The organism is Streptomyces sp. NPDC033136, assembly GCF_055578235.1.
The window spans coordinates 1-109,259 of the sequence record NZ_JBVIPD010000015.1; the positions used below are offsets into that span (position 1 = coordinate 1).

Annotated in this window: 102 protein-coding genes, 1 tRNA gene, 11 pseudogenes and 1 riboswitch (1 of these 115 running past the window's edge); of the genes and pseudogenes, 60 read left to right on the forward strand and 54 right to left on the reverse strand. The window is 70.9% G+C overall.

The window, feature by feature from the left end; genetic code table 11:
• Window positions 1-640 precede the first annotated feature (640 nt).
• The 3 genes and pseudogenes from ACZ5TL_RS25320 to ACZ5TL_RS25330 form a co-directional block, all read right to left on the reverse strand.
• A complete protein-coding gene (locus tag ACZ5TL_RS25320; RefSeq protein ID WP_468592573.1) occupies window positions 641-1,645 on the reverse strand; it encodes an NADP-dependent oxidoreductase in 1,005 nt (334 codons plus the stop codon).
• A 176-nt stretch (window positions 1,646-1,821) separates the two neighbouring features.
• Window positions 1,822-2,876, reverse strand: a pseudogene (locus ACZ5TL_RS25325) (aldo/keto reductase).
• Window positions 2,877-2,936: 60 nt separating this feature from the next.
• Window positions 2,937-3,629 (reverse strand): SDR family oxidoreductase, encoded by a 693-nt coding sequence (locus tag ACZ5TL_RS25330; RefSeq protein ID WP_468592574.1) that lies wholly within the window; start codon window positions 3,627-3,629, stop codon window positions 2,937-2,939.
• Window positions 3,630-3,744: 115 nt separating this feature from the next.
• Here ACZ5TL_RS25330 and ACZ5TL_RS25335 point away from each other — a divergent pair, with 115 nt between their 5' ends.
• Window positions 3,745-4,320 carry a TetR/AcrR family transcriptional regulator gene (locus tag ACZ5TL_RS25335; protein WP_468592575.1) on the forward strand — a complete coding sequence of 192 codons (576 nt, stop codon included), beginning with the start codon at window positions 3,745-3,747 and terminating at the stop codon, window positions 4,318-4,320.
• Window positions 4,321-4,702: 382 nt separating this feature from the next.
• Here the strand turns inward: ACZ5TL_RS25335 and ACZ5TL_RS25340 are convergent, their stop codons facing one another.
• Window positions 4,703-5,902 carry an acyltransferase family protein gene (locus tag ACZ5TL_RS25340; RefSeq protein WP_468592576.1) on the reverse strand — a complete coding sequence of 400 codons (1,200 nt, stop codon included), beginning with the start codon at window positions 5,900-5,902 and terminating at the stop codon, window positions 4,703-4,705.
• A 357-nt stretch (window positions 5,903-6,259) separates the two neighbouring features.
• Between ACZ5TL_RS25340 and ACZ5TL_RS25345 the strand changes: the two genes are divergently transcribed.
• The 4 genes from ACZ5TL_RS25345 to ACZ5TL_RS25360 all read left to right on the forward strand — a co-directional run bounded on the left by ACZ5TL_RS25345 (window position 6,260) and on the right by ACZ5TL_RS25360 (window position 12,076).
• Window positions 6,260-9,988, forward strand: coding sequence for an nSTAND1 domain-containing NTPase (locus ACZ5TL_RS25345; RefSeq protein ID WP_468592578.1), 3,729 nt, complete (start codon window positions 6,260-6,262; stop codon window positions 9,986-9,988).
• Window positions 9,989-10,260: 272 nt separating this feature from the next.
• Window positions 10,261-10,860 (forward strand): helix-turn-helix domain-containing protein, encoded by a 600-nt coding sequence (locus tag ACZ5TL_RS25350; protein WP_468592579.1) that lies wholly within the window; start codon window positions 10,261-10,263, stop codon window positions 10,858-10,860.
• Window positions 10,861-10,949: 89 nt separating this feature from the next.
• Complete coding sequence (locus ACZ5TL_RS25355) at window positions 10,950-11,636, forward strand: hypothetical protein (RefSeq protein WP_468592580.1); 687 nt, start codon at window positions 10,950-10,952, stop codon at window positions 11,634-11,636.
• A gap of 107 nt (window positions 11,637-11,743) precedes the next feature.
• A complete protein-coding gene (locus ACZ5TL_RS25360; protein WP_468592582.1) occupies window positions 11,744-12,076 on the forward strand; it encodes a DUF2516 family protein in 333 nt (110 codons plus the stop codon).
• A gap of 36 nt (window positions 12,077-12,112) precedes the next feature.
• Here ACZ5TL_RS25360 and ACZ5TL_RS25365 read toward each other — a convergent pair whose 3' ends face one another.
• The 3 genes from ACZ5TL_RS25365 to ACZ5TL_RS25375 all read right to left on the reverse strand — a co-directional run bounded on the left by ACZ5TL_RS25365 (window position 12,113) and on the right by ACZ5TL_RS25375 (window position 16,269).
• A complete protein-coding gene (locus ACZ5TL_RS25365) occupies window positions 12,113-13,459 on the reverse strand; it encodes a PP2C family protein-serine/threonine phosphatase (protein ID WP_468592583.1) in 1,347 nt (448 codons plus the stop codon).
• Between the two features lie 397 nt (window positions 13,460-13,856).
• Window positions 13,857-14,945 carry a C40 family peptidase gene (locus tag ACZ5TL_RS25370; RefSeq protein WP_468592585.1) on the reverse strand — a complete coding sequence of 363 codons (1,089 nt, stop codon included), beginning with the start codon at window positions 14,943-14,945 and terminating at the stop codon, window positions 13,857-13,859.
• A gap of 532 nt (window positions 14,946-15,477) precedes the next feature.
• Complete coding sequence (locus ACZ5TL_RS25375) at window positions 15,478-16,269, reverse strand: class I SAM-dependent methyltransferase (RefSeq protein ID WP_468592781.1); 792 nt, start codon at window positions 16,267-16,269, stop codon at window positions 15,478-15,480.
• A gap of 331 nt (window positions 16,270-16,600) precedes the next feature.
• Here ACZ5TL_RS25375 and mshA point away from each other — a divergent pair, with 331 nt between their 5' ends.
• The 3 genes from mshA to ACZ5TL_RS25390 all read left to right on the forward strand — a co-directional run bounded on the left by mshA (window position 16,601) and on the right by ACZ5TL_RS25390 (window position 20,003).
• Window positions 16,601-17,938, forward strand: coding sequence for a D-inositol-3-phosphate glycosyltransferase (mshA, locus tag ACZ5TL_RS25380; RefSeq protein ID WP_468592587.1), 1,338 nt, complete (start codon window positions 16,601-16,603; stop codon window positions 17,936-17,938).
• Window positions 17,931-18,440 carry a type III secretion system chaperone family protein gene (locus ACZ5TL_RS25385; RefSeq protein WP_468592589.1) on the forward strand — a complete coding sequence of 170 codons (510 nt, stop codon included), beginning with the start codon at window positions 17,931-17,933 and terminating at the stop codon, window positions 18,438-18,440. The genes mshA and ACZ5TL_RS25385 overlap by 8 nt, the downstream gene beginning before the upstream one ends.
• Window positions 18,441-19,070: 630 nt before the next feature.
• Window positions 19,071-20,003, forward strand: coding sequence for an SCO1860 family LAETG-anchored protein (locus tag ACZ5TL_RS25390; protein WP_468592591.1), 933 nt, complete (start codon window positions 19,071-19,073; stop codon window positions 20,001-20,003).
• A gap of 343 nt (window positions 20,004-20,346) precedes the next feature.
• On the opposite strand, the gene ACZ5TL_RS25395 is transcribed toward ACZ5TL_RS25390, so the two are convergent.
• On the reverse strand, window positions 20,347-21,165 hold the full coding sequence (locus tag ACZ5TL_RS25395; protein ID WP_468592592.1) for an AraC family transcriptional regulator: 819 nt from the start codon (window positions 21,163-21,165) through the stop codon (window positions 20,347-20,349).
• On the opposite strand from ACZ5TL_RS25395, the gene ACZ5TL_RS25400 reads away from it, so the two are divergent.
• Window positions 21,164-21,730: a DUF2000 family protein gene (locus ACZ5TL_RS25400; protein ID WP_468592593.1), complete on the forward strand. Its 567-nt coding sequence runs from the start codon at window positions 21,164-21,166 to the stop codon at window positions 21,728-21,730. The genes ACZ5TL_RS25395 and ACZ5TL_RS25400 overlap by 2 nt on opposite strands.
• 163 nt (window positions 21,731-21,893) lie before the next feature.
• On the forward strand, window positions 21,894-22,628 hold the full coding sequence (locus ACZ5TL_RS25405; RefSeq protein WP_468592594.1) for a YqeB family protein: 735 nt from the start codon (window positions 21,894-21,896) through the stop codon (window positions 22,626-22,628).
• 171 nt (window positions 22,629-22,799) lie between these two features.
• Here ACZ5TL_RS25405 and ACZ5TL_RS25410 read toward each other — a convergent pair whose 3' ends face one another.
• Entirely contained in the window at window positions 22,800-24,092 is a 1,293-nt protein-coding gene (locus ACZ5TL_RS25410; protein WP_468592595.1) for an MDR family MFS transporter, read from the reverse strand.
• A 172-nt stretch (window positions 24,093-24,264) separates the two neighbouring features.
• Here ACZ5TL_RS25410 and ACZ5TL_RS25415 point away from each other — a divergent pair, with 172 nt between their 5' ends.
• Complete coding sequence (locus tag ACZ5TL_RS25415; RefSeq protein ID WP_468592596.1) at window positions 24,265-25,026, forward strand: phosphoglyceromutase; 762 nt, start codon at window positions 24,265-24,267, stop codon at window positions 25,024-25,026.
• Between the two features lie 362 nt (window positions 25,027-25,388).
• On the opposite strand, the gene ACZ5TL_RS25420 is transcribed toward ACZ5TL_RS25415, so the two are convergent.
• Entirely contained in the window at window positions 25,389-25,991 is a 603-nt protein-coding gene (locus ACZ5TL_RS25420) for a hypothetical protein (RefSeq protein WP_468592598.1), read from the reverse strand.
• 664 nt (window positions 25,992-26,655) lie between these two features.
• Here ACZ5TL_RS25420 and ACZ5TL_RS25425 point away from each other — a divergent pair.
• Both ACZ5TL_RS25425 and ACZ5TL_RS25430 read left to right on the forward strand, forming a co-directional pair.
• Window positions 26,656-27,450, forward strand: a complete 795-nt coding sequence (locus tag ACZ5TL_RS25425; protein WP_468592599.1) for a serine/threonine protein kinase — start codon at window positions 26,656-26,658, stop codon at window positions 27,448-27,450.
• Entirely contained in the window at window positions 27,447-28,889 is a 1,443-nt protein-coding gene (locus ACZ5TL_RS25430; protein ID WP_468592600.1) for a serine/threonine-protein kinase, read from the forward strand. The genes ACZ5TL_RS25425 and ACZ5TL_RS25430 overlap by 4 nt, the downstream gene beginning before the upstream one ends.
• A 123-nt stretch (window positions 28,890-29,012) precedes the next feature.
• Here the strand turns inward: ACZ5TL_RS25430 and ACZ5TL_RS25435 are convergent, their stop codons facing one another.
• From ACZ5TL_RS25435 to ACZ5TL_RS25445, 3 genes and pseudogenes are all read right to left on the reverse strand, one after another.
• On the reverse strand, window positions 29,013-29,483 hold the full coding sequence (locus ACZ5TL_RS25435; protein WP_468592602.1) for a hypothetical protein: 471 nt from the start codon (window positions 29,481-29,483) through the stop codon (window positions 29,013-29,015).
• A gap of 113 nt (window positions 29,484-29,596) precedes the next feature.
• On the reverse strand, window positions 29,597-30,538 hold the full coding sequence (locus ACZ5TL_RS25440) for a hypothetical protein (RefSeq protein WP_468592603.1): 942 nt from the start codon (window positions 30,536-30,538) through the stop codon (window positions 29,597-29,599).
• Window positions 30,539-30,930: 392 nt separating this feature from the next.
• Window positions 30,931-31,307 (reverse strand): annotated as a pseudogene (locus ACZ5TL_RS25445) (MarR family winged helix-turn-helix transcriptional regulator); the annotation flags it as partial.
• Window positions 31,308-31,316: 9 nt separating this feature from the next.
• Here ACZ5TL_RS25445 and ACZ5TL_RS25450 point away from each other — a divergent pair.
• The gene (locus tag ACZ5TL_RS25450) at window positions 31,317-31,904 is read left to right on the forward strand and encodes a DinB family protein (protein WP_468592604.1); all 588 of its coding nucleotides are present in this window, start codon (window positions 31,317-31,319) and stop codon (window positions 31,902-31,904) included.
• 224 nt (window positions 31,905-32,128) lie between these two features.
• Here ACZ5TL_RS25450 and ACZ5TL_RS25455 read toward each other — a convergent pair whose 3' ends face one another.
• The 3 genes from ACZ5TL_RS25455 to phoU form a co-directional block, all read right to left on the reverse strand.
• The gene (locus ACZ5TL_RS25455; protein ID WP_468592605.1) at window positions 32,129-32,380 is read right to left on the reverse strand and encodes an SCO4226 family nickel-binding protein; all 252 of its coding nucleotides are present in this window, start codon (window positions 32,378-32,380) and stop codon (window positions 32,129-32,131) included.
• A gap of 217 nt (window positions 32,381-32,597) precedes the next feature.
• The gene (locus tag ACZ5TL_RS25460) at window positions 32,598-32,753 is read right to left on the reverse strand and encodes a hypothetical protein (RefSeq protein WP_468592607.1); all 156 of its coding nucleotides are present in this window, start codon (window positions 32,751-32,753) and stop codon (window positions 32,598-32,600) included.
• A 137-nt stretch (window positions 32,754-32,890) separates the two neighbouring features.
• Entirely contained in the window at window positions 32,891-33,592 is a 702-nt protein-coding gene (gene phoU, locus ACZ5TL_RS25465) for a phosphate signaling complex protein PhoU (RefSeq protein WP_468592609.1), read from the reverse strand.
• 245 nt (window positions 33,593-33,837) lie between these two features.
• On the opposite strand from phoU, the gene phoR reads away from it, so the two are divergent.
• Window positions 33,838-35,127 carry a two-component system sensor histidine kinase PhoR gene (gene phoR, locus ACZ5TL_RS25470; RefSeq protein ID WP_468592610.1) on the forward strand — a complete coding sequence of 430 codons (1,290 nt, stop codon included), beginning with the start codon at window positions 33,838-33,840 and terminating at the stop codon, window positions 35,125-35,127.
• Window positions 35,124-35,804: a two-component system response regulator PhoP gene (gene phoP / locus ACZ5TL_RS25475; protein ID WP_468592612.1), complete on the forward strand. Its 681-nt coding sequence runs from the start codon at window positions 35,124-35,126 to the stop codon at window positions 35,802-35,804. Before phoR ends, phoP begins: the two co-directional genes overlap by 4 nt.
• 107 nt (window positions 35,805-35,911) lie before the next feature.
• Here the strand turns inward: phoP and ACZ5TL_RS25480 are convergent, their stop codons facing one another.
• Entirely contained in the window at window positions 35,912-36,598 is a 687-nt protein-coding gene (locus ACZ5TL_RS25480) for a copper chaperone PCu(A)C domain-containing protein (RefSeq protein ID WP_468592613.1), read from the reverse strand.
• Window positions 36,599-37,222: 624 nt separating this feature from the next.
• Here ACZ5TL_RS25480 and ACZ5TL_RS25485 point away from each other — a divergent pair.
• The 6 genes from ACZ5TL_RS25485 to ACZ5TL_RS25510 all read left to right on the forward strand — a co-directional run bounded on the left by ACZ5TL_RS25485 (window position 37,223) and on the right by ACZ5TL_RS25510 (window position 43,635).
• Complete coding sequence (locus tag ACZ5TL_RS25485) at window positions 37,223-37,705, forward strand: CarD family transcriptional regulator (RefSeq protein WP_003953493.1); 483 nt, start codon at window positions 37,223-37,225, stop codon at window positions 37,703-37,705.
• Window positions 37,706-37,990: 285 nt separating this feature from the next.
• Window positions 37,991-38,755, forward strand: a complete 765-nt coding sequence (gene ispD / locus ACZ5TL_RS25490) for a 2-C-methyl-D-erythritol 4-phosphate cytidylyltransferase (protein ID WP_468592614.1) — start codon at window positions 37,991-37,993, stop codon at window positions 38,753-38,755.
• Entirely contained in the window at window positions 38,745-39,266 is a 522-nt protein-coding gene (gene ispF, locus ACZ5TL_RS25495; RefSeq protein WP_468592615.1) for a 2-C-methyl-D-erythritol 2,4-cyclodiphosphate synthase, read from the forward strand. The genes ispD and ispF overlap by 11 nt, the downstream gene beginning before the upstream one ends.
• Window positions 39,267-39,352: 86 nt before the next feature.
• On the forward strand, window positions 39,353-40,750 hold the full coding sequence (gene cysS, locus ACZ5TL_RS25500) for a cysteine--tRNA ligase (RefSeq protein WP_468592617.1): 1,398 nt from the start codon (window positions 39,353-39,355) through the stop codon (window positions 40,748-40,750).
• Between the two features lie 108 nt (window positions 40,751-40,858).
• Window positions 40,859-41,800 carry a 23S rRNA (guanosine(2251)-2'-O)-methyltransferase RlmB gene (gene rlmB, locus ACZ5TL_RS25505; RefSeq protein ID WP_468592618.1) on the forward strand — a complete coding sequence of 314 codons (942 nt, stop codon included), beginning with the start codon at window positions 40,859-40,861 and terminating at the stop codon, window positions 41,798-41,800.
• A 128-nt stretch (window positions 41,801-41,928) separates the two neighbouring features.
• Window positions 41,929-43,635, forward strand: coding sequence for a DoxX family protein (locus tag ACZ5TL_RS25510; RefSeq protein WP_468592619.1), 1,707 nt, complete (start codon window positions 41,929-41,931; stop codon window positions 43,633-43,635).
• 240 nt (window positions 43,636-43,875) lie between these two features.
• Here the strand turns inward: ACZ5TL_RS25510 and ACZ5TL_RS25515 are convergent, their stop codons facing one another.
• The 3 genes from ACZ5TL_RS25515 to ACZ5TL_RS25525 all read right to left on the reverse strand — a co-directional run bounded on the left by ACZ5TL_RS25515 (window position 43,876) and on the right by ACZ5TL_RS25525 (window position 46,462).
• Window positions 43,876-44,607 (reverse strand): nucleotidyltransferase family protein, encoded by a 732-nt coding sequence (locus ACZ5TL_RS25515; protein WP_468592620.1) that lies wholly within the window; start codon window positions 44,605-44,607, stop codon window positions 43,876-43,878.
• A gap of 99 nt (window positions 44,608-44,706) precedes the next feature.
• Window positions 44,707-45,156, reverse strand: a complete 450-nt coding sequence (locus ACZ5TL_RS25520; protein ID WP_468592621.1) for a hypothetical protein — start codon at window positions 45,154-45,156, stop codon at window positions 44,707-44,709.
• Between the two features lie 217 nt (window positions 45,157-45,373).
• Window positions 45,374-46,462, reverse strand: coding sequence for an ABC transporter ATP-binding protein (locus tag ACZ5TL_RS25525; RefSeq protein ID WP_468592622.1), 1,089 nt, complete (start codon window positions 46,460-46,462; stop codon window positions 45,374-45,376).
• Between the two features lie 237 nt (window positions 46,463-46,699).
• Here ACZ5TL_RS25525 and ACZ5TL_RS25530 point away from each other — a divergent pair.
• Window positions 46,700-46,773: transfer RNA gene (locus ACZ5TL_RS25530), tRNA-Thr, on the forward strand.
• A 62-nt stretch (window positions 46,774-46,835) separates the two neighbouring features.
• On the opposite strand, the pseudogene ACZ5TL_RS25535 reads toward ACZ5TL_RS25530, so the two are convergent.
• Window positions 46,836-47,501: pseudogene (locus tag ACZ5TL_RS25535) on the reverse strand (tyrosine-type recombinase/integrase); the annotation flags it as partial.
• 45 nt (window positions 47,502-47,546) lie between these two features.
• Here ACZ5TL_RS25535 and ACZ5TL_RS25540 point away from each other — a divergent pair.
• A pseudogene (locus tag ACZ5TL_RS25540) lies at window positions 47,547-47,983 on the forward strand (mobilization protein); the annotation flags it as partial.
• Between the two features lie 377 nt (window positions 47,984-48,360).
• Here ACZ5TL_RS25540 and ACZ5TL_RS25545 read toward each other — a convergent pair.
• Entirely contained in the window at window positions 48,361-49,065 is a 705-nt protein-coding gene (locus ACZ5TL_RS25545; protein WP_468592624.1) for a response regulator, read from the reverse strand.
• A gap of 289 nt (window positions 49,066-49,354) precedes the next feature.
• On the opposite strand from ACZ5TL_RS25545, the gene ACZ5TL_RS25550 reads away from it, so the two are divergent.
• The 9 genes from ACZ5TL_RS25550 to ACZ5TL_RS25590 all read left to right on the forward strand — a co-directional run bounded on the left by ACZ5TL_RS25550 (window position 49,355) and on the right by ACZ5TL_RS25590 (window position 56,097).
• The gene (locus ACZ5TL_RS25550; protein WP_356660482.1) at window positions 49,355-49,633 is read left to right on the forward strand and encodes a hypothetical protein; all 279 of its coding nucleotides are present in this window, start codon (window positions 49,355-49,357) and stop codon (window positions 49,631-49,633) included.
• 109 nt (window positions 49,634-49,742) lie between these two features.
• Entirely contained in the window at window positions 49,743-50,303 is a 561-nt protein-coding gene (locus ACZ5TL_RS25555) for a stage II sporulation protein M (RefSeq protein ID WP_468592625.1), read from the forward strand.
• Complete coding sequence (locus ACZ5TL_RS25560; protein ID WP_468592626.1) at window positions 50,300-50,836, forward strand: hypothetical protein; 537 nt, start codon at window positions 50,300-50,302, stop codon at window positions 50,834-50,836. The genes ACZ5TL_RS25555 and ACZ5TL_RS25560 overlap by 4 nt, the downstream gene beginning before the upstream one ends.
• Before the next feature lie 143 nt (window positions 50,837-50,979).
• The gene (locus ACZ5TL_RS25565) at window positions 50,980-51,453 is read left to right on the forward strand and encodes a hypothetical protein (protein ID WP_468592628.1); all 474 of its coding nucleotides are present in this window, start codon (window positions 50,980-50,982) and stop codon (window positions 51,451-51,453) included.
• Between the two features lie 8 nt (window positions 51,454-51,461).
• The gene (locus tag ACZ5TL_RS25570) at window positions 51,462-53,066 is read left to right on the forward strand and encodes a hypothetical protein (protein WP_468592630.1); all 1,605 of its coding nucleotides are present in this window, start codon (window positions 51,462-51,464) and stop codon (window positions 53,064-53,066) included.
• Complete coding sequence (locus ACZ5TL_RS25575; protein ID WP_468592631.1) at window positions 53,063-53,680, forward strand: ABC transporter ATP-binding protein; 618 nt, start codon at window positions 53,063-53,065, stop codon at window positions 53,678-53,680. The genes ACZ5TL_RS25570 and ACZ5TL_RS25575 overlap by 4 nt, the downstream gene beginning before the upstream one ends.
• Window positions 53,677-54,621, forward strand: a complete 945-nt coding sequence (locus ACZ5TL_RS25580; RefSeq protein WP_468592633.1) for an ABC transporter ATP-binding protein — start codon at window positions 53,677-53,679, stop codon at window positions 54,619-54,621. The genes ACZ5TL_RS25575 and ACZ5TL_RS25580 overlap by 4 nt, the downstream gene beginning before the upstream one ends.
• 2 nt (window positions 54,622-54,623) lie before the next feature.
• The gene (locus tag ACZ5TL_RS25585) at window positions 54,624-55,421 is read left to right on the forward strand and encodes an ABC-2 transporter permease (protein ID WP_468592634.1); all 798 of its coding nucleotides are present in this window, start codon (window positions 54,624-54,626) and stop codon (window positions 55,419-55,421) included.
• 127 nt (window positions 55,422-55,548) lie between these two features.
• A complete protein-coding gene (locus ACZ5TL_RS25590; RefSeq protein WP_468592635.1) occupies window positions 55,549-56,097 on the forward strand; it encodes a hypothetical protein in 549 nt (182 codons plus the stop codon).
• Between the two features lie 323 nt (window positions 56,098-56,420).
• Here ACZ5TL_RS25590 and ACZ5TL_RS25595 read toward each other — a convergent pair.
• The 3 pseudogenes from ACZ5TL_RS25595 to ACZ5TL_RS25605 all read right to left on the reverse strand — a co-directional run.
• Window positions 56,421-56,721: pseudogene (locus ACZ5TL_RS25595) on the reverse strand (tyrosine-type recombinase/integrase); the annotation flags it as partial.
• Window positions 56,722-56,862: 141 nt separating this feature from the next.
• Window positions 56,863-57,000: pseudogene (locus ACZ5TL_RS25600) on the reverse strand (DUF3631 domain-containing protein); the annotation flags it as partial.
• Between the two features lie 323 nt (window positions 57,001-57,323).
• Window positions 57,324-57,530, reverse strand: a pseudogene (locus tag ACZ5TL_RS25605) (RRQRL motif-containing zinc-binding protein); the annotation flags it as partial.
• Between the two features lie 228 nt (window positions 57,531-57,758).
• Between ACZ5TL_RS25605 and ACZ5TL_RS25610 the strand changes: the two are divergent.
• A complete protein-coding gene (locus tag ACZ5TL_RS25610) occupies window positions 57,759-58,223 on the forward strand; it encodes a pyridoxamine 5'-phosphate oxidase family protein (protein WP_468592637.1) in 465 nt (154 codons plus the stop codon).
• 399 nt (window positions 58,224-58,622) lie between these two features.
• Window positions 58,623-59,420, forward strand: coding sequence for an SDR family oxidoreductase (locus ACZ5TL_RS25615; RefSeq protein WP_468592638.1), 798 nt, complete (start codon window positions 58,623-58,625; stop codon window positions 59,418-59,420).
• A gap of 114 nt (window positions 59,421-59,534) precedes the next feature.
• Here ACZ5TL_RS25615 and ACZ5TL_RS25620 read toward each other — a convergent pair.
• The 4 genes and pseudogenes from ACZ5TL_RS25620 to ACZ5TL_RS25635 all read right to left on the reverse strand — a co-directional run.
• Window positions 59,535-59,711 (reverse strand): annotated as a pseudogene (locus ACZ5TL_RS25620) (DUF4037 domain-containing protein); the annotation flags it as partial.
• Window positions 59,712-59,726: 15 nt separating this feature from the next.
• Window positions 59,727-60,623, reverse strand: a complete 897-nt coding sequence (locus ACZ5TL_RS25625) for an aminoglycoside phosphotransferase family protein (protein WP_468592639.1) — start codon at window positions 60,621-60,623, stop codon at window positions 59,727-59,729.
• A 203-nt stretch (window positions 60,624-60,826) separates the two neighbouring features.
• A complete protein-coding gene (locus ACZ5TL_RS25630) occupies window positions 60,827-61,810 on the reverse strand; it encodes a zinc-binding dehydrogenase (protein WP_468592640.1) in 984 nt (327 codons plus the stop codon).
• 45 nt (window positions 61,811-61,855) lie between these two features.
• Window positions 61,856-62,040 (reverse strand): annotated as a pseudogene (locus ACZ5TL_RS25635) (FAD-dependent oxidoreductase); the annotation flags it as partial.
• A 36-nt stretch (window positions 62,041-62,076) separates the two neighbouring features.
• On the opposite strand from ACZ5TL_RS25635, the gene ACZ5TL_RS25640 reads away from it, so the two are divergent.
• Window positions 62,077-62,754 carry a pentapeptide repeat-containing protein gene (locus ACZ5TL_RS25640; protein WP_468592641.1) on the forward strand — a complete coding sequence of 226 codons (678 nt, stop codon included), beginning with the start codon at window positions 62,077-62,079 and terminating at the stop codon, window positions 62,752-62,754.
• Window positions 62,755-62,893: 139 nt separating this feature from the next.
• Here ACZ5TL_RS25640 and ACZ5TL_RS25645 read toward each other — a convergent pair whose 3' ends face one another.
• A complete protein-coding gene (locus ACZ5TL_RS25645) occupies window positions 62,894-63,394 on the reverse strand; it encodes a hypothetical protein (protein ID WP_468592642.1) in 501 nt (166 codons plus the stop codon).
• Here ACZ5TL_RS25645 and ACZ5TL_RS25650 point away from each other — a divergent pair.
• Window positions 63,384-64,835: a M1 family metallopeptidase gene (locus ACZ5TL_RS25650; protein ID WP_468592644.1), complete on the forward strand. Its 1,452-nt coding sequence runs from the start codon at window positions 63,384-63,386 to the stop codon at window positions 64,833-64,835. The genes ACZ5TL_RS25645 and ACZ5TL_RS25650 overlap by 11 nt on opposite strands.
• 123 nt (window positions 64,836-64,958) lie before the next feature.
• Here ACZ5TL_RS25650 and ACZ5TL_RS25655 read toward each other — a convergent pair whose 3' ends face one another.
• A complete protein-coding gene (locus ACZ5TL_RS25655) occupies window positions 64,959-65,534 on the reverse strand; it encodes a TerD family protein (protein WP_468592645.1) in 576 nt (191 codons plus the stop codon).
• Window positions 65,535-65,678: 144 nt separating this feature from the next.
• Here ACZ5TL_RS25655 and arfB point away from each other — a divergent pair, with 144 nt between their 5' ends.
• A complete protein-coding gene (gene arfB, locus ACZ5TL_RS25660) occupies window positions 65,679-66,116 on the forward strand; it encodes an alternative ribosome rescue aminoacyl-tRNA hydrolase ArfB (RefSeq protein ID WP_468592646.1) in 438 nt (145 codons plus the stop codon).
• A 51-nt stretch (window positions 66,117-66,167) separates the two neighbouring features.
• Here arfB and ACZ5TL_RS25665 read toward each other — a convergent pair whose 3' ends face one another.
• Both ACZ5TL_RS25665 and ACZ5TL_RS25670 read right to left on the reverse strand, forming a co-directional pair.
• A complete protein-coding gene (locus ACZ5TL_RS25665; RefSeq protein ID WP_468592647.1) occupies window positions 66,168-66,635 on the reverse strand; it encodes a GNAT family N-acetyltransferase in 468 nt (155 codons plus the stop codon).
• A 45-nt stretch (window positions 66,636-66,680) separates the two neighbouring features.
• On the reverse strand, window positions 66,681-67,265 hold the full coding sequence (locus ACZ5TL_RS25670) for a flavin reductase family protein (protein ID WP_468592648.1): 585 nt from the start codon (window positions 67,263-67,265) through the stop codon (window positions 66,681-66,683).
• 317 nt (window positions 67,266-67,582) lie between these two features.
• Between ACZ5TL_RS25670 and cdgB the strand changes: the two genes are divergently transcribed.
• Entirely contained in the window at window positions 67,583-69,244 is a 1,662-nt protein-coding gene (cdgB, locus tag ACZ5TL_RS25675; RefSeq protein WP_468592649.1) for a diguanylate cyclase CdgB, read from the forward strand.
• A gap of 114 nt (window positions 69,245-69,358) precedes the next feature.
• Window positions 69,359-70,321, forward strand: coding sequence for a carbohydrate-binding protein (locus ACZ5TL_RS25680; RefSeq protein WP_468592650.1), 963 nt, complete (start codon window positions 69,359-69,361; stop codon window positions 70,319-70,321).
• A gap of 12 nt (window positions 70,322-70,333) precedes the next feature.
• On the opposite strand, the gene ACZ5TL_RS25685 is transcribed toward ACZ5TL_RS25680, so the two are convergent.
• The 3 genes from ACZ5TL_RS25685 to ACZ5TL_RS25695 form a co-directional block, all read right to left on the reverse strand.
• Entirely contained in the window at window positions 70,334-71,263 is a 930-nt protein-coding gene (locus tag ACZ5TL_RS25685) for a 1-phosphofructokinase family hexose kinase (protein ID WP_468592651.1), read from the reverse strand.
• Between the two features lie 123 nt (window positions 71,264-71,386).
• Window positions 71,387-72,598: an N-acetylglucosamine-6-phosphate deacetylase gene (nagA, locus tag ACZ5TL_RS25690; RefSeq protein ID WP_468592653.1), complete on the reverse strand. Its 1,212-nt coding sequence runs from the start codon at window positions 72,596-72,598 to the stop codon at window positions 71,387-71,389.
• Window positions 72,598-73,539 carry an ROK family protein gene (locus tag ACZ5TL_RS25695; RefSeq protein ID WP_468592654.1) on the reverse strand — a complete coding sequence of 314 codons (942 nt, stop codon included), beginning with the start codon at window positions 73,537-73,539 and terminating at the stop codon, window positions 72,598-72,600. Before ACZ5TL_RS25695 ends, nagA begins: the two co-directional genes overlap by 1 nt.
• A gap of 134 nt (window positions 73,540-73,673) precedes the next feature.
• Between ACZ5TL_RS25695 and ACZ5TL_RS25700 the strand changes: the two genes are divergently transcribed.
• A complete protein-coding gene (locus tag ACZ5TL_RS25700) occupies window positions 73,674-74,930 on the forward strand; it encodes an extracellular solute-binding protein (RefSeq protein WP_468592655.1) in 1,257 nt (418 codons plus the stop codon).
• A 35-nt stretch (window positions 74,931-74,965) separates the two neighbouring features.
• On the forward strand, window positions 74,966-75,211 hold the full coding sequence (locus ACZ5TL_RS25705) for a DUF3263 domain-containing protein (RefSeq protein WP_468592656.1): 246 nt from the start codon (window positions 74,966-74,968) through the stop codon (window positions 75,209-75,211).
• Window positions 75,212-75,294: 83 nt separating this feature from the next.
• Here ACZ5TL_RS25705 and otsB read toward each other — a convergent pair whose 3' ends face one another.
• The 3 genes from otsB to ACZ5TL_RS25720 all read right to left on the reverse strand — a co-directional run bounded on the left by otsB (window position 75,295) and on the right by ACZ5TL_RS25720 (window position 78,578).
• A complete protein-coding gene (gene otsB, locus ACZ5TL_RS25710; RefSeq protein ID WP_468592658.1) occupies window positions 75,295-76,137 on the reverse strand; it encodes a trehalose-phosphatase in 843 nt (280 codons plus the stop codon).
• A 7-nt stretch (window positions 76,138-76,144) separates the two neighbouring features.
• The gene (locus ACZ5TL_RS25715; RefSeq protein ID WP_468592659.1) at window positions 76,145-77,533 is read right to left on the reverse strand and encodes an alpha,alpha-trehalose-phosphate synthase (UDP-forming); all 1,389 of its coding nucleotides are present in this window, start codon (window positions 77,531-77,533) and stop codon (window positions 76,145-76,147) included.
• Window positions 77,534-77,606: 73 nt separating this feature from the next.
• A complete protein-coding gene (locus ACZ5TL_RS25720) occupies window positions 77,607-78,578 on the reverse strand; it encodes a glucosyl-3-phosphoglycerate synthase (RefSeq protein WP_468592661.1) in 972 nt (323 codons plus the stop codon).
• A gap of 155 nt (window positions 78,579-78,733) precedes the next feature.
• A riboswitch (SAM riboswitch) is annotated at window positions 78,734-78,889 on the forward strand.
• Between the two features lie 18 nt (window positions 78,890-78,907).
• Here ACZ5TL_RS25720 and thrC point away from each other — a divergent pair.
• The 6 genes from thrC (at window position 78,908) to ACZ5TL_RS25750 (ending at window position 86,110) form a co-directional block, all read left to right on the forward strand.
• The gene (gene thrC, locus ACZ5TL_RS25725) at window positions 78,908-80,194 is read left to right on the forward strand and encodes a threonine synthase (RefSeq protein ID WP_468592663.1); all 1,287 of its coding nucleotides are present in this window, start codon (window positions 78,908-78,910) and stop codon (window positions 80,192-80,194) included.
• Window positions 80,191-80,466: a ubiquitin-like small modifier protein 1 gene (locus ACZ5TL_RS25730; protein WP_037670105.1), complete on the forward strand. Its 276-nt coding sequence runs from the start codon at window positions 80,191-80,193 to the stop codon at window positions 80,464-80,466. Before thrC ends, ACZ5TL_RS25730 begins: the two co-directional genes overlap by 4 nt.
• 446 nt (window positions 80,467-80,912) lie before the next feature.
• Complete coding sequence (locus tag ACZ5TL_RS25735; RefSeq protein WP_010035953.1) at window positions 80,913-81,116, forward strand: cold-shock protein; 204 nt, start codon at window positions 80,913-80,915, stop codon at window positions 81,114-81,116.
• Window positions 81,117-81,541: 425 nt separating this feature from the next.
• The gene (groL, locus tag ACZ5TL_RS25740; protein ID WP_468592664.1) at window positions 81,542-83,164 is read left to right on the forward strand and encodes a chaperonin GroEL; all 1,623 of its coding nucleotides are present in this window, start codon (window positions 81,542-81,544) and stop codon (window positions 83,162-83,164) included.
• Between the two features lie 128 nt (window positions 83,165-83,292).
• Window positions 83,293-84,468: an NADH:flavin oxidoreductase gene (locus ACZ5TL_RS25745; protein WP_468592666.1), complete on the forward strand. Its 1,176-nt coding sequence runs from the start codon at window positions 83,293-83,295 to the stop codon at window positions 84,466-84,468.
• Between the two features lie 88 nt (window positions 84,469-84,556).
• On the forward strand, window positions 84,557-86,110 hold the full coding sequence (locus ACZ5TL_RS25750; RefSeq protein WP_468592782.1) for a carboxylesterase/lipase family protein: 1,554 nt from the start codon (window positions 84,557-84,559) through the stop codon (window positions 86,108-86,110).
• A 37-nt stretch (window positions 86,111-86,147) separates the two neighbouring features.
• Here ACZ5TL_RS25750 and ACZ5TL_RS25755 read toward each other — a convergent pair whose 3' ends face one another.
• The 5 genes and pseudogenes from ACZ5TL_RS25755 to ACZ5TL_RS25775 all read right to left on the reverse strand — a co-directional run bounded on the left by ACZ5TL_RS25755 (window position 86,148) and on the right by ACZ5TL_RS25775 (window position 89,527).
• Window positions 86,148-86,720, reverse strand: a complete 573-nt coding sequence (locus ACZ5TL_RS25755; RefSeq protein WP_468592667.1) for a hypothetical protein — start codon at window positions 86,718-86,720, stop codon at window positions 86,148-86,150.
• Window positions 86,721-86,733: 13 nt separating this feature from the next.
• The gene (locus tag ACZ5TL_RS25760; protein ID WP_468592668.1) at window positions 86,734-87,414 is read right to left on the reverse strand and encodes a Uma2 family endonuclease; all 681 of its coding nucleotides are present in this window, start codon (window positions 87,412-87,414) and stop codon (window positions 86,734-86,736) included.
• A gap of 59 nt (window positions 87,415-87,473) precedes the next feature.
• A complete protein-coding gene (locus ACZ5TL_RS25765; protein ID WP_468592670.1) occupies window positions 87,474-88,280 on the reverse strand; it encodes a hypothetical protein in 807 nt (268 codons plus the stop codon).
• A 252-nt stretch (window positions 88,281-88,532) separates the two neighbouring features.
• On the reverse strand, window positions 88,533-88,724 hold the full coding sequence (locus ACZ5TL_RS25770; protein ID WP_468592671.1) for a DUF397 domain-containing protein: 192 nt from the start codon (window positions 88,722-88,724) through the stop codon (window positions 88,533-88,535).
• A pseudogene (locus ACZ5TL_RS25775) lies at window positions 88,708-89,527 on the reverse strand (helix-turn-helix domain-containing protein). Before ACZ5TL_RS25775 ends, ACZ5TL_RS25770 begins: the two are co-directional and overlap by 17 nt.
• Before the next feature lie 114 nt (window positions 89,528-89,641).
• On the opposite strand from ACZ5TL_RS25775, the pseudogene ACZ5TL_RS25780 reads away from it, so the two are divergent.
• A pseudogene (locus tag ACZ5TL_RS25780) lies at window positions 89,642-89,830 on the forward strand (hypothetical protein); the annotation flags it as partial.
• Between the two features lie 70 nt (window positions 89,831-89,900).
• Here ACZ5TL_RS25780 and murQ read toward each other — a convergent pair.
• A complete protein-coding gene (murQ, locus tag ACZ5TL_RS25785) occupies window positions 89,901-90,833 on the reverse strand; it encodes an N-acetylmuramic acid 6-phosphate etherase (RefSeq protein ID WP_468592672.1) in 933 nt (310 codons plus the stop codon).
• Between the two features lie 56 nt (window positions 90,834-90,889).
• Complete coding sequence (locus ACZ5TL_RS25790; protein WP_468592673.1) at window positions 90,890-91,828, reverse strand: MurR/RpiR family transcriptional regulator; 939 nt, start codon at window positions 91,826-91,828, stop codon at window positions 90,890-90,892.
• Window positions 91,829-91,883: 55 nt separating this feature from the next.
• Here ACZ5TL_RS25790 and ACZ5TL_RS25795 point away from each other — a divergent pair, with 55 nt between their 5' ends.
• Window positions 91,884-92,267 carry a hypothetical protein gene (locus ACZ5TL_RS25795; RefSeq protein WP_468592675.1) on the forward strand — a complete coding sequence of 128 codons (384 nt, stop codon included), beginning with the start codon at window positions 91,884-91,886 and terminating at the stop codon, window positions 92,265-92,267.
• A gap of 7 nt (window positions 92,268-92,274) precedes the next feature.
• Window positions 92,275-92,562: a DUF4031 domain-containing protein gene (locus tag ACZ5TL_RS25800; protein ID WP_468592677.1), complete on the forward strand. Its 288-nt coding sequence runs from the start codon at window positions 92,275-92,277 to the stop codon at window positions 92,560-92,562.
• On the opposite strand, the gene ACZ5TL_RS25805 is transcribed toward ACZ5TL_RS25800, so the two are convergent.
• Both ACZ5TL_RS25805 and ACZ5TL_RS25810 read right to left on the reverse strand, forming a co-directional pair.
• Complete coding sequence (locus ACZ5TL_RS25805) at window positions 92,532-93,587, reverse strand: GNAT family N-acetyltransferase (RefSeq protein WP_468592784.1); 1,056 nt, start codon at window positions 93,585-93,587, stop codon at window positions 92,532-92,534. The genes ACZ5TL_RS25800 and ACZ5TL_RS25805 overlap by 31 nt on opposite strands.
• Window positions 93,588-93,620: 33 nt before the next feature.
• On the reverse strand, window positions 93,621-94,286 hold the full coding sequence (locus tag ACZ5TL_RS25810) for an HD domain-containing protein (protein ID WP_468592678.1): 666 nt from the start codon (window positions 94,284-94,286) through the stop codon (window positions 93,621-93,623).
• Between the two features lie 46 nt (window positions 94,287-94,332).
• Between ACZ5TL_RS25810 and ACZ5TL_RS25815 the strand changes: the two genes are divergently transcribed.
• On the forward strand, window positions 94,333-95,019 hold the full coding sequence (locus tag ACZ5TL_RS25815; protein ID WP_468592679.1) for a maleylpyruvate isomerase family mycothiol-dependent enzyme: 687 nt from the start codon (window positions 94,333-94,335) through the stop codon (window positions 95,017-95,019).
• A gap of 123 nt (window positions 95,020-95,142) precedes the next feature.
• The gene (locus ACZ5TL_RS25820) at window positions 95,143-95,835 is read left to right on the forward strand and encodes a copper homeostasis protein CutC (RefSeq protein WP_468592680.1); all 693 of its coding nucleotides are present in this window, start codon (window positions 95,143-95,145) and stop codon (window positions 95,833-95,835) included.
• 123 nt (window positions 95,836-95,958) lie between these two features.
• Here ACZ5TL_RS25820 and ACZ5TL_RS25825 read toward each other — a convergent pair whose 3' ends face one another.
• Complete coding sequence (locus ACZ5TL_RS25825) at window positions 95,959-98,001, reverse strand: HelD family protein (protein ID WP_468592681.1); 2,043 nt, start codon at window positions 97,999-98,001, stop codon at window positions 95,959-95,961.
• Between the two features lie 317 nt (window positions 98,002-98,318).
• Between ACZ5TL_RS25825 and ACZ5TL_RS25830 the strand changes: the two genes are divergently transcribed.
• Window positions 98,319-98,507, forward strand: coding sequence for a hypothetical protein (locus ACZ5TL_RS25830; RefSeq protein WP_468592682.1), 189 nt, complete (start codon window positions 98,319-98,321; stop codon window positions 98,505-98,507).
• Window positions 98,508-98,608: 101 nt separating this feature from the next.
• Here ACZ5TL_RS25830 and ACZ5TL_RS25835 read toward each other — a convergent pair whose 3' ends face one another.
• The gene (locus ACZ5TL_RS25835; RefSeq protein ID WP_468592683.1) at window positions 98,609-100,249 is read right to left on the reverse strand and encodes a DNA repair helicase XPB; all 1,641 of its coding nucleotides are present in this window, start codon (window positions 100,247-100,249) and stop codon (window positions 98,609-98,611) included.
• 230 nt (window positions 100,250-100,479) lie between these two features.
• Here ACZ5TL_RS25835 and ACZ5TL_RS25840 point away from each other — a divergent pair, with 230 nt between their 5' ends.
• Window positions 100,480-100,851 carry a recombinase family protein gene (locus tag ACZ5TL_RS25840; RefSeq protein WP_468592684.1) on the forward strand — a complete coding sequence of 124 codons (372 nt, stop codon included), beginning with the start codon at window positions 100,480-100,482 and terminating at the stop codon, window positions 100,849-100,851.
• A gap of 179 nt (window positions 100,852-101,030) precedes the next feature.
• On the opposite strand, the gene ACZ5TL_RS25845 is transcribed toward ACZ5TL_RS25840, so the two are convergent.
• Window positions 101,031-101,609, reverse strand: coding sequence for a hypothetical protein (locus ACZ5TL_RS25845; RefSeq protein WP_468592685.1), 579 nt, complete (start codon window positions 101,607-101,609; stop codon window positions 101,031-101,033).
• 239 nt (window positions 101,610-101,848) lie between these two features.
• Between ACZ5TL_RS25845 and ACZ5TL_RS25850 the strand changes: the two genes are divergently transcribed.
• Complete coding sequence (locus ACZ5TL_RS25850; protein WP_468592686.1) at window positions 101,849-102,190, forward strand: PadR family transcriptional regulator; 342 nt, start codon at window positions 101,849-101,851, stop codon at window positions 102,188-102,190.
• Window positions 102,187-103,233, forward strand: a complete 1,047-nt coding sequence (locus tag ACZ5TL_RS25855; RefSeq protein WP_468592687.1) for a hypothetical protein — start codon at window positions 102,187-102,189, stop codon at window positions 103,231-103,233. The genes ACZ5TL_RS25850 and ACZ5TL_RS25855 overlap by 4 nt, the downstream gene beginning before the upstream one ends.
• Before the next feature lie 191 nt (window positions 103,234-103,424).
• On the opposite strand, the gene ACZ5TL_RS25860 is transcribed toward ACZ5TL_RS25855, so the two are convergent.
• Window positions 103,425-105,998 (reverse strand): helicase-associated domain-containing protein, encoded by a 2,574-nt coding sequence (locus tag ACZ5TL_RS25860; RefSeq protein WP_468592688.1) that lies wholly within the window; start codon window positions 105,996-105,998, stop codon window positions 103,425-103,427.
• 153 nt (window positions 105,999-106,151) lie between these two features.
• Here ACZ5TL_RS25860 and ACZ5TL_RS25865 point away from each other — a divergent pair, with 153 nt between their 5' ends.
• Both ACZ5TL_RS25865 and ACZ5TL_RS25870 read left to right on the forward strand, forming a co-directional pair.
• Window positions 106,152-107,174, forward strand: a complete 1,023-nt coding sequence (locus ACZ5TL_RS25865) for a hypothetical protein (RefSeq protein WP_468592689.1) — start codon at window positions 106,152-106,154, stop codon at window positions 107,172-107,174.
• Between the two features lie 147 nt (window positions 107,175-107,321).
• Window positions 107,322-107,945 (forward strand): HAD family hydrolase, encoded by a 624-nt coding sequence (locus ACZ5TL_RS25870; protein ID WP_468592691.1) that lies wholly within the window; start codon window positions 107,322-107,324, stop codon window positions 107,943-107,945.
• Here the strand turns inward: ACZ5TL_RS25870 and ACZ5TL_RS25875 are convergent.
• Window positions 107,924-108,172: a hypothetical protein gene (locus tag ACZ5TL_RS25875; RefSeq protein ID WP_039932946.1), complete on the reverse strand. Its 249-nt coding sequence runs from the start codon at window positions 108,170-108,172 to the stop codon at window positions 107,924-107,926. The genes ACZ5TL_RS25870 and ACZ5TL_RS25875 overlap by 22 nt on opposite strands.
• Before the next feature lie 163 nt (window positions 108,173-108,335).
• Here ACZ5TL_RS25875 and ACZ5TL_RS25880 point away from each other — a divergent pair, with 163 nt between their 5' ends.
• Window positions 108,336-108,719: a cold-shock protein gene (locus ACZ5TL_RS25880; protein ID WP_282574310.1), complete on the forward strand. Its 384-nt coding sequence runs from the start codon at window positions 108,336-108,338 to the stop codon at window positions 108,717-108,719.
• Between the two features lie 2 nt (window positions 108,720-108,721).
• Here ACZ5TL_RS25880 and ACZ5TL_RS25885 read toward each other — a convergent pair whose 3' ends face one another.
• A protein-coding gene (locus ACZ5TL_RS25885) for a 1,4-dihydroxy-6-naphthoate synthase (protein ID WP_468592692.1) crosses the window boundary here: on the reverse strand, window positions 108,722-109,259 show its 3' portion. Its footprint extends 311 nt past the window's final position; 538 of the gene's 849 nt are visible here — the last part of the coding sequence; its start codon lies beyond the right edge, outside the window; its stop codon occupies window positions 108,722-108,724.

Consider the following 109,259-nt stretch of genomic DNA (forward strand, 5'->3'; position numbering starts at 1 on the left):
GACGAACTGATCGCCCGAACGCTCCCACGACGACGCCGGAACCATGCCTGAACAGCGGAAACTCAGTGATCACATCCGGTAAGACAACGGCTTCTTAGTCCGGTGCGATGCCCTGGCCTGGGGCGACTGGGTTGGATGTCAAACGATCAGTCCTGGTCTGCCGCCTCCGCGAGGTGGTACCAGTCCTGGGTGATCGCCCAGGACTGGTAGTTCCGGAAGATCCGGGCGAGACCGTCCGGCTGCTCTCGCTTGTCCGCAGCCTTTGTGAAGCTGCGCCTGGGCTTCTTGGAGGCGCCGGTTCTTGTTGCACCAGGTCAAGCAAGGCCCCTTCCAGAATGCCTTGTTCACGTCCTGCCAGGGCGGCGAGCCGGTCGGGGCGTGGGCGCAGGACCCCGGCCAGGTGAATCAGGAGGATCAGCGGTACGCCGTCGTCCGGACCGTGCTGCCGGTAGGCGAAGTCCACGCCGTGCACGGACACGGCGCGGGTCGGCGCGTTCTTGTACGACGACGGGGTGGGCGTGGGGGAGTTGGACGGTGCGTTCGTGATCGAGTCCTGGTGTGGGAGAGAGGAGCGTGGGGCGGGATCTTCTCGTTGTGGCGGGCGGCGTTCTCGGCGTCCGGCAGGGCCGGTGCCCTGTGCTCACGTCATGGAGACGACGACCTTGCCGGCTTTCGGGCGGCCCTTCTCGGCGTACTCCATGGCCTGGAGGGTCTCGTCGAAGGGGAAGACCCGGTCGACGATGGGGCGGATCTTCCCGGCGTCGATGAGGGGGGTGAGTTCGCGGAGTTGGGCGCCGCTGGCCTTCATGAACAGGAAGGCGTAGGTGACGCCGAGGCGCTTGGCCTGGCGCCGGGTCTTGGCGCTGAGGGCGGTGATGGCCAGGCGCAGGACCGGGTTCGCGCCGAGCTCGCGGGCGGTGGCCGGGTCGGGCGGGCCCACGACGGAGATGGCCTGGCCGCCGGGCCTGAGGACGCGCAGGGACTTGGCGAGGTCCTCGCCGCCGAGGGAGTCCAGGACGATGTCGTAGCCGTGGAGGATTTCGGTGAAGTCCTGTGTGCGGTAGTCGATGACTTCGTCTGCGCCGAGTTCCTTGACCAGGTCGACCTTGGCGGTGCTCGCGGTGGTGGCCACGTACGCGCCCAGTTCCTTGGCCAGCTGGACGGCGATGGAGCCGAGGCCGCCGGCGCCCGCGTGGATGAAGACCTTCTGGCCCGGCTGTACGTGGGCCCGCTCGACCAGGGCCTGCCAGGCGGTCAGCGCGACCAGGGGGAGGGAGGCGGCCTCGGTCATGGTGAGCGTGGCGGGCTTGGGGGCGAGGTCGTCCTGGTGGACGGCGAGGAGTTCGGCGAAGGTGCCGATGCGGTCCTTGTCAGGCCGCGCGTAGACCTCGTCGCCCACGGCGAAGCGGTCGACGGACGATCCGACCCGGACGACGGTCCCGGCGAGGTCGTTGCCCAGGACGAGCGGGAGACGGTAGGGAAGGATCGCCTTGAGGTCACCGTTGCGGATCTTCATGTCCAGCGGGTTGACGCCCGCCGCGTGGATCTTGACCAGGACGTCGTCGGCGCCCACCTGAGGGTCAGGTATATCGGCGGCGCGCATCCCGGCCGCATCACCGTACTTCTCGACCATGAAGGCCTTCATCGTCATCTCCGTTCGTGTGGTCTCCCGTCCAAGCGGGAGGGGTGTTCTGTCCGTGAGGGGCTTGTCTCGGGACGAGACAGCTTGTGGTGTTCTTCTAGTCCGCGCGCTCCGCTTCGGCAGGCACGGCAGTGGCCAGTGCCTGCGCGGAGAGCTCTGCGTCGGCCGTGTTTCCGGGCTCAGGCCACCGGCACGACCGGGGTGATGACGCTGCTCGCGTCGCCGCCCTGGAGGTGCCCCAGCGAGCCCCCGATGCCCTCGTGCGGTACACCGAGCGGCACGGCGCTGACCTTGTCGAGGCGCGCGTACTGTTCGTCGGTCAGCTGGACGTCGAGGGCTGCGAAGTAGCTGTCGAGCTGGGAGAGGTTGCGCGGGCCGATGATCGGGACCAGCGTGGCCGTGGAGCGGGCGGCGCGCTCGCGGACCCAGGCCGCCGCCACCTGGGCGGACGTCGCACCGGTCTCCTGGGCGATGGCCAGGACGGTGTCGACGACGGCGGCCTTCTGGTCGGTGCTCTCGGTGTGGATGACCATGCCCAGATCGCTGAGGCGCCCTTCTGCGGACGTGCGGTACTTGCCGGTGAGCAGTCCGCCGCCGAGCGGGGACCACAGCGCGGCGCCGAGTCCGAGACTCTCGGCCATCGGCAGCAGCTCCCGGTCGGTGGTGCGCTCGACGAGGCTGTACTCGTGCTGTCTGCCGACGATGGGGGACTGGTTGCGCAGGTCGGCGAGGGTTACCGCGCGCGAGACGCGCCAGGCGGGAAGTTGGACAGGGCGGCGTGGTGGATCTTGCCCGCGCTGACCAGGTCGTCGAGACCGCGCAGGAGCTCCTCCATCGGAGTGAGCTGGTCGGGGAAGTGCACCCACAGCAGGTTGATGTAGTCGGTGCCCAGGCGCTTCAGGCTGGCCTCGACGGAGTCGACCAGGTTCTTGCGGCTGTTGCCGGTCTTGGAGATGTCCGGCTGCGGGGCGGCGCCGAGGGCGAACTTGGTGGCCAGGACGAAGTGCTCGCGGTCGGCGGAGACGAGCTTGCCGGTCAGTTCCTCCGACTCGCCGAACTGGTAGCCGTCGGCGCTGTCGAGGAAGGTGCTGCCGGCCTCGGCGAACCGGTCGAAGATGCGGCGGGCCTCGTCGGGCTCGGCGCCTGCGCCCCAGCCGGTGCCGAAGTTCGCGGTGCCGAGCGCGTACTCGGACACGCGCAGTCCGGTCCTGTGTCCGAAGGTCGTATAACGCACGAGAAGTCCTTACGCAAGGGGGCCTGGAAGGCCGTCGTGCCGTGGTGGAGGGGGTGAGCGTCAGCCCGCGTTCGGCTGGGGCGCCGCGGACAGGCTCTGCTTGACGTACCGGCTGGCCTCGTCGGCGAGGATCTCGGGCAGGCCGGTCTCGATGCCGCGCAGGGCCTGGGCCGCGACGTCGGCGGCTGCGACCTTCTGATCGGCGGGCACGCCGGCGGCCATGTCGGTGTCCATGTAGCCGACGTGCAGCGCCGAGACGGTGATCCCGCGGGGCGCCAGTTCCTCGCGACTCGCGTCGCTCAGCGCCCAGGCGGCGGCCTTGGAGGCCGCGTAGGAACCGAGTCCTGCCGGGTGGAACCAGGACAGGGCGGACAGGACGTTGAGTACGGCGCCGCCGCCGTTGCCCTCGATGACGGGGGCGAAGGCCCGTGTGGCGACGAGCGGGCCGAAGAAGTTGGTCTCCATCTCCCGGCGCACCGCATCCAGGTTGCCGCCGACCAGCGTCGCGCCGGTGGAGATGCCCGCGTTGTTGATCAGTAGCGTCGCGTCCGACGCGATGCGGGCGGCCTCCCGTATCGACTCCTGGTCCGTCACGTCGAGGCGCAGTGGGCGGACGCCCGGCAGGTCGACCGTCTCGGGACGGCGGGCCGCCGCGTAGACCTTGGCGCCATGCTCCACGAGCTGGGCGGCCAGGTGCCGCCCGAGGCCCCGGTTGGCGCCGGTGACCACCGCGACCGCGTTCTTGAGTTCCATGCTCGCTCCAGATCATTTCGGGCGCCGTCGGGACACCCGCGCCAATTAGATTTCGATAACAATCTAAACGCCAGACTACGATAGATACCAGTCGACATCCAAATGGGAGGTGGTCATGGGTCGCGTATCGCAGGCGCAGGCGCAGGAAAATCGCAGGCGGGTGGTGGACACCGCGTCGCGGCTGTTCCGGGAGCAGGGCACCCACGTCAGCGTCGCCGATCTCATGAAGGCGGCCGGCCTCACCCACGGTGCCTTCTACAAGCAGTTCGCCTCCAAGGAAGCGCTCGTCGATGAGGTCACCGCCCACGCCTTCGATGAGACCGCACGGCGCAATGCGGCCGGGCTCGAGCGGCACGACGGGCGGCGGGATGCCGCTCAGCGGGCCCTGATCGACGCCTACCTCTCCGTCGAACACCGTGACAACGCGGCGGACGGCTGCCCGGTCGCGGCTCTCGCCATCGACGTCGCGCGCGGAGCCGAAGACTGCGAGGCGCGCCGTACCTACGCGGAGGGCGTGGCCGACTCCGCCGCCTTCCTCGCCCCCGACGAGGCCGTCGGGGGCGGCGAGAGCGGCCTCGCCCGGCTGTGCACCCTGGTCGGTGCTCTGGTCCTGTCCCGGGCCACGCAAGGCTCCCCGCTCTCCGAGGAGATCCTCGCCGCCGCGCACGCGGCCCTGACGGAAGCCGGCTGACCGGGGGCCCGGCATCGGGTGCCGCGCGGCGTGTGTGCACCGGTCGCACCCGCGAGGTGGCGCGGGGCCCGAGGCTTCCGTGCTCGCGGCCTGATCGATCTGGCGTAGTTCCGTGCTCCCTACGATAGTTGTCGTGCAAATGCGACACCTATCGTGCTCAGGCTTGTCCTGTCCCAGTTAAGTGTGGGTAGTGCAAGGTCCTGACCTGGGGTGCTTCGTCTTGTCTGGGTGAACCGCCCCGGTTCGAATGGAGAAGGTTCTGTAGGGAGAGGAGGTTGCCGCCCCATGGTCAGGTTCTGGCTCCCCAGAGGACGGTCCGCGCCGGGTCGGGTACCCACACGTCAGCAGTGTCGCTGCAAGGGCGGTGCGGCACGGCCGCTCGTCACGGTGGCTGCACGCGATGGGCCAACCTGCGGCCCCAGGTCTGGCTCGGTGCTTCGATGAAACGATGGGTCAGCACGCACAAGGGCAGCAGCACAATGAAGAACGCTACTTCGAGCGGGAGATTGTCCTGCCGCCGGCGGCCGATCGTGCTGTCGATCACCGCCAGCAGCACCGGATGCACCAGATAGACCGAGTAGCTGATCGTTCCCAGTCCGGTCAGCAGACGCGGTATGCGTCGGCGACGCGAGGCCAGCCCGGCGCCGAAGGTGAGCACAGCCAGTAGGAATGCGACGGTCCAGCCGCGCCGTGTGAAGTGGTCACCGTCGCCGTACCGGTACGCACTCCCCATGGCACAGGCGACCACCACGACGGCAGTGCCCGCCGCGTACCTCCAGGTGCTCTGACCGTTCTCGGCACGGTAGACGGCGGTGCCGAGGAACATCACCGCGAGGATCACCAGACCCTCCCACAGCGGTACCGTGCCGTTGAATGCGGCCAGGACGAGCGCCAGCACCCCACCCAACGCGCCCCCGAGCACCCGGAGTACGGGTGACCTGGCGCTCGCACAGCAGATGGCGACCACCATGGCGATCGAGGCGAACGCGATCAGGGGGCCGGTGCCGACCATGCCGGACAGGGCAGAGGCCGGCAGCACGGCCCCTGCCGTCACGCTCACAGCGGCGAGCACGGCCAAGATGACGGCGACCGTCGCGGACTGCTGGTGAAGGCGGACTGTGAAGAGGGCGACGACCAGCAAGTAGAAGGCCATCTCGTACGAGAGCGTCCACAGGACCAGCAGGAGATTGGGTGTCCCCAGCAACTCCTGGAGCATGGTCACGTGGGCGACAGCCACCGTGGCAGCGCTCTGCTGGGCGAAGTCACGCATCTCCGCAATGCCCAAGAGGTTGACGGCAAGGAGCACAGTGACGACAGCCGCCCACAGCGGGTACACACGGAAGATCCGCCCGATCCAGAACGTCCGGACGCAGCCTCGGCGCTCCAGCGACGCGGGGATGATGTAGCCGCTCACCAGGAAGAACACCATGATGCCGTAGCGGCTGGTGTTGAACTGCGGCATCAACTCCCGCCGGAAGTCCGCCATGAAGGTGTACGACGAATGGTCGAACACCACGACGAGCGCGGCGAGGCCGCGCAACGCATCCAGCCAGCCCAACCGCGACGGACCGGCCTTCGACATGATTCTAAGTAATCGTAAAGTGACAGAGGGTGAGTCGTCTGGTGAAGTGGGGGCGACGGGTGGGGCTTCCATGCGTGGACAAAATCCTCTTTGGTGAGGTGTTGGTTGGGCTCGTCGTGGGGGGCGTGCCGACGTGGTCCGCAATGGGCGGGTGAGAACGCCGAGGGGCGATGTAGATCTCCCGCGCTTGCAGGCCGCCCTGACGCTCGCATCACCGAGTTCAGCGGCTGGAGCATTGTTCGGCAGTACCGTTCTGGCGGCCGAACAATGACGGGATGCGCGGGCCGTTCGGGTGTCATAGGGGTGCGTGGGGCGGCTGCTCGCTCTGATGCAGGGACAGCTGGAGGGGGAGAGGGCGTGGCGGGTCGTCGTGAGGTGCCGGTGGATCCGGCGGCGGGTCCGGTGCAGCGGTTCGCGTTCGAGTTACGCAAGCTGCGGGCGGAGGCGGGCGGGGTCACCTACCGGGCGCTGGCCCAGCGGGCGGGCTACTCGGTGACCACGCTGTCGCAGGCGGCAGGGGGTGAGCAGCTGCCGACGCTGCCGGTGGCCCTGGCCTATGTGCGCGGCTGCGGCGGCAATGCGGCGCAGTGGGAGGCCCGGTGGAAGGAGGCGGTGGAGGAGTCCGCCGGTGACGGCTCTCGGGGCGACGACGGAACACTCCCGCCGTACCGGGGCCTGGCGCGGTTCGAGCCCGGTGACAGCGCCTTGTTCTTCGGTCGGGAACAGCTCACCGCCGACCTGGTAGACCTGCTGAGCCGTCGGCGGTTCGCGGCGGTCTTCGGCCCTTCCGGCAGCGGCAAGTCCTCCCTGCTGCGGGCCGGCCTGGTACCCGTCCTCCGGCAGGCTCAGGAGCCGGACCTGCGTCCGGCCGCGATCCGCATCCTGACCCCGGGCGAGCGCCCCGCCCGCACCCACGCTCCTCTCCTCACACCCGCAGTTCCCGGCGACGGCAGTGCCGGGGCGGACACGTTCGTGATCGTCGACCAGTTCGAGGAGGTTTTCACCCTCTGCCGCGATGCCACCGAGCGTGCCCGCTTCATCGACCTGCTGCTGGCCGCCCGGCAGCCCGAAAGCCGCTTACGGGTGCTGTTGGCCGTGCGCGGCGACTTCTACGGCCGCTGTGCCGAGCACCGCGACCTGGCCGACGCACTGCGCGATGCCAACCTGCTGGCCGGTGCGATGAGCCCGGCGGAACTGCGCGACGCTGTCGTCAAGCCGGCCACGGCCGCTGGACTGACCGTGGAACGCGCCCTTACGACCCGGCTGGTCAAGGAGGTCGCCGACGAGCCGGGCGGGTTGCCGTTGCTGTCCCACGCGTTGCTGGAGACCTGGCGCCGCCGCCGTGGCAAGACGCTGACCGTGGCGGGCTACGAGGCGGCGGGATGCCTGGACGGCGCGATCGCCAAGACCGCCGAGCAGACCTACGGCCGGTTCACCGAAGACCGGGCGGCTGCTGCCCGCCGGGTGTTGCTGAGGCTGATCGCCCCCGGTGACGGCACTCCCGACACCCGCCGTTCCGTCGAGCGCTCCGAACTGTCCGGCACCGACCGGGATGACACCGCCCAGGTGTTGGAGGCACTCGCCGAGGCACGGCTGCTCACCCTGGACGGCGACACGGTCGAGTTGGCCCACGAGGCCCTGATCACGGCTTGGCCCCGGCTGCGTGGGTGGATCGAGGAGGACCGCGAACGCCTGCGGGTGCACCGGAACCTGACCGACGCGGCCCACGCCTGGCAGGAACTGGGCCGCGAGGACGGAGCCTTGGTCCGGGGAAGTCGGCTCGCCGCCGCCCAGGAACACTTCGGCGGTGCACCGCGCGAGGACCTGACCGACTTGGAGCACGCCTTCCTCGAAGCCAGCCGTGACCACGAGCAGAAGGGGCGTCGCCGGTACCGGCTGGTGCTGGCCGCGGTCACTACCGCCCTGTGTCTCGCCCTCGTCGCGGCTGGCGTCGCTGTGGGGCAGTGGCAGAGCGCGGTCACCGCCCAGCACCTGGCCCAGTCTCGGCAACTGGCCGCTCAGTCCGGTGCGTTGCTTGACTCCGAACCGGACCTCGCCTCACTGCTCGCTGTCCACGCGTACCGCACCAGCCCGACCCGCGAAGCCACCGCCGCCCTGTATGCCGCTGCGGCGCTACCGCTGCGCAAGCGCCTGACCGGCGGCACCGAACCCGTGGACGTCATCACGCTCAGCCCGGACGGACGGACCCTCGCCGCGCACAGCGGAGACGGCACGGTGCGGATTTGGGACCTGCCCGGAGGCCGGGTCCGACGAGCCTTGTTCACTGGCCACAACACCAGCAGCGAAGCCGCGGCGTTCAGCCCCGACGGACGCACCCTCGCCGTCGCTACTTCCGGGGGCACCGGCGCGGTGGTAGGCCTGTGGGATCCGGTCACCGGCAGGAAACTCAGAACCCTCACCGCCCCCGATGGTTCGGTACGTGGGATGGACTTCAGCCCTGACGGTCGTGCCGTGGCCGTGTCCTCGCCGGCGGCTGTACGGGTATGGGACGTGGCCACCGGGCGCAAGCGGCACAGCTTCACCAGCCGTACCGACGTCCCGGAGGCGGTGGCCTTCGGCCCTGACGGTCGTGCCGTTGCCGCGATAAGCGGCAACGGAGTGGTGCGGGTGTGGGATATGGCCACCGGTCGCACTCGCACTGTCCACGACAGGCAGATCGAGCGTGGGCTGGGTTTCAGCCCCGATGGCCGGACATACGCGGTTGGCCGCACCGACGGTTCGGTGCAGCTGCGGGAAGTGGCGACCGGCCTCGTCCGGCGCACCATCAAGGATGGCCGCATGAAGGTGAACCAGGTGGCCTTCGCCCCGGACGGGCGGACCCTCGCCATCCCGGGTCCTGGGGATACGGTCCGACTGTGGGACACCGCCTCCGGCACGGCGCGGGCCACCGTGACCGCCGGTCACCAGGGACGCGGGCTCATGGCAATGGCCCTCGGCGCGGACGGCCGCACTCTGGTCACCAGCAGCTACTCGGAACCCACCATCCGCGTCCACCGCCTCTCCGCTGATCAGCCGCTGATAACTCTGCGGGGCCTTGCCGGCACGTCCGTTGATGACATGACCTTCAGTGCGGACGGACGCACGGTGGCCACGGTTCACCAAGGCCCGCCCGGCCGTGGGTCGGTACAGGTCTGGGATGTCAGGACCGGCGAACGCAAAGCCACACTGGCGCTCGACACCGACCTGGCCGTCCGGGGAAAACAACTGCGTTTCCCAGTCAGGCGCCTCGGGGTTGCGGGGTTCAGCCCGACCGGGCGTGCGCTGGCCGCAAGGGCCAGGAAGGCCGGGGCGGTGATCGAGGTGCGGGATGTCGCCACGGGCCGCCTTCACCAAAGCCGTGCCCTGGGCGCCACCAGGGCGGTCTTCAGTCCCGACGGGACGCGGCTCGCCGTCGCCGGCGGGAAGGGATGGGTGCGGATCTGGCGCCCTTCTACGGGCGCGCTGCACACCGTCCGCACCGGCCACGGCAGATCGGTCAGAACGTTGGCGTTCACCCCGGACGGACGCACCCTTGCCGTCGTGAACATCGAGGACAGCGGCGGCGACCAGGTCACGCTGCTCGACGCCGCGACCGGCCGCACACAGCGCACCATCAAGCCGAGCAGCCGGAGCCCGCAGAGCCTCGCGTTCAGCCCGGACGGACACACCCTGGCCACCGCAAGCGCCGGCAACGGACTCGTGGAGACGTGGGATGCGCGCACCGGTCGGCTCCAGGACAGCTTCAGTGCCAGCGGTGAGGTGGAGTCGCTGGCTTTCAGCTCCGATGGCCGCACCCTGGCCACAAGCAGCGCCAGAGGCGTCCAGTTGTGGGACCTCGCCACCAGTCAGCCCAGACGCACCCTGCCGCCCCCCTTGCCTGGAGTGGTGGCGTTCAGCCCGGACGGACGCACCCTGGCCATCAGTACTGGCAGCTCCGTCGAACTGTGGAACGTCGACCTGCCCGACCCGGCCCGCGCGATCCGCACCATCTGCGAGGCCATCGACACCACTCTCACTCCTCAGGAACAGTCCCTCTACCTGCACGATCAGTCCGCTAAGACCGGCTGCCCGCCGACTGGGCGATAGGACCTCACCGCATCACCACGCGATTCGAGCACCGGACCCAGGAGCCGACCTTGGTGAAGGCGCGGGCCAGCACCGGCCGGGTCGGGAGCGGAATGACGGTGGCTGCGGCGCCCAAAGCCAGGGTGATGTGCTCAGGTGCTGACTTGTTCCCGACAGATGTCCTGCACTTACGACACCTATCGTGCTCAGTCTCACGCAGACAGCCGCGTGGCGTGGCGCACTTTTGCAAGCGGGTGCTTGCAATAGTTAGCGAGGTGCTGCACTGTGGGGGCATGGCAACGCTCAACGTCGGCAATCTCGGTGACTACCTGCGCGAGCAGCGGCGCAACGCGCAGCTGTCGCTGCGGCAGCTCGCCGATGCCGCCGGGGTGTCCAATCCGTACCTGAGCCAGATCGAGCGCGGGCTGCGCAAGCCGAGCGCGGAGGTGCTGCAGCAGGTCGCCAAGGCCCTGCGGATCTCCGCCGAGACGCTGTACGTCCGGGCCGGCATCCTCGACGCCGAGCGGGACCGGGACGAGGTGGGGACGCGTGCGGTCATCCTCGCCGACCTGACGCTGAACGAGCGGCAGAAGCAGGTGCTGCTGCAGATCTACGAGTCCTTCCGCAAGGAGAACGGGTTCGGCAGCGGCGACGACGGGGCCGGGGCCGCCGACGGCGCCGCCGTTGACGCCATGTCCGGCGGCGACGCGGAGTACGTGGACGCCCCGGACGCGGGCACCGAGATACCCCGGGACCGCACGGCCGGCGGCGTCGCGGGCAGCAAGAACGCCGACGCCACGGCCATCAGGAACAACGGCGGTACGCCCGCCGCCCGCCGCCCCCGCAGGAACAGCGGCGGCAGCGCCACCGACCCGCAGCAGACGGCCGGCTGAGCCGGACCAGGGCACCGGCCGTACCGCTGCGGATCACACGACCCTCAGCCGAACCCTCAAGCGAGAAAGAATCCGGGAGGACCATCACCATGGCCATCACCGACGACCTGCGCAAGACCTTCAGCGACCCGACCCCGCTCTACTTCGCCGCAGGCACCGCCGACCTCGCCCTGCAGCAGGCCAAGAAGGTGCCGGCCCTGGTGGAGCAGCTGCGCTCGGAGGCCCCCGCGCGGATCGACGCCGTACGCAACACCGACACCAAGGCCGTTCAGGAGAAGGCCTCCGCCCGGGCCAAGGAGGCCTCCGCGCGCGTCAAGGAGACGCAGCAGACCCTCCAGGGCAAGGTCACGGAGTTCATCGGCTCCATCGACGTCGACATCAAGAAGCTCGGCAGCACGATCGACGCGGACCTGAAGAAGGTCGGCGAGAGCGCCCAGGACTTCGCGCTGCGCGGTGTCGGCGTGGCCGCCGAGTACGCCGTCAAGGCCCGGGAGACCTACGAGAAGGTCGCCGAGCATGGCGAGCAGGCCGTCCGGACCTGGCGCGGCGAGGCCGCCGACAGCATCGAGGACGTCGCCGAGGGCGTGGAGGAGTTCGCCATCGCCGTCGAGCCGAAGCCGGAGCCGGTCGAGGTCAAGGAGGAGCCGGCGAAGCCCGCCGGTGCCGCCCAGGCCAAGCCCGCCGGTGCCGCCCAGGCGAAGAAGGCGCCCGCCGCCAGGAAGGCCCCGGCGCGCAAGACCACCACCGCCAAGAAGACGACGCCGCCGGCGCAGTGACCGGCGCAGGCGTACGGCGGGCCGGGCACCCTGGGGGTGTCCGGCCCGCTGTGCGGGTACGGTGACCGCGTAGGGACGAGCCGAGTCGGGTGGTGGACGTTGTGCTGATGCAGGGCTTCGCAGGGTTGATGTGGCTTCTGAGCATGGCTCTGATCGTTTTCAGCGGTTTCGCGTTGATCGACGCGGCCGTCCGTCGCGAGGACGCCTACCGCGCGGCCGACAAGAAGACCAAGCCGTTCTGGATGATCGTCCTCGGGATCGCCTTCGTCGTGAACCTGCTCTTCCCGATCCTGTCGTTCCTGCCGATCATCGGCCTCATCGCGACGATCGTGTACATGGTCGACGTGCGGCCGGCGATCCGGGCGCTCCCGGGCGGTGGCCGCAGCCAGCGCGGCTCCAGCAGCGACGGCCCGTACGGCCCCTGGAACGGCGGCCGCTGAAGGCCCTCCGCGGCCGCGACCGCGGAGCCCGGGGAGCTACGGCACCCGGTCCAGCAGCAGTACCGCCACGTCGTCCGTCAGCTCGCCACCGTTGAGGTCGCGCACCTCGTTCACCGCCGCCCGCAGCAACTGCTCGCCCCGCAGGCCCTCGGCGAACTGGCGGCGGACCATCTCCGTCATGCCCTCCTGGCCGAGCCGCTCCCGGCCCTCGCCGATGCGGCCCTCGATCAGACCGTCGGTGTAGAGCATCAGGCTCCACTCGGTACCCAGTTCCACCTGCATCCGCGGCCAGCGGGCGCCGGGCAGCAGCCCGAGGGCCGGGCCGTTGTTGTCGTACGGCAGCAGCCGGGCCGGAGTGCCCGGCCGGGCCAGCAGCGGGGAGGGGTGGCCGGCCAGGCACAGGCCGGCGCGGCGGCCGTCCGGTGCGATGTCGACGGTGCACAGGGTCGCGAAGATCTCGTCGTCGGCCCGCTCGTGCTCCAGCACCTGCTGCAGCGTGCCCAGCAGCTGGTCGCCGCACAGGCCCGCCAGCGTCAGCGCGCGCCACGCGATCCGCAGCTCCACACCGAGCGCGGCCTCGTCCGGGCCGTGCCCGCAGACGTCGCCGATCATGGCGTGCACGGTGCCGTCGGGCGTCCGGACGACGTCGTAGAAGTCGCCGCCGAGCAGGGCGCGCGAGCGGCCCGGGCGGTAGCGGGCGGCGAACCGCAGGGGGGAGCCCTCCAGCAGCGGGGTCGGCAGCAGACCGCGCTCCAGGCGGCGGTTCTCCTGGGCCCGCAGCCGGCCCTCGGCGAGCCGGCGCTCGGCCGACTCGGAGCGCTTGCGTTCCACCGCGTAGCGGATCGCCCGGCTCAGCAGCCGGCCGTCCAGCTCGTCGCGGAAGAGGTAGTCCTGGGCACCCACGCGCACCGCCTCGGCGCCGCGCTCGGCGTCGCCCGACGCGGTCAGTGCCAGGACGGCATGCCGGGGCGCGAGCTCCAGCACGTGCTTGAGCACGGCGAGCTCGTCGTCGGAGTCGCTGCGGCCGGGCGCGGGCAGCGCGAGGTCCAGCAGGATGCAGTGGACGTCGTCAGTCAGCAGCCGGCCGGCCTCCGTCAGGTTGCGGGCCGTGCGGACGCGGATCGGCTTGCCCGCCTGGTCGAGCAGGTCCGGCACGATCGGCGAACCGGCCGGGTCGTCCTCGATCAGCAGCAGCGTCAGGTTGGTGTGGGCGGTGTGGTTGTCCACCTTGTCCGTGGTGTTCCCGGCGGTGTCCGGCGTGCGGGTCGCGGTCGAGGCGTCCGTGACGGACTCCTCGGCGGATCCGCCGCACGGGGACGCGGCCTGCGCCTGACCACTCTCCGCGGCCGGGATCGCTCTCTGCCGCGGTATGGGTACGGGCATCGTGTTGGTTCCTTCCCTCCCCCCGAGGGCATGGTGAGGGCGAGGGACCTCGACCCACCGACGGGGACCATAGCGGGTGTCGGCGCCGCATAGGAATGGTGTGAGCCACGCCGTTGGGCCACCGGCCAGTGTCATATGCCGCGATATGTGCCGCAGTTGGACAGCCCCAGGATGCTGCGGGGATGACGAACGTCACGCCGGCGCGGTTTTTGGTGGGGGGTTCGGGGTGGAGTGGGTCACGTGGGCCCCGTCACCGTGGGCGTCCCCTGTCCGATATCCGGTGTGTGTGTCGGTGATTCGGCTCGCATCATCGGGTGTGTGACGGGTGATCCAGCCGGAGTCCATCCGGTCCGCGTCGGGTGATTCGGCCTACTTCATCCGGTGTGCGCCCGGTGGCTCAGCCGGCGTCCGCATCCGGCCGTACGACCCCGAGGATGGGCATGGACCCCGCCCCCGCGAGGGTCACATCCCGCCCGGGCCGGGGCGCGTGCACGATCGTCCCGTCGCCGACGTACATCGCGACATGGCTGGCGTCGCCGAAGTAGATGATGAGGTCGCCGGGCCGCATGTCCTCGACGTCGATGTGCCGCAGCCGCTTCCACTGCTCCTGCGAGGTGCGCGGGATGCCCTGGCCGGCGGATGCCCAGGCCTGTGAGGTCAGCCCGGAGCAGTCGTAGCTCCTGGGGCCCTCGGCGCCCCACTGGTACGGCTTGCCGATCTGGGCCGTGGCGTAGGCGACCGCCTTCTTGCCCTGCTCGGAGGCCTTTCCGCTGATCTCGTCCAGGATGCCGGAGTCGAGCCAGGCGGTCTGCGCCCTGTGCGCGGCCTCCTTCTCCAGCTCGGCGAGGCGCTCCTGCTCCTCCTTCGCCAGCTCGGACTCGACCTTCTCCGCCTGCGCGATCTGCTTCTCGATCTTCTTCTGGGCGGCGGCCTTGGCCTTACGGCCCGCCTCCAGCTTCTTCCACTGGGCGGAGGCGTCCTTGGCGTACTGCTCCAAGTCCTCCTGTGCGCGGGTCAGTTCGCCGAGCAGGCCCTTGGTCGCGTGCTGGCCCTGGCGGACCCGGCCCGCGCCGTCGAGGAAGTCCTGCGGATCGTCGCTGAGCATGAGGTGGGCCTCGGGCGGCAGTCCGCCGCCGCGGTACTGGGCGGCGGCCGCGGCGCCCGCCCGGTCCTTGAGCTGCTTCAGCCTCTCCTTGCCCTTGACGATCTTCTTGGCCAGCTTGACGAGCTCGGCGGACTGCTGGTCCGCCTTCTCCTCGGCGGCGTTGTACTCGTCGGTGGCGCGGGCCGCGGCGCGGTAGAGCTTGTCGAGCTTCTCGCGTACGGCTTCGAGGTCCTTGGCGGGTGCGAGCGTGGGGCCCGCGCTGGGGGCAGGGGTGGGGGAGGGGTTGGGGTTCGCGAACGCCGTGCCCGGTGCCGCCAGCACGGTGACCGCGCAGACCACGGCCACGGCCGTCGCGATCAGGCCACGCTTGCCCCTGCCCATACCTCAGCCCCCAAACTGATTAACCGTCAGTAACGTCCGGTTCGCCTGGGGATGCTGCCATGTCCGGCCGCGAAACGACAGAGGCAATACTTTCCGCCACTCCCTCGTCGGTATGCCTCCGGCGGCGCGATCTCCCCGCCCGTGTGACGAACGACTCAAAGAGATCGTTCCCGGCAGGCCTGTCCGGGCCGGAGGAGCCAGGTGTCCGGGGCCCTGCCCGGGCGGCAGGGGGGCGGGTACCGGGGTCCCGTCCGGGCAGCGGGGAGGCAGGTACCGGGCGGGGGCCCTGTCGGGCCCCCGGGAGTCAGAGATGCTGTTGGCGAATTCGGCGGACGGCCGGCAAGTGGTGCGAGAGTCTCAGCGACTTGCCGTGCACGCGGCGTGTCGCTGAGACCGTGCGGACACTAGGCTCCCGCCGCGCAGCATTCGCCAACAGCATCGTCAGATGCGGGGGGCCAGGAGTCAGGTGACGGGTCCCGGGTCCCGGGCCCCGGGTGCCGGGAGTCAGGTGCCGGGTCCTGGTTCCCGGGAGTCAGGCCCCGGGCGCCAACGCCTCCCACCGCACCGTCACTTCCCCCTGCCGCCACCGCACCGGCCCGTCCGCCACCGGCCAGTCGGCCGACAGGTCGCGCACCGTCCGGATCCAGCGCTGGCGGGCCCCGTACGAGGCGTAGGGCGCGGCGGCCGCCCAGGCGCGGTCGAAGTCGCGCAGGAAGGCGTGCACCGGCTCGCCCGGGACGTTGCGGTGGATGAGAGCCTTCGGCAGGCGTTCGGCGAGGTCGGAGGGGCGCTCCAGGGAGCCCAGCCGGGTCGCGAAGGTGACCGTGCGCGGTCCCTCGGGGCCCAGGGCGACCCACACGTGCCGGCGCCCGATCTCGTCGCAGGTGCCCTCGACCAGCAGCCCGCCGCGCGAGCCGGTCGCCGGATCGGCCGGGGCGAGCCGCCCGCACAGCCGCTCCCACACGGCCGCGACCTCGCCCTCCTCGTACTGCCGCAGCACGTTCGCCGCGCGGACGAGCAGGGGCCGCTGCGGGATCGGGATCTCGAACCCGCCGTGCCGGAAGACGAGCCCCGCCTCCTCGTAGGGCAGCGCCGCCGCGACCCGGGCCGGCTCGATCTCGACGCCCACGACCCGCACGCGCGGCGCGACCGCGCGCAGGCGGTGCAGCAGTTCGACGGCCGTCCAGGGGGCGGCGCCGTATCCGAGGTCGACCGCCACCGGATCGGTGGCCCGCCGCAGCTCCGCGCCGTGCGCGGCCGCGATCCAGCGGTCCATGCGGCGCAGCCGGTTGGGGTTGGTCGTCCCGCGCGTCACCGTCCCCACGGCAGGGGCCCCCGCGCTCGAGCGACCCCGGGAGCGGGGGAGGGCGGCGGCGCGGGCTGTCATGCCTACGAGGGTATGCGGCCTGCGGCTGCCTCCCGGTCCGGGGAAGCGGGGAAGCCCTCCCGGTCCGGGGAAGCGGGGAAGCCCTCCCGGTCCGGGGAAGCCCTCGCGGGTGACGCGATCCTCGCTCGAACGGTTGAGCGACGTCCGGTAATGGGTCGGCAAAAACCACCCCGGCAGGAATGGGAATCCGTCCCTCCGGCGTTGCATCCGCTTGGAGGGCACAGCGCACCCTCCGTCCGGTATGCCCGCAGCCAAGGAGGAACGCCACGTGAGCCAGTACATCGGCAGGCTCGGGCGGCGCTCCGCGTCCTCGCCCGCGCGCCTGCGGCTGCACCGCAGGCCCCGCCGGGTCGCCATGCTCTCCGTGCACACCTCCCCGCTCCACCAGCCCGGCACCGGCGACGCCGGCGGCATGAACGTCTACATCGTGGAGCTCGCGCAGCGCCTCGCGGCGATCAACGTCGAGGTCGAGATCTTCACGCGCGCGACCGCAGCCGCCCTCCCGCCTACCGTGGAGCTGGCCCCCGGCGTCCTCGTCCGGCATGTCGACGCCGGCCCCTACGAGGGCCTCAACAAGGAGGACCTCCCGGCCCAGCTGTGCGCCTTCACCCACGGCGCGATGCAGGCCTGGGCCGGCCACCGCCCCGGCCACTACGACCTGGTCCACTCCCACTACTGGCTCTCCGGCCACGTCGGCTGGCTCGCCGCCCAGCGCTGGGGCGTGCCCCTGGTGCACGCCATGCACACCATGGCCAAGGTCAAGAACGCCAACCTCGCCGCCGGCGACACCCCCGAGCCGGCCGCCCGCGTCATCGGCGAGACCCAGATCGTCACCGCCGCCGACCGCCTCATCGCCAACACCACCGAAGAGGCCGACGACCTCGTAGGGCACTACGCGGCCGACCCCGACAAGGTCGCCGTGGTCCACCCCGGCGTGAACCTCCGCCGCTTCTCGCCCGCAGACGGCCGCGCCGCCGCCCGGGCCCGCCTGGGCCTGCCGCAGGACGCGCTGATCCCGCTCTTCGCGGGCCGTATCCAGCCCCTGAAGGCCCCGGACGTGCTGCTGCGCGCCGTGTCCGTCCTCCTCGACGAGCGCCCCGAGCTGCGTTCGCGCATCCTCGTGCCCGTCGTCGGAGGCCCCAGCGGCAGCGGCCTCGCCAAACCCGAGGGCCTGCAGAAACTCGCCGCGCGCCTCGGCATCGCGGACGTCGTACGGTTCCGCCCGCCGGTCGGCCAGGAGCAGCTGGCGGACTGGTTCCGCGCCGCGTCCGTCCTGGTCATGCCCTCCTACAGCGAGTCCTTCGGCCTGGTCGCCATAGAGGCCCAGGCGGCGGGCACCCCGGTGCTCGCGGCATCGGTCGGCGGCCTGCCGGTCGCCGTACGCGACGGGCACACCGGCTTCCTCGTGCGCGGCCACGATCCGGCCGACTACGCCCGCGTGCTGGGCGCTTTCGCCGACGACCCGCAGCTGGCGCCCCGGCTGGGCAGCCAGGCCGCCCGCCACGCCCAGTCCTTCGGCTGGGACACCGCGGCCGCCGCCACGGCGGACGTCTACACGGCCGCGATGCAGGCGCACCGCCGTCGCGTACGCTCGCCGCATGGGTGACACCGATCTGGAACAGCGCGCGGCACAGGTCGTCGAGGACGTGCTGAAGGACGCCGAGCTGGAGTGGGAGAGCCCCCAGCCCGGCACCTACGTCACCCAGCTCCCCGGCACCCGGAAGCTGAAGACGACGGTCTCCCTGATCGTCGGCCGCCACTCCCTGTCGCTGAACGCCTTCGTCATCCGCCACCCCGACGAGAACGAGCAGGGCGTCCACCGCTGGCTCCTGGAACGCAACCTCAAGCTCTACGGCGTGAGTTACGCCGTCGACCAGCACGGCGACGTCTACGTCACCGGCCGCCTCTCCCTGTCCGCCGTCACCCCCGACGAGATCGACCGCCTGCTCGGCCAGGTCCTGGAGGCCTCCGACGGCAGCTTCAACACCCTGCTGGAGCTGGGCTTCGCCTCGGCGATCCGCAGGGAGTACGCGTGGCGGGTGTCCCGGGGCGAGTCGACGCGCAACCTGGAGGCGTTCGCGCACCTCACCCAACGCCGCGACCGCTAGGGGTGTTTCGAAAGTCCCGCACAGCACCCACGGCGCCCGGCACGCTCCCCCAAGCTCTTCGAGCAGGGGGTACCCCCAGAGCACGCACCGGACACTGCGGGCACCGCACAGGACTTTCGAAACACCCCTTGGGGCCTGGTGCGAAAGTGCCGCCTGCCGCGTCTCGGGCGACGGCGCCACCTTCGCAACAGGGGCCGGGCGGGGTGGGTGTTGGGTTCGCGCCGTTGGGTTCGCGCCGTGGTGGAGCAACGCGGCAGGCGAGGGCGCGCAGGCTCACGACGTGCCGCCGCCGTGGATGCGTTGACCAGAGGATGTGCGGCGACTCCGCGCCCGGGTCCACGGAGACGGCCCTGCCGCCGGTGCCGATCCCGATCCCGATGACCGGTGAGGGCCCCGTCGCCGTGGTGGCCCGGAACACCATGGTTAGAACTCTTGCCCGCAAACGTCTTCCTTGTAGTGAAGCATCCGTGTTGCACCCGACTGGCAGCTTTCGCCCGAGCAAGATGGAGCCTTGCTGCCAGGCCAGCCGGCCACCGGCTGGTTCCGGGCGGCTCCCACCTCTCCATATGCAAGGACACCGCGTTGACCAGAATCTCGCCTCGGGCTGCATACGCTCGTCGTCTCGCTGCCGTGTCAGCCACGGGCCTTCTCCTGGCCGGCTCAGCACTCGCCGCCGAAGCCACTGCGGTTCCTGCGGCCGACACTTCCCAGGGCAGCGCCACGGCAGTGGCCTTCCGCGCGGCGCTGGACGTCTCCCGGGCCGGGTCGGCCGGAACGATGCCTCTGCGTGCCACGCTCAATGAGGTTCAAGCTCCGGCGACCGCGGAGAAGAAGACCCTCGACGTCACCCTCGACCACGTCAACCGCGACCGCCCGGTCCGTCTGCTCGAGGCCGACGTGGCCAGGGCGAAAGCCGATGTCGCCGACGGCCGTGCCGAAGGGACGTCCCGTCTCGTACGGGCGCGAGTCCACGTGCCCGGGCTGCCTGTGCTGTCCCTGGTGGAGGTCGAGCAGGTCACCGCCACGGCAACGTGTGTCGCCGGACAGAAGCCGGTCGCCGAGTCCCAGGTGCTGGGTCCCGTCACCGCTCTCGGCAAGCGGGTGCCGCTGGAAGCCGGCGGCACCGCTACCGTCGAGGTCCCAGACGTCGGCACTGTCCGGCTCTCCCTGTCCCAGAGGGAGACCACCAGTGCCACGGCCGCTGCCACGGCACTCCACTTGCAGGTGTCCGTGGATCCCATGCGGCTGGGCGTTGCGAAGGTGGAAGGCACCGTGATCCTGGCGCAGGCCACCTGCCGGTCTCCGCAGTCGGCCTCCGAGAGCCCGGCACCGTCCGCCACGCCGTCGGTCACCCCGGCAACGTCCGGCCGGTCGGCGCCCCTCGCACAGTCGGCCGCACCCGCCCAGGAGACCGGTCTGCCGGAGACCGGCGTGGCGGAGACGGGCCTGGCGGAGACCGGTGGCAGCCCCATGACGCCGTACCTCCTGGCAGCCGGAGCGGTGCTGGTCGCCGGCGGAGCAGCCGCCGCACTCGTCGGCAGGCGAGGCCGCAGGAACCACTGATCCAGCGCGCTCGACACCGGCAGGGCGTGGCGGGCGACGGACATCCCGGAGAACCCGGGAAGATCACCGCGCCCCTGGCCGAATGCGTCAAGCGCCCACTGGTCGCGGCCAGACTGTTCCTCGGTCCCGAGGAACCGGAGCGCCAGTCTCAGCGGCTGGCGGCAGGTATCCCGCGAGGAGAGGGGCGACGCCCGGTGCTCACCAGCACATGCGGGCGTCGGCCGGGCCGCGACCCCGATCGCCCCTGGCGCAAGGACCGAGGAGGGGCAGGCTGACCGTGCCGAGCCGGTGTCTGCTGACGAGGAGCTGACGTACTGACAGCAGAGGACACCACAGCCAACGATCACCTACGGGCGGGGGCACCAGGCCGTCTCCTTCGGTAACGCCCCGGTGGCACCCCCACCAGCCTGCGGAAGTGCCGGGTGAGGTGGGACTGGTCGTAGAAACCGGTCGCCGCGGCCACGTCACCCGGCGAGCGCCCTTCGAGGAGCAGCCGCCGGGCACGCCCCACGCGCAGGGACGTCAGGTACTGGTGCGGGGCGATGCCGTAGGCGGCACTGAACGCCCGTACGAGATGGGCGGGATGGGCCCCCAGGAGCCCGGCGGCCGCACGCAGCCCGATGCCCTCGACGACCCGCTCGTCCAGCAGCTCACGCAGCCGCCGCGCGAGGACGGGATCCGCCGGACGGGGGTTCTCGCTCTCGCCCCGCAGGTGGCCGCGCAACCGCTCCCCGACGAACAGCAGCCTGCTCTCGGCCTCCAGTTCCTCACCGGGCCGCAGCAGCGCGCCGTGCACCTGCCCCACGCGCCGCCGCAGCAGTGGATCGCGCAGATCGGGCCGGTCGACGGCGGCCCCGATGAACTCGTCCCCGAGATGCGTCCCGTCGAGATACAGCACCCGCTTGCGGAAGCCGTCCGGGGTGACGGGGGAGCCGTTGTGCGGAACGTGCGGCGGCAGCAGCGACACGGTGTCGTGGGGGGTGCCATGCTCGTGCCGGTCGAGGTCGTACCGCACGGCGCCGGTGTCGACGATCAGCAGCGTCCAGGCGTCGTGGACGTGCATCGGGTACGCGTACTCGGTGAAGCGGGCGTGGAAGACCTCGACGACACCGGCGACTGCGGGCCGCCAGGCGGAGACGATCCGGGCGGGCTGGGAAGCCATGCAAAGAACGTACAAGACCCCGGCGGGGACCGCCGGGCACGCTCGCATCATGAACACGCACACCGAACCGGCTCCCGAAACGGCCCCCGGGCCGGCTCCCGAACCGGCTCCCGAACTGTCTCCCGAAACGGCTCCCGGACCGGCGCCCGAACCGATCCGCTTCGACACGAAGATCGCCGTACTGCTGCGCGCCGACCTGGAGTCCTGGCAGCGCCTCAACGTGACGTCGTTCCTGGTCAGTGGCCTGGGAACGCAGCTCCCCGAGGTGATCGGCGAACCGTACGAGGACGCGGACGGCGTGCCCTACCTGCCGATGTTCCGCCAGCCGGTCCTGGTCTTCGAGGCCACGAAGGAAACCCTGGCCACGGCCCACACCCGAGCCCTCTCCCGCGCCCTGCCGTGCGCGGTCTTCACCTCCGACCTCTTCACCACGGGCAACGACCGCGACAACCGGGCGGCCGTCCACGCGGTCCCCACGGCGGATCTGGACCTCGTGGGCCTCGCGGTCCACGGCCCGAAGAACGCCGTCGACAAGGTGGTGAAGGGGGCGCGGATGCACCCGTGATCCGTGCCGTGATCCCATCCCGCCCGTGCCCGTGGATCCGCGCAGGCCAGTGCGTCCGCGCGTGCCCGTGATCCCGGCCGTGCCCGCGGTGCCGACCAAAGTCGCGGGCCCGTAGACCAAGGGCTGACGACAGCCCGGCCCGCACCGGCGGAGACTTCTTCCCATGGAGGAAGCCAGAAAGGTCCACAGCGGAAAGCGAACCGGGTCACAGGCCGCGTCGGCCATGTCGGCCACGCCGGCCACGGAACTCGCGGAGTCGGCCTGGGCGATCGTGCTCTTCTGCGTGGCCTGCGGCGCCGGCGCCGGCGCGCTGATCCCGCCGCTCGCCCGCCTGCTGCTGTCCCTGCCGTGGGCACCGCTCGAAGGCCCGGCCGAACTCCTGACGTCGATACCGGAACCGGCCCTCAGCCTGGGCACGGTCACGCTGGGCGTACTCGGCGGCCTGCTCCTCGGTCTCGCGGCCGCGCACGACTCGCTGTCGGTCACCGTCACCGACAGCCACGTGACACTGAAGATCAGGGACACCTCGCACGCGTTCCCCCGCGAGGACATCTCCGTACTCTTCCGGGACGGCAAACAACTGGTCCTGCTGGCCCCGAGCAGCCTGGAGCTGGCGCGCGAGCGCAGCGGACTGCCCTGGCAGCGCCTCACGGACACGCTCATCGAGCACGGCTACGCCTGGGCGGAGGAGGACCCGTACCGCGCCGAGTTCCGCCGGTGGGTTCCGGGCATGCCCGGGCTGCCGGAGGGGGCCGACGCGCTGCTGCGGGCCCGGGCCCACGCGGTGAAGGACGACGGTGCGGGGGAGGCGCGGGAGCTGCGGGGGGAGTTGCTGAGACTGGGCGTGGTCGTACGGGACGAGGAGGAGCGGCAGTACTGGCGGGTGGCGGGCGGCTGACTCGCATCGTGGAGACCATGGCTGCCGGGGCCGGGGCCGGGGCCGGGGCCGGGGCCGGGGCGGGAGCGGGGCCGGGGCGGGAGCGGGAGCGTGGATCGGGCGCCGGGTCGGGGGGCGGGTCGGGGCCGGGGCGTCGATTACGCCGCGCGCAAGGACGATACGGAGCCCCGGTCACTCTGCTCCCGCTGCTCCCACCTCCGGCTGCGGACGTACCCCGGCCCCGGGTTCGGCCACCGCCGCCGCCTTCTCCTCCGGCACCCGCCGCATCAGCACCCCGTATCCCACTCCGGCCACGGTCCCCACCACCGCGCACGCCCCCCACAACCACTCCGCCCCGAACCGGTCGATGACGAACCCGGACATCAGCGGAGCGACCAGCCCCGCGACGGCCCAGGACATCGTGTACATGCCCTGGTAGCGCCCGCGCCCGTGCACCGGGGACAGCCGTACGACGAGACCCGTCTGCGTCGGCGCGTTGACGATCTCGGCCAGGGTCCACACGCACACCGTGAGCGCGATGACCCCCACCGACCCCGCGAAGGCCGTGAGACCGAAGCCGTACCCCGCGAGGACGGACGAGACGACCAGCAGCCGCCGCGGATCCCGGTGCTCGATGAAGCGTGTGACCGGGATCTGGAGGACGACGATCAGGACGCCGTTGACGGCGATCGCCATGCCGTACTCGGCCGGTCTGAACCCGGCCTCCCCCATCGCCACCGGCAGCCCCACCGACCCCTGCTGAAAGATCAGCGCGACCAGGAACGACAGCCCGACGACGCTCATGAAGCGCCCGTCGCGCAGAACGGTCCCGAGGCTCACGGAGCCGGCGGAACCGCCGGAGGCGGCGGCCGTGGTCACCGTCTCGGCCGGCTTGGACTCCGGCAGCCGCAGGAAGACGAGGATCGCGCAGACCATCGTCAGTCCCGCCTCGATCAGGAACCCGGCGAGGTAGCTGACCTCGGCGATGAAGCCCGCCGCGGTGGAGGACACGGCGAAGCCGAGGTTGATGGCCCAGTAGTTGAGGGAGAAGGCGCGGATACGGTCCTCGGGCCGGACGATGTCGGCCATCATCGCCTGCACGGCGGGCCGCGACGCGTTGCTCGCCATGCCGACGAGGAAGGCGACACCGGCGATCGTCACCGGATCGCGCACGAACCCCAGCAGCGCTACGGACACGGCGGTCGAGGCCTGTGCGATCAGCAGCGTCGGCCGCCGCCCCAGCCGGTCGGTCATCACCCCGCCGCCCAGTGAGGAGATCACCCCGCCGAGCCCGTGCAGGGCGGCGACCAGACCGGCGTACGTGGCGGAGTAGCCGCGGTCGAGGGTCAGGTACAGGGCCATGAAGGTGGCGACGAACGCCCCGAGCCGGTTGACGAGCGTGCTGGTCCACAGCCACCAGAACTCGCGGGGGAGGCCTGAGACCGTCTCCCGGACGGCACGTCGGGCACGCAGGGCGTACGGCATGGATCCCCCGGGGCGAGCAGGATGTGAGGAGCGCGCTGGTAAGCGGTGCTGATGGCGACCGAACATTACAAGTGCTCGATTGGCGGGGGCCACTCAATTACGGGATTCCGTCAAACGTCCGCCTGCCGGGCAGCCACGCGAACGGGCGAATGCGTGGATTACGCTCTGAGGCATGGCCGACGCACCGTACAAGCTGATCCTCCTCCGCCACGGCGAGAGCGAGTGGAACGCGAAGAACCTGTTCACCGGCTGGGTGGACGTCAACCTCAACGAGAAGGGCGAGAAGGAGGCAGTCCGCGGTGGCGAACTCCTGAAGGACGCCGACCTCCTCCCCGACGTGGTCCACACGTCCCTCCAGAAGCGCGCGATCCGCACGGCGCAGCTGGCCCTGGAGGCCGCGGACCGCCACTGGGTCCCGGTCCACCGCTCGTGGCGCCTGAACGAGCGCCACTACGGCGCCCTCCAGGGCAAGGACAAGGCGCAGACGCTCGCCGAGTTCGGCGAGGAGCAGTTCATGCTGTGGCGCCGTTCCTACGACACCCCGCCCCCGCCGCTGGACATCGACGCCGAGTACTCCCAGTTCTCCGACGCGCGCTACGCGACCCTCCCGCCGGAGGTGCGCCCGCGGACGGAGTGCCTGAAGGACGTCGTCGTCCGCATGCTCCCGTACTGGTTCGACGCGATCGTCCCCGACCTGCTGACCGGCCGTACGGTCCTGGTCGCCGCTCACGGCAACAGCCTGCGCGCCCTGGTCAAGCACCTGGACGGCATCTCCGACGCGGACATCGCGGGCCTCAACATCCCGACGGGCATCCCGCTGTCCTACGAACTCGACGCCGACTTCAAGCCGCTGAACCCGGGCGGCACGTACCTGGACCCGGAGGCGGCCGCGGCGGCCATCGAGGCGGTCAAGAACCAGGGCAAGAAGAAGTAACCCGCACGAATGCCCCCTACCGGCGGTTTTCCGGTGGTAGGGGGCTTGAGGCTGGGGCCGTCTCCGGGCTGTCGGCCGCTGTCCGAGCCGTCACGCCATCGGCCGGTCGGGCGCCTCAGCCCTGCGTGTCCGTCCGTCTCAGTTTCCGTCTCGCTCCTCCCCGTTCACAGCCGATCAGGGAGGACCACACGCGGGGCTCGTCTCGCGGCCCAACCGCAGGTGAACGCCCCTGCACACAGCCCAAGACGCCACCAACAGCCGCCCTGCGCCGCCACGCCCAAGGCGTTCGCCCAGGTCGGCGACCGAACCAGCCGCAAATGACCGCAGCTTCCCAAGCTGAGGGCGCCCGCCGCATGCCCGGGTTAGAGAAGGTCCCGCCAGAAGGGGGCCGTCGCTCGCGGGCTCCAGCCATCATCGACCTCGCCCCGCGCCTCGTCGAACTCCTGATGCATGTAGTCGGCCAGGTCCAGGCCGTAGTAGATGATGTCCGTCTGGCACATCGAGAGCACCGGATGCCCGAAGCTTCCCCGGCCGGCAGGCAGGTATCGGTGGGCATACACGGGCACCAGCACCGGTGCCTCCGCCAGATGATGCCGCGCCGTAGCCAGTGCCGCCGTCCCGTCGGCTGGACGCTCACCCCAGCCCTCGTACCAGAACCCGTTGTGCTCAACGTCGAGCAGAACACCCTCGACCGGCCAGTCGAGTTGTCGACGCAAGCTGTCCAAATCGCCGCCGCGCCACTCCGGCCAGGGCCTGGACCAGGTCTGCCCGTCCTCGGGAGGGACGTTGACCGGGAGTCCGGCCGCAAGAAATGCTCGGTGATCGTCCGCGAACTCGAAGCCGCACTCGCGCTCGATGCGCGTGAACTCGGCGTCCGTCAGCCCCGGCTCGAACTCATAGAGGCCTGTCTGAGCCAGGCGACGTGCGGCCTCCTCACCCAGGCGTACTCCCTCATTACTGATCACCGCCGCACGGTAGCGCCGACCGCAGCCAACCGTCACCCGAGTTATGCGCGGACTCCGTCTCAGTCTCCCTCTCATTCAGCAGCGTTCACGCTCGTTCAAGGGAGACCCGCCCGCGCACACGTCCTGGCAGTCAGCCGCCCATGAACCCAGGTGAATGCCCCCGCACACACCCCAGCAGGCCACCGACACAGTCGGAAAGCGGGCACATCGATCGACTATCCGGCATTGGTGTCGGTGCCCGCTTGCAGTCAGCCCGATCTTGTGGCGAGCGCGCGCTCGCCACAAGATCGGGCTGACTCGGTGCCGAGCCCACAGCCGGCACACGGAACTCCCTCGACCGCTCTCGGGATACGGACATGCCGGCCGGCCTTCCGTACCGGCCGGGCCGCTCCTCAAGCAGTCGCCGGAGAAGGGGGCCGTCGTTCCGGACAGTTCGGAGCCCCGGTCACTGGACTGGCCGGTGCCCTTCCGGAGCAGTCGCGCCGCCGAGGCTCGTACCTGAACGATCGCGTTCACCTTCGGGCAGATAACAATTCCATGACATACGCAGGCGCGTGGCGGTGATGAAGCACTCTGTCAGGCACACGCCCAAACCGCATGAGTGCTAAGGGTGCCCAGGCGCTGGTCAGGCCCCAGGAGCAGGACAAGACCAACGGAGGATTGGTTGGAGACCGTGCTGATCCATTTACCCGCGTCGGCTACGGACGGGCCTGAACCCCAGGGACTGTCGCTGCTGCCCGGGCAGAAGGCGCGCTTCGGCCGCGGAATTCCGGAGTGCCCCGTGGACATCGCTCTGCCGGATCCGGCGGTGCCCCGGCTGGCCGGGGAGATCGTGGCCGTCGACGTCTACTGGCAGCTGAGCAACCTCAGTGGCGGCTCCGCCCTACTGGTGGAGAACCCGGAGGGTGCCGGTGAGTTCGTCCGGATCCCGCCCGGACGGCTGGCCGCCCCGATCCCGTTCGAATTCAGCAGGGTGGTGCTGGCCACCCATGGTGGCACCATCGGCTTTCAGGTCTTCGCCCCCTGCCACAGCCACCTGGAGACATCCGGGGAAACCGCAGAGCGGGGCGCCATGACCACAACCCCCTTCGCCCTGGACCCCAACGCAACCTACTTCAAGGTGCTGGTGGCGCTGTGCGAGCCACGTCTGCGGGACGCCTCCACCGCAGTGGTCCCCTCCACAGCCAACGTCGTGGCCCGGCTGCAGCCGCACCCCGACCACCAGGGACTCAGCAGGAGCGCAGTGGACTTCCACATCGACTATCTCGCCGGCACCAAGCTGCGGCTGCGGCCTCCCGATTCGGGCGCCGGGCTGAGCTGGAAGCGGGAGACGCTGGTGTCCACCGCACTGCGCTTCGGGCTGGTCGGGGAGGACCACCTGTCACTGCTGCCCCCGCGAGGAGCCGCGGCAAGGGCACGGCGGGCGGGACGAACGGCAGTGGCGGAGAGCTCGCCATGACCGCCGGAGCTGCCGGACTGCGCGGCACCGGAGCAGGCGGCGACTGGGCGGTCCTCGTACCGACGGGCTACCGGGTGGGGCCATGGGAAGTGGTCTCCCCCCTCGCGTCCGGGAACTGGGGCAGCGTCTACGCCGCACGGCGAGAGGGCTCCGACGGAGAGACGGCCGGATCGCCACCGGCTGAGGTGGCCCTGAAGTTCGTGGCAACGGCCGCGCTGGGACCGGGCCGCTCCCGCCAGTTGCGGGAACTGGCCCAGCGTGAGGTGGAGTTCAGCCAGAACACCGACCACGACCGGCTCATCCGGATCCTGGAGACATTGGTGGTGGCCGACGAGAAGCGGCCCGACCTGGACGGCGCCGTCGTCCTGGTCATGGAACGCGCCGTGGGCAGCCTGCAGGACCAGCTCGACGCGGCATCGGGTTCCGCGCCGCTCCCGGACGCCGCCCGGACGATCATCCAGATCTGCGAAGGCCTCGTCCACCTCCACGCGGAGGGCTGGGTGCACGGCGACCTCAAGCCGGCCAACGTGCTGGTCATGCCTGATGGCTCGGTCCGCCTGGCCGACTTCGGCCTGGTCTCCCGGCTGGACGGCACCCACGGATATGCGCCGCCCCTCGGATCGCCGGACTACCTGCCGCCGGAGCGTTGGCAGGACGGGCTCGGCGAGCGCGGAGTCCCAGTGCGTCCCACAGCCGACATCTGGGCTCTGGGGGTCACCACGCACCAGATCCTCACCGGGGGGACCCTGCCCTTCGCCGGTGCCACCGCTGGGGCACGCACGGCGGCGGCCCAGGAGTACGCTTCCGGAAGGGCGCCGCTGCGCCTGCACCCCGGTCTCGACGACGCCTGGCGGGACTTCGTCACCCGTTGCCTTGCCCCCGACCACGCAGGCCGGTCCCCTGCTACGGCCGATCAACTATTGGCCGTGGCTCGCGGGTTGTCCGACACGGACGCCCGGCGCCGGCGCACTCGGCCCCGGCGACTTGCCGTCTGTGCGGTCGCGGCCGCCCTGGTACTGGCTGCCGGAACCGCCGGCGGCTGGTGGTGGTTCTCCGGGCGGGACGGAGGCCGCCCCGCGAAGGCCGACACCACGGCGCGGATCACCGTCTACAACATCGAGGCTCCGTGCCACAGGCAGACCGAGCGACTGCGCGCCTGCAGCATGGGCCTGGCCCTGGACCCGTACCAGAAGTACGAGGCAGGCAATGTTTCCGAGCGGCGGATATGGCACGGGGATGCATTGCAGGCCGACTGCGTGGTGTACGACGGGGACTGGGTGGCCGACGAGACCGGCGTGGGCACCGCCCGCTGGTACCGGGTGCGGGTCCCCGAGGAGCCGTCCGGACACGCCTGGTTCCCGGCCGTCCGCACCAGGGAGGAGCCGACCTCGCTGCCCGAGTGCAAGGACAGCGCCAGACCGAGCAGCAACAGTTCCTGAACGACCCGAGCCACGGCAGGCCTGGTCGAGGGCGGCTGCCCGGGGGTGCGGGTGACGCGCCTGTGCCTCGCCCCCTCGGGAGCGAGGCACAGGTTCGTCGCACGCCGCTCCGGGCGCGCCGGATCAGGTCATGAACCTGCCCCCGCAGTAGGACTCGGGCACCCACCTGTGTGAGCTGATGGCGTCATTGATGACGTACCCGCTGGTGAAGTAGTCGTCGGTCAGGTTGCTGGCGTAGAACTCGCTCCGCTTGAGGCAGCTGGACCCGCCTGCCCAGTCGGTGCCCGTTCCGTTGAAGAACTGGACAGCGTGCCAGGCCGTGTCGGTCGTCCCCGCGTTCAGAACCGAGCTTGCCCTGTTGGTGTCACTGCCCTGGAAGGCACCCTGGCCGTTGCCCCAGTTCGAGTCGTCGCCCGGCGTCCGGCCCAGCAGCTCACCACCACAGTTGCTGTGCTGGTACGCAGCCATGCTGCCTGCCGGCAGGCTGTGCCAGGCGTTGTCACACGCAGCGGCTGCGTTCGCGGAACCGGTGGGGACGAGCACCCCGAAGACTGCGGCGCCGAGGGTCACGAGTGCGGCGGTTGTCTTGCGCACGTATTCTCCTTTATCAAGTTGCGGACAGGGACATCCCGCAGATTGGCCACCTGCGGAAACCTGGGACCCGCCGGAAACACCAGACAGCTGGGACTTTCCAGCGGGAGTCGAGATCAGGCGCCGACGATATGCTTGGCGCGATCCAATGCCGCCAGTCGCATGCGCTTGAATGCAGTGATTTCCTCACTGTAGCGACTGGTTTTCTTCGGGCGGTATTCGCCTTCCAGTGTGCGGGCCGTGTCGGCAAGAGAAGACTCTCTGGCGCATTCGGCCTCGTCCACCGCAAGCTTTACTTCCACGGCATGGGCCGAAGCGTCGCTCAACCCTTCAGTGAGAGGGCCAAGTTTCGTACGGATCTCAAACGGGTCGGAGTAATTCTGGCCTTTGCCATCCATGCACAGCGACCACGCCGCAAGTGACTTTTTGAAACGCGCGTCCCTGGAAAGATCCGGAACATACAGAGGAGTGAGATTGGTGGCGATCTTCTCGGTGCGGAACCAGGTCTTGAACTCGCCGTACAGTTGGCCCTTCGCCCTGGCCCAGCAGCTGTCGCGAGGCGTCTCGACGGTACCGCCTCCCGGTAGTGCGGCCGATATCATGCCACTCGACGGGGTGCCGTCGAGCACTGTCCTGTAGCGGACACGCTCATCTTGGGCCAGCGAGTTCATATACGTGACATTCGGGCCGTTGCGTCGGGCAGCTTCGGCGTCCCGCCTGAACTGTCCACCGTAGCCGTATTTCTTTGCCCAGCCGACATCGTCAAGTACGAATCCCGAACCCTTTCGGCTGTCGACGCTCTCCACCGCCGTAACCCAGAACCGGAATCCTGCTTTCTCCATGCATTTCTTGACAAGGAGCTGTTCGGCCCTTTCGAGTAAGACTTCCTCGGCCACGGCCAGTTCCCGCAACCGGCCCTCAGGCGGTACTGACTCATGCTGTTCCGAAGAGGCAGTGACGCTGCAGCCGGCGATTCCGACGGCCGCGATCAGCGGCGCAACCGCGACCGCCGCGCACAGGACACGTCTGGCAGCTGGAGAACGATCGCCGGACAGCATGATCCCCCCTTTGCAAGTCTTTCTCACAGCCGTCGAAGCAGTTCCTCCGCAAGCGCGTGGTTCGCCTTCCGCTCCGATCGACAGGGTCCGCACCGGCGGTGCCCTAGAGCGGGACGTTAGGGGCGGTGCGGCATTCTCGGGTACCTGCGAAGTCGCAGGGGTCCGCCTCGGCCTCAGGTGAGCTCGCAGCCTCCACGCCGTGATGGCCGGTCAGCGCGGCGTCGGCAGCACTGCGCCGCCGGCCCTGTTCGCGACGCTGTCGGCTGCCGCCAGTCACTCTCGTCTGCGTGGACTCCGGCGCGAGCCACTGACGCCTGCCGGCCAGCACAGTCGAGACGTCAGTCAGCCGAGGGGTCAGACCCGCCAGCAGCGTCAGCACGTCACATCCTCACTGTCAGCCGTACCAGCCGCCCGCGCCTGTCGCCGGGATCCTCGGCGCGCTCCACCAGCCCGGCCGCCTCCATCCGGTCCACCAGACGCGTCGCCCACCCGTGGTCAGCACCTGCTCCTGGGCGATGGCCCGCATCGGCGGCCCGGGATCGCCCGCCCGCCCCAGGATGAGCAGCACCTCGAACATCAGATGACTGATGCCGCACTCCAGCTCCAGCGACCGCCCGAGGATGTACTCCAGCCGGTTCGCAGCCCCCTGCAACCGCCCGAACGCCAGCACCAGCGCGTTGTCCGCGGCATCCTTCGGCGACGAGATCTCCGTCGGCTCTTCCACGTTCCCACCGCCCGACTGGGCCACGCCCGAGGCCGTACGAGGCATGATCGGTGGATGCATGGTGTGGTTCACCCTGGCGGAACGCGCGGAGCGGGGTCCTTCCGAGGTGAGCAGGCCGCCGCTTCTGCGGCCCAGGCAAACAGGCCCCCGCTCCCGGGTTCTCCGCCGGGAGCCCGATATTCGGTGGCGGGGCCGCCACTGGAGATGAAGTGCGCGGGCCTGGACGCCGAGCAGATGGCCCGGCGGTCCGCCCCGCCGTCCACGATGTCCCTGCTCGGACTGGTGCGTCACCTGACCGAGGGGGAACGGCACTTCCGCCGGGTGATGGCCGGTGAGGACGCGCCGAAGCTGTACCGCACGGACGAGGACCGCGACGGCGACTTCAACGGTGCGACCGCCGACTCGGCGGTCGTCGAAGCCGCCTGGCGCCAGTGGCGCACGGAGGTGGAACGCACCGACCGCTACCTGGCCGGCGTCACCGACCTCGCCACCACCAACGCCGGCCACTCCGACCTCGGCCCCGAACCCGGCGGCCGTCACGAACTCCGCGACCTCCTGATCGCGCAGATCGCCGAGTACGCCCGCCACTGCGGTCACGCCGACCTCCTGCGCGAGCGGATCGACGGCCGCGTGGGGCAGTGACCACCGCCGATGCGCCAGGACCCGCACCGGGACCCACGCGGACGCCGTATCAGGAGCGCCGCACCCGACACATGTTGGGACCCGGACCCGGACCCGGAGGCCATGCGCTACATCGGCGAGGCTCGGTTGCCGCTCACGGGAGGCACACCACCTCGCGTGACGGGTGCGCGGCCGCGAAGGGACCTACGAGCGGCCGGCATCGGCCGAAGCCGGCCGCCCTGCGCTCACTGCACCGTCAGCGGCACCGGATGGATCTCGTCCGCCTTGTGCCCGGCCCGCTCATGGATCCGCTGGACCGCTTCCGCCGAAGGCGCCTCCGAGAGGCAGTAGACGAGGCCGGACTCCGGGTCCGCCCAGGCCCGCTCGAAGTGGACCTGCTCGTCCTTCTCTATGGCGAGGTCCGCGTTGTGGGCCTCGCGCAGTTGCTCTTCCGTGATGCCCTTCATGCTGTGGTGGACATCCATGAACTTGCCCATGATCAAGCGCCTCCGTCCGTACGAGCCCTCCCTCTCCATGCTCCGCCCGTACGCTCACGATGGCGACCCACGACAACGCCCCGCGACAGAGGCCCACGACGGCGATCCGCAACCCGCGAACCAAGACGGCGCCCCGCAACGCCGCCCCGCAACGCCGCAGGGCCCCGGCGCACCGCCGGGGCCCTGCGGCAAGGTCGTACCCGACCAGCCGCCGGCGTCAGCCGCACTGGCAGGGGCTGCCCGACTGGCACCCGCAGCCGCAGCCCGAGCCGCAGCCGCACGCGGCGATCATGGGCAGGTTCCTGATCTCGGCGGGCTGCTCGGTCTCGCGCTGCCGCGTGGGGTCGGGCGTGGTGCTGGGGGATTCGGCCATGGGTCCTCCTAGAGGCTGGTGCCTGTGCCCATTGGACGCCCGTTCCGCTGGGCGCATCAACGGCGCACTGAGGCGCCCGCGCGCCCTGGCCGATCCCCGCCCGGCGCTTTCACGCCGGTCCGCGCGGCCGGGCGGAGTCAGGCGCTCTCCGCCCCCGGAACCGCCTGGATCTCCGGCTGCACATCCGCCTGCAGCTCATCCGCGTGCTCACCGGTCACCAGGTAGACCACGCGCTTGGCCACCGACACCGCGTGGTCGGCGAACCGCTCGTAGTAGCGGCCCAGCAGCGTGACGTCCACGGCCGTCTCGATGCCGTGCTTCCAGCGGTCGTCCATCAGATGCTGGAAGAGCGTGCGGTGCAGCAGGTCCATCGCGTCGTCGTCCTGCTCCAGCTGGAGCGCCAGGTCGACGTCCTTGGTGATGATCACCTCGGCGGCCTTCGCCATCAGGCGCTGCGCGAGCTGGCCCATCTCCAGGATGGTGGCGTGCAGGTCGCTGGGGACAGCGCGGTCCGGGTAGCGCAGGCGCGCGAGCTTCGCCACGTGCTGGGCGAGGTCGCCCGAGCGCTCCAGGTCGGCCGACATCCGCAGCGACGTGACGACGATGCGCAGGTCCGTGGCGACCGGCTGCTGGCGTGCCAGCAGGGCGATGGCCCGGGCCTCCAGTTCGTGCTGGAGCTCGTCGACCCGCTGGTCGGCCTCGATGACGTTCTCGGCGAGCTTCAGGTCGGAGTCGAGCATGGCGGTCGTGGCGCGTCCGATCGCCGACCCGACCAGCCGGGCCATCTCCACCAGACTGTCGCTGATCGAGTCCAGTTCCTCGTGGTACGCGTCCCGCATCAGGGTTCCCTCTCGTGCGTCTGTGTCGGGGGTCCAGGGGCCGGGGCCCGCCGGACAACCGGCGGTACGACCGTCGTATTACCGAAGGTCCGGACCCCACGCTCCCACGTTCCAACCCGGACGCGTCCGTTTCCGTCATCTCGAATGAACCCATACTGGCTCCAAGGTGAACTCTGGGCGACGAGTGTTCGAGCTCGTGGCCCGACGGCTGTGGAGGGTGCCCGACCCATGCCTAACCTGGGTGCATGGACGTGAACGCGGCGGTCGCCGCAGCGGCAGCGATCGCCGGGGTGCTCACCGGCGTCATCGCCATGCTCGCGTTCCGCTGGAGTGAGCGCGAGCAGAGTCGCCCCACCCGTAGCTCCCTGCACACGGACGCGGTGCTCCCGCCGGGCGTGGACACGGTCCTGTCGGTCCTCAGGTCCTCCGCCGTCGTGCTCGACGAGGCGGACGCCGTCGTCAAGGCCAGCTCGGCGGCGTACGCCCTCGGCCTGGTCCGCGGCGGCAAACTCGCCGTCGAGCCGATGCTGCAGATGGCCCGGGACACCCGGCGCGACGGAGAGATACGCCAGGTGGAGCTGGACCTGCCACGGCGCGGCACCGGACGCGGAGAGGCCCTGGCCGTCTCCGCGCGGGTCGCGCCGCTCGGTTCCCGGCTGGTGCTGCTGCTCGTGGAGGACCTGACCGAGGCCCGCCGCATCGAGGCGGTCCGGCGCGACTTCGTCGCCAACGTGAGCCATGAGCTGAAAACGCCCGTCGGTGCCCTCTCGCTGCTCTCCGAGGCCGTCATGGACGCCTCCGACGACCCCGAGGCGGTCCAGCGGTTCGCCGGGCGCATGCAGATCGAGGCCACCCGGCTCACCAGCCTGGTGCAGGAACTCATCGACCTGTCACGGGTGCAGAACGACGACCCGCTGGAGGACGCCGAGCCGGTCCGCGTCGACGAGCTCGTCGCCGAGGCCGTCGACCGCTGCCGGCACCAGGCCGGCACCAAGCAGATCACCATGGCCGCGGGGGGCACCGCCGACCTGCACGTCTGGGGCAACCGTGGCCAGCTCGCCGCCGCTCTCGGCAACCTCGTCGAGAACGCGGTCAACTACTCGCCCGCCCGCACCCGCGTCGGCATAGCGGCCCGCAGGCTGAACGCGCCCGGCGGAGAACACATCGAGATCGCCGTCACGGACCAGGGCATCGGCATCTCCGACAAGGACAAGGAGCGCATCTTCGAGCGCTTCTACCGCGTCGACCCCGCCCGATCCCGTGCCACGGGTGGCACCGGACTGGGACTGGCGATCGTGAAGCACGTGGCCGCCTCGCACGGCGGGGAGGTCACGGTGTGGAGCGCCGAAGGCCAGGGCTCCACCTTCACCCTGCGGCTGCCCGAGGCCGGTGCGGCCCGCGACCGCGCACATCAGCAGCCCGCCCGAGAGACACGCGCAGGAGGCGCGGGCCTCGACGAGGCCGGGCGGTCCACTCCCTCATCACCCGAATCAGCCGCGTACGAAACGCATCCTGCCCCGGAGGTCCTTCCGTGACCCGAGTGCTCGTCGTCGAGGACGAGGAGTCCTTCTCCGACGCCCTGTCGTACATGCTCCGCAAGGAGGGCTTCGAGGTCGCCGTCGCGGCCACCGGGCCCGAAGGACTCGACGAGTTCGAGCGCAACGGCGCCGACCTCGTCCTCCTCGACCTGATGCTGCCCGGCCTCCCGGGCACCGAGGTCTGCCGCCAGCTGCGCGGCCGTTCCAACGTCCCCGTCATCATGGTGACCGCCAAGGACAGCGAGATCGACAAGGTCGTCGGCCTGGAGATAGGAGCCGACGACTACGTCACCAAGCCGTTCTCCTCGCGCGAGCTGGTCGCGCGGATCCGGGCCGTGCTGCGCCGCCGCGGCGAGCCCGAGGAGGTGACCCCGGCCGCGCTGGAGGCCGGGCCGGTCCGGATGGACGTCGACCGGCACGTGGTCACCGTCGGCGGCACCAAGATCGACCTCCCGCTGAAGGAGTTCGACCTGCTGGAGATGCTGCTGCGCAACGCCGGCCGGGTGCTGACCCGCATGCAGCTCATCGACCGGGTCTGGGGTGCCGACTACGTCGGTGACACCAAGACCCTCGACGTCCACGTCAAGCGCCTGCGTGCCAAGATCGAGCCGGACCCGGGCGCCCCGCGCTACCTGGTGACGGTCCGCGGCCTGGGCTACAAGTTCGAGCCGTAGATCGGCCGCGCACGACAGCGGACAGCGGTACAGCGACCCAAGCGACACGAAGGGCGGGCCCTCTCGGAGGAGAGGGCCCGCCCTTCGCTACGACTGTCCCGCGGGGCTCAGTGCCCGGCGCCCGCACCGGCCGAGGCGCTCGTGGAGCCCGCGTCGGTCGGCGTGCCCGGCGTCTCGCCCGCGGCGGGGCTCTCGGTGCCGGCCGGCGAGCCGGAGGGGCTCTCCGACGGCGAACCCGACGGCGCACCCGAGGGGGACGAGGAGGCGCCCGGCGCGGCCGGCACATCGGTCGGGCCCCACTCGGCGAAGTGGTGCTCGGCGGGGACGACGAAGGCGCGCAGGCTCACGTCGCCCGTCTTGCTGAAGGTGAAGGTGACCTTCTGGGCGTTGCCGTCCTGCACGGCCTCGCGGCTGCTCGGCAGGATGGCGGTGGCGTTGTCCTCGCCGCCCAGGATCAGCGAGCCGCCGGCCGGGATGGTGAGGCTGCCGCCCTTGGCGGGCTTGAGCTCAGCGGTCTTGCCGGTGCCGGGCAGGGTGACGGACTCCAGCGTCTCGTCGGTGCTGCCCTCGTTGAAGAAGGTCGCGGAGATCGCGGCCGGGCCGGTCGACTCCAGGTCGGGCTGCGTGATCACGATCGCGTTCTGGATCTTGATGTCCCCGACACTCGTGGCCGCGTGGTCCGGCTGGACCTCCAGGGTCTGGGCGTTGTTGCCGGCTCCGCACGCGGCGAGCGAGGCGATCGAGAACGCGATGGCGGCAGCGGCGAGGGCGCCGCGTCGAAGGCTGCTGCTCACGGCGGCGGGAACTCCTTGACTCGGGCTGAGCGGCCGATAAAGCCGCCCTAAGTGTCTGTCAGCGGGCCTTAGGTTACCGAGCCGCTCCCGCCCGGCCGCACCCGACCCCCCGGGCGCCTCTGATGCCGCCTGTGTCACAGATGACGCAGGCGGCACAGGCGCAGATGACTCGTGTGTCACAAGTGAAGCCTGCGTCACATTGCCGAGGGGCTCGTCCCGCATTCACATAAGAGCCCCGGCCGGTCGCGCGAAATTTCCGTGAAGGAATGCGCGACCACCTCGGAATTGATCACCCCGGGCCGGTCGGGGCACGTCGTGATCAATTCCGGATTCGACCGGAACCCGGCTCGGGCCTCCGAACGGAGTAGCGGAAGTCGATCACATGGAACCGGACATATGGGGATCTTCGGCCATCTGGAGGGTGCTCCGGATGCGTGTAACGTACGCGTTTCGCTCGCCCCGGAGAGCCGCTCCCACCTGCGAATACCTTCTTCCACTCCCTGTCCGAAGCACGTTCCTGTCGGAGTTGTCAAGCCCCGAGATATGCCCTGACCTGCGAAAACGCCATTCAGAACCCGCAGTTTCCGTGTTACCCTGGATAGCCACGGAAGGGGTACCTGTCACATGACGTTCAAGGTTGGCGACACCGTGGTCTATCCCCATCACGGGGCCGCGCTGATCGAGGCTATCGAAACTCGCCAGATCAAAGGCGTGGACAAGACCTACTTGGTGCTGAAGGTCGCCCAGGGTGACCTGACAGTGCGTGTGCCAGCGGACAATGCGGAGTTCGTCGGCGTGCGTGATGTGGTCGGTCAGGACGGGCTGGACCGGGTCTTCGAGGTGCTGCGCGCGCCGTACGCCGAGGAGCCCACGAACTGGTCCCGTCGATACAAGGCAAACCTGGAGAAGCTCGCCTCGGGCGATGTCATCAAGGTCGCGGAAGTGGTGCGTGACCTGTGGCGTCGTGAGCGCGAGCGTGGACTCTCCGCCGGTGAGAAGCGCATGCTCGCCAAGGCCCGCCAGATTCTGGTGAGCGAACTCGCCCTGGCGGAGAACACCAACGAGGACAAGGCCGAGGCCCTGCTCGACGAGGTGCTCGCCTCCTGAGGCGAAGCCTGTCGCTCAGCACTGTGCTGATCAAGGCTGCACATCGAAATGCCGCGGTGCCCGATGACGAATTTCCCGTCGCCGGGCGCTGCGGCATGTTCGTACTCCGGCGCCGATGCGCCGTCACCCCGGGATGTGTTATCACTCACGACCCGGTACTTGGCGTGCCGGGCCCGGGCAGCCGCCTCGACCGGCGTCACGGAAGGGACCGGTCGAGCGCGTCGCGCCCGGCACTCCTCCAGGCCATACCCACGCCAGGCCAGCACACAAACCTGACAGGAACCGATGACTGACGATTCGCGCCCTTCGCCGTCGGCCACCCCCGCCGCGGCCCGTACGGCGGCCGTGATTCCGGCCGCCGGCCGTGGTGTACGGCTCGGCCCGGGCGCCCCCAAGGCGCTCCGCGCGCTGGGCGGCACCCCCATGTTGATCCACGCGATCCGTGCGATGGCCGCCTCCCGTGCCGTCTCCCTGGTCGTCGTCGTGGCACCGCCCGACGGTGCCGCCGAGGTCAGGTCGCTGCTCGACGCGCACGCGCTGCCCGAGCGGACGGACTTCCTCGTCGTCCCCGGTGGCCGGACCCGCCAGGAGTCCGTGAAGCTCGGCCTGGACGCGCTGCCCGCCGGCCACGGCATCGTCCTGGTGCACGACGCGGCCCGGCCGCTGGTCCCGGTCGACACGGTCGACGCCGTGATCGAGGCCGTACGGGACGGTGCCCCGGCCGTGGTCCCGGCGCTGCCGCTCGCCGACACGGTCAAGCAGGTCGAGCCCGCGGGGACGCCCGGCGAGCCGGAGCCGGTCGTGGCCACGCCGGAGCGCGCGCGGCTGCGGGCGGTGCAGACGCCGCAGGGGTTCGACCGGGCGACGCTGGTCCGGGCGCACGAGACGGTGACCGGCGAGGTCACCGACGACGCCGGCATGGTCGAGCAGCTCGGCCTCACCGTCGTGGCCGTCCCCGGTCACGAGGAGGCCTTCAAGGTCACCCGCCCCCTGGATCTGGTCCTCGCCGAGGCGGTCCTGGCCCGCAGGAGGCTCAACGATGGCTTCTGAGGCATCTGATGTCCGGCTGCCGCCGGGTGGGTTCCCGCTGCCCCAGGTCGGCATCGGCACCGACATCCACGCCTTCGAGGAGGGCCGCGAGCTGTGGTGCGCCGGTCTGAAGTGGGAGGACGCGGGCCCGGGCCTGGCGGGCCACTCCGACGCGGACGTCGTGGCCCACGCGGCCTGCAACGCCCTCTTCTCCGCCGCCGGACTGGGCGATCTGGGCCAGCACTTCGGCACGGGCCGGCCCGAGTGGTCGGGCGCGTCGGGTGTGACCCTCCTGACGGAGGCCGCCCGGATCGTCCGCGAGGCCGGCTTCTGGATCGGCAACATCGCCGTACAGGTGGTGGGCCCGAGACCGAAGATCGGCAAGCGCAGGGACGAGGCTCAGAAGCTGCTGTCGGAGGCGGCCGGAGCACCGGTTTCCGTATCGGGCGCGACGACGGACGGCCTGGGCTTCCCGGGCCGCGGCGAGGGACTGATGGCGGTGGCGACGGCGCTGGTGGTCCGGGCCGGCTGAGCGCGGGCTCCATGTGAAGGTCACGAATGCGGGCGCCGTGAACAGAAGGTCGTGAGGCACACCCGCGGGCCTACTACCCTGGTGTCGTGACTATTCGCCTGTACGACACCAGCGCCCGGCAGATCCGTGACTTCTCCCCGCTCACCCCGGGTTGTGTCTCGATCTACCTGTGCGGTGCCACCGTGCAGGCCGCACCCCACATCGGACACATCCGGTCGGGGCTGAACTTCGACATCATGCGCCGCTGGTTCGAGCACCGCGGCTACGACGTCACGTTCGTGCGGAACGTGACGGACATCGACGACAAGATCATCGCCAAGTCGGCCGACCAGAACCGCCCATGGTGGGCCATCGGCTACGAGAACGAGCGGGCGTTCAACGACGGCTACCACGCCCTCGGCTGCCTGCCCCCGACCTACGAGCCGCGTGCCACCGGCCACATCACCGAGATGGTCGAGATGATGCGCGGCCTCATCGAGCGTGGGCACGCCTACGAGGCCGACGGCAACGTCTACTTCGACGTGCGCTCCTTCCCGGGGTACCTGAAGCTGTCCAACCAGGAGCTGGACAACCTCCAGCAGCCGTCCGGCGCCGGCGAGACCGGCAAGCGCGACCCGCGGGACTTCGCCATGTGGAAGTCGGCGAAGCCGGGGGAGCCCAGCTGGGAGACCCCCTGGGGCCGCGGCCGCCCCGGCTGGCACCTGGAGTGCTCGGCGATGGCGCACAAGTACCTGGGGACCGCCTTCGACATCCACGGCGGCGGCCTCGACCTGGTCTTCCCGCACCACGAGAACGAGATCGCGCAGGCCAAGGCCTACGGCGACGACTTCGCCCAGTACTGGCTGCACAACGCCTGGGTCACCATGAGCGGCGAGAAGATGTCCAAGTCGCTCGGCAACTCGGTCCTGGTCAGCGAGATGGTCAAGCGCTGGCGGCCCATCGTGCTGCGCTACTACCTCGGCACCCCGCACTACCGCTCGATGATCGAGTACAGCGAGGAGGCCCTGCGCGAGGCCGAGTCGGCGTTCGCCCGGATCGAGGGCTTCGTGCAGCGCGTCGTGGAGAAGGCCGGTGCCGTCGAGCCCGCCGCCGAGGTTCCGCTCGCCTTCGCCGAGGCCATGGACGACGACCTGGGCGTGCCGCAGGCGCTCGCCGTGGTGCACACCACCGTCCGGCAGGGCAACAGCGCGCTGGCCGCCGACGACAAGGAAGCCGCGGTGGCCCGGCTCGCCGAGGTCCGCGCGATGCTCGGCGTCCTCGGCCTCGACCCGCTCGACCCGCACTGGGCCGGGGAGAGCGACCGGGGTCAGGACCTGCACGGCGTGGTCGACACGCTCGTCCGCATGGTCCTCGACCAGCGCGAGGCCGCCCGGGCCCGCAAGGACTGGCCCACCGCGGACGCCCTCCGCGACCAGCTGAGCCAGTCCGGCCTGGTCATCGAGGACGGCCCGCAGGGACCGCGCTGGAGCCTCGGCCCACGCTGAGACGACCCCGATCCGGGAGATCGATTCCGGAAGATCGATTGTGCCGCCCGGGCCTGAGGGCGGCACACTGCATAGACGTACGTCACCGCACCCACAGACAGGTAGGTCATGGCAGCCAACAACCGCCGCATGTCCGGCAAGAAGGGCGCGCAGGTCGGCAGTGGCGGCCAGCGGCGCAAGGGCTTGGAGGGCAAGGGCCCCACTCCGCCCGCCGAGATGCGCAAGGGACACAAGAAGAACCGTGTCGCGTCCGCCAAGGCGCGGCAGACCGCGCGCCGTCCCGCGCCCCGGGGCCGCGGCGGCAAGTCCACGTCCGAGCTGGTCGTCGGCCGCAACCCGGTCTACGAGGCGCTGCGCGAGGGCGTGCCCGCCTCCACGCTGTACGTCCAGCAGTTCATCGACAACGACGAGCGCGTCCGTGAGGCCCTCCAGCTCGCCGCCGAGCGCGGCGGGATCAACCTCATGGAGGCCCCCCGCCCCGAGCTCGACCGGATGACGAACGGGCTCAACCACCAGGGCCTCGTGCTCCAGGTCCCGCCGTACGAGTACGCGCACCCCGAGGACCTCGCCGGCGCCGCCGCCGACGCGGGCGAGGACCCGCTGATCGTCGCGCTCGACGGGGTGACCGACCCGCGCAACCTCGGCGCGGTCGTCCGGTCCGTCTCCGCCTTCGGCGGGCACGGCGTCGTCGTGCCCGAGCGGCGGGCCGCCGGGATGACGGCCGGTGCCTGGAAGACGTCCGCCGGTACGGCCGCCCGTACGCCCGTCGCCCGCGCCACCAACCTGACGCGCGCGCTGGAGGCGTACAAGAAGGCCGGCATCGTGGTCGTCGGTCTCGCCGCCGACGGTGAGGCCGAACTCGGTGAACTGGAGGCCCTGGGCGGGCCCGTCGTCATCGTCGTCGGCAGCGAGGGCAAGGGGCTGTCCCGGCTGGTCGGGGAGACCTGCGACCACCGGGTGCGGATCCCGATGCCGGGCGGTGCCGAGTCGCTCAACGCCGGTGTGGCGGCAGGCATCGTGCTCTACGAGGCGGCCCGCCGACGCGCCTGAACAGAAGTCCGCCGCTTCACCCGTACGGGGTAATTGCGGGGTCATCGGGGCGAGGAGGGCAAGCTTGACGGGGTCCGGACACATCCGGCGGGTCAAAGCAGTGTCCTAACCCGACGTCACTCGGTTAGATGAGTGTGGACACCAGAACACCCCGCACACCCACGGGGGACCGCTCGTCGGGACTCGACGACGCTCCCGCGCTGAGCATGGTGAAGGTGCCGAGCGACCCGGCACAGGTGATCGTCAACCACGCGAGTTTCCGCGTGCAGTTGGGCGTATCGACGCCTCGCGTCCAGTCCTCACGGGTCGCACGGCATCTGACCGCCACCGAGGACACCGCCCGCATCCCCGTCGTCACCGCCGGGGGCGTGGCGGACGGGGCCGCCGCCCGGCGCCGGCCGGTCGTCTGGAGCGGCAGATCCGAGCCCGACGACACCGGCGCCCACCGGCTCCTGCAGGCCGTGCGGCACGAGAGCGTCCGCCACGCCGACGAGCCCGCCTCCGACACCGGAGCCACCCAGGTCATCGACCGCGTGGGCCCGGGCTACGACACCCCCGGACACCAGGGTGCCGGGTACGCCGGCGCCGGATACCCGGGCGACGGCTACGAGGACGACCTCACCCAGACCGTCGAGACCCCGGTCGTCGGACCCCAGCGCACCCACGACCCCGCCGCCGGCACCCGGCTGCTGCCCTCCATGCGCACCGTCGGCAGCGCCTACGACGAACCCGCCTACGCGGACGGGGAGTTCGAGGACCCCGCCGAGGCGGACGAGTCCGGGCGGCGCGTCAAGCGCCACGGCGACGACCCGGCCCGGCACTCCTACTACCCGGGCCGCCGGATGAACCTCGGCGTCGTCCTGGTCCCGCTGCGGGTCTTCCTCGGCTTCATCTCCATCTACGCCGGCATGGGCAAGCTGTGCGACCCCGTCTACTTCGACGGCGGCAAGCGCGGCTCCATGGTCAAGTGGCTCAACACCCTGCATCCCTGGGACGTCGCCGAGCCGCTGCGCCAGTTCGCCCTCGAACACCCGGTGGGCTCCGGCCTGGTCATCGCCTTCGCGCAGGTCATCGTCGGCGTCCTGACGGTCCTGGGCTGCTGGCAGCGCGTCGCCGCCGCCTTCGGCGCCCTGCTGTCGGCTGCGCTGCTGGTCACCGTCAGCTGGAAGAGCGTCCCCGCCTACGAGACCCCCGACATCATCTACCTCGCCGCCTGGTCCCCGCTGATCATCGCCGGTGCGCCCGTCTACTCCGTCGACGGCCGCCTGGCCGGCAGAGCCTGGCGCCGCCTCGGGCCCCGCGCCGACATCTGGGACCTGCGCCGCTACGTACTGCGCCGGGGTGCCCTCGTCACCGCCGTCGCGACCGGTCTCACCCTGCTCGTCGGCTCGCTGCTCGGCGGCGCGGTCCGTGACGCCGACCGGATCGTCGTCCCGGGCCCCGGCGAGGCCCCGCGCAACGAACTGCCCGGCTCCCCGCTCCCGGCCGAACCCGGCGAGCGGCAGGACGAGAAGCGGACCCCGTCGGCCTCCTTCTCGCCCACCCAGGGCGCCACGGCCGGCTCGGCCAGCCCCAGCGCGGGCACCACGACCAGGCCGCCGGAGGCCACCCGGGACGCCGGCACGGTCACCGGCGGCTCCCCGAGCCAGACCCAGGGCACCGTCGGCCAGGCCCCGCCGCAGCAGCCCTCCCCGGAGGGGCAGGCACCCAGCACCTCGTCCGGCCCCACCTCCGGCGGCACGGCGACGGGCGGCGCGGGCTCGACCGGCGGCTCGGGCGACGGCGGATCCTCCTCCACGGGCCGCCCCGGCCTGGTGGGCGGCCTGCTGGGCTAGCCGCAGGCCCCGGGCAGCACAAGGGCCCCGCACCTTCGACTACTTCGGATACCGCTGGCGAATTCGGCGGACGGCCGGCAAGTGGTGCGAGAGTCTCAGCGACACGCCGTGCACGCGGCGTGTCGCTGAGACTGTGCGGACACTTGGCTCCCGCCGCGCAGCATTCGCCAACGGCATCTCGACTACTTCGAGGTGCGGGCCCTTCGCGTGTCCCAGGGGCGCGGGGTTGTGCCCGGGCTGTCAGCGTCCCAGCCCGGCCAGTTCCTTCGCGGCCTCCGTCAGGTCCTTCGCCGTGTCGATGGCACGCCAGTAGGACCCCTGGGGGATCGTGAACCCGGCCAGCCGCCGTTCGCGGGCCAGCCGCGGGAACGTCGTGCGCTCATGGTCCCCGCGTCCGGGCAGCAGCCCCGCGAACTCGGGGGAGAAGACGTACACACCCGCGTTGATCTCGAAGGTCGACGGCGGGGCCTCGATGAAGTCCGTGATGCGGCCGAAACCGTCCGTCTTCACCGCGCCCCACGGCAGCCGGGGACGGGCCAGCGCCAGCGTCGCGACCGCGTCCCGCTCGGTGTGGAAGTCGGCCATGTCCCGCAGCGAGAACCGCGTCCAGATGTCCCCGTTCGTGGCATACCAGGGCTGGTCGGGGTGCGGGAGACGCGCCGCGGCGTACTTCAGACCGCCGCCGCGTCCGAGCGGCTCCGACTCCACGACGGTCGTGACGGAGACGGGCAGGTCGGCCGTCTCAAGCCACTTCTGCAGTACCTCGGCGAGGTGGCCGCAGGAGACCACCACGTCCGTCACGCCCTCTTCGGCGAGCCAGGACAGCTGATGGCCGATGATCGGAGTCCCCGTCCCGGGGATCTCGACCATCGGCTTGGGCCGGTCGTCGGTGTACGGGCGCAGCCGGGAGCCCTGGCCTCCGGCCAGAACGACGGCTTGAACGGGGCGGGACGCGGCGCTCGGATCGCTCATGAGACCGAACTGTACGTGGCGTCCCGCCCGGGACAGCGGCTGACGACCCTTGCCGGGTCGGCCGTTACGGACTTCCCACCCGGTGGCAGGGTGGTGCGCTCAGCCGTGCGCGGCGGCGACGCCGGTGGCGAAGGCGGTGTCGCAGACCGGGCGGGCGTAGGACTGGGCGCGGGTCGGGCCGTAGACGCGGACGGCGGCCTGGCCGAGGGCGCGGGCAATGGACGCGCAGTGTTTCGCCAGCGACGGGCGGCCGTTGACGGCCTGCTGGAGGTGGGTGAGGGCGACGCCCGGGTTCTCCTCCTGCAGTTCCGTCAGCAGCTTGTCCCGCAGGACGTCCTGCGGGGCGCGCTTGGCGGCCCGTGGAGTGCCGACGGAGGTGTCCGCGGCGGTGAGCACCGGATCGGTGGAGTTCCCCGACCAGTTGACTCGGGTGACCGCGAGGGTCCCGGAGAGCACCAGGACGACGGGCAGGACGAATGCGAGGGTGCGGCCGATCCGGCGGGCGGGGCCCCGGCCGCGTCGCGTCTGTGGGGTGTTGGAGTGCTTCACGCGTGTGAGGGTAGCGCCCGGTAATGGTTTGTAGACATTTAGTCACCGGTTCGGGGGATGAGAGAGTGCCCCTTCGTGGGTAGGGGGTTGACGCACACTGCTCGAAACGTCCGGTCTGCCGGGGTATTTGTCGACAACGAGAAGGGCCCCGCAGCAGGCTGCGGGGCCCTCTTCGTCAACCCGGGTGAATCACCCGGCGTTGTGCGTTCGCCAGAGGTCAGTCGGACAGGCGAGCGCCCGTGGAGGTAGAGAACACGTGGCTCTCGCCGGAGCGCGGCACGACGTGCAGCGTGCTGCCCTTCTCCGGGACGTCACGGCCGCTGACACGGACGACGAGGTCCTTGGCGTCGTCGCCGACCTGGGCGGTGCCGTACACGTAGGCGTCGGCGCCCAGCTCCTCGACCACGTTCACCGTCACCGCGAGGCCCAGCTCGGCGTCCGCGCCGGCCACCTCGAAGTGCTCGGGGCGGACGCCGACGGTGACGGTCTTGTCGGTGGCGGCGGCGATCGCGTCACGCTGCACCGGAACGACCGACTTGCCGAACATCACACCGCCGTCGGTGATCGGCACCTCGACGAGGTTCATCGCCGGGGAGCCGATGAAGCCGGCCACGAAGAGGTTGGCGGGCTTGTCGTACATGCTGCGCGGGGTGTCGATCTGCTGGAGCAGACCGTCCTTGAGGACCGCCACGCGGTCGCCCATCGTCATGGCCTCGACCTGGTCGTGGGTGACGTAGACGGTGGTGATGCCCAGGCGGCGCTGGAGCGAGGCGATCTGCGTACGCGTCGAGACACGGAGCTTGGCGTCCAGGTTGGACAGCGGCTCGTCCATGAGGAACACCTGCGGCTCACGCACGATGGCGCGGCCCATGGCGACACGCTGGCGCTGACCACCGGAGAGCGCCTTCGGCTTGCGGTCCAGGTACTCCGTGAGGTCGAGGATCTTCGCGGCCTCCTCGACCTTCTGCCGAATCTCCGCCTTGTTGACGCCGGCGATCTTGAGCGCGAAGCCCATGTTGTCGGCGACCGTCATGTGCGGGTACAGCGCGTAGTTCTGGAACACCATGGCGATGTCCCGGTCCTTCGGCGGCAGGTGCGTGACGTCGCGGTCACCGATGCGGATGGCGCCGCCGTTGACGTCCTCGAGCCCCGCGAGCATGCGGAGCGAGGTGGACTTGCCGCAACCGGACGGGCCGACCAGGACGAGGAACTCGCCGTCCTCGATGTCGATCTCCAGCGCGTCGACGGCGGGCTTGGTGGAACCCGGGTAGATCCGGGTCGCCTTGTCGAACGAGACAGTGGCCATGGTGAATGAACCCCTTCTACCGGCAGGAACGTGCCGGACGATCCGAGTAGGAAGGCGGTGCCACGACGGTGTTCCGTTGTGGTGTAGTCCACGCGTGTGAACTGGCTCAGGACGGTACCTGGCGTTCATACGTCTGTCAGTAGTTCCGGGCCTGTGAACTTCGCGGAAATTTTCGACAGCGGCCCTCGGGGACCTGGGTACACTGCTCGGGCACGTACGGGGTCACCCCGCGTACGGGCCTCCTTAGCTCAGCTGGCCAGAGCAACGCACTTGTAATGCGTAGGTCGTCGGTTCGAATCCGACAGGGGGCTCTGCAAAGGTCAGGTCACATAGCCTTTGACCTGGCCTTTTGTGTTGCTCGGGGCATGGCGCGTCACACGGCCGGGGTGCCGTGAGATTGCTTCTTCTTGGCCCTGGCCTCGGCTTTCGCCTTGTCCTTGGCCTTCTTGGCGGCCCTGCGGGCCTGCTGTGCCTCGGTCTTCCGCTGAAGCGGCACCAGCCTGGCGGTGGCCTCGACCGCGTTCCTGCCCACCTGCAGCGGGACGCTCCGGCAAATGTCCCGCGTGATCAGTGTCGCTGTGCCCGAGTGTGTCCGACACGATCTTCACGCCGGTGCCGGCGGCGAGCATGAGCGTGGCCGCCCCGTGCCGAAGATCGTGCAGCCGATCGACGGGAGCCGCCCGGAGGCGGCGACGAGGCGCTCGAAGAGGTCGGTCACCTTCCCGGGGTGGAGCCAGGAGCCGTCTTCCTGGGTGAAGACCATGCCGGTCTTGCCCCAGGCGGATCCCCACTCCTCGTGGTCCGCATCCTGTTGTTCGCGGTGGCGCTTCAGGACGTTGACGGTGTCGTCGTCGGGCGCGACCACGCGGAAGCCGCTGTCCGTCTTGACCACATCGCGTACATCCGGTCCCCGGCGAGGAAGTCGAGGAACGCGCCAGTCTGTTCGGGCGTCCAGACCATGGCAGGGGAGGGCTTCTCACCCGGCTGCTCCCACCTGGCGACCCGCGCGTCGGTCCACACCCAGGGCCTTCGGCTTGCGCCCGAGATCGAAGCCGCCGCTGGGGCCGGTGCGGGCGCATAGGCCCTGCGCAGCGCGGCACGCGACATCGTGCACACCGCCACCGGCCCCGACGGCAGCGCACCGGCCGCTCTGGTCGCGGCCCTCGTCTGGGCCGCCATCACCGCCGGGCGCTGGCGCGAAGCCAAGCACCACGCCCGCCAGGCCGACGCAGCCCGCCAGGCCGTCCAGCACCTCCAGACAGCCGCCGACCCGGCCTGGCCCGCGCTCGCCACCGTCCTCGCCGCCGCCGAAGCCCGCGGCCACCCACCAGCTCCTCCAAGGAAGCCGCTGCCCAGCCCGATTTGACCAGCGTCCGCCGACCCGCCCGCGTGCTGTTCACCCGCATCCAGCACACTGGCCGCAACCCAGCGCCCAACCGCCATGCCGAGGCCGCCCGCCTGAGTTCGACGAGGGTGGGCTCGATCCCACGCAGTAGAGCCGCAGCCCCCAGCCCGCAGTGACGACACCCATTGAACAGCGGCACGACGGCGCCGGTAGACATCGCGTGGACGCCCGGGTCGGACTGCGTAGCGCTCAGCCTCGGTGTGCGGCGCCGTCCGGCCACACCACGTCCATAGGCATACCCGCCGCCGTCCTGCCGCCCTTGCCGCAATCCTCTACGGTCGACCTGATCCGACCCACGGCATGATGCGACGATTTCGTCCTGGTGGTGGGGAGCCCCGGGCTGAGACGGATGCTGTTGGCGAACCCCGCGCGGCGGGAGCCGAGTGTCCGTACCGTCTCAGCGACACGCCGCGTGCACGGCGTGTCGCTGAGACTCTCGCACCACTTGTCGGCCGTCCGCCGAATTCGCCAACGGCATCTGAGACGCTCCGGGCTACCCGACCATCTCGGAGTGAGCCTGACGAGCAACCGACGCAGTCAAGGTGCCGGGGTCAGGGACTGCGGCCGGTGCTTGGCTGGCGTAGACGGCGGCCTGCACGCGGTTGGCCAGGCCCAGCTTGGCGAGAATGGAACTCACATGATCCTTGACGGTAGTCGGTCGCATGGCGAGTCGGTGGCCGATCTGATTGTTCGACAGCCCGTCAGGGATCAGGTCGAGCACCTCGCGCTCCCGGACGGTGAGCTTGCTCAGGCCAAGGTGAGCCGGCGCATGGTGCTGTTCGCTGTGCGGAATGACGGAGAAGGCACGGGAAGCGACCGTCGATGAGAATGCCGCTCCGCCAGAAGCCAGCAGTCGTACCGCGTTGACCAGAACGCGCGGCGTGGTGTCCTTCAGCAGGTAGCCCACTGCCCCCGCATTCAACGCGGCAGCGATTTCCTGGTCCACCACGTGCCCGGTCAACGCCGCGATCGCCGTCCCCTCGGTGCGACGCTGTAGCTCCGACAGGACGGAGAGCCCGTCGGCATTCGTCATGTGTAGGTCGACCAGGACGACATTCGGTTGGTACCGCAGTGCGGAGGCGACGGTATCCCGACCGTCGCAGGTCCCCAGAACCTCGATGTCAGACTCGGCCTCGAAAATGCGCTGGAGCCCCGAGCGCAGCAGCAGGTCGTCGTCCCCTATCAACACTTGGAGCACGGTTGAGCTTCTCCCCCTTGAAACGGTGAAGGGTCAAGTTCACCGCTGGGCAACTTAGCAGAACTCGTGAAGCAGCAGTGACGTTTTTTCAAGGTGCACAGGTCGGAACGGGAGGCACCCTTCCATCGGAGGGGGTCGAAGAGCGGATGGTGGCACTGGGCCGAGCCGTGGCAGCGTGCTTACCGGCCAGGCAGCGCTGAGCGGAGCGGGCCCGTCCCGCCGTCATCGGGACGGGGCGCCCTGCGCCAGCCTATTGGCCGTTTCCGTTTACGTCTCCTGGAGGAATGTCATGAAGAAGTCCTATGGCCGTGCCGCCGTCGCCGGTGTCGGCGTCGCCGTCGCCGGCAGCGCGCTGCTGATGCTGGGCGTCGTGGCCCCTGCGGTTCTGGTCGGCTACTTCGGTTTCAACGCCGCCAACGCTGGCGCTGCCTACACCGCGATCATGAGCGGCATGAGCATCGCCGCCGCGCTTTCCGTCTTCGGCGGCGTCACCGCGGCCGGCGGATGGGGCCTGTTCCTGCTGCGTCAGGCCGTCGCTGCCGCCGGCAAGAAGGCTGTCGTCAAGTAACCCCTCGGGGGAGGCTGGGTGTTGGGCAGTTGATGCCCATGCACCCGGCCGAACCTCGCGTAACCCCACACCAATCCGACGGAGACAACGACAGGAAGCGGTACGGGACATGCCTGCCATTAGCAGCTGGGCGGTCGGCTGGACGGTCGGCCTCGTACGCAGACAGCGTCTCGCGCTACTGTCCGGCGCGCTCCTCTGGTTCGGCGCCATGGCCGCCGGTGCGGCGATCGGCGTCGGTGAGGGCTCCGGAGTGGAGACGAACCCGGCTCAGCCCGGCCTGGCCACCTGGTGGCACATCTTCAGCGCCAACGCCTCCGTGGCGCTTCTCGCGTTCGGCGGCGTGATCACGCTCGGCGTCTTCACCCTGCTGTTCACCCTGATCTCCGGCACGCTGACGGGGCTGGGGCTCGGCAAGGCATACACCGTGGCCGGTCCGTCCGTGATGGCGGCACACGTACTGCCGCACGCCGTCGTTGAACTCCCCGCCATCGCCGTCGCGGTGGCCGCGGGTATCGCCCCGCTGCCGGCGTTGGTTCGGCACCTCACCGGAGACCGGGTGCAGCGTCCCCGTATCCGGGACGTGTTGACCGACTCGACCGGGCTGCTGTGCATCTGCCTGGTCCTGCTTCTCGTAGCCGCAACCATAGAAACGTGGGTGAGCACCCTGTGAACGCCACCGCACCCCGCCGGACGCAGGCGCTGTCGCTTCTGGCCGTCGCGCCGCTGCTGGCGCTGCTGATGTTCCGGCTGCGTGACGTGTTTCACGACGAGGTCGCCGCAGCGCTGCCGGACGCGACCGAGCAGGAAGTCAGCCTGGGCACATGGGCCGCGGTCGCCGCAGGTTCGGTGCTCAACGTCCTCGTGTACACAGCGGGGGTCCTGCTCATCGCGGCGGCCACGGCAGGGTTGTGCCGGGGGCTGGGATGCGACGTGGAGTTCCGACGTCTGCGGCATCTCGTCGGTGGCGTGTTCGCGCTGTATCTGGTGGCGCGTACAGTCGTGTTGGTCGCCCTGACCTTCACTCCGGTACCGAGTGCGAGCCTGATGGACTGGTTGACCCGCCCCGATCCGGGGCTGCTGCTCCTCGCCCTCGCCACCGGCTGGGTGCTGCGGAAGGCGGCTCCCGAACTCGGCGCGCTGCGGGTCGGGGGCTGTGCCGTCACGCCTCCGTTTTTGCTGGCGCTGGCTCAGATCGTGCTCTAGGTGGCTGGTGTCAGCGGAAGGATTCCCATTGTGATGCAGGCGATTTTGGGGAGAAATGCCTATCTTCGAGTCGAATGTCGTCTCGCTATCTGCCGACTCGCAAAACACCAGCCACCTGGCGTCCTTCAGGAGACTTTGTGCCCATGACGGAACAAGACGAGAAACGAGTGGAGAAGCCGGACGGCCAGCAACCAGGGAAGCAGGGAAGTCCCCTGGTATGGAGTCGGCGCGTGCTGCCCGCCGCGGCCGCGTTCACGACCCTCGTCGGCTGGGCGCGGGCAGCCGTCTACGCTTCCAGCCGTGACGACGTTGTCACCGCCGTCCACACATCGTCGCAGGTGACCGAGTCCGCGCGGGCGACCGTCGTCCAGATCCAGGACGCCATGCAGTACGCGTGGATCGGCTTCCCGCTCGTGCTGGTCCTGCTCGCGTTCATCGCCGCCATTCTCAAGACGGGGCAGGCTCTGCTGATCGCGATCAGCGGCTGCGTCGGTTCGTTCCTCGCCATGGCCGGCATGCTGTTGCCGTCCACGGGGATCCTGATTGCCCTCGCCGGAGCGTTCTTCGTCGGGACCATCGCGACCGTCGGCGCCGCGTTGCTGCCCGGAAGGACCTGAACTCCCTGATGGCATCTCCCTTTCTGCGGGGATCGTTCCACTTGGCTCTGACCGACCAGCGCCGTTCCCTGAACCTGCTGCAGGGACGCCCCACGCCCCGCTGGGCGCTGGTCGCGGTCGCCTGCTGCTATGCCCTCGGCGCGCTGGTCGGCCTGGCGGCGGCTGCCGGAGTCGGTGCCCTGGCCGGGCATTTCCTGCCCGCGCGGGAGGTGGACGTCGCGCGCGTCACGGCGTACGGATGGATGCCCGTGGTCGCCGCCCTTGTGGCGCTGGCGGCGTCGGTGCGGCTCGGTCAGGTTCGGCAGGTGATGTTCCCGAGCGACTTTCATGTGCTGCGCACTCTGCCGGTGAGCGCCGGGCAACTGCTGTTCGTACGGCTCGTCGCCCCCGCCCTGCTGTCCCTGGCCGGCGTAGGCGTGGCCGGGACCGTCTTCCTGACGTTCTGGCTGGAAGGGCCGCCCGCGGAACTCACGGTCGCCCTGGTGTGGGGCACGGTCGCCCTGGGCGGTGCGGCGCAACTGGCCGTCGCGGCCGGGTATCTGCTGATCCCGGTGCGGGCTGCGCAGCTCCGTACGCTCGTACTCGTCGCGGTCGCGGGGGTCGTGCTCGGGACAGCCACTGTTCCGCTCGCCCGAGTGCTCCTGCCCGTGGGCGGCAAGGAGGACACGGCGACCGTACTCTCCCGACTCGGCGTGGACACGCTCACCGGGCTGCGCCCCGCCTGGTGGGACGCCCTGCTCGAGGGCGGCGCCGTCCCGGTCCTCGCGGCGATGTGGCTGCCCGCCGCTGCCCTCGGCGCCCTCGCCGCCCTCGGGTTCGTACGGGCGGGGCACGGGCGGGTTCTGCGCGAGGCGGACCCGCATGGGACGCGGGTGCATGGGCGCCCCGAGAGCTTCCGCCCGGGCCGCTCGCCCGCCGCACTGATCGCTGCCAAGGAGATCCGGAGCATCCTGCGGGGGGCGCACACGCTTACCGGCGGGCTGCGCCGGGTCGCGTTCGGCGCGGTCCTGCTGCTGGGCGTCGGGGTGGGTCATCTTCTGCCGGGCGGGGACGGCTTGCCGGGGCTGCCCCTCACCGGAGCGGTGGGCGTGGTGGTCGGCATGGCGGCGCTGGCCTCGGACGAGGCTGTCCAGACGTCGGGCCTGGAGGCCGAGCGGGGCTGCGCCGATCTGCTGCTGCAGTCCCCGCTGCCCTACGGGGCGCTGCTCGCAGGAAAGATCGTCGCGTTCGCCGGGGTGGTGGCCGTGCTGACCGCCCCGGCCGTTGCCGGATGGCTGCTGCTGTTCCGGGACCCCGCGTTGCCGCTGGCCGCCGGATGGCTCGCCGCGTGCGTCGCGAGCGGTGCTGCCGCGGTGGTGACAGCACTTGCCGTACCGGCCGCCGAGAGCGCCGCGCAGACCCGGATCAACAGGTCCGGGACGGCGGATCTGCTCCAGCCGCTGCTGACCGCGGCGCTGATGGCACCCGCGCTGCTGACCACATCGCTGCTCGCGAAGTCCCCGCTCGCCGCTGCTGTCCCGCTTGCCGTCACCTTCGTCGTCCTCGTCGCCGTCGTGCGGTGGCTGGCAGGTCAGGACCGGCTGCCGCGGAAGTCATGGAGGAAGCACGCGTGATACGTACGAAAGACCTGACCGTACGGTTCGGGGAGAAGGTCGCCGTCGACCGGGCCGACCTGCACGTCGGCGAGGGTGAGGTCGCTTTGCTGTCCGGGGCCAACGGCTGCGGCAAGTCCACACTGCTGCGGGTTCTCGCCGGGCTCTTGGAACCGTCCTCAGGGAGCGCGGAGATTGCCGGACAGGCACCGGACACCGCCGCCGTGCGGGCGCTGCGCGGTTTCGTCCAGGACGATCCGCCGCTGTACGAGTACCTGACGTCCCATGAACACCTGGCGTTCGCTGCACGGCTGTGGGGCGTACCAGTCGAGGACAGCCTCGCGCTGCTGGCACGCTTCGGTGCCGAGGACTGGGCGGGCACACTCATCCGGGACCTGTCCCTGGGCACCCGCAAGAAGGTCGGGCTGGCGGCGGCGCTCACTCACCGTCCCCGACTGCTGCTCCTGGACGAGCCGTTCAACGGCCTGGACGCCGGCTCCTGCGACGAACTCGCGCTCTTGCTGAAGGAAGCCCGCGACGACGGGCGCACCGTCCTCCTGACCGCCCACGAGCCGCAGCATGTCGAACAGCTGCTGGACCGCCGTATCTTTCTGGACCGCCGGGAGCACGCATGATCGAGGCCGCAAGCCTCACCAAACACTACGGAAGCCGCACCGCGGTGTCCGATCTCACCTTCACGGTGCGACCGGGCCGGGTGACCGGCTTCCTGGGACCCAACGGCGCGGGCAAGTCCACCACCATGCGCATGATCCTGGGCCTGGACCGACCGACTCGCGGCACCGCCACTGTGGCGGGCCGGCGCTGCGCCGACTTCGCCGACCCGCTGCGCGAGGTGGGCGCGCTCCTCGACGCCGGCGCGATCCACGGCGGCCGTACCGCCCGCAATCACCTGCTCCAGCTCGCGCAGAGCAACCGCATCACCGCCGCCCGGGTCGACGAGGTGCTTGGTCTCGTCGGCCTCGCCGCCGCCGCGAACCACCGCGTCAAGGGTTTCTCGCTGGGGATGAGGCAGCGCCTGGGTATCGCCGCCGCGCTGCTGGGAAACCCGCCGGTGCTGATCCTCGACGAGCCGGTCAACGGGCTCGACCCGGAGGGCATCCACTGGATCCGGCATCTGCTGCGGGACTTGGCGAAAGAGGGGCGTACGGTCCTGGTCTCCAGCCATCTGATGAGCGAAATGGCCCTGTCCGCCGATCACCTGATCGTCATAGGCAAAGGACGGCTGCTCGCCGACATGCCGATGGCCGCGTTCGTGGATCGGCACTCGCGGCAGGTGGTGCGCGTCGCTACACCCCACCCGGCGGACCTGGAGCCGTTGCTGAAGGGCGCGGACCTGGAGTACGAGGCGGTGGAGTCCGCCCCGGACCACGGCGTGTTCGAGGTACGTGATGCCCGGGCGGCGACGATCGGCGACCTGGCGGCGGGAGCCGGGGTGACGCTGCACGAACTGTTCACCCGGCGGGCGTCGTTGGAGGACGCCTACCTGACACTGACCGCGGACTCCACCGAGTACCGCATCGGTGCCGATGCCCAACGCCCCCGGGACGGAGCCTGACCATGACAGAGACAACGATGACCGGTCGGGGAAAGGTCACAGCGGTGCTGCTCTCCGAGCTCACCAAGCTCCGTACCGTCCGCTCGACCGCATGGACCCTGTTCTCCGCGTTCGCGGTCACCGTCCTGCTCGCTCTCTGCATCTCGCTGCTGTCCCGGTACGCCTCCGGGCAGCTTTCCTCGGGGGAGGGCGCGAGCCCCGCCGGGGACCCGGTGTTCACCAGCTTCGCGGGGATGGTGCTGGGGCAGCTCGCGATGGTCGTGTTCGGGGTGCTGGCGGTGTCCGGAGAGTACAGCAGCGGCTTGATCAGCACGTCGCTGCACGCCGTGCCGCGACGAGGTCTGCTGCTCGGCTGCAAGGCCGCCGTCGTGGGCGGGGCCGCCCTGCTCACCGGGCAGGTGACGTCGTTCACCGCGTACGGAGTGGGGCAGGCAGCCCTCGGCCCGTACGGCACCTCGCTCGGGGAGCCGGGCGTGCTGCGTGCCGTGTTCGGGGCAGGGCTGTACATGGCGCTGCTCGCGGTGTTCGCGATGGGCGCGGCGACCGTACTGCGCAGCCCTCTGCTCGCGCTGGGACTGCTGATGCCGTTCTTCTTCCTGGTCTCGCCGATCCTGGGGTCGCTGCCGAAAACGCAGACGGTCGCGCAGTACTTCCCGGACTCGGCGGGCATTCGGATCGCGCAGGTCGAGCAACTGCCGGGCACTCTCGGGCCGTGGACCGGTCTTGGCATCCTGGTGCTGTGGACCGCGGGCGCGGTGGCGGTCGGGGTCGTGGCGCTGCGGAGCAGGGACGCCCGCTGATCATGTGAGCTCCGGCTGGGCGTATGAGCTGAGGCACGTTCTCGCGTGCGGATCACGCTGCGGGGCAGGTACCGGCGCGGGCGGCTTTGGAGTTCCCTGTATGCGGCGTCACCGGTGGGACCACGACATGCACTCTGATCTGGGGAGACGGGATCTGAGAAACCCGGACAAGATCCACGGCAAACGGTTCACACGCCGCTGTGCGACCCTTCTCGTCCCGATCCTGTCTGCTGCTTTCGTCGTTGGGTGCAGTAGTGACTCTGAGGATAGGGACGAGCCGTCGCAGAATCCCAAACCGAGCGCTTCGCCCTCTGGAACAAGTGACCAGAGGAAGATTCTGGAGAAGCGGGCGGAAGAGGCGTTAGGGATGGGGGAGGCGGACGAAACGGGCGACTTGTTCGTAGAGTCGGGATTGGAGCGCGCAAGCGACGGAATCCACACCCGCCCGGCCTTGTCGAATGGAAAGTCCTACACGCTGGCGGTTGTCTGCTCGGGAGCAGGGGACGTCCGCCTCACCGTGACCGTGAAACGCCCGGCACGGCAGACCGTGGCGTGCGACAGCGTCCCAGTCCGTCAACGTATTACGGATGTCCCGGCACAGATCGAGATCGACGTCGATGGCCTTGCGGGATCATCCGGAATCATTGGTTGGCGGATCGATGAACTAGCCAAGTAGGCATCTGCAACCGGCTGCGTTCCACATCAAGCTCTTTGAGGCGGAGCGCCGATGCGTGCACGGTGGAGAGCTGCGTCGACCAATCCCGCCGACCGTACGCATGCAACAAGTTGCGAGTGGTTCGGGACCCTTGCTGCCGCTTGGGCGAGCCGTCCTTCAAAGTAGGAGGACCTGTCTGCGGCGATGACTCACGCTTCGCGGACTCCGGCGGACACCCCGGAGCAAGATCGGGCGACCTGTCATGCGTAGGCCGTCGGTTCGAATCCGACAGGGGGCTCTCCTGGGACCCTAGGTCAGATGCACTCTGGCCTGGGGTTTCGTCGTCAGCGGATGCGGATGCGGATGCGGCGGCGCCGGGCGGGGGCCGCGCGGGTGTCGGCGGTCTCAGTCCTGGTCTCAGTGGGGCCTGGAAACGGGGTCGACGGCGCGGGTACGAAGAGCTCGCCCATGCGTCGCATGGCGTCCTTGGACAGGTGGGATCGGCCCTTCACGTACCGCCGGGTGTGGCTGATCTGGGTGTGTCGGAGGATCTCCATAATCGCGGGCATGTCCACGCCCAGCTCGTTGAGAACGGTGCCGGCCCGCGCGTGGGTCAAGCGGGCGTCCGTCCGGCCGTGAGAACACGCTGCCACGGTTCGCGTTGCAGCCCGAGCACCTGGAGCGGATGTACCGGCCTTGGTGATGGGGTTGGCCTCGATCTCGTCGATGCTCGGCGGGTCCACGAGCGTGGCCACGTTCTCGCCGACGATGCGGTGGCTCTGACCTGCCCGGAAGCGGAGGTGGCGGAAGTAGCGGACTTTCGGCGGGGGGTGGGCAGTAGCGCTGCCACGCGTCGTGCAGATCGCTCGCGTCGTAGCCCTTCATGACGCTGCCGCCTGCCTTGATGCTGCGGGCTGCGACGGGGGTCGGCTGCCATCTCGGCTTCGAGTCGGTTGAGGAGTTCGTTCTCGTCGTCGGGGTGCTTCACTGAGATTCCCTTCCGATGGGAGGAAGGCGGGGCCGGTTCGTCGCTGTAGGAGGTGGACGGACGGACCCCGGGGAAGGCCGCTACGGTTCTGGGTATGGGTTGGGGATCCGAGATCCGGACGCGGCCGTGCAAGTGGTGCAATGCGCCGGTCCAACAGCCGCACAGCCGTTGGCGCAGGCGGAGTTTCTGCAGCAAGGCGCATCGCAGGAGAAACCGCGCCCTGGATGCCGTGCTGAACTTGCTGGACCTGTAGCGGTCAGGCGGCCCGCTTGCCCGGCGTCATCGGGCGGACCGGCTTGGCACGGTCGACGCGGTAGAGGTAGGCGACCAGTGGGCCGCGCCGGTAGCGCGGGCGCAGCACCCGAGCCGCGATCGGCTGCCCGCCCGGACGTAAGCCACGGGCGCGCAGTCGGCGGCGCGTGGCCGGCCCGTCGGGGGCGTAGCGCCACGGGTAGGTGGAAACCAGCGGGTTCGCAGAATCTGAAGGCAGCCTGGTCGGGAAGGCACTGGCGGAGGGTGGGTCATCACCCGGGGAGGCACGCGGGTTCACCTGGGATGACGGCTTCGACTGCGCTCGGCTGATGGTCAGTGCGGTGTGTGAGCCTTGCGGGCATGAGTCGGCGTGTTGCGAAAGTGGGCGTTGGGCTTATGGAGTCCATGAAATTGCTGGACGGCCAGGGATGTTGATCACTTCATGACTCAACGACCAGCGCCTCGCGCACTGTCCGACGAAGCCCTCTCCAGCCTGCTTGGCCAGCAGCAGTTCGGCACGCTCGCCACCATCAAGCGCAGTGGCCACCCCCACCTGACAACCATGGCGTACAGCTGGGACCCAGGAGCGCGCATTTTGCGGTTCTCGACCACGGCCGACCGGGTCAAAGTCCAGCACCTGCGGCGCAACCCACGTGCGGCGCTGCACGTGTCAGGCGGCGACGTGTGGTCGTTTGCCGTGGCTGAAGGCGAGAGCGTGGTCTCTGAGAGCACGACTGTTCCTGGGGACGCGGTCGGGCAGGAACTGCTCGGGATGATCCCGAAGGCAGGGAGGCCCGAAGATGAAGCTGCGTTCCTGGAAGAGTTGGTTGCCGAGCGCCGGGTGGTCATCCGGATGAAGGTGGACCGGCTGTACGGCACGGTGCTCGACATCGACGGGCGTAGGTAGTCGGTTCGAATCCGACAGGGGGCTCCGAGGAACCCAGGTTAGATAGCTGCTGACCTGGGGTTTTTCTGTTACTCGGGGCATGGCACGTCACCCGCCCGGGCTGCCGTGGGACGGCCTGCGTGAGCGGGGGCGTCCTATTTCTTGGGTTTCTTCCGCCGGACCATCTTCTTGCCTTCGGCCGGGACCAGCTCGGCCGTGGCCTCGGCGGCGCTCTTGCCTGGCGTGGGGCAGAACGCTTCATGGTGACGTCAGGTAGGGGAACTGTCTGAAAACCTGGCCGATCTGCACCCTCGGTGCCGCGTGGTGGTGACCCGGCCCGTGCGCGTTCAGGTGGGGAGCGTGGAGCATGCCCGAGAAAGTCGGGTGCTGTGTGAGGGGCGGCACGCCAGGATGGGGATCATGAGTGGCGGGACGCGCGTGGGGAGTCAGCAGGACGTGGCAGAGGCGGGATGCCCGCTTGCTTTGGTGACGGGGGCGGGACGTTCGGCCGGGATCGCGGCGTCCGTGGTACTTGATCTGGCCCGGGCCGGGTGGGACGTGGCCTTCACCTACTGGACCCCTTATGACGCACGGATGCAGTGGGGCGTAGAGCTCGGGGCGCCCGGAGAGTTGCAGCAGCAGGTGGCGTCCCTCGGGGCGAGAACGCTCGCGGTCGAGGCGGACCTGAGCGACCCGACTGTGCCGACTCAGCTCTTCGACAGCGTCGAGAGCGAACTGGGAAATGTCACCGCGCTGGTGCTCTGCCATTGCGAATCGGTCGACTCCGGCCTGTTGGACACCACCGTGGAGAGCTTCGACCTGCACTTTGCGGTGAATGCACGGGCAACGTGGCTGCTGATCCGTGAGTACGGACTGCGATTCCGCGGGCAGCACGGAAGCGGGCGGATCGTCAGCCTGACCAGTGATCACACCGCTGGCAACCTGCCCTACGGGGCGAGCAAGGGGGCGATGGACCGGATCACGCTGGCCGCCGCCCGCGAGCTCGCCCATCTGGGGGTGACCTGTAACGCGATCAATCCCGGGCCGACCGACACTGGGTGGATGACCGAGGAACAAAAGGCGGACATGATCCGCTTCACGCCTCTGGGGCGCCTCGGTGTGCCGCAGGACTGCGCGAATCTGGTCACGTTCCTCTGCTCGGCGGAGGGCGGATGGATCAACGCCCAGCTTCTCCAGAGCAACGGCGGTCTTGGGTAGTCAAGTGCATGAGGCATGACTGACGGGCGCTTCCGGCTGGCGACGTCGGCGGCGTAGGTGGCCCAGTCGCCGGCTGAGAGACGTTGCCGGGCGACGTCGGTGGTGGATCCCCGGGAAGAGCTGGAGGCGTGGGCCCCACTCGTGGTCGGCCGAGCGCGGGGTGTCGTAGCCGAGGGCCTCGGAGCCGTTGCCCAGGCGGGCGGCGGAGTGGGGGAGGCCGGGCAGGGCCTCGTCCAGGAGGGGGCGTACGGCCTCGGTGTAGAAGCGGCGGGAGAGATCCAGGCCGGGCAGGAACGACGGCGCCGGTCAGCTCCCGTGGGCGCGCAGACGGCGGGCGATCTCCAGCTGGGCGTCGTCCAGCGGGCGGCCGTCCTCGATGTCCCACAGGGAGTTCTGCAGGAGGCGGCCGAGGGTCCAGGCCCGGGCGCGGGGGCGGTCCAGGGCGAGGATGTCCGTCATGGCGTCGAAGCGCCAGAGGATGTCGCCGGGGTCGTAGCGGTTGGCGAGGGCCGGCCACAGCTCGAAGCCGGGGTCGCCCGCGAGGGGCTTGGGGTCGATCGCGAGCCAGGGGGCGCGGTCGGAGGCGAGGACGTTCTCGTCGTGGAGGCCCCAGTGGAGGAGGTGGTCGCCCGGCTCGTCGGCGACCTCGCGCAGCGCAGCCGCGCAGTCGGCGACGAGACGGCGGGCCTCCGGGTCGGGGACGCGGTCGAGGGCCCGGGGGGTCCGGTCGAGCATGGCCCGGGCGATGTCGCCGAGGCGGCGCATGCCGGGCGGGGCGGGGAAGGAGGTGAGGTGGGCGAGGAGTTCGGCGAGGGTGACGACGGCCTGGTGGGGGTCCGGGACGTGGGAGAGCATCCGGGTCTCGTCGAGACGCTCCAGCAGCATGGTGCCGGTGGTCTCGTCGTGGTCGAGGAGACGGACGGCTCCGTCGCCGTTCCAGGCGCGCAGCGCGGCCGGTTCGCCCTCGCTCTCCTCGTCGACGCTCTGGAGCTTGAGGACCGCGGGCGTTCCGTCGCGGCGCAGGACCGGGAGGACCAGGGCGGCCACGCCGTGCATGGGTGGTCCGTCGGGTTTCAGTTCCCAGTGGCCGAGGAAGCGGGCCGTCAGGTCCGGCAGTGCGGTGATGAAGGCGCGGCCCGCCTCGCCGTTGAACCTCTCCTGTGAGGCCGCCAGTTCCCGGGGGATGTCGATCACCCTGGGCACGGTAGTGGGCGGGTGCGGGGCGGGGCATGTGAATTCCGGGCGGGGGACTTCCCGGCGGCGGAGTCCGGGCGGTGGAGTTCCGGGCGGCGGGGGTGGTCACCCGGCGGGCCTGCCTGGTCTGACCGGGCCTGTCCGGGCCGGGCCGGGGGGCGGGTGAGGAGGGGCCCGCGGTGGCGGCGGTTTTTTCCGGTCCGCCCACGTGGTCACGGCTCCAGGACTACCTTTCCGGTCGTGCCGCGGGTCTCCAGTGCGCGGTGCGCGGCCGCGGCCTCGGCGAGCGGGAAGCGCTGCACGGCCGGGACGAGCCGCCCGGCGGCGGCCTCGGTGAGGGCGCGCATTTCGAGGGTGCGGATCGGGTCGGGGCCGCCGGCCTTCCCCAGCATCACCGGGCCGAGGACCTCCTCGGAGATCCCGTCGACGAGGTAGGGCCCGCCGTTCTGTATGCCCTCGCCGGACCAGCCGAAGACGATGTGCTTGCCGCCGGGGCCGAGGAGGGCGACGGCCTCGCGGGCCACGTCGCCGCCGACGCCGTCGAAGACGACGGTCGCGGTCCGGCCGCCGAGATGGGCACGGACCTTCGCGGGCCAGGCGGGGTCCTTGTAGTCGACGGCGAGATCGGCGCCGCCCGCCTGGACGCAGGCGGCCTTTTCCGGACCGCCCGCGAGTCCGACGACGGTGGCCCCGGCGTTCTTGGCGTACTGCACGAGGAGCGTGCCGATGCCTCCGGCCGCTGCCGGGACGATCACCATCGAGCCGGGGCCGAGGTCGGCGAACTGGAGGATCCCCATGGCCGTCCGGCCCGTGCCGATCATGGCGACTGCCGCGGCGAAGTCCAGGTTTCCGGGGATCTCGTGCACGCGCTCGGCCTCGGTGACGGCCAGTTCGGCGTAGCCGCCCGGGACGAAGCCGAGGTGGGCGACGACCCGCTTGCCGAGCCACCGTCCGGCCACGCCCTCGCCCAGGGACTCGACGACTCCGGCGATCTCGCGGCCGGGGATGGTCGGCAGGGGCGTCCGCTCGTTCGCCGGTCCTCCCCGTATGCCCTCGCGCAGGGCGGTGTCCAGCAGGTGCACACCTGCCGCGCGTACGGCGATACGGACCTGTCCGGGGCCCGGGCGAGGATCCTCGGCCTGCTCGTAGGTGAGATTCTCGGCCGGGCCGAAGGAGTGCAGACGGATGGCGTGCACAGGAGGCTCCTCGCGTCGTCGTGGTCTGCGCCCCAGTCTTCGACCTCAAGCTTGCTTGAGGTCAAGCTCCCGCCGCCCGAGCGCCAGGGACACCGCCGTCGGGGTGCGAAGGAGACCTCCGAGAGCACGCCGGGGCTGGTGCCGGGCGGAACGACCGTGTCCGTACGGGTGCCTGCCACGGACTCGCGCCGCCAGGTGACTCGCTCGCGCCGGTCCGGGAAGCCCAGGTCAGGGCGGTTGTCAGTGGTCGGGTGCAGCATGAGGGGATGGCGAGGAGAGCGGCGGCTGGTACGGGTGTGAAGGGCGCGCGGCGACCGGAGGTGCGGCTGCCCGTGCTGGAGCCGTACGAGGGCGGTGAGCTGGAGCCGGACGGGGACTACGACGGGCTGGAGTTCCGGGAGACCGGCCTCGGCGGGCAGGACGGGTCGGGTGCGCGCTTCATGGACTGTGCGCTCACGGGGTGCGCGCTGGACGGGACGCGGCTGCGGCACGCCCGCGTGCTGGACTCGGCTCTCACCGGAGTCCGGGGCGTCGGCACGGATCTCGCCGAGGCGACCCTGCGGGACGTGGAGCTGACCGACGCCCGCCTCGGCGGACCGCAGTTGCACGGGGCGGTGCTGGAGCGGGTGCTGATCCGCGGCGGCAAGATCGATTATCCGAACCTGCGTACGGCCCGCCTCAGAGACGTCGTCTTCGAGGGCTGTGTCCTGGTCGAGCCGGACTTCGGCGGGGCCCGCCTGGAGCGGGTGGAGTTCGTCGACTGCGCGGTGAAGGGGGCCGACCTCCATGCGGCGACCCTCACGGACGTCGACCTGCGCGGGGCCGCGTCGCTGGAGATCAGCCGCGGGCTGGACCGGCTGTCGGGAGCGGTGATCAGCACGGCGCAACTGCTGGATCTGGCGCCGGTGCTGGCGGCGCAGTGGGGCATCAGGGTGGAGGACTGACCACGCCTTCACCTCTCCCGTGCCGGCTCCCGTTCCCGCCGCTTGGGGGCAGGCGTGGGACTGGTGCGGGGCGATGAGCGTAGACCGGGCGCGGGTCCACCTCGTGACTCGGCAGGCGGCAGTGCGCTCGGCCACCGCGTCAGCGGACCCGGGGAAAGCGGGCCTGCAGGGTCCAGATCGCCGGGTTCTCGGCGAGGTCGTCGTGCAGATCGGTGAGGTCGGCGATCAGGTCGTGCAGGAAGTCCCGGGCCTCGCGGCGCAGTTCGCTGTGGGAGACGGTGAGCGGGGGCTCCTCCGCACGCATCCAGTCGGCCTCGATGTCCACCCATCCGAAGCGGCGCTCGAAGAGCATCCGGTCGGTCGACTCGGTGAAGTCCAGCTCCGCCCGCTGCGGCCGGGAGGCCCGGGAGCCCGCCGGGTCCCGGTCGACGCGCTCCACGATGTCGCACAGCGCCCACGCGAAGTCGAGCACCGGCACCCATCCCCAGGCCGTGGACACCTCGTGGTCGGTCTTGGTGTCCGCCAGGTAGACGTCGCCGCAGAACAGGTCGTGCCGCAGGGCGCGGACGTCCGCGCGGCGGTAGTCGGTCTGGGGCGGGTCGGGGAAGCGGTTGGAGAGGGCGTAGCCGATGTCGAGCACGCAGGTGATGGTGTCACGCGACCGTAGGATCGCCACCGTGGCCCGATCTGTACGACTTGTTCCCGCCCTGCTCGCCTCCGCTCTCGCCCTCGCCGGATGCGGCGGCGGAGTGCACGGCACCCCGGGCGGTTCCGGCGTGCGCGACCCGTACTTCCCGAAGGCGGGCAACGGCGGTTACGACGTCGCCCACTACGGCCTGCGCCTCGCCTACGACCCGGACGCCCACCATCTCACCGGCACGGCCACCCTCACCGCACGGGCCACCCAGGACCTCTCCGCCTTCAACCTCGACCTGCTCGGCATGGAGGTCTCGAACGTCACCGTCGGCGGTGCGACCGCCCGCTGGAACCGCGCCGGGCAGGAGCTCACCGTCCGGCCCGGCGAGGACATCGACCGGGACGAGACGTTCCGGGTGACCGTCGGCTACTCCGGGGCGCCCCAGACCGTGACCGACCCGGACGGCTCACAGGAGGGCTGGCTGCGCACCACGGACGGGGCGCTCGCGCTCGGCGAACCGACGGGGTCGATGGCGTGGTTCCCCGGCAACCACCACCCCTCCGACAAGGCGGCCTACGACCTGACGGTGACCGTGCCGCAGGGGCTGCGGGCAGTCTCCAACGGGGAGTTGCGCAGCGAGAGGACCGCGCGAGGCCGTACGACGTTCGTGTGGCGCACCGCCGAGCCGATGGCGAGCTACCTCGCCGTACTCGCGATCGGCCGCTTCGACATCAGCCGTTCCAAGGCGGGGGGCGGACTGCCCGTGTACACAGCCGTCGATCCGGCGGAGGCGGAGGCGAGCCGGCCGGTGCTCGGGCGGATTCCCGAGGTGCTGCGCTGGGCGGAGCGGAGGTTCGGGCCGTACCCCTTCTCATCCACCGGCGCGATCGTCGACCACGCGGCCGACACCGGCTACGCCCTGGAGACCCAGAACCGCCCCGTCTTCCCCGGCGCCCCCGACATCACCCTCCTCGTCCACGAACTCGCCCACCAGTGGTACGGCGACTCCGTCTCGCCGGAGAGCTGGCGGGACATGTGGCTCAACGAGGGCTTCGCGACGTACGCGGAGTGGCTGTGGGAGGAGGACCACGGCGGGCGGAGCGCGCAGGAGACCTTCGACGCGCTGTACTCCGGCGACTACTTCGACACGGCGGAGGCCGGCGAGGCCGTCTGGGCGTTCCCCCCGGCTCGGCCGCCGACCGCCGCGCGGATCTCCGACCCGCCCGTGTACTGGCGGGGCGCGATGGTGCTGCAGAAGGTCCGTCAGACCGTCGGGGACGACACGTTCCGGCGCGTTCTGCGGGGGTGGGCGGAGCGTTATCGGCACGGGAACGCCGACACGGCCGACTTCACGGCGTACGTCGAGGAGCAGGCGCCCGGGGAGGACTTCGACGGGATCTGGGAGGACTGGCTGTACGGGGAGGGGAAACCGGAGCGGGCCTGAGGGCGCTTCAGGGGGCGGTGAGTTCCTTGCGCGGCACCGCGCACCGGCGTTCCATCCGCACACGGGGAAGCCCCCGGGCCGGTCGACCGGTCCGGGGGCTCCTGCCACAGGTGAGGGCGTCCGTCAGACGCTCACACCGAAGTCCTGGGCGATGCCGACCAGGCCCGAGGCGTAGCCCTGGCCGACCGCGCGGAACTTCCACTCGGCGCCGTTGCGGTACAGCTCGCCGAAGACCATGGCCGTCTCGGTGGCCGCGTCCTCCGACAGGTCGTAGCGGGCGATCTCGGCGCCGCCGGCCTGGTTGACGATGCGGATGTAGGCGTTGCGCACCTGGCCGAAGTTCTGCGAGCGGTTCTCGGCGTCGTAGATCGAGACCGGGAAGACGATCTTGTCGATGTCGGCCGGGAGGGCGGCGAGGTCGACGTTGATCGCCTCGTCGTCGCCGGCGCCCTCACCCGTGCGGTTGTCACCGGTGTGGACGATCGTGTTGTCCGGGGTCTGCTTGTTGTTGAAGAAGACGAAGTGGGCGTCCGAGTAGACCCTGCCCTGCGTGTTGACCGCGATCGCGGACGCGTCGAGGTCGAAGTCCGTGCCGGTGGTGGTGCGGACGTCCCAGCCGAGGCCCACGGTGACGGCGGTCAGGCCCGGAGCCTCCTTGGTGAGCGAGACGTTGCCACCCTTGGACAGGCTTACAGCCATTGTTGGGAGTCCCTTCCCTCGTGTACGTACGGCAAAAGCTACAGCTACCCCTCTGAACGTCGAGGGACGTACGCGAGGTTCCAGGTCCCTTTACTTTCTTTACCCCCGATATTCGGGTGACGTGGGCCGGACCGGAGCGGGAACATGGACGGCATGTCCGGTCCCCATGTCATCCGAGGCTCCGTCTCCCTGCCCGAGGCCGAGCTCATGTGGCGTTTCTCGCGGTCGTCGGGGCCGGGCGGGCAGCACGTCAACACCAGTGACTCGAAGGTCGAGCTCGGCTTCGACCTGGCGAGGACCGAGGCGCTGCCCGAGGTGTGGAAGCGGCGGGCCCTGGAGCGGCTGGCCGGGCGCCTGGTCGACGGGGTCGTCACCGTACGGTCCTCCGAGCACCGCTCCCAGTGGCGCAACCGCGAGGCCGCCGCCGTACGCCTCGCCGCGCTCCTGGCCGAGGCCACCGCACCCCCGCCCAGGCCCCGCAAGCCGACCCGCATCCCCCGCGGCATCAACGAGCGGCGGCTGCGCGAGAAGAAGCAGCGCTCCGAGACCAAGCGCGGACGCAACGCCCAGAACTGGAGCTAGGTCAGAGCCAGGGCAGAGCCAGGGCAGAGCCAGACCGGCGTCAGGTCACAGTCAGGTCAGCTCAAGCACCCCTACCGTCTGGCCCCCGCTGTTCTCCCCGTCCGGGCGGAAGCCGAGCCTCAGGTAGAAGGCCTCAGGGCCGTCCGGCCCCGGGTGCCAGGTGACGTAGAACTTCCGGGTGCCGCGCCGGCGCAGTTCGGCGGCGACGGACTCGACAGCGAACCGGCCGTACCCCATGCCCTGCTCACCGGCCGCGATGTTCAGCCGCCACAGGCCCGAACGGATGTCGCTGCCGTCCCCGTACCAGTCGATGCCGAGGCAGGCCATGAGGAAGCCGACCGGGCGGTCCCCGTCGACGATCAGGCGGGGCCAGGCGACGCCGGGATGGACGTACGCCTCGGCGAGCGACTTCACGACCGGCGCCACCACGTGCTCCTGGCCGGGGTGGACGCGGATGCCGAGGGCGGCGTCGAGGTTCGCGGGGGTGATTTCTTCGATGCGCGGGCCGGTCGGGGTCATGCGCGCACCCTAGGCAGGCGGTCCCCGCCCGGGCCAGCGCTTTCCTCAGCCCAACTGCCGGTACCGGCCCCGGAAGTATGCCAGCGGGCCCCCCTCCGCGCTCGGCACCCGGGCCGTCAGGACGCGGCCGATGACCAGGGTGTGGTCGCCGGACGGCACGCGCTGCTCGGTACGGCACTCCAGGACGGCCAGGGCGCCGCCGACCAGGGGCGCCCCGGTGTACTCGCCGCGGGTGTACGGGATGTCCGCGAACAGCAGGCGGTCGCTGACCCGGCCCTTCATCGCGAAGCGGCCCGCGATGTGCCGCTGGCTCTCGGACAGGACCGAGACCGCCCACAGCTCCTGCTCCTCGAGCAACTCGTCCATGCGGGAGCCCTCGCGCAGGCTCACCAGCACCAGGGGCGGGTCCAGCGACACCGACATGAAGGCCGTGGCCGTCATGCCCGCGTCCTCGCCGCCCGGCGCCATGGGGTCGTCCGGGTCGAGCGGCTCCTCCTGCGCGGTCACCAGGACCACGCCCGAGGCCAGCCGGGACATGGCGGCGCGGAACTCGTCGTTGCTCACCCACTCAGGATGCCCGGCGGCGGGCGACGCGGTGATCGGGGGCGGGGCAGGAGGAGTGTTCGGCACACCCGGAACGCTAATCCCCGTCCCGCGCGCCCCGCATCGGGCTCCCGCCCGATCAGGGTCTTAGGACTCCCGACGGACACCCGGAAAAAGATGTGCGCAACGCGACAAAGCTTGCGTTCGCCAGACGCACGTGAAGAACGCAGAAACTCCACTCAATTGTTCATGTTTGCCTGTGACTTGAGTCACAAGGGGCAGTAATTGTTGACCCTGTGTACCGAGTGAGCAGCGCGCTGTGATTCAGTGGCGGGGAAGCTGCCAGGACGATACGCCGATGAGAACCCTTGATTCGCTGCGAGGTACTCGGGGGGAGGGCGAGCATGGAGACCGAGTCGGAGCCCTACGTCCGTCTTGCGTCCCTGCGGCAACTGCACCAGGTCATGGCCGACATGAACACGGCCCGCAGCCTGGCGGACACACTGCAGACCGTCGCCGAGGGCGTCGTCGCCGCCCTCGGGTACGAGCTGGCGTGCGTGAACCTCGTACGGCCCGACGGCGACCTCGTCGTCGCCGCCTTCGCCGGGAACTCCGCCGCCGAGGCCCTCATCACCGGCCGCGTCGGCTCGCGCGACTCCTGGGAGCGCCGCCTCGGCATGGGTGAGCACTGGGGCGACCTGGTGTTCATACCGCACACCGAGGGCTGGGTCCTCGACGACGACGATGTCCCGCAGTGGTACACCGACGGCCCCGCCCCCCGCTTCGAGGACGAGTGGCACCCGGCCGACCGCCTCTTCGCGCCCATGTACGCCCCCGGCCCGCAGGGCAGCGGGACCTGCGGCGAACTGGTCGGCGTGCTGTCCGTGGACCGGCCGCGCAACGGCCGCCGGCCCGGCGCCTGGGGCCGCGAGGCGCTCCAGATGTACGCCTTCCAGGCCGCCATCGCCATCAGCAACGCCCGGCTGCGCGCCAACATGCAGCGCGCCCTCGTCCGGCTGGAGCGCGAGCAGCAGGCCCTGCGGGCGAGCGAGGAAAGCTTCAGGCAGGCCTTCGAGTACGCCCCCTCCGGCATGGCCATCGCCGAGATGGGCGGCGACCAGCACGGCCGGATCCTGCGCACGAACGACGCCCTGTGCCGGCTGCTGGGCCGTCCCGCCTCCGCGATGCGCCGCTACTCGTTCTCCGACCTGGTCCACCCCGAGGACATAGGCACGCTCCTGCGCACCTCCGCCGAGGGCGGACGCGCCGAGCTCCGCCTCGGCCGCCGGGACGGCACGTACGTCTGGGTCAGCCTGCGCAACAGCGTCGTCGCGGACGCCGCCGACGGGCCCCGCTTCCTCCTCACCCACGTCGAGGACATCGAGGAGCGCAAGCGCCGCGAGCTGCAGCTCGCCCACCGCGCCTCCCACGACTCCCTCACCGGCCTGCCGAACTCCGCCGAGCTGCGCTCCCGGCTGTCGGCGCGGCTCTGCCAGCGGGCCACGCCCCCGCCCGCCGCCGTCGCCGAGTCCCACGACGCGGCCTACGGCCACCCCGCCTTCGACGTGGTCGGGCCCGGCTTCGACTTCCGGCAGGGCGCCGAGCCGTACGACGCCTACGACCACCACGTGCACACCATCGCCCCGGACGGCGACCACGACGACGGCACGAAGGGTCTCGCCGTCCTCTTCTGCGACCTCGACGGCTTCAAGTCGATCAACGACCGGTTCGGGCACAACGCGGGCGACACGGTGCTCATCGAGGTCGCCCGGCGGCTGAGCAACGGCGTCCGCGACGGCGACACGGTCGCCCGGCTCGGGGGTGACGAATTCGTCATCCTCGCCGACGGGCTCGGCCGCGCCGACGCGCAGGACCTCGCGGTCCGGCTGCGGAGCGAGATCATCCAGCCCATCCGCGCCGAGGGGCGGGCCGTCCGGGTGGGCGCCAGCTTCGGTATCGGATGGGCACACTGTGGAATGACGGCGGACGAAGTGTTGAAATCCGCTGACGAGCGGATGTACGTCGAGAAACGATCTCGTCCCAAACAACACAGACGCGCGGGGTGAACCCGAGGTCAGCGAGTTGATGCGGTCTGAGTCACCCGTTTGGGTCACCGGAAGCGGGTAGGCTCGCTCTCTCACGACACCGCATGCACCGCACCTGACTGAGGAGACCAAGGGATGACGCCCGGCAACAACGGCGCGAGCACGCCCGAGGACGACGACCCGTTCGGCTATCTCTACGCCGACGGGCAGGCCAACGGAGCCCAGCCGCCGTCCGGGGGCTACGGCTATCCGAACTCGGTCAACCGGGTGCGGGCGGTCGGCACGCGTCCGTACGGCCAGCAGCCGCAGAACACGCAGACGGCGCCCTACGGGCAGCAGGTCCCGCAGCAGCAGGGTGGCTACGGCCAGCCGAACGCGCACTACGCGGCCCCGGAGACGCTTCCCGGCGGTGCCACCACGGCCCAGCAGCAGATGCGGTCCGGCGGCGTTGGCGGTCGGGGTGGCCGAGGCCCCAACACCAAGGGCCTCCTGATCGGCGCGATCGCGGTGGTCGCCGCGGTCGTCATCGGCATCGGCGTGGCCATGCTGGGCGGCGACAAGGACAAGGACGACACGGGCAACCAGGCGGCCGGTACCGCCCCGGCCCAGTCCCAGGAGTCGGAGCCGAGCCCGTCGGCCAGCAAGACCGACGGCGAGAGCAAGGTCGACCTCCCGACCATCGATGCCAAGGCGCTGCGCCTCGGCGGTGGCGCGGCCCTCTCCGAGGACGTCCAGGGCGCCCAGTCCGACGGTGGCATCTACGTGGGCAACCTCAACCAGCCCGGCTCCTCGGTCACCTGGACCGTCGACGGCATCCCCAAGGACGGTGTCTACACCGTCTTCGCCCGCTACAGCACGGTGGACGAGGACCAGGAGATGACGCTCACCGTCAACGGCAAGCCGTTCGGCTCCAAGTTGAACATGGGCAACTTCACGCGTACCAAGGGCGGCGACTTCGCCAAGGGCTGGACGAAGACGTACGCCTGGCCGACCCTGAACAAGGGCACCAACACGATCACGGTCTCCTGCGGCGACGGCGACAAGTGCAACGTCCTGCTGGACCAGCTGTGGCTGAAGGCGGGCCAGGTGAAGGACTGAGCCGGCCCGAATCTAGGCCGCGCTGACCTCCCCCAGAACCGTCACCCTCCCCAGCAGTTCCTCGTACACCCCCCGATCGAACTCCCCGGCCACCGGCGCCTGCGCCGTCGCCGCCGACAAGGCCGTTGCCCGGGCCAGGCGGTCCGGCCAGGGGAGGTGTTCGACCAGGCCCGCCAGCAGGCCCGCGACCACCGAGTCGCCCGCGCCCGTCGGGTTGCCTCGCGTGGAGGTCGGTGAGGCGGCTCGCCAGCGGCCTTCCCGGGTGACGGCGAGCAGGCCCTCGGGCCCCAGGGACGTGACCACCGCGCCCGCGCCCCGTCGGCGGGCGTCCTGGGTGGCGCGCAGCGGCTCGTGGGAGCCGGTCAGTTCCGCCAGTTCGTCGGCGTTCGGCTTGATGATGTCCGGGCGGGCCGCGACGCCCCGGCGCAGGGGTTCGCCGCTGGTGTCCAGGAGGACCGGTATCCCGAAGGAGCGCGCCGTGCGGACCAGACCTGCGTACGCGCCCGCCGGCACGCCCGGCGGCAGGCTGCCGCACAGGGCCACGGCGGAAGCGGAGCGGAGCAGGTCCTCGTAGGCCTCCTGGAAGGCCGACCACTCGGCGGGCGTGACCGTGGGGCCCGGTTCGTTCAGCTGAGTGGTGTCGCCGGTCCGGGCCTCGACCACGGCTATGGTGCGGCGGGTCGCCCCAGAGATCGGGATGAGCGCGTCCACGACGCCTTGCCCCGCCGCGAGCCGCTCCTGCACGACCCGGCCCGTCGCCCCGCCCGTGAATCCGGTCACCGTCACCTCGTGCCCGAGGGCCGCGAGGACCCGGGCCACGTTGACGCCCTTGCCGCCGGGGCGTTCCGTCACCTCGGAGACGCGGTGGGAGGCGTGCGGTCGCAGGGACCGTACGCGGTAGGTGATGTCGAGAGCGGTGTTCAGTGTGACCGTGAGGATCACCTGGGCCGACCTCCCCCGAGAATGCGCTTGCTGCCGTGAATGTTCCGGAAGTCTGATCATGCCAAAGAGACGGCGGTCGGCCCAGTCCTGGAGTCGGCCACCGTCTCTCGACTGGGGGACGGATCAGCCCAGTTGGGGACCGACCACCCATTCGCCCCGGCGCATCACGCCCTTGAGGTCGTAGTCCGCGTCGAGGAGCACCAGGTCGGCGGATTTCCCGGGCTCCAGTGAGCCGATCGTGTCGGCCATGCCGAGGAGGCGGGCCGGGTTGGCGGAGAAGGCCGTCACCGCGTCCTCGACGGACAGGCCGTCGACCGTGACCGCCCGTTTGAAGGCGCGATCGAGGGTGAGGGTCGAGCCGGCGATGGTGCCGTCCGTCACCAGGCGGGCCACGCCGTCCGCGACCTCCACCTCCAGCGGGCCCAGCCAGTAGCGGCCGTCGCCAAAACCGGCCGCGTCCATCGCGTCCGTGATGAAGGCGACCCGGTGGGCGCCCGCGTGGTGGAAGGCCAGCTGGAGCGCCGCCGGGTGCAGGTGCGTGCCGTCGTTGATCAGCTCGACCGTGATCCGGTCGTCCTCCAGGAGCGCGGTGATCGGGCCGGGGGAGCGGTGGCCGAGCGGCGGCATCGCGTTGAAGAGGTGGGTGGCGACCGTGGCGCCCGCTTCGATGGCCTCGACCGTCTGCTCGTAGGTCGCGTCGGTGTGGCCGATCGCGGCGATCACACCGTGTTCGGCCAGGAGGCGTACGGAGTCCAGGCCGCCGGGCAGTTCTGTGGCCAGGGTGAGCATCTTCGCCCGGCCCCGGGCCGCGTCGATCAGCTTGCGGACGTCCGCGGGGTGCGGGTCGCGCAGGAGGGCCTCGGAGTGGGCGCCCTTGCGGCAGGGGGCGATGAACGGGCCCTCGAAGTGGATGCCGGCGATGTCGCCTTGCTCGGCGAGTTCGCTGAGCAGCCCGGCGCGTCGGGTGAGGGAGTCCATGCCGCCGGTGACGGTGGAGGCGACCAGGGTGGTCGTGCCGTGCAGGCGGTGGGTGTGGACGCCCTTGAGGACGGCGTCGGCCGAGCCGGAGGTGAAGGAGGCTCCGCCGCCGCCGTGGTTGTGGAGGTCGACGAAGCCGGGGATGACGTAGTGGCCGGTTACGTCGATGACCTGGGCGTTCTCCGGGGCTGTGGCGGCGATGCGGGTGCCGTCGATGGTCAGCCGGCCGTTTGCGACGGTTCCGCTCGGGAGGACCACCGTCCCGCCGGTGAGGACCGTGGGCGCTCCGGCCGTCGCCGGGTGCGGGTGCGTGGGGGCTGGTCGCGCGGTTCCCCGCGCCCCTGGGGGCGTTGCCATCAGGTGGTTACCTCCGAACGGTCGGTCGATGACAGAAGATCCCAGGCCAGCAGGCCCGCCCCCAGGCAACCGGCACCGTCCCCCAGCGCCGCGGGGACGATCGACGGCTGCTTCTGGAAGGTGACGCGGCGGCCGATCGCTTCCCGCAGGGGTGTGAGGAGAGTCTCCCCCGCCTCCGCGAGGCCGCCGCCGATGATCAGGGTGCGGGGGTCCAGCAGGGTCAGGGCGGTGACCAGGCCGTCGGCGAGTGCGTCCACGGCGTCCTGCCAGACCGTCCGGGCCCTTCGGTCACCGGAGTCCACCGCCTTCGCGCAGTCCGCCGCGTCCGCGCCCGGGTCTGCGGAGGCCGTCGCCCAGGCCTCGGTCACGGCCGCCGCCGAGGCGTAGCGCTCCAGGCAGCCGCGCTGGCCGCAGGGGCACTCGGCTCCGCCGGGGCGTACGACGATGTGGCCGATCTCTCCCGCGAAGCCGTGCGCGCCCGTCTCGACCCGGCCGTCGGTGCCGATGGCGCCCGCGATGCCGGTGCCGAGCGCCACGAACAGGAAGCGGTCCGCGCCCCGGCCCGCCCCGACCCGGCCCTCGGCGAGGCCGCCGGTGCGCACGTCGTGGCCGAGGGCGACCGGGACGCCCAGCCGCCGCGCCAGCAGGTCGCGCAGGGGGACGTCGCGCCAGCCGAGGTTCGCCGCGTAGGCGGCGATGCCGCGCGCCTCGTCGACGATGCCGGGCACGGCCACGCCGGCGGCCGACGCGGGCGTGCCGAGGTGCTCGGCGCCGTACGCGCGCAGCTCGGCGGCGAAGTCGACGATGCCCGCGACGACGGCGTCCGGTCCCCGCTCGCGGCCGGTGGCCCGGCGGGCCCGGTGCAGGACCTCGCCCTCCGGTCCTGCCAGGGCGGCCTTCATTCCGGTGCCGCCCACGTCGAGGGCGATGACATGTCTCACGGAGGACAGTGTGACCCGCGGACCCGCAAGAGGTCTAGTCCACTCACGTGGTGTAGACCTTATTTCGGATATCGAAAAGGTTTCGGCGGCGGTCACGCCAGGGTTGGGGAAGAGCAGCGGTGCAGCGGCGACGAATGGCAGGAACGATCGCGGCGGTGTCCGCACTGGGCATGACGGCGGTCCTCGGCGGCTGCGGCGTCACGGGCGGCTCGGCCGGCGTGACGCTGAAACTGGTCGCCGCCGACTACGGTGACAGTGCCGCCAACAGCTCCCAGAAGTACTGGGACAAGCTCGTCGAGGAGTACGAGGCCGACCACCCGGACGTCGAGATCGACGTCAGCGTGTACTCCTGGAACGACGTCGACCGCGAGGTCAGGGAAATGGTCGCCGCCGGTCACCCGCCGGACATGGCGCAGATCGGCGCGTACGCCGACTACGCGGCGCAGGAACAGCTCTACAAGGCCGACGACCTGCTCTCCATACCCGTGCAGGCCGACTTCGCCGGCCAGCTGGCCTCCGCGGGGCAGGTGAAGGGCGTGCAGTACGGCCTGCCGTTCGCCTCCTCCACGCGCGTGCTCTTCTACAACAAGTCCCTCTTCGCCAAGGCCGGCATCACCACCCCGCCCGAGACCTGGGACGACCTGGCCGAGGACGCCGAGCGGCTCAAGTCCGAGGGCGTGAAGTACCCGTACGCGCTGCCCCTCGGGCCGGAGGAGGCGCAGGCCGAGACCATGCAGTGGATGCTCAGCGGCGGGGGCGGCTACACCGACACCGTCGGCGGCTACGGCATCGACTCCCCGGAGAACATCGACACCTTCTCCTGGCTGAAGAACGACCTGGTCGGCAAGGACCTGACCGGGCCGGTCGCGCCGGGCAACCTGAACCGGGCCACGGCGTTCGCCGCCTTCGCCAGGGGCGAGGTCGGCATGCTCAACGGCCACCCCTCGCTGATGAAGATCGCGGCGAAGAAGGGCGTCGAGTACGGCATGGTGCCCACCCCGGGCAAGGAGGGGCCGAGCAAGTCCACGCTCGGCGTCGCCGACTGGATGACGGCCTTCCGCAAGAACGGCCACCGCGACCAGATCGGGGACTTCCTCGACTTCGTCTACAGCGAGAAGAACGTGCTGGCCTTCTCCCGCGAGTACGACCTGCTCCCGGTCACGACCTCCGCGTCCACGACCATGGCCGCCTCCGGCCAGGACAAGCACCTCAGGCCGTTCCTGGAGGAGCTGTTGGCCTCCGAGCAGTATCCGGTCGGCAAGACGTCCTGGGCCGAGGTCAGCTCCCGGATCAAGGAGCAGATCGGCAAGGCCGTCGCCCCCGGCGCCAGCCCCTCGGGCATCCTGGGCCACCTCCAGGCGGCGGCGACCCGGGCGGAGAGCGCCGAGTAGTGCCGCTGTCGGTGGCAGGCGTTACGGTGCCGGACATGGACGAGGACACGGGTGACGGGCGGCTGGGGCGCAGGGAGCGGGACATCCTCGCGCTCGAACGCCGCGGCTTCCTCGGCCCCGGCGCGAAGGAGCGGGCCGTTCGCGAGGAGCTGGGCCTGGCCCCGGTCCGCTACTACCAGCTGCTCAACGCCCTGCTGGACGACCCCCGGGCCCTGTCCCACGACCCCGTGACGGTGAACCGGCTGCGGCGGATACGGGAGCGGCGCCGGGCGGAGCGTTAGGTCCTGCCGTCAGCCTTCCCGTCGTCCGCCCGTCGGGCAGGTGTGAACCTGCCGACCGGGCACCTGACGACCGGGCCCAGGTCTCAGCCGAGCCGGCCCGCCAGCTCGCGCAGCAGGCGTACGACGCCCTCCGGTCCGTCCACCACCAGGTCCGCCCGTTCCCGCAGCTCGGTCACCTCGTCGCTGCCGCTGCACACCAGCAGGCCCGGCGTGCCCTGCGTGCGGAGTTCGTCGACGGCGGAGTAGGCGGGCAGGTCGCCCAGGTCGTCACCGGCGTAGAGGACGGAACCGGCGCCGATCTCCCGGGCGAAGCCGGTCAGGGCGACGCCCTTGTCCATGCCGGGCGGGCGCAGTTCCAGGACCATGCGGCCGGGCTCGACGATCAGGCCGTGCCGGGCCGCCAGGTCGGTGAGCGGCTCGCGCAGGGCGTCGAAGGCGGCCTGCGGATCGGCGGCCCGGCGGGTGTGCACGGCCACGGCCCGGCCCTTGTCCTCCACCCAGGTCCCGCTCCCGTCGAGCAGCCCGGGCAGTTCGACGCGGACGGCTGCGACGCCGGGGTGCGGGGCGGGGGAGCTGACCTCGCCGCTGCGGGCGTCCCACCGCTCGGCGCCGTAGTGACCGAGCACGACGAGGTGCTCCAGGCCGGGGGCGTCCGCGAATCCGCCGTTGCGTACCGCGACCTCGGCGGGCCGGCCGGTGATCACGGCCACGGCGGCCACCTTCGGCGCCAGCGCGGCCAGCGCGGACAGCGCCTCCGGATGGGCCCGGGCCTGCTCGGGGTCGGCCACGATCGGCGCGAGCGTCCCGTCGAAGTCGATGCCGATCAGGGCGTCGCCGGGCCGCGCGAGGAGGGCGTCGAGGCCCTCCTGGCCCGCCTTCGTGGCGGGAGGGGGCAGCGGCTGCGACGGCGGCGTCGTGCTGCTCATCCGCCGCTCAGCCCCTCAGCGCGTCGAGCTGGTCCACGAACCACTGCGCCGGTGGCAGTGCCGTCGCCGCCGCTGCCAGGCGCTTGCCGCGCTCGGCCCGCTCCTCCGGGCCCATCGACAGGGCCTCGTGCAGGGCCTGAGCCGTGCCGGTGATGTCGTAGGGGTTCACCGTGATCGCGTCCTCGCCCAGCTCCTCGTGCGCCCCGGCCTCCCGCGACAGCACCAGCGCGCAGCCCGCGTCGGAGATGACCGGGACCTCCTTGGCGACGAGGTTCATGCCGTCCCGGATCGGGTTGACGAGCGCCACGTCGGCCAGCCGGTACGCGGCCAGGGAGCGGGCGAAGTCGTCCTTGAGGTTGAGTACGACCGGGGTCCACCCCGGCGTCCCGTACTCGGCGTTGATCTCCTCCGAGACCCGCCGCACCTCAGCCGTGTACTCCCGGTACACCGCCAGGTCCTGCCGCGACGGGTAGGCGAACGCCACGTGCACCACGCGCTCGCGCCACTCGGCGTGGGACTCCAGCAGCCGCCGGTAGGCCAGCAGGCCGCGCACGATGTTCTTCGACAGCTCCGTTCGGTCGACCCGGACGATCGTCCGGCGGCCCTCGCCGATCTCCTCCCTCAGCGCGGCCATCCGCTCCTCGACGTCCGCCTCGTGCGACCGCCGCCGCAGGAAGTCCGCGTCGGCCCCCAGCCCGTGCACGCCGATCCGCGTGCCCCCGAGCCCGCCCGCGAACTGCTCGGCGCACGCCGTGAACGCGTCCGCCCAGCGCTGGGTGAGGAAGCCCAGCCGGTCCGCGCCCAGCATGCCGCGCAGCACCTGCCCGGCCACGTCGTCCGGCAGCATCCGGAAGTACTCCGGCGGCGCCCACGGGGTGTGCGAGAAGTGGCCGATGCGCAGGTCCGGGCGCAGCTCGCGGAGCATGCCCGGCACCAGCGTCAGGTGGTAGTCCTGCACCACGACCGCCGCGCCCGGTGCCGCCTCCTCGGCCAGCGCCTCGGCGAACGCACGGTTGTACGTCTCGTAGGACGTCCACCGGCGCCGGAACTCCGCGTCGAAGACCGGCTCCAGCGGCGTCTGGTAGAGCATGTGGTGGACGAACCACAGCACCGAGTTCGCGATGCCGTTGTACGCGTCCGCGTGCACGTCGGCCGGGATGTCCAGCATCCGTACGCCGTCCTCGCCGACGCCCCGCCGGACCGCCTCGCGGTCGCCGTCGGACAGCGCCGAGCACACCCACAGCGCGTCCGCGTCCGAGCCGATCGCGGACAGCCCCGAGACCAGCCCGCCGCCGCCCCGCTTGGCGTGCAGCGAACCGTCGTCACCCACCGTGTAGGAGACCGGGCCGCGGTTGGAGGCCACCAGCACCTGTGCAGCACCGTACGTTGAAGCCATACGCCTCAACCTAGCCCGGCCCGGAAACGCTCAAACGTGCGGGCCTGGCCCACCCGGCCGAAAACCACCCCGGTCAGGCCGCCCTCCGCGCCTGGTACTCGGCGATCTCCGCCATGGGCGGACGCTCCTCGGTATCCACCGAGTACGTCCGCGGTTCGAAGCCGTCCCCGCCCCGCTCGAACTGCGTCAGGGACGGCCGGATCAGGTGCCCGCGGGCCAGCCGCAGCTGGGCCGTGCGGTAGATCGCGGCGGCCATCCGGCCCAGCGCCTGCCCGTCCTGGTGCCGATGCTTGCGCACCCCGATGTCCACCTGGGCGAGGGCGTCCAGGCCCACCAGGTGCAGCGCGTCGACCAGCATGCCCAGCTCGACGCCGTACCCGACGGGGAACGGCAGCTGCTCCAGCAGCGAGCGGCGGGCCGCGTACTCCCCGCCGAGCGGCTGCACGAACCCGGCCAGCTGCGGCCAGTGCATGTTGAGCAGCGGGCGCGCCATCAGCTCGGTGACCCGGCCGCCCTGCCCGGCGGTCCTGCCGGAGGCGAGCGAATCGAACTCAGTGCCGAGCGGGCGGTCGTACATGCCCTTCACCAGGTCCACGTCCGGCTCGGTGAGCAGCGGGCCCACGATCCCGGAGACGAAGTCGGACGAGAAGTCCCTCAGGTCCGCGTCGACGAAGCAGACGATGTCCCCGCGGGTGACGAGGAGCGAGCGCCACAGCACCTCGCCCTTGCCGGGCAGGGCGGGCAGGCGCGGGAGTATCGCGTCCCGGTGCACCACCGTCGCGCCCGCGGCGGCGGCCACCTCCGAGGTGCGGTCGGTCGATCCCGAGTCCACGACGACCAGCTCGTCGACGAGCGGGACCTGCAGCATCAGGTCGTGGCGGATGACCGCGGCGATGTCGCCGACGGTCTCCTCCTCGTTCAGCGCGGGCAGCACCACACTGACGGTCCGGCCCGTGCGCTGCTTGGCGGCCAGAATCCGGTGGAGCGGGCGCTCGTGCGCGGACCAGGAACGGGTGCTCAGCCAGCGCTCGACTTCTTCCAGCACCGTGGCGGCTCCTTAGCGTTCTCTCGGCGGGACGGAATGTGACGCGTCTCGCGGTTCGGACGACTATCTCAACTGTCCTGGTCGTCGGTTACAGTCTTGAACAACGCGGATGACCATCGCATGTCCGAGGTCGCCCGCCGTCTACAACCACATACAGCTCATCCAGAGGGGCAGAGGGAAACGGCCCGATGAAGCCCCGGCAACCCTCCAGTCGGTTCTCGTAGGTCACTGGCGACCACTTCGCGAGGCTCCCGACTAGGGAAGGTGCCAAATCCGTCTCACGGCGAGATGCGTCGTGAGGAAGATGAGGAGAAAGGGCCTCGCCTCACATGGCTGTGCAGACTGTTGCAAGCACCACGAACCCCACCGTCGACCTCGGCCCCGCCGCTGCCCTGAGCTGCCGCGAGTGCGGTCACCGCGTCCCCCTCGGCCCGGTCTTCGCGTGCGAGGAGTGTTTCGGCCCGCTGGAGATCGCCTACGACTTCTCGGCCTACGACGCCGAGGAGCTCCGCAAGCGGATCGAAGCGGGCCCCGCGAACATCTGGCGCTACGCCCCGCTGCTGCCGGTCCCGGCCGACGTGGCGGACAAGCCGAACATCAACCCGGGCTGGACCCAGCTCGTCAAGGCCGACAACCTCGCGCGTGAGCTGGGTGTCGACGCCGGCAAGCTCTTCGTCAAGGACGACTCCGGCAACCCGACGCACTCCTTCAAGGACCGCGTCGTCGCCCAGGCCCTGGAGGCCGCCCGCGCCTTCGGCTTCACCACGCTCTCCTGCTCCTCCACCGGCAACCTCGCCGGCGCGGTGGGCGCCGCCGCGGCCCGCGCCGGCTTCCGCTCCTGCGTGTTCATCCCGCACGACCTGGAGCACGGCAAGGTCGTCATGGCCGCGGTCTACGGCGGCGAGCTCGTCGGCATCGAGGGCAACTACGACGACGTGAACCGCTTCTGCTCCGAGCTGATCGGCGACCCGGCCGGCGAGGGCTGGGGCTTCGTCAACGTCAACCTGCGGCCGTACTACGCGGAGGGTTCCAAGACCCTCGCGTACGAGATCTGCGAGCAGCTCGGCTGGCGGCTGCCGGACCAGCTCGTGGTGCCGATCGCCTCCGGCTCCCAGCTCACGAAGATCGACAAGGGTCTGCAGGAGCTCATCAAGCTCGGGCTGGTCGAGGACAAGCCGTACAAGATCTTCGGCGCGCAGGCCGAGGGCTGCTCCCCGGTGTCCACGGCGTTCAAGGCCGGCCATGACGTCGTACGGCCCCAGAAGCCGGACACCATCGCCAAGTCGCTGGCGATCGGCAACCCGGCGGACGGTCCCTACGTGCTCGACATCGCGCGCCGCACGGGCGGTGCGGTGGAGGACGTGAACGACGCGCAGGTCGTCGAGGCGATCAAGATCCTCGCCCGGACCGAGGGCATCTTCGCGGAGACCGCCGGTGGTGTGACGGTGGGCGTGGCGAAGAAGCTGATCGAGAACGGGCTGCTCGACCCGGCCAAGACCACCGTCGTCCTCAACACCGGCGACGGCCTCAAGACCCTCGACGCGGTGGCCGGCACCGGCCTCACCGCAACCATCCGCCCGAACCTGGACTCCTTCCGAGAGGCTGGCCTCGCATGAGCGTGACCGTCCGCATCCCCACCATCCTGCGCACCTACACCGGCGGGCAGGCCGAGGTCGCCGCCGACGGCGCGACCCTCGGCGAGGTCATCGCCGACCTGGAGAAGAACCACACCGGGATCGCCGCCCGGGTGCTGGACGACCAGGGCAAGCTGCGCCGGTTCGTCAACGTGTACGTCAACGACGACGACGTGCGCTTCGAGCAGGGGCTGGAGACGGCCACACCGGACGGTGCCGGCGTGTCGATCATCCCGGCTGTCGCCGGTGGCTGAACCGGTCGACCGGCTTGGTTGTTACCTTGAGTAATGCCGGTCACCGAGAGTTCATCGAATTGCCCCCTCCGTGAGAGAAGCGGAGGGGGCAATTCTGTGTGGTTGAGCGGGGTACAGTTGGGGAACGCGATCCCGATCTCCTGATCGGAACCGTGAATTCCTGCCGCGAGCCCGACAAGATGTAGCCAAAGTGTGCGCGTCTTTCGCGGCTTTTGTTCTTTTTGTGTAGCCCGAATTGCCCTGGATTCGGGCGAACCCTCCCTGCATTCCGGACCCTGCGCGTCCAGAATTCTCGTCCGATTGACCTGTTGCAGACGGCAGTTGGACAGATACATTCAGCCGCGGTCGACGCGTTCCGGCGCACGCCCCCAACCGTGGGGGGTGAGGTCTGACCCGGATCCGCGAAGTGTGGATCTGTGCAAGGGCCAGTAATAGGGGAGTTAGGCATGGCTCAGGGCACCGTCAAGTGGTTCAACGCGGAGAAGGGGTACGGCTTCATCGCGGTCGACGGTGGTGCGGATGTTTTCGTCCACTACAGCGCGATTCAGATGGACGGCTACCGCACCCTGGAAGAGGGCCAGCGGGTCGAGTTCGAGATCTCGCAGGGCCAGAAGGGGCCGCAGGCCGACATGGTTCGCGTCTCTGCCTGAACGCGCACCACGACCAAAGCTCAAGCGACCGGTCTTCTCAGAAGGGCCCGTACCCCCCGGGGTGCGGGCCCTTCCGCCTGCTTCCTGCCTGTTCTTGCCGGTTCCCACCTGCTCGAAGCCCCTGCCGGACGGCGTTCGCGCGTGGCTGAGCGCCCCGCCCGCTCCCCGGTCGGCGCTTGCGCCCGCACGTCACCCGACCACCACCCCTCGACGAGCACTCGCTACGCGAGCGCGCCTTGCACTCTCGGGGGTCGAGTGCTAATCATTGCGTTAGCACTCTGAAGGTGAGAGTGACAACGTATGGACCGGGTCGGTGAGGCCCACGGGCCGGGTGGGGCAAGGAACCACACCGGTCGGGGGCCGTCCGTCGCGGGCGCGGGCGCGGTCCGAAGTAATCACCCCCAGTCCTGGAGGGACCACTTCACATGGCCAAGATCATCGCGTTCGACGAGGAGGCGCGGCGCGGCCTCGAGCGCGGCATGAACCAGCTCGCGGACGCCGTGAAGGTGACGCTCGGCCCCAAGGGCCGCAACGTCGTCCTCGAGAAGAAGTGGGGCGCGCCCACGATCACCAACGATGGTGTCTCCATCGCCAAGGAGATCGAGCTCGAGGACCCGTACGAGAAGATCGGCGCCGAGCTGGTCAAGGAAGTCGCCAAGAAGACGGACGACGTCGCCGGTGACGGTACGACCACGGCGACCGTTCTCGCCCAGGCCCTGGTCAAGGAGGGCCTGCGCAACGTAGCCGCCGGCGCCAACCCGATGGCCCTCAAGCGCGGTATCGAGAAGGCCGTCGAGGCCGTCTCCGCCGCCCTGCTGGAGCAGGCCAAGGACGTCGAGACCAAGGAGCAGATCGCCTCCACGGCCTCCATCTCCGCCGCCGACACCCAGATCGGCGAGCTCATCGCCGAGGCCATGGACAAGGTCGGCAAGGAAGGCGTCATCACCGTCGAGGAGTCCCAGACCTTCGGTCTGGAGCTCGAGCTCACCGAGGGTATGCGCTTCGACAAGGGCTACATCTCGGCGTACTTCGCCACCGACATGGAGCGTATGGAGGCCGTCCTCGACGACCCGTACATCCTGATCGCGAACTCGAAGATCTCCAACGTCAAGGACCTGCTCCCGCTCCTGGAGAAGGTCATGCAGTCGGGCAAGCCGCTGCTGATCATCGCCGAGGACGTCGAGGGCGAGGCCCTGTCGACCCTGGTCGTCAACAAGATCCGCGGCACCTTCAAGTCCGTCGCCGTCAAGGCCCCGGGCTTCGGCGACCGCCGCAAGGCGATGCTGCAGGACATCGGCATCCTCACCGGCGGCGAGGTGATCTCCGAGGAGGTCGGCCTCAAGCTGGAGAACGCCACGATCGACCTGCTGGGCAAGGCCCGCAAGGTCGTCATCACCAAGGACGAGACCACCATCGTCGACGGTGCCGGCTCCGCCGACCAGGTCCAGGGCCGGGTCAACCAGATCCGCGCCGAGATCGAGAACAGCGACTCGGACTACGACCGCGAGAAGCTGCAGGAGCGCCTGGCGAAGCTCGCCGGCGGTGTCGCGGTCATCAAGGCCGGTGCCGCCACCGAGGTGGAGCTCAAGGAGCGCAAGCACCGCATCGAGGACGCCGTGCGCAACGCCAAGGCGGCCGTCGAGGAGGGCATCGTCGCCGGTGGTGGCGTGGCCCTGCTGCAGGCCTCCCAGGTCTTCGAGAAGCTGGAGCTCGAGGGTGACGAGGCGACCGGCGCCAACGCCGTGAAGCTCGCCCTGGAGGCCCCGCTCAAGCAGATCGCCGTCAACGGTGGTCTCGAGGGCGGCGTCGTCGTGGAGAAGGTCCGCAACCTCACCGTCGGCCACGGCCTGAACGCCGCGACCGGTGAGTACGTCGACATGATCGCCGAGGGCATCATCGACCCGGCGAAGGTGACCCGTTCCGCTCTGCAGAACGCCGCCTCCATCGCCGCGCTGTTCCTCACCACCGAGGCCGTCATCGCCGACAAGCCGGAGAAGAACGCCGCGCCCGCCGGCGGCGGCATGCCGGGCGGTGACATGGACTTCTGATCGACCTGGTCGATCAACGTCCTTGCCGAGGGCGGCACTTCCTGTTCCGACAGGGGGTGCCGCCCTCGGGCGTGTCCGGGATCACAGCGCGGGCGGGATGCGTGGGCGGGGCCGGCTGGTTGAACCGTATGTCTTATGCGTATGCACATACCTTCCGGTATCCGAAAGTGGGCCCTCACGTGACTGTCGCCGCCTCCACCTCCCGCGCCGCCGAAATCCTGTCCCGGCCCGTATCGCTGGGCGGCCTGACCGTCCCGAACCGCATCGCGATGGCGCCGATGACCCGCATGTTCTCCCCGGGCGGCGTCCCCGGCGAGGACGTCGTCTCGTACTACGCGCGCCGCGCCGCCGCCGGAGTGGGCCTGATCGTCACCGAGGGCACCTACGTCGGGCACGAGTCGGCCGGACAGAGCGACCGTGTGCCCCGCTTCCACGGCGAGGAGCAGCTCGCCGGCTGGGCGAAGGTCGCCGAGGCGGTGCACGCGGCGGGCGGCACGATCGTGCCGCAGCTGTGGCACATCGGCATGGTCCGCAACCAGGGCGAGCCGCCGGTCGCCGACGCCCCGGCCGTCGGCCCCTCCGGCCTGCGCATCGGCGCCACCGAGCCCACGGGCAAGGCCATGACCCAGGCCGACATCGACGCCGTCATCGGCGCGTTCGCCGAGGCAGCCGCCGCCGCCGAGCGCATCGGCTTCGACGGCGTGGAGATCCACGGCGCCCACGGCTACCTGCTCGACCAGTTCCTGTGGGAGGGCACCAACCGCCGCACCGACGCCTACGGCGGCGACCCGGTCGCCCGCACCAGGTTCTCGGCGGAGATCGTCGCCGCCGTCCGCGAGGCCGTCTCCCCCGGCTTCCCCGTCATCTTCCGCTACTCGCAGTGGAAGCAGGAGGCCTACCGGGCCCGCCTCGCCGAGACCCCCGAGGAGCTGGAGGCCATCCTCACCCCGCTCGCCGCGGCCGGTGCCGACGCCTTCCACGCCTCCACCCGCCGCTACTGGGTGCCCGAGTTCGACGACTCCGACCTCAACCTGGCCGGCTGGACCAAGAAGCTCACCGGCAAGCCCGCCATCACCGTCGGCTCGGTCGGCCTGAACGGCGACTTCCTCAAGGCCTTCCAGGGCCAGGGCGCCGAACTGGGCGACCTCGACAACCTCCTGGACCGCTTCGAGCGCGACGAGTTCGACATGGTCGCCATCGGCCGGGCCCTCCTCCAGGACCCGCAGTGGGCCGAGAAGGTGCTGGCCGGCCGCGTCGAGGAGCTGGCGCCGTACGACCCGGCGGCGCTGAAGTCGCTGAGCTGACACCGGAACCGGTGACTCTGGATCTGCCCGCACCGGTCAAGGACACTTGCCTGAACACCTGTTCACCGGCATCCACGAGGAGATCCAGATGACGACGACCGAGTCCCGCCCGCCCACGGACGGCCCGCCCGAGTCCGCACCGGTGGTGCGCACCACCGCCGGTGCGGTGCGGGGCCGGAAGGAGCAGGGGCTCGCCGTCTTCCGGGGCGTTCCCTTCGCCGCACCACCCGTGGGCGAGGCCCGCTTCCAGGCCCCGCGCCCCGCCCACGCCTGGGACGGCATACGGGACGCGTACGCCTTCGGCCCGCCGCCCCCGCAGGACCTCGGCCTGATGGGCGGGCCGGGCCTGATCGACGTACCCGAGGGCGACGAGTGGCTCACGGTCAACGTCTGGACCCCCGACCCCGACCCGGCCGCCCGGCGCCCGGTGATGGTCTGGATCTACGGCGGCGCCTACAAGCTCGGCCACGCCGGCAGCCCCGGCTACGACGCCCGGCACATCGCTGCCGACGGCGACCTCGTGGTCGTCACCCTCAACTACCGCGTCGGCATGGAGGGTTTCGCGTCCATCGAGGGAGCACCCGCCAACCGCGGCCTGCTCGACCAGGTGGCGGCCCTGGAATGGGTGCGGGACAACATCGAGGCGTTCGGCGGCGACCCCGGCCAGGTCACCGTCTTCGGCGAGTCCGCGGGCGCGGGCTCGATCGCCTCACTGCTCGCCATGCCGCGCGCGACCGGCCTGTTCCGGCGGGCCATCGCACAGAGCGTGCCGGGGACCTTCTTCTCCGGCGAACTGGCCCGGGACATCGGCGCCGCCCTCGCGGCCGAGGTGGGCCTGCGCCCCACGGTCGCCGACCTGGCGACGATCCCCCCGCGCCTGCTGACGTCGGCGGGCGAGACGCTGAGCACCAAGATGGTCCAGTACACCGACCGCTGGGGCCAGGCGGCACCCACGGTCACGCCCTTCTCCCCGGTGGTCGACGGCGAGATCCTGCCGATGTCCCCCTGGCAGGCGCTGACGTCGGGAGCGGCCCGGGACATCGACCTGCTCGTCGGCCACAACCGCGAGGAGCACCGTCTCTTCGTCGCCATGGCGGGGCAGCTGGGCCGGATCACCGAGGAGCGGGCGACCGCGGCCCTCCGCCTCTACGCCCCCGGCCCCGACGGCGAACAGGCCTACCGCACCGCCTTCCCCGACGCCTCCCCGAGCGAGCTCCACGAACGTGTCCAGACGGACTGGCTGTTCGCCATGCCCTCCCTGCACCTGGCCCGGGCCCAGCGCGCGGGCGGCGGCAGCGCCCACGTCTACGAACTGACCTGGCCCGCCCCCGGCAACGGCGGCGCGCTCGGCGCCTGCCACGGCCTGGACATCCCCCTGCTGTTCGGCACGTACGGCGCGGACCTGGGCGCCCTGCTGTTCGCGGGCGCGGAGCCGTCCGCCGAGGCGCTGTCGCTGTCGTCCCGTTTCCGCGCGTCCTGGACCTCTTTCGCGCGGTCGGGCGACCCGGGCTGGCCGGCGTACGACGACGAGCGGCGGCTGGTGCAGGTGCTGGACGCGGAGCCGGTCGTCACGGCCTACCCGGAGGAGACGGCGCGGCGTCTGTGGGAGGGGTACGACTTCCGCCCGCTGCCGCTGCTGTGAGCCGGGCCGGTCGGAGGCCGGTCGGTGGGTCGGCCGGTCAGAGGTTGCCCATGGGCTCGATGTCCACCTTCACCGGCGTTCCCCACACCCGCAGCACCTCGTAGTCGGTGAACTCGTGCACCAGCCGGTACGCCATGGCGGCCCGGGGGGCCTTGCGCTGGGCGGCGATGAACAGCTCGGCCTCCCGGCGGTCCCGGCGCGGGGTGCCGCACAGCTGCCAGGTCTGGCCGTTCCACAGCTCCGCCAGCCACCGCTGCTGGGGCTGGGGACGGTCGCCGCGCACGCCGTACCGCGACTGGACGGGCTCGGTGGTCTGGGGGTGGTGCGGGGCGGGTCCGTTGAACTCGTTCCGGCGGGCCGCCCTGCGCCGGGTCTCGCACAGCAGGCACAGGTCGGGGGCGGACTTGTCGAGAGGGCCGTGCGGATGTTCGGCGCAGCGTGTGGTGGGCTTGGCGGCCGAGACGCTCTCCTCCAGCAGGTCCAGGGCGCGCTTCAGGTCGGCCTTGACCTCGTGCAGCTTGGCGTCCGGGGTGTCGGAGGTGAGGGCTTCCCCGTGCTCACCGAGGAGACGGAGGGCACGGCCTAGGGCGGTGAGCTGGGCGTGGTTCATGGGTCCATTGTCGTCAGTCGGCGTAGTCCTTGAGCTTCTCGGTGTCCAGGGTGATGTTCACGGGGTCGGGGAGCTCGACGGTGGCGCCCCAGGGGTGCGGGGAGATGCGCTGGTAGCGGCCGTCCTTCGGCTCGCTGAAGACCGTGAGGGTGTGGTTGTCGCGGTCGAGGAGGAGGTAGACGGGGATTCCGGCCTCCGCGTAGCCGATGGGCTTGTCGATGCGGTCGCGCTGGTCGGTGTCGCGGTCGTGGGAGGTGATCTCCACGGCCATCAGGGAACCGTCGGGGGCGGACCACTCGCCGTCGCCCCGGAAGTGGTCCACCGGCACGAGAGTCCCGTCCGTGCGAGCGCGGCCCTTTCGGTAGGCCTCGGCCTTGACGCCTGACTCGGGTACAAGATCCAGGTCAGGGCGGTGCTGCATGCACTGGCGCAACAGCCACATGAAGATGGAGCGGTGGTTGCCGTCCGGCACGGCCTTGACCTCGACCTTTCCATTGATGTACTCCAGCCGCACGGTTTCGGGGGCTGCTGCGGCAAGCTCCTCGAACTCGTCCACGTCGAGCGGGCCGTGCCGGATGCACAGCCGCCCGCCCAGGAACTCCAGCCTGTTCCGGATCTCCCTCGGAGCCCTGCGAACGAGTTCGTCGAAGTCCTCGACGTCCATCTGCGGGCGGTCAGCGGTCTCTGGGGTCATGGCGTCGCCTCCTTCCCTCCATCGTGCCCCGGGCTGGTGACGTCGGACCGTAGGTGCCGTCATGTGCGTGCCTTCTCTTGGCGTCGTGGGGAGATCGCGGCGCGGACTTCGGCCGCACGGGCCTGGACCGTGGGGGCGGGGAGGGGTGCACTGAGGTGGGCGGGGGCGCGTTCACCCCGGCACGCGCTGCATCGCCCACCCGGTAGGGCCTCCGGGCGCCCCGGAGCGCCGCAGTTCGCGCACTCCAGCACCCGCAGGGGTGGACGTGGGGCGGGTGGCGGCGGAAGTTTGCTGGTCAGGCGCTTGCGGACCAGCGAGGCGGCGTGGTGGACGGGGGTCGGCAGGCCGGCCGTGAGCGCGCGCAGTACGTCCTCCTCCGAGGCGCCCCGCTCGAACCACGGCGTCACCAGCGGGGCGAGCGTCGCGCAGTCGGTCTCGGAGAGGGACAGGGCAGGTGCCGTCCGGCCGAGGGCGGCCAGGAGGATGTGGGCGCGGGAGCGGGTGGGGCGCGCTGCCTGCTTCGGTACGTCGCCGCGGGTGAAGGCGGCCCACCAGTCGTCATCCCGGGCGGTGCGGGTGAACCACGTTCGGGTGATCCAGCGGGAGCTGCCGTCGTCGGCCGTCACGCACTCCCGGCCCCGGCGCAGGTGACCCGCCTGCTGGATGCGGTTGAGGGCGGTGCCGAGAGCACACTGCCCGTACGGCAGCTGCTTGGCCAGCGTCTTCACCGAGATGTCGGCGCCGTCGGGGAGGCGGTCGAGGTAGGCGGCGATGGCGGCTTCGCGGGGTGGGAGGTGTGCGAAGTCGTTGTTCGTGCCGGGGAGTTGGTTGGGTGCGGTGCGTTTGCCGTAACCCGGGCCCGCCATGGGGTGCGCGGACGGGAAGGCAGCACTAAAGTTGGGTTCATCCATGGGATCGACGTCTCTCGATCTCGTTGGTAAGCCCCCGCAGGTGTTGGCGCACCTGGCGGGGGCTGTTGCTTTTGTGCAGGGAACGTTAGACGTACGTGACTGTCCGTGGCAAGCCGGATGCTCCACGTCAACTCGCCGGGTGGGAGGGTGGGTTGAAGCCCTCCACCCAATCCTTGAAAAGAGGGCTCGAAGCCCGGGTCCCGAAGCTCAGGCCGTCTTGTCCTTGAGGTTTTCGACGAACGCGGTCCAGGCAGTGGCCCGGAACACGAGCTTCGGGCCGTGAGGAGTCTTGGAGTCGCGGACGGGGATGACATCAGGGAGTGCCTGGGTGACTTCCAGGCAGTTGTCGCCGGTGCCGCCGCTGTAACTGGACTTGTACCACTCAGGCGTGTTCCTCATGGCCGTAATCCTGCGCCATCGCCTCAAGGAGAGCCAGAGACTTCTCAGGCGAGAGTGCCGAAGCCGTGAGGAACTCGAAGTAGAGCCTGTAACGCGCGACGGTGGCGAGGTCGTCTTCCAGCTGTCCGGTGTCGACCCCTTCGAGGTAGGCCAGCGGAGGGGCGTCGTCGAAGTCCATCACCCTGACGCACCCCTGCGTCGAACGGCAGCACCTGAATGATGACGCGGTTCCGGCGGATCAAGCCGATGAGGTGGCGCAGGGCCCCCGTCATCACCTCTGGCCCGCCCGTCACGCGGCGCAGTGCGGCCTCGTCAATCACCGTCCACAACAGAGGCTTTGTTGGATCGCCGAGGATCCGCGCCCTCTCCATCCGACCGGTCACCAGCGCCTCGATGGCCTCCTCTGCCGCTGAGGGCTGGTAGGCGCGGCTGACGGCTCGTGCGTAAGCAGGTGTCTGGAGCAATCCGGGGATCAGCATCGAGGTGTACTCCCTGATGGCCGTGGCCTCCGTCTCCGTCTCCGCGGCCTCCGCGAAGTGCTCGCGGTACTTCGACTTCGCCGCCGCCGCACAGTTCCGCTGGAAGAAGTCCTCAGTCCCCAGCACCTCGTCCAGCAACCGCGCGTACTCCCGCTGCAACCTCCGCGTCCCCGCCTCCAACTGCCCGATGAACGACCCGCTCACGAACAGCCGCTGTCCCAGTTCCTCCTGGCTGAGGCCGGCCTTCTCGCGGGCGTGGCGGAGTTCGGCGCCCAGGAGGGCTCGCGGGCTGGAGGACGGGTCGAGATCCCTGGATCCGGGCATGGGCAACTCCCTGTCGCACACATGAGGTTGTTGGACCGCGGTGTATGCCCAGGTTAGGCACCGCGCGACCACGCTGTGTGGTGAATCACAAACTCAGCGTGGAGGTAGGGACAGGTGCGCTCGACCGAAGAGATCGTGGAGTCGCTGCGGGAAGCCCTCGGGGGAGTCGGGGTCGTGCTGCCGTCGCTTGGCGTCGACCCGGTTACGGGGGCGAGTGACGAGCCGTTCGCCCTGGTCGATCAGGGGCGGTGCAACGTACGGACGGCCGAGCACGACCGACGTGCTCCGCTCGCTGCCGGTGAGTGAGGAGCTGCGGGCGCGGGTGCGGCAGTTGAACCGGGATGGGCGGGGCAGGCCCTGAGTTGCTGACAGGTCAGCCGGTCGCCGCCAGGGCCGCCCGCAGGTGCCCGTCGGATTCCTCCAGCAGGCGGGCCGCCGTCGGGCCGTCCACGTCGGCCAGGATCGTGAGGATCGCGTTCTTCACCTCGCCGTCCGTGGCGGTGAGGGCCTGCTCGATCTCCTTGTCGTCGGCGCCGGTGGCGAGGGCGACGATGCGGTGGGAGCGGGCGCGGAGTTTGTCGTTGGAGGCGCGGACGTCGACCATCAGGTTCCCGAAGGTCTTGCCGAGGCGGATCATCGTGATCGTCGACAGCATGTTGAGGACGAGCTTCTGTGCCGTGCCGGCCTTCAGGCGGGTGGAGCCGGTGAGCAGTTCGGGGCCGACGACGATCTCGATGCCGTGGTCGGCGGCGGCCGCGAGCGGGCTGCCGGGGTTGCAGGCGAGGCCGATGGTGAGGGAGTGGCGGGTGCGGGCGTGCTCGACCGCGCCGAGGGCGTACGGGGTGCGGCCGGAGGCGGAGATGCCGACCACCGTGTCGTCGGGGGTCAGGCCGAGCGGCTCCAGGTCGGTCCGGGCCAGCTCCGCGGAGTCCTCCGCGCCCTCGACCGAGGTGACCACGGCCTGCGGGCCGCCCGCGATCAGGCCGACGACCCGGGACGGGTCGGTGTTGAAGGTGGGCGGGCATTCCGAGGCGTCCAGGACGCCCAGCCGGCCCGCCGTGCCCGCGCCCGCGTAGACCAGACGGCCGCCCCGGGCCATCCGGGCCGCCACGGCGTCGATCGCGGCGGCGATCTCGGGCAGCCGGGCCGCGACCGCCCCGGCCACGGTGGCGTCCTCGCCGTTCATGAGCCGCGCGATGTCGAGGGTGGGCAGCCGGTCGATGTCCGCGAGCTCCGGCCGGAAGGCCTCGGTGGTGAGGGACTCCAGCTCGGTTCTCAGGTCTCGGGGGTCGGAGGTGGAGGTCATGGACGGCTCTTTCCGTGTCTTTCAGTGCTGGCCGGGGCTGGCCGGGGCAGGCCGGCTCAGGGACGATGCCGGTGGGCCAGTGCCTCGTACGACGCCGAGAGCGCCGGCGCCGCCGTCTCGTACGTCCGCTGCGCCACCCCCACGAACAGGCAGTCCACCACAAGGAGCTGTCCGGTCCGGGACGACATCGCCGCGGGGCGCAGCTCGCTCTCGCGTGCGGTGGACGTGGTGAGGACGTGGTCGGCGTACTGCGTGACCGGGCCGGTCGGGCGGCCGGTGATCGCCACGGTGGTCGCGCCGTGCTCGAAGGCGACCCGCAGGGGCTCGATGACGTCGCCCGTGGAGCCGGAATGCGTGATGGCGATCGCGACATCGCCCGCGCGCAGTTGCACGGCGTTGGTGACGGCGAGGTGCGGGTCGCTGTGGGCATGGGCCATCAGCCCTATGCGCAGGAGCTTCTGGGTGAGGTCCTGGGCGACGAGACCGGACGCCCCGACGCCGTACACGTCGGTGCGCCGGGCGCCGGTCAGCGCGGTGACGGCCGCGCCGAGCTGGACGGTGTCGAGTCCGGCGGCGGTGTCGGCGAGGGTCTGCTGCTCGTCGTAGGCGAGCTTGGCGACCACGTCGGCGATCGGGTCGTCCACCGCGATGTCCGTCGTGATGGCCGGGGCCCGGCCGGACTGCTGCTGCGCGGCGAGGCCGGCGAGGGCCAGGCGCAGGTCCCGGTAACCCGGATAGCCCAGCAGCCGGGCCGTGCGTACGACGGTCGCCTCGCTGGTGCCGGTGAGCTCGGCGAGGCCGGTGACCGTGAGGGCCGCGCAGCCGGCCGGGTCGCCCGCGACGGCCTCGGCGACGCGCTGCATGGAGCGCGTCATCGACGGGGCCAGTGTGCGGACCTTGGCCGCGAGGGCGGCGGGAGGGGGCGGGGTGCCGCCCGTGCCACCCGGGCCGCCGCCGCGGTCGCTCGCGAAAATTTCCTTCACGTCACGGGTCACGTCTGAAAGATATTTTCGGCTCGGCGTCGCGGTCAAGAGTGCGCACAATGGGGGCATGGATCCCCTCAGCCCCCTGGAGCAGGCGCTGCACGCCGCACGCGCCCTCGTGCTGGCCGACCTCGTCGCGGGACGCGTCGCCGAGGCCGATGTCGTGTCGCTGGTCGAGGAGTCCGTCGTGCAGCGGCGGTGGTGGGTCGAGCAGTGGCCGGAGGGGGCGCAGTACGTCGCCGGTCTGGTCGCGCAGGACGTCCAGGACGCCCTGCTGGAGCGGTACGGCCGCTGGCCGCTGTGCCCGGTGTGCGGCACCGGCGACCCGCACGCGCTGGATGTGCAACCGGAGTTGGGGCCCGACCCGCACTGGGTGTGCGGCGAGGCGGGCGTGAAGGTCGCCGCGGTGGGGTCGCTGGGCGAGGCCATCGGCGGCCCGTCGTCCTCATGAGGCCCTGGTGACGATCTACATCGACCCGCCGGCCTGGCCGGGCCACGGCCGCCTGTGGTCCCACCTGGTCAGCGACGTCTCCTACGACGAACTCCACGCCTTCGCCGCCCGCCTCGGCGTGCCCCGCCGGGCCTTCGAACGCGACCACTACGACATCCCCGCCCAGCGGTACGCCGACGCGGTGGCGGCCGGTGCCGTGGAGGTGAGCAGCCGCGAGGTGGTGCGGCTGCTGTACGGGGCGGGGCTGCGCCGGCCCAAGAGGTACTACCGGGTGCCGGGTTCGCCCAGTTCGTAGGTCAGGCGCTCGGGGTCCTCGGCGACCTGCGTGAACCCGGCCCGGGCGAGCACGTTCTGCGACGGCACGTTGCCCCGCTCGACGTTCGCGACCACGGTCCGCACGTCCTCCCGGCTCAGCGCCCACGCCGACAGCGCGCGCAGCGTCTCGGTGGCATACCCCTGCCCGCGGGCCCCCTCGACCAGGTCGTAGCCGATCTCCACCCGCCCCGCACCATCGGGGACGCCGTGGAACCCCATGGCGCCGAGCGCGCGGCCGTCCTCGCGCCGGACGAGCACGTACATGCCCCACTCCGGCAGGTGGACCCCGTCCTCGTACTGCTTGTAGATCAGTCCGGCGCCCACCCGGGTGCCGTCCGCCGGGCCGCCCTCGATCCACTCGAAGCCGCCGTCGCCTACGGCGGACAGATCGGTGGCCGCCGCCGGGGTGACGCCCTGAAGGGTGAGCCGGTCGGTCCCGATCACGTGGTTGTTGCTCCAGCGCCACGCGGTGACGGGCGCCCGGCCGGGCAGCTCGCCGCGGCCGGTGGCCCACAGCAGCGTCCGCCAGGGCGTCGGGCCCGGCTGGACGTGCGGAAAGATCCGGGTGAGCACGAAGTCGCACAGCTCGGGGGCCGGTTCGTACGCCAGCCCCAGCCCTTCGGCGATGTCGTGGGTGTGCAGCAGCACCTCGGCTACGCCCATCGCGGCGAAGCCCTCGCGGTTCGCGCTGCGGAACGGGTACGGATGGAAGGCCCGCACCTCGCGCGGCGTCGTACGGATCGCGGCGGCGAACAGCGCACCCATGGTGCTGATCACCCGCAGCGCATCCGCGTTGTCGGCGCCGTCCTCCAGCGACATCTCGAAGGGCGTGTACCGCTCGGCCTCCCGCCCCGCCAACCGCGCCGCGTACGCGATCAGGTCCTCAGCGATGTGCACGGCCGCCTCCCGGCAGCTCCACTCCAGCCGCCCGGCCCGGACCCCTTCCCAGTCCCGCCCGGTGACCGCCCCCAGCACGCCCACGCACCCGGCGACGGCCTGTTCCACCTGTTCCGTACCCGTTGTCCACATGGGGGCAGGCTATGAGGGATCGTGGGGCGGGATCGACAGCATTTCCAGCTCGGCGGTGAGGTTGTAGCGGGCCGTGGCCTCCCAGCGCGCCGCTCCGTGCGGCGTCCTGAACAGTCGTGGGAGGTCGAGGAGTTGGCGCAGAACCGCGGCGCGGCCCGTGCGGAAGGCGTCGCTGGGGACGAAGTGGTACTCCTCGCGGACGGCGGTGGTGTACGCGGCGTACGCCGACGGGGGCGAGGCGAGGACCGCCAGGTCGGCGTCGCACAGGACCTGGCCGTCGGGGTCGTCGTCGGCGGGGTCGTGGGTGACGGTGAGGCGGACCAGGCGGGCCACTTCGGCCGTCTTGGCGTCCGGGAGGCCGGCTTCCGCGAGGGCGCGTTCGGCCAGGCGGGCGGAGCGCTCCTCGTTCTCGGAGCGGTCGGGGAGGTAGACCGCGTCGTGGAACCAGGCGGCCAGGCGCACCACGTCCGCGTCCAGCGCGTGCTGTTCCAGTACGTCGATGTGGTCGAGGACCGCCGCCAGGTGCTCGACCGTGTGGTACCGGCGCTGGGGCTCCTGCCAGCGGGTGAGCAGGCTGTCGGCGTACGGCACCGGGTCCGGGCCCCCGGCAGCCGGGCCCCGGGCCGCTTCCAGGGTGCGGGTGAAGCGGGTGCGCAGGGTGTCGTGATCGGCCATGGGGGCATTCTCCCGCCGGCGGGGCCGGGGGGCCTAGCGTGGGGTCATGACGACTCCTGCTGATGTGCACGACGTACGGGACCCCGAGCAGCCGGGACGGCTGCTGACGATCGAGCGTGACGCGCTGATCCCGCTGCTGCGGGGCAGGGCCGGGGAGGACTTCGCGCGGCCCGTCCCCGCGTGTCCGGGCTGGATGGTGCGGGATGTGCTCGCGCACTGCTCGGCCGCGCTGACCCGGGTGGCGGAGGGCAGGCTCGAGCCGGGCGTGTTCTCGCCCGAGTCGAACGACCGGGACATCGCCGAACGGGCCGGCTGGAGCGACGCGCGGGTCGTGGACGAGCTGGAGCGCGGCATGACCGAGGCCGGGCCGGTGATCGCCGAGGCGGACGGGAAGCTGGACGGCCTCGCCCTCGGGGAGTGGGTGCACGCCGGTGACGTGCGCGAGGCGCTCGCGGAGCCGGGGGCGTACGGCGGGGCCGGGCTGCCGGACGCGCTCGCGCTGCTTGCCCGGCTCACCCGCGAGCGGGGGCACGTACCGCTGCACGCCGACCTCGACGACCTGGACGAGCCGCTGCGGCTGGGGGAGAGCGGCGGGGAGCGGCCCCCGGGCCGGTTCATCGGGGACGGGCCGACCCTCGTACGGCTGTACACGGGGCGGCCGGTCGACGGGGACGGGGTGCCGTCGTTCGAACTGGCCGGGGTGGAGGCGAAGGAGCTGAACATCTTCGGCTGAGGCTGAGCAGCCTCGGTCGGGCGGTGGCCCCGGGGCTTGGGGTTCGGCGCGAGTGGGCAACGTAGTCTGTGATTGGACTAGACCTGTCGCGGAACGCCGACGCCATGCCGACGAAGGGGCCCCATGAGCAAGCGTGCAGTCCTGGAGGTGATCGCCCTCGGCATCGAGGACGCGGTCGCCGCCCAGGCGGGAGGCGCGGACCGCCTCGAGCTGGTCACCGACATGGCGGCCGACGGACTCACCCCGCCGGCCGCCACCGTCGCCGGGATCCGCCGGGCGGTCGACATCCCGCTGCGGGTGATGCTGCGCCACGCCGCCGGGTTCGCGGCCGGGGACATCGACCGGCTGGTCCGGGTGGCGGCGGAGCTGCGGGAGGCCGGGGCGGAGGAGTTCGTGCTCGGGTTCCTCGACGCGGGCGGTGTGGTCGACCTGGCGGCGGTGGAGCGGGTCGTGGGGGTGCTGGACGGCTGCCCCTGGACGTTCCACCGCGCGATCGACCGGGCCGCCGACCGGGACGCCCTGCGCAAGCAGCTGGACGGCATGCCGGGGCTGGACACGTACCTGACGGCCGGGTCCGCGGACGGGGTCGACGACGGGCTGGCCGTGCTGCTCGCGGAGGCCGGGCGGGCCGGGGAGCCGGGGTACGAGCAGCGGTTGCTGGTGGGGGGCGGGTTGCGGCTCGATCATGTGCCGACGTTGGTGAAGGCCGGGGTCGACGGCTTTCACATCGGTGGGGCGGCTCGGCTGGGGGGATGGGCCGAGCCGGTGTCGGCGGAGGCGGTCGCGCAGTGGCGGGCCGCGGTGGACGGTTCCTGATCGGTGCCCTGCGTTGTGGCCGGTGCCGGGTGGGGGCGCAGCCCGACGGCGCGGGGTGCCTCCCCCAAGTTCGCGGCTTCGCTCGAGCAGGGGCCCCACCAGAAGCCCCTTACGTCTCCCCGGCTAGGCGATCAACTGCGGCGGCAGTGGTGCCGCGTGCGTGACCGTCAAGCCCGACACCGCTCGCGTCAGCGCCACGTACAGGCGCCGCAGACCGGTCCGTTCGTCGGGTTCGCCGTCGACCACAGCCCGGGGCTCGTCCAGGACGACGTAGTCGTACTCCAGGCCCTTCGCCAGGGACGCCGGGACCAGGGTCAGGCGGGTCTCCTGGGTGGTCTCCTCGCCGGGGGCGAGGTACGGGATCCCGGCCTCCGTCAGGGCCCTGGCCAGCTCCGGGACGCGGGCGTCCGCCGCGATCAGGCCGGTCGAGCCCTCGTGGCGCAGGGACGCGCGGCAGGCGTCGACCACGTCCGGCGCCCCGGAGACCGGCCGGACCTCGAAGTGGCCCGGGTTCTCGCGGATCGACACCACCGGGGTGAGGCCGGGGGCGATGTGCGGGAGCAGCCGGGAGGCGTACGTGATGACGTCCGTCGGTACGCGGAAACCGGCCGTCAGCTCCTCGATCACCGCGTCCTGCTTGCCCAGGTGGGTGAGCGCCTCCTCCCACCCCCGGGTCGCCCACGGGGTCGTGCCCTGCGCCAGGTCGCCGAGGACCGTGGCACTGCCGGTGGTGCAGCGGCGGCCGACCGCCCGGTACTGCATGGGGGAGAGGTCCTGCGCCTCGTCGAGGACGACGTGCCCGAGGGAGTGCGTGCGCTGGATCAGGTCCGTGGCCTCGTCGACCAGGACGGCGTCGGCGGCGGACCACCTGGCCGACTTCACGCTGCGCGCCGGTTTCGACCAGAGGATCGCCTTCCGCTCGTCCTCGTCGAGGATCCCCTCCGCGTGCTCGGCGAGGAACTCCGCGTCCGACAGCAGCCGCAGCACCAGCTTCGCCGGGTCGACGGCCGGCCAGACCGCCTTCACCGCCGCCTTCACCGCGCTGTTGCGGGCCACCGCGTCCTGCACCCGGTCGTCCGGTGCCTCCCCCGACCGCTCCATCTGCACCAGCACGGCGTGCGCGATGCGCTGGGGCAGGGCCTCCCGGGCGGCGCCGTAGCGGATGTCGCGGTCGAGCAACTCGCGGACGATCTCCTCCAGTTCGTACGCCGGGACGCGCCAGCGGCGGGAGCCGCGCACGACCACGACCGGCTCGGTGGGCATCGTGACGTGCGCGTAGAGGGCCCGGCGCAGCACCTGCGCCATGCGGGCGTCGCCCTTGACGACCGCGGCCGTCGCCTCGTCCGCGCCCTTGATCTCGACGTGCGCGACCAGGTCCTCGACGGTGGCCTGCTGGACCGTCAGCTCGCCGAGCGCGGGCAGGACCTGCTCGATGTAGTGCAGGAAGGACCGGTTCGGCCCGATGACCAGCGTGCCGGTGCGGGCGAGGCGCTCGCGGTGGGCGTAGAGGAGGTAGGCGACCCGGTGCAGGCCGACGGCGGTCTTCCCGGTGCCCGGGCCGCCCTGCACGCACACCGTGCCGGTCAGGCCGGACCGCACGATCTCGTCCTGCTCCGGCTGGATCGTCGCGACGATGTCCCGCATCGGGCCCACACGCGGCCGCTCGATCTCCTGCTGGAGAAGTCTGCTGGTCCGGGCCGCCTCGGCGGGATCGGACAGGTGCTCGTCCTCGTACGCGGTGAGGTCGCCGCCGGTGTAGCCGAAGCGGCGGCGCAGCGCGACGTCCATCGGGTTCTTCTTGGAGGCCCGGTAGAACGGCTGCGAGACCGGTGCGCGCCAGTCGATGACCATCGGGTCGCCGTCGTGGTCGTGCACATGCCGCCGCCCGATGTAGAAGCGTTCCCCCTCCGCGCCCTCGGCCTCCTCGGCGCCGGGAGCGTGCAGGTAGTCGAGCCGGCCGAAGAACAGCGGGGTGTCGCTGAGGTCGGCCAGGGCCTTGATGCGTTCCTCGATCTGGTGAGCCAGCACCTCCGCGTTGACCCAGTTCGCGGTGACGTCGCTGATGTCGAGGGCCTCGACGTCCTCGCGCATGGCACGCAGGGCGGAACGGGACGCGGAGAGGTGGGAGCGCTCACGGGAGAGCGGGTCGTCGACGGGCGTGGACAAGGGGGTGCCTCCGGAGGGACCTGCTGAGGGAAGGGCGGTGAGATACCGGCCGGTTTCCGTCCGGTCGGCGGCGCTCCGTGAGGGAGGCGGGCAAGAGCGGAGATCCTAGAGGAACGGGGGCGGCGACCGCGAACGGTTTTCCCGCCCCCTGGCTCACTCTCTGGCTCGTCCCCGCCGCTCATCCCCCGGCCCATCCCCTAGGGGACGCGACCTTCTCCGTCAGGGATACGGGTCGGCCCTGGGGTGTATGCCGACCGCCGGGGAGTTCGGCCCCGAGACCGACGCCGGCTTTACGGGCCGAACCGCACCATGGAGGTATGAGCGCAGCAACCATCTCCCCCGTCCCGGCACCGGGCCGCCCGCCCGGCGCCACCGCCGTGACAGGCAGCCACCGCCACCGTCTCGGCGATGCCCTGCGCGCCGTCAAGGTCTTCGCGGGCGCCGCCTTCGACGTGGTCATCCTCGGCCAGTACGGAGAGGAAGTCGGCGTGGTCCGCCGCAAGTGAAAGCGGATCGGCACGGCCGCAAGTGAGCGGATCGGCACGGCCGCAAGTGAGCGGACCGGCCCCGCCGCAAGTGGGCGGACCGGCCCCCGCCGGGCGCGCCGTCAGCTCTCCGTCAGCAGTTCGTCCGCGTCCATGATCCGGTACGCGTAGCCCTGCTCCGCCAGGAACCGCTGGCGGTGGGCGGCGAAGTCCTGGTCGATGGTGTCCCGGGCGACCACGGAGTAGAAGTGCGCCTGGTGGCCGTCCGACTTGGGGCGCAGGACCCGGCCGAGGCGCTGGGCCTCCTCCTGGCGGGAACCGAAGGTGCCCGAGACCTGGATCGCGACCGTCGCCTCCGGCAGGTCGATCGAGAAGTTCGCGACCTTGGACACGACGAGCACGCTGATCTCGCCCTCGCGGAAGGCGTCGAAGAGCTTCTCCCGCTGCGCGTTGGACGTCTCGCCCTTGATCACGGGCGCGTCGAGGTGCTCGCCCAGTTCGTCGAGCTGGTCGATGTACTGGCCGATGACGAGGATCTGCTGCCCGGCGAAGCGGCGGACGATCGCCTCCGTGACCTTCCGCTTGGTCGCGGTCGTCGCGCAGAAGCGGTACTTCTCCTCCGTCTCGGCGGTGGCGTACGCGAGCCGCTCGGAGTCGGTGAGGTTGACGCGGACCTCGACGCAGTCGGCGGGCGCGATGTAGCCCTGCGCCTCGATCTCCTTCCACGGCGCGTCGAACCGCTTGGGGCCGATCAGGGAGAACACGTCCGACTCCCGGCCGTCCTCACGGACCAGCGTCGCCGTCAGGCCGAGCCGCCGCCGCGCCTGGAGGTCGGCGGTGAACTTGAAGACCGGGGCGGGCAGCAGGTGCACCTCGTCGTAGACGATCAGCCCCCAGTCCCGCGAGTCGAACAGCTCCAGGTGCGGGTAGACGCCCTTCCGCCTGGTCGTCAGCACCTGGTACGTGGCGATCGTGACGGGCCGGATCTCCTTCTTCGTCCCGCTGTACTCGCCGATCTCGTCCTCGGTGAGCGAGGTCCGCTTCACCAGCTCGTGCTTCCACTGCCGCGCTGAGACGGTGTTCGTGACGAGGATGAGGGTGGTCGACTTCGCCTGGGCCATCGACCCGGCGCCCACCAGCGTCTTCCCGGCACCGCAGGGCAGGACGACGACGCCCGACCCGCCGTGCCAGAAGTTCTCCACGGCCTGCTTCTGGTACGGCCTGAGCGCCCAGCCGTCCTCGGCGAGCTCGATCTGGTGCGCCTCGCCGTCGACGTACCCGGCGAGGTCCTCGGCCGGCCAGCCCAGCTTCAGCAGCGTCTGCTTGATCTGCCCCCGCTCGGAAGGGTGCACGGCCACCGTGTCCGGGTCGATCCGGGCGCCGACCAGCGGCGCGATCCGCTTCGACTTCAGGACCTCCTCCAGCACCGGACGGTCGGTGGTCGTCAGGACCAGACCGTGCGCCGGGTGCTTGGAGAGGGTGAGCCGCCCGTAGCGGTCCATCGTCTCGGCGATGTCGACGAGCAGCGCGTGCGGCACCGGGTAGCGGCTGTACTGCACGAGCGCGTCCACGACCTGCTCGGCGTCATGGCCCGCAGCCCGGGCGTTCCACAGGCCCAGCGGGGTCACCCGGTAGGTGTGGATGTGCTCCGGTGCCCGCTCCAGCTCCGCGAACGGGGCGATGGCCCGACGGCAGTCGCCGGCCTGCTCGTGGTCGACTTCCAGGAGCAGTGTCTTGTCGGACTGGACGATTAGGCAGGACACACATACCTCCACGGATGAAATCTCCAGCGTGACAGACAGTGCACCTGCCACGGCTCGGGCCATGCCCCGTGCCCGGCGCCGGAAGGGCGTTCCGGCCAGCGCGCCGGGTATGCGCGCCGCTATCTATGTTCGCCTATCGCGAGAAACGGACGAGACGACTTCTCCTGAGCGCCAGAGAGCGGCTTGCGAGGCACGCGGCTGGGAGGTTGCAGCGACCGAGGAAGACATCGATGTCTACAGGCTTCTCGCGCGGGCTCGACCGGCCGGGACTGCAACGCATCCTGACCAGGCTCGCCGAGCTGGACGTGATCGTGTTCTTCAAGATCGACCGGCTTGCGCGCTCGACGGTCGACTTCGCAGAGATCATGCGACTCGCCGAGCACCAGAGCGTTGCGCTCGCGTCGGCAACGGAGCCGCTCGACCTCACGTCGTCCATGGGCCGGGCCATGGCGAAGGTGATCGCGGTCTTCGCCGAGCTGGAGTCCGACACCATCGGGAAGCGGGTGTCCAGCGCGCACGAGCATCTGCGCCGTGAGGGCCGCTATACGGGTGGGCGGGTGACGGTACCCAGGCCGTGCCGCGTGTGGAGTGCTAGAGGGTAGGAAGTGCCCAGCGACAATAAGGCGCCCCGCCTCAGCGCCAAGCCGGGCAGGGCGCGGTGTTGGCCGACCCCGTGTACCGGGGTCGGGAACCGGGCTCAAGAGCCGGACATGGCCGACGCAAACCCTCCTGGCCTGAAGGAGATCCTCAGAGCCAGGAGGGTGCTGTCACTTCTTGCAGGTCAGGTGCAGGCTTCCTTGATCTGGTCCACGCCGAGGAAGATGAGGGCGATGTCCTTGAGGTCCCGGGAGAGGGTGTTGCCCTTCCCCTTGCGAACGCCCTTGATCGCGTTGATGACGCGCTTGACGCCGTACTTCTTCACGATCTTGGCCACCTTGACGACCTTGGAGGCCGGAATCAACGCGCCACCGACAGCCGCGAGTATCAGACCGGTGCAGGTGATCCAGCCCATGGCCTGGACCTGCCGTCCGCTGTTCTCGTCGAGCCATGCGATCGTCGCGTCGCCGCCCTGGGCCAGAACGTCGTCCGGCACCTTTTCGAGCAGCGTCAGGTACTTCTCGATCTCGGCATCGGCGATCTCGTAGAACTGCTCGTCGGTCATCGGGGTGTCGTCGGTCTGCGTCGCAGCCGACACAGGCGCGGAGGCCCGCGCGCTGGAGGGTGCGGCATGGGCGGTGCCCGTGGTGGCAAGTACCGCAGTCGCGGTGAGGCCGGCTACGGCGATGGCCGTACGGCGCAGAACGGAACGCGACATCAGGCTGGTATTGGTCAAGAGAAGTTCCCCCTCGATGCTGGTCAAAGCGGTCGTGGCCCTCGGGACTGGCGCCCGTTGGAGGCGATGCGGAGGCTCCGACAGGTCGTGTCTGCCCTCCCAGAGATCATCCTGACCCACGCCGCTACTGCCCGGTATCCCACTTTCAACCCCCTCCCAAAGGAGGGGTTTCCAGGGGTGTCGTCTCCGGGAGTAGCATTTGCATGCACCCAACTATTCTGGATACTAGAGTAGTTGGTGAATCCAGAATGCCAGGGGGACGACCGGTGGCGGTGAACACGTCGTGGACGCGAGCGGTATTGCCGCTCTGCTTGCTCGGGGTACTGGAAGCAGAGGAGAAGAACTACGGGTACGCACTCTTGAGCCGCCTCAGTGCGGCGGGCTTGGAGAGCGTGAAGCCCGCAACGCTGTATCCCGCCCTCACACGACTGGAGGAAGAGGGGGCGGTGGAGATCGAGTGGGGTGCCGGCGAAGGCGGTCCCGGGCGAAAGTACTACCGCATCACCGAGGAGGGACGGGATCGGCTGCGGCGGGACAGCGCCGCCTGGCGCGACCTCAACAGCACCGTCGCCTCGCTTCTTGAAGACCGCTCAGGGGGAGAGTCATGACCACTACGGAGAAGCTCAGCTGGCCGCGTGAGGAGGACGAAGAGTGGGCGGCGGCCGTCGAACTACGCCTCGCACTCGATCAGCAGGCACCGGCCGACCTGATCCACCGGATACTGACGGAGGCCCATGACGCCGTGACCGAGACGGGCCGCACGGCACGCGACCTCTTCGGTGCCCCCGCGGCGTACGCACGATCCGTGGTTGATGAACGGATCGGCGAGGAATACCGCGCGCGGATCGACTCTCGCGGAATGACGCCAGGTGAGCGACTCACCGCGTCCCTCGCGACACTCGGGGTTGTGGGGCTCATCGTCCCCGTTCTGCAGTGGGTCCGCGACGGTCTTTGGCAGCAGGCCAGTTGGTCGTCGATCACAGGATTCTCGGCAGTCGTCCTCGCGTCCGTCCTGGTAGCCGTCGCCCCTGCGGCACGGGCTGCGGGGCGGATCGTCGGCACATGGGGTTTCGCTGCGGGAGCGGTCGTCACGGTGGGCTCCGGTATCGCCGCTGCCGGCGTCCTGTCCGAAGAGCGGCTCTTCGATTTCCCCGCCCCTGCACTGGCAGCGGCAGGCGGCGCGTTGATCGTCGTGGCCGTGGCGCTCCCCGACGCCACCGTCGACCGCTGGTTCACTCCAAGGATTCAGGGCAGCGACGAGCGCTGGCTGTCGCATGTGGAGGGCTTGCTGCGCGGACGTCACGCCATGCCCGCCGTCGAAGCACGCGCTCACGTGCAGGAGGCACGCCAGCATCTGGCTTCCTCCGGGGACAGTGCTGAGCAAGCTTTCGGCCGCGCCGAGGTGTATGCGATGCGCCTGGCTGAAGGGCCGCGCAGGGAGCGGCGGCTGGCTCGACGCAAGCTGTACGGCGTCACCGCCATGGCGCTTCTCCTTGCGCTGCTCTTCGCCGACGAACTGCGCGACCCGGAGCCGTCGTCTCCGTGGTTCTGGTTCCATGCGGCAGTGGTCGCCTACTGGATCTGGTACGCGGCACGCATGTGGAGCCGGGCGACTTCCGCTGACGGCCGGAAGGACTCCGACCGCACCTGAGTGGGCGCTGCCGTACACCGGATGTCAGAGGCGGCAAGGCTCACAGGACACCCGGTGGCTGCCCCCGCGCGCACGGCGGAATGCGGTACGCCCGGCGATGTCGCCCGAGGGTGGGACATCCCCGGCGTGGCGCGCATGCACACCGGCGTGCACCCGAACGGCTGAGGAACCCGGCAGCAGGGCCCGGCGGCTCAGCCCTTGTCGTCGGCGAGTTCCGCGACCCCGGTGATCCGGTGCAGCGGATACGTACGGACCTCGTCCGCCGTGTGGTCGAAGGCGGTGACGAAGCCGCCCTCGACCCGGATCGGGGCGATGACCCGCTGGCTGGCGGAGCCCTCGGCGTTGACGTAGCCGATCCACAGGGCCTCGCCGGTCAGGACGGCGGCCTGCATGGTGGCGAGGGTCTCGGCGGAACCGGTGCGGGGCAGCTCGCCCTCGGCCGCCGGAGCCGTGCCGGGCTTGCGCGGGGTGGTCGAGGCGAGGTCACCGGCCCGGATGGCGCGCAGCGCGGCCGTGAGCAGCGTGTCGTCGGGGACGGGCGGGCCGTCCGGGACCGGCTCGGGCGCACTGCGGGGCGGCGTGCGGTGGGCGAGGGCGCGGGTGATCAGCACATCGCCCTCGGCGGACTCGGCGGCCGGCGCGAACCCCATCGACCGCAGCCCCGCCAGGAGCCCCGCCGGGTCGGCCTGCGCCGCCAGCACGGTCGGGGCGAGCCGGCGCAGCCCGAGCCCGGTGGCCCGCTTGTCGGCGAGGATCTCGTTGAGCACCGCGTCGTCGTCACAGCGGACGTACGCCGAGGCCGCGCCGACGCGCAGGTGCCCGTGCCGGCGGGCCACGTCGTCGATCAGGTACGCGAGCGGCTGCGGCACCGGCGTACGGGAGTGCGCGGCGAGGAAGGCGTGCAGGTCAGAGGCGGCCTGCCCGGCGTCCAGCGCCCGCCGCACCGAGCCGGGCGTGAACCGGTAGACGGTGGCCCCGCCCTTGGACTCGACGTCCGCCAGCACCCCGAGCATGTCGGCGAGCGGCCGTTCCAGGGGCCCGGGCGCCACCGCCGTCAGGTCGGCCTGCAGCAGCACATGGTCCAGCGGCTCGGGCAGCAGCGGCGTGAGCAGCCGGGCCGCGGCGACGGAGGCGACGGCCTGTTCGGTGGGGGAGAGGGGGGCGAGGGGAGTGGGCCGGTGGTGGTGCACGGGGAGCTTGTCCCCGGGGCCGGAGGGCTCCGCCTCGGGGCTCTTCACCGGTGCCGCGGGCGCGCCGAGCAGCGCCCTGCCGTGTCCCGAGAGCGCGCCCCGGCCCGTGACGCCCAGCAGTTCCGCCTCGGACAGGGCCCACTCGGCGAGCCGGCCGCGCAGGTCGTCCTCGCTTCCCCCCGCTCGGCTCCGCTCGTGCGGGGGAACCCCCGCGGCGCCGCGCAGGGGGCGCTCCCAGCGCAGCCGGGCGAGCACCGACCCGGCGGCCGGCGCCGCGCCCTCCGGCAGCCCGGCCAGTAGCGCCAGCGCCCGGTGCCGTACCTCGGGCGCCGCCGAGCGGTCGAGCCCCGGCCCGAGCGCCGACAGGGTCCGGTCCTTGGCGTCCCGCCCGCCCACCAGGCCCGGCGTCCGGGTCGCCGCCAGCCACGCCGTGGCCAGCCGCGACCAGCGCTCGGCGGCGGGCTGCTCCAGCCACTCGTCGTACGCCGGGGTCGCGGCGTACCGTTCGTCGGCCTCCCCGTCCGAGGCGATCAGGCCCGCCGCGTACGCCAGCTCCACCCAGAACGCGGCGACCGGCTCGGGCACGTCGAGCGCGACCGCGGTCCGCTTCAGGTCCCGCACGCTCAGCCCACCGGCCCGCAGCACCGCCGGCCCGCCCTCGTCCCAGTCCTTCAGCAGCTCCTCGACGGTCGCGAGCGCGGTGTACGCCTGCCCGGCCGCGGTGCTGTCCACAACCTGTGGATGATGAACGGCGTCCGCCTCGACCACCGGCGGCACCGGCTCGGGCGTCCGGTGCGCCGGCCCCCGCCGCAGATGCAGGGCGACCTCACGCGGCAGGACGACCGTCCCGGGCGCCGTCGGCAGCAGCAGCCCGCGGTCCAGCAGCCAGCGCAGCCGGGGCGCCGGATCGGCGGTGACCTGGCCGTACGGCGGTCCCCACACCAGGCGCTCCAGCACGTCGAGGGAGTCGCCCGGAGCACCGCCGAGCAGCGCGGCCATCCGGTCCCGGTCCGTGAACAGGCCGGTCAGGGCGGTCACCGCGGAGACCGAGTCGTGCGTCGAGGGCAGCCCCGCGGCCGTGACGATCTCCTGGATCCGCCCCGGGGACATCCCGGAGGTGGCCTCCTGGACCGTCGGGCCGAGCCCCGTCGGCGAGGGGTGCTGCGGCGAGGGAGCCAGCAGCTCACGCGCCGTCCGCACCAGCCGCAGCCGGTCGTCGCCGCCCCACACCAGGGCCTGCTCGCGCAGGACGTCCAGGGCGTGCGGCAGCGCCGCGACGACGGCCGGGTCGGCGTCGTCCCCGGCCATGAGCCCGAGCAGTTCGTCGTAGGCCGCCGGGTCCGCCGCCACGGCCAGCGCCTCCGCCGTCTGCAGCGTGAACCGGTCCAGCCGCTCCAGCGCCCGCACGACCGAGGCACGGGTGCCGGCGCGCGTCGCGAGCTGGGTGAGGTCGGTGGGGACGGGCGTGATGAGATCCGGGCGGCTGCGCAGGAGCGCGCCCAGGGCGGCGTCGCCCCGCGCGCGGAGCGCTTCCGCGAGGGAGCGGGGGGCCGAAGGCGTGTCCTCGGGGCTCATCCGGTCCACGGTAGCGGGTCACCTCCGGCCGTTGACCCGACTGTGCGCCGCCTCGCACCCCGGACGCCGGACGGCCTTTTGGTGGCCTCGCCGGTACTCGCGGTACCGTCGTCCGACGGCGTCACGCAACGCACCCGCCCCGGAGGGGACTTCGTGGGGATTGAGAGCGACCAGGTCGTTTACGAGTATCTGAGCCGCGTCGGCGACGTGGCCCAGCAACAGCAGCTGTCGTCGGCCACCCGCATGCGCCTGGTCGCCGATCTGCGCAACGAGATCGACCGGCGCCGCGCGAAAACCACCGTCGACTCGCCCGCCGCCGTCCGCCGCATCCTGTCCCGCCTGGGCAGCCCCGACGAGGTCGTGGCGGCGGCAGCGGACGGCACGGATCCCGGCCCGGGGCGTGCGCCGCGGAGCGCCGGCCCCGCGGCCGTGCCCGTGCAGCGCGACCTGTCGCCCGAGGCGCGGGGCGAGCGGCCGAAGGGGGTCGTGCGGCGGATCGTCCCGCGCCCCCGCCCGGCGCGGCCCGCCGAGGAGTCGCACCCCGCCGCCTTCGAGGGCGCGGCCCCGCCGCATCTGGCCGCCGGTCACGAGCTCGGCGACAGCGCGGTCCAGCCGGACTGGTGGCGGGTGGACAGCAGCCCGTTCGGCGTGGGCGACGACGTGCCGGGCTTCGTGGGCGGTGTGGAGCTGCCGGACCTGCTGAAGCCGCCGCAGCCGAGGAGACCGGCGAAGGAGAAGCCCGCGGTGGCCGAGGAGACGGCGGTCGAGGCCGCCGTGGAGACCGGGGACGCGGCCGTGGAGACCGGCACCCGTCGCCGTCTCCCCCGCCTCCCGGCCGGTAACTGGAGCAACCCGCTCCTCCTGATCGCCGCCGGGCTCCTCGTTGCCGGTGCCGTGCTCGGCAACTGGTTCGTCCTCCTCCTCGGCTGGCTCATCGCCTACGCCTCCCGCCGCCTGACCCAGGCCGAGACCAAGTGGGCGGTGGTGATCCTGCCCGGCCTCTCCGTGGCGGGGGGCCTGGTCTGGCTCTGGGGCAGGATGAACGACCGCTGGGGCACCCCCATCGCCGAGGGCCACATGAACGACGCGGTGGCCCAGACATGGCCGTGGGTGGTCAGGGGCGCGGCCGTGGCGTCAGCGCTGTTCCTGGTCTGGCGCTCGCAGCGCCGGCGCTAGGGGGCTTCTGACGCATCTCCGTGGGCCTGCCGCGAAAGCGGCGCCCGCCGCGCGACGCCGTGCACGCCCTCCGGGCGACGACGCCACTCTCGCACCAGGCCCGGCCGATCACCGCCGGACGCCTGCCGTTCACGACCCCTGGGCACAATGGCCCATATGGCGCTCACCGTCGGCTTCGACCTCGACATGACCCTCATCGACTCCCGCCCCGGCATCCGGGCCTGCTACCAGGCACTGTCCGAGCGGACGGGCACGTACATCGACGCCGACCTGGCGGTCACGCGGCTCGGGCCGCCGCTGGCCGAGGAGCTGATGAACTGGTTCCCGGCCGAGGAGGTCGCGCCCGTGGCAGACGTGTATCGGGAGATGTACCCCGCCATCGCCATCGCGGCCACCCCGGCGATGGCCGGTGCCCGGGAGGCCATCGCGGCCGTACGCGAGGCCGGCGGACGCGCGATAGTCGTCACCGCCAAGTACGAGCCCAACGCCAAGCTGCACCTCGCCCACCTCCGCATCGAGCCCGACGCCGTCATCGGCGACCTGTGGGCCGAGCAGAAGGCACAGGCCCTGCGCGAGCACGACGCGGCCGTCTACGTCGGCGACCACGTCGGGGACGTCCGCGGCGCCCGGACGGCCGGCGCGCTCTCGGTTGCCGTGGCCACCGGCCCCTGCCCCGCGGAGGAACTGCGGGCGGCGGGCGCGGACGCCGTCCTCACCGATCTGACCGAATTCCCCGGGTGGCTTTCGGACTACCGCCCCGCACGCGCCTGACGGCGGCCGGCCGCCACGGAACGCAGCACCCCCGCACCGGCCATCAGGAATCCGACGGCCATGAGCATGCTCAATCCGAACATGTACGTCGGAAAGGGCGTCGTTCCTAGGAACAGCGGGGCGACCGTGACCAGTGTGGCCACGGCGCCGATGAAGAAGACGACGGCTCCGGCACGGACCAGGCGGTCACCGGGAGCGGCGGAATTCGTTTGGGTTTTGTCACGCACCCGACCAGGGTAGTTCCCAGCGCGAGGAACAACCGGGTGACGTCTTGTCACCGGCTGCAAGAGCATTAGCCTTGGTACCGGCGGGTCCGTACGACCCGCCCGAGTGCTATCAAGAGCCGTTTTCAGAAGCAGTTTTCCGACGAGTACGAGGACGAGGACAGACATGCCCACCGGCAAGGTCAAGTGGTTCAACGGCGAGAAGGGCTTCGGCTTTCTCTCCCGCGACGACGGCGGTGACGTCTTCGTCCATTCCTCGGTCCTCCCCGCCGGAGTCGAGACGCTCAAGCCGGGTCAGCGCGTGGAGTTCGGGGTCGTCGCCGGACAGCGCGGCGACCAGGCGCTGTCCCTGACGATCCTGGACCCGACCCCGTCCGTCGCGGCGGCCACCCGCAAGAAGCCGGACGAGCTGGCCTCGATCGTCCAGGACCTGACGACCCTCCTGGAGAACATCACGCCGATGCTGGAGCGGGGCCGCTACCCCGAGAAGACCGCCGGCAAGAAGATCGCGGGCCTGCTCCGCGCGGTCGCCGACCAGTTGGACGTCTGAACTCAGGGGAAGCGCAGCGCGTCGGGGCCGAGGGGCGGTACGAGCCCCTCGGCCGCCGCGCGCGTCAGCAGCCCGCGTACGGCCGCGTAGCCGTCCTCGCCCAGGTCGGCGGTGAACTCGTTGACGTACAGCCCGATGTGCTGGTCGGCGACGGCCGGGTCCATCTCCTGGGCGTGCTCCATGACATACGGCCGGGACGCCTCGGGGTCGTCCCAGGCGGCCCGTACGGACGTCCGTACGGAGTCGGCCAGCAGCCGCAGCCCCTGCTCGCCCAGCGACCGCTTGGCGATGATCGCGCCGAGCGGGATCGGCAGCCCGGTGGTGTGCTCCCAGTGCTCACCCAGGTCGGCGAGCTTGTGCAGCCCGTAGTTCCGGTAGGTGAAGCGCGCCTCGTGGATCACGAGCCCCGCGTCGACCTTCCCGTCCCGCACGGCCGGCATGATCTCGTGGAACGGCATGACGACGATCTCGCCGACCCCGTCGCTCAGCGTGTCCGCGGCCCACAGCCGGAACAGCAGATACGCGGTCGACTTCTCACTG

What these genes read in the sequence shown, in the direction of transcription:
- ACZ5TL_RS25810 (WP_468592678.1), bottom strand. Translation starts at nt 94,286, where the DNA reads ATGGCCGATCACGACACCCTGCGCACCCGCTTCACCCGCACCCTGGAA.
- ACZ5TL_RS25485 (WP_003953493.1), top strand. Translation starts at nt 37,223, where the DNA reads ATGACGTTCAAGGTTGGCGACACCGTGGTCTATCCCCATCACGGGGCC.
- ACZ5TL_RS25455 (WP_468592605.1), bottom strand. Translation starts at nt 32,380, where the DNA reads ATGGGCAAGTTCATGGATGTCCACCACAGCATGAAGGGCATCACGGAA.
- ispD (WP_468592614.1), top strand. Translation starts at nt 37,991, where the DNA reads ATGACTGACGATTCGCGCCCTTCGCCGTCGGCCACCCCCGCCGCGGCC.
- otsB (WP_468592658.1), bottom strand. Translation starts at nt 76,137, where the DNA reads ATGAGCAGCACGACGCCGCCGTCGCAGCCGCTGCCCCCTCCCGCCACG.
- ACZ5TL_RS25770 (WP_468592671.1), bottom strand. Translation starts at nt 88,724, where the DNA reads ATGAGGAACACGCCTGAGTGGTACAAGTCCAGTTACAGCGGCGGCACC.
- ACZ5TL_RS25745 (WP_468592666.1), top strand. Translation starts at nt 83,293, where the DNA reads ATGTCTTATGCGTATGCACATACCTTCCGGTATCCGAAAGTGGGCCCT.
- ACZ5TL_RS25860 (WP_468592688.1), bottom strand. Translation starts at nt 105,998, where the DNA reads ATGAGCCCCGAGGACACGCCTTCGGCCCCCCGCTCCCTCGCGGAAGCG.
- ACZ5TL_RS25350 (WP_468592579.1), top strand. Translation starts at nt 10,261, where the DNA reads ATGGCAACGCTCAACGTCGGCAATCTCGGTGACTACCTGCGCGAGCAG.
- ACZ5TL_RS25355 (WP_468592580.1), top strand. Translation starts at nt 10,950, where the DNA reads ATGGCCATCACCGACGACCTGCGCAAGACCTTCAGCGACCCGACCCCG.
- ACZ5TL_RS25550 (WP_356660482.1), top strand. Translation starts at nt 49,355, where the DNA reads ATGAAGAAGTCCTATGGCCGTGCCGCCGTCGCCGGTGTCGGCGTCGCC.
- ACZ5TL_RS25330 (WP_468592574.1), bottom strand. Translation starts at nt 3,629, where the DNA reads ATGGAACTCAAGAACGCGGTCGCGGTGGTCACCGGCGCCAACCGGGGC.
- ACZ5TL_RS25515 (WP_468592620.1), bottom strand. Translation starts at nt 44,607, where the DNA reads ATGAGCGATCCGAGCGCCGCGTCCCGCCCCGTTCAAGCCGTCGTTCTG.
- ACZ5TL_RS25440 (WP_468592603.1), bottom strand. Translation starts at nt 30,538, where the DNA reads ATGCTGTCCGGCGATCGTTCTCCAGCTGCCAGACGTGTCCTGTGCGCG.
- ACZ5TL_RS25840 (WP_468592684.1), top strand. Translation starts at nt 100,480, where the DNA reads ATGTCTACAGGCTTCTCGCGCGGGCTCGACCGGCCGGGACTGCAACGC.
- ACZ5TL_RS25565 (WP_468592628.1), top strand. Translation starts at nt 50,980, where the DNA reads ATGACGGAACAAGACGAGAAACGAGTGGAGAAGCCGGACGGCCAGCAA.
- ACZ5TL_RS25510 (WP_468592619.1), top strand. Translation starts at nt 41,929, where the DNA reads ATGAGTGTGGACACCAGAACACCCCGCACACCCACGGGGGACCGCTCG.
- ACZ5TL_RS25610 (WP_468592637.1), top strand. Translation starts at nt 57,759, where the DNA reads ATGACTCAACGACCAGCGCCTCGCGCACTGTCCGACGAAGCCCTCTCC.
- ACZ5TL_RS25615 (WP_468592638.1), top strand. Translation starts at nt 58,623, where the DNA reads ATGAGTGGCGGGACGCGCGTGGGGAGTCAGCAGGACGTGGCAGAGGCG.
- ACZ5TL_RS25340 (WP_468592576.1), bottom strand. Translation starts at nt 5,902, where the DNA reads ATGTCGAAGGCCGGTCCGTCGCGGTTGGGCTGGCTGGATGCGTTGCGC.
- groL (WP_468592664.1), top strand. Translation starts at nt 81,542, where the DNA reads ATGGCCAAGATCATCGCGTTCGACGAGGAGGCGCGGCGCGGCCTCGAG.
- ACZ5TL_RS25450 (WP_468592604.1), top strand. Translation starts at nt 31,317, where the DNA reads ATGCATGGTGTGGTTCACCCTGGCGGAACGCGCGGAGCGGGGTCCTTC.
- phoR (WP_468592610.1), top strand. Translation starts at nt 33,838, where the DNA reads ATGGACGTGAACGCGGCGGTCGCCGCAGCGGCAGCGATCGCCGGGGTG.
- ACZ5TL_RS25650 (WP_468592644.1), top strand. Translation starts at nt 63,384, where the DNA reads ATGTCGAGCACGCAGGTGATGGTGTCACGCGACCGTAGGATCGCCACC.
- ACZ5TL_RS25385 (WP_468592589.1), top strand. Translation starts at nt 17,931, where the DNA reads ATGGGTGACACCGATCTGGAACAGCGCGCGGCACAGGTCGTCGAGGAC.
- ACZ5TL_RS25795 (WP_468592675.1), top strand. Translation starts at nt 91,884, where the DNA reads ATGGATCCCCTCAGCCCCCTGGAGCAGGCGCTGCACGCCGCACGCGCC.
- phoU (WP_468592609.1), bottom strand. Translation starts at nt 33,592, where the DNA reads ATGCGGGACGCGTACCACGAGGAACTGGACTCGATCAGCGACAGTCTG.
- ACZ5TL_RS25760 (WP_468592668.1), bottom strand. Translation starts at nt 87,414, where the DNA reads ATGACCCCAGAGACCGCTGACCGCCCGCAGATGGACGTCGAGGACTTC.
- ACZ5TL_RS25335 (WP_468592575.1), top strand. Translation starts at nt 3,745, where the DNA reads ATGGGTCGCGTATCGCAGGCGCAGGCGCAGGAAAATCGCAGGCGGGTG.
- ACZ5TL_RS25570 (WP_468592630.1), top strand. Translation starts at nt 51,462, where the DNA reads ATGGCATCTCCCTTTCTGCGGGGATCGTTCCACTTGGCTCTGACCGAC.
- ispF (WP_468592615.1), top strand. Translation starts at nt 38,745, where the DNA reads ATGGCTTCTGAGGCATCTGATGTCCGGCTGCCGCCGGGTGGGTTCCCG.
- arfB (WP_468592646.1), top strand. Translation starts at nt 65,679, where the DNA reads ATGGACGGCATGTCCGGTCCCCATGTCATCCGAGGCTCCGTCTCCCTG.
- nagA (WP_468592653.1), bottom strand. Translation starts at nt 72,598, where the DNA reads ATGGCAACGCCCCCAGGGGCGCGGGGAACCGCGCGACCAGCCCCCACG.
- ACZ5TL_RS25640 (WP_468592641.1), top strand. Translation starts at nt 62,077, where the DNA reads ATGGCGAGGAGAGCGGCGGCTGGTACGGGTGTGAAGGGCGCGCGGCGA.
- ACZ5TL_RS25870 (WP_468592691.1), top strand. Translation starts at nt 107,322, where the DNA reads ATGGCCCATATGGCGCTCACCGTCGGCTTCGACCTCGACATGACCCTC.
- ACZ5TL_RS25730 (WP_037670105.1), top strand. Translation starts at nt 80,191, where the DNA reads ATGAGCGTGACCGTCCGCATCCCCACCATCCTGCGCACCTACACCGGC.
- ACZ5TL_RS25555 (WP_468592625.1), top strand. Translation starts at nt 49,743, where the DNA reads ATGCCTGCCATTAGCAGCTGGGCGGTCGGCTGGACGGTCGGCCTCGTA.
- ACZ5TL_RS25460 (WP_468592607.1), bottom strand. Translation starts at nt 32,753, where the DNA reads ATGGCCGAATCCCCCAGCACCACGCCCGACCCCACGCGGCAGCGCGAG.
- ACZ5TL_RS25750 (WP_468592782.1), top strand. Translation starts at nt 84,557, where the DNA reads ATGACGACGACCGAGTCCCGCCCGCCCACGGACGGCCCGCCCGAGTCC.
- ACZ5TL_RS25395 (WP_468592592.1), bottom strand. Translation starts at nt 21,165, where the DNA reads ATGGCTTCCCAGCCCGCCCGGATCGTCTCCGCCTGGCGGCCCGCAGTC.
- ACZ5TL_RS25585 (WP_468592634.1), top strand. Translation starts at nt 54,624, where the DNA reads ATGACAGAGACAACGATGACCGGTCGGGGAAAGGTCACAGCGGTGCTG.
- murQ (WP_468592672.1), bottom strand. Translation starts at nt 90,833, where the DNA reads ATGACCTCCACCTCCGACCCCCGAGACCTGAGAACCGAGCTGGAGTCC.
- ACZ5TL_RS25365 (WP_468592583.1), bottom strand. Translation starts at nt 13,459, where the DNA reads ATGCCCGTACCCATACCGCGGCAGAGAGCGATCCCGGCCGCGGAGAGT.
- ACZ5TL_RS25820 (WP_468592680.1), top strand. Translation starts at nt 95,143, where the DNA reads ATGAGCAAGCGTGCAGTCCTGGAGGTGATCGCCCTCGGCATCGAGGAC.
- ACZ5TL_RS25580 (WP_468592633.1), top strand. Translation starts at nt 53,677, where the DNA reads ATGATCGAGGCCGCAAGCCTCACCAAACACTACGGAAGCCGCACCGCG.
- ACZ5TL_RS25525 (WP_468592622.1), bottom strand. Translation starts at nt 46,462, where the DNA reads ATGGCCACTGTCTCGTTCGACAAGGCGACCCGGATCTACCCGGGTTCC.
- ACZ5TL_RS25405 (WP_468592594.1), top strand. Translation starts at nt 21,894, where the DNA reads ATGGAGGAAGCCAGAAAGGTCCACAGCGGAAAGCGAACCGGGTCACAG.
- ACZ5TL_RS25400 (WP_468592593.1), top strand. Translation starts at nt 21,164, where the DNA reads ATGCAAAGAACGTACAAGACCCCGGCGGGGACCGCCGGGCACGCTCGC.
- ACZ5TL_RS25430 (WP_468592600.1), top strand. Translation starts at nt 27,447, where the DNA reads ATGACCGCCGGAGCTGCCGGACTGCGCGGCACCGGAGCAGGCGGCGAC.
- ACZ5TL_RS25655 (WP_468592645.1), bottom strand. Translation starts at nt 65,534, where the DNA reads ATGGCTGTAAGCCTGTCCAAGGGTGGCAACGTCTCGCTCACCAAGGAG.
- ACZ5TL_RS25680 (WP_468592650.1), top strand. Translation starts at nt 69,359, where the DNA reads ATGACGCCCGGCAACAACGGCGCGAGCACGCCCGAGGACGACGACCCG.
- ACZ5TL_RS25665 (WP_468592647.1), bottom strand. Translation starts at nt 66,635, where the DNA reads ATGACCCCGACCGGCCCGCGCATCGAAGAAATCACCCCCGCGAACCTC.
- ACZ5TL_RS25705 (WP_468592656.1), top strand. Translation starts at nt 74,966, where the DNA reads ATGGACGAGGACACGGGTGACGGGCGGCTGGGGCGCAGGGAGCGGGAC.
- ACZ5TL_RS25700 (WP_468592655.1), top strand. Translation starts at nt 73,674, where the DNA reads ATGGCAGGAACGATCGCGGCGGTGTCCGCACTGGGCATGACGGCGGTC.
- ACZ5TL_RS25830 (WP_468592682.1), top strand. Translation starts at nt 98,319, where the DNA reads ATGAGCGCAGCAACCATCTCCCCCGTCCCGGCACCGGGCCGCCCGCCC.
- ACZ5TL_RS25590 (WP_468592635.1), top strand. Translation starts at nt 55,549, where the DNA reads ATGCACTCTGATCTGGGGAGACGGGATCTGAGAAACCCGGACAAGATC.
- ACZ5TL_RS25370 (WP_468592585.1), bottom strand. Translation starts at nt 14,945, where the DNA reads ATGGGCAGGGGCAAGCGTGGCCTGATCGCGACGGCCGTGGCCGTGGTC.
- cdgB (WP_468592649.1), top strand. Translation starts at nt 67,583, where the DNA reads ATGGAGACCGAGTCGGAGCCCTACGTCCGTCTTGCGTCCCTGCGGCAA.
- ACZ5TL_RS25815 (WP_468592679.1), top strand. Translation starts at nt 94,333, where the DNA reads ATGACGACTCCTGCTGATGTGCACGACGTACGGGACCCCGAGCAGCCG.
- ACZ5TL_RS25880 (WP_282574310.1), top strand. Translation starts at nt 108,336, where the DNA reads ATGCCCACCGGCAAGGTCAAGTGGTTCAACGGCGAGAAGGGCTTCGGC.
- ACZ5TL_RS25715 (WP_468592659.1), bottom strand. Translation starts at nt 77,533, where the DNA reads ATGGCTTCAACGTACGGTGCTGCACAGGTGCTGGTGGCCTCCAACCGC.
- ACZ5TL_RS25320 (WP_468592573.1), bottom strand. Translation starts at nt 1,645, where the DNA reads ATGAAGGCCTTCATGGTCGAGAAGTACGGTGATGCGGCCGGGATGCGC.
- thrC (WP_468592663.1), top strand. Translation starts at nt 78,908, where the DNA reads ATGGCTGTGCAGACTGTTGCAAGCACCACGAACCCCACCGTCGACCTC.
- ACZ5TL_RS25415 (WP_468592596.1), top strand. Translation starts at nt 24,265, where the DNA reads ATGGCCGACGCACCGTACAAGCTGATCCTCCTCCGCCACGGCGAGAGC.
- ACZ5TL_RS25755 (WP_468592667.1), bottom strand. Translation starts at nt 86,720, where the DNA reads ATGAACCACGCCCAGCTCACCGCCCTAGGCCGTGCCCTCCGTCTCCTC.
- ACZ5TL_RS25765 (WP_468592670.1), bottom strand. Translation starts at nt 88,280, where the DNA reads ATGGCGGGCCCGGGTTACGGCAAACGCACCGCACCCAACCAACTCCCC.
- rlmB (WP_468592618.1), top strand. Translation starts at nt 40,859, where the DNA reads ATGGCAGCCAACAACCGCCGCATGTCCGGCAAGAAGGGCGCGCAGGTC.
- ACZ5TL_RS25410 (WP_468592595.1), bottom strand. Translation starts at nt 24,092, where the DNA reads ATGCCGTACGCCCTGCGTGCCCGACGTGCCGTCCGGGAGACGGTCTCA.
- ACZ5TL_RS25855 (WP_468592687.1), top strand. Translation starts at nt 102,187, where the DNA reads ATGACCACTACGGAGAAGCTCAGCTGGCCGCGTGAGGAGGACGAAGAG.
- ACZ5TL_RS25735 (WP_010035953.1), top strand. Translation starts at nt 80,913, where the DNA reads ATGGCTCAGGGCACCGTCAAGTGGTTCAACGCGGAGAAGGGGTACGGC.
- ACZ5TL_RS25360 (WP_468592582.1), top strand. Translation starts at nt 11,744, where the DNA reads ATGCAGGGCTTCGCAGGGTTGATGTGGCTTCTGAGCATGGCTCTGATC.